We start from the raw sequence: 115343 nt of genomic DNA, 5'->3' as shown, positions 1-115343 counted from the left end.
AACACTGGGCCCGCTTGAGTTGCGACGTGGCGCTGCGATAGACGTGGCCACCGACCCGGGCCGAGCCCACGAAACTGACTGCCTTGACATCGGGATGGGCCAGCAGCGCATCCACCTGCTCGGCGCCGCCGTGCACCACCGACAGAATGCCCCTGGGGGCCCCCGCCTCGGTAAACAGCTCGGCCAGGCGCATGGGGGTGAGAGGATCCTGCTCGGAGGGCTTGAGCACAAAGCCGTTGCCGCAGGCCACCGCCAGCGGGAACATCCAGAGCGGGATCATGGCCGGAAAGTTGAACGGCGTGATGCCGACGCAGACCCCGAGGGGCTGCACCCAGGAGTGGCCGTCGACCCTGCGCGCCACGTTACCCATGGTCTCCCCCAGGGTCTGGCTGGCAATACCGCAGGCCTGCTCCACCACCTCGATGCCGCGCCACACATCCCCCTTGGCATCTGCCAGGTTCTTGCCGGTTTCCTGGGCCAGCAGGGTCGCCAGCTCGTCGTGATGCACTTTCAACAGATGCTGGTAGTTGAACATCACCCGAGCCCGCTCGGAGGGAGGCACCTCCCGCCACTGCAGGTAGGCGTCGTGGGCGGTGCGCACCGCCAGCTCAATTTCCGCAGAGGTAGCTTTCGGCACCCGCGCCAGCAGATGCTGGTCCGCCGGGTCGGTCACCTCTATCCACTCGTCGCTTGCGGACGGACACGCCTCGCCACCGATGTAGAGCGGCAGATCCCCGTACTGGGTGTGATGCTGGCTCATGCCCCCCTCCTAGCCCGTTGGCAGGCGATGGCAGGCCACTGCAGGCCGGCCACATCCATGTTGCTGTTGCACATCCTGTTCACTCCTTGCGCTCCTCTGCCCGGGTAGCCCCTTGCGGCGGGCTGCCATCGAATTTACCTTAGACTAACAACTCATTTACGTTTACGCTAACGTAAACTTGAATCACGAATGGACTGACCAGTCATCACCCTGATGGCAGGGGAAATCGGCAGTCCACTGCACCAAGGAGAGCACGGATGCATGCCCTGATGGATGAAACCCTCCAGGCCCTGACCGAACAGGTCGAGGCTTTCTGCCAGAAAGTGATCGCACCGCGCGCCAGCGAGATCGATCAGAGCAACGCTTTCCCCCGGGATCTCTGGCCCCGCATGGGGGAGCTGGGGCTGCACGGCATCACGGTGGCGGAGGAATATGACGGGGTGAACCTCGGCTATCTGGCCCATGTGCTGGTGATGGAGCAGGTGAGCCGCGCCAGCGCCTCGGTCGGCCTCTCCTACGGCGCCCACTCCAATCTCTGCATCAACCAGATCCACCGCCACGGCACCCCTGATCAGAAGGCGAGATACCTGCCTGATCTGGTCAGCGGCAAACACGTGGGGGCGCTGGCCATGAGCGAGCCGGGTGCTGGCTCCGACGTGGTGAGCATGCGCCTCACCGCGGTGCGCGAGGGGGATCACTTCGTGCTGAACGGCAACAAGATGTGGATCACAAACGGGCCCGATGCCGACACCTTCGTCATCTATGCCAAGACCGATGCCGCTGCAGGGCCCAAAGGTATTTCCGCCTTTATCGTCGAGGCGGGAACTCCCGGTTTTTCCACCGCCCAGAAGCTCGACAAGCTCGGCATGCGCGGCTCCAGTACCTGCGAGCTGGTGTTCGACAACTGCCGGGTGCCGCAGGAGAACCTGCTGGGCCCCCTGCACGGCGGGGTCAAGGTGTTGATGAGCGGTCTGGACTACGAGCGGGTGGTGCTGGCGGCCGGGCCCCTTGGCATCATGCAGGCCTGCATGGACGTGGTGCTCCCCTATGTGCGTGAGCGCAAGCAGTTCGGTCAGGCCATCGGCGAGTTCCAGCTGGTGCAGGGCAAGCTCGCCGACATGTATACCCGCCTCGCCAGCAGCCGGGCGCTGGTCTACTCGGTGGCGAGCGCCTGCGATCAGGGCCGCACCAGCCGCAAGGATTGCGCCGCCGCCATCCTGTTTGCCGCCGAGAACGCCACCCAGATGGCACTCGATGCCATCCAGCTGCTCGGCGGCAACGGCTACATCAACGAATACCCCACCGGCCGCCTGCTGCGGGACGCCAAACTCTACGAGATAGGCGCCGGCACCTCGGAGATCCGCCGCTGGCTCATCGGCCGCGAGCTGATGGGGGATAACGCATGAGCAGGATCCATTCCCGTCTCGACACCGCGAGCCCCGACTATGAGGCCAATCGGGCCGCCATGCAGGCACTGGTCGACGATCTGAATACCCGCCTGGAGGAGATAGCCCAGGGCGGGGGCGCGGCCAACAACGCCCGCCATCAGGCCCGCGGCAAACTGCTGCCCCGGGAGCGCATCGACCAGCTGCTGGACCCGGGCTCCCCCTTTCTCGAGCTCTCGGCGCTGGCGGGCTGGCAGGTCTATGACGAACCGGTGCCCGCCGCCGGCCTCATCACCGGCATCGGCCGGGTCTCGGGACGCCTGTGCATGCTGGTGGTGAATGACGCCACCGTGAAGGGCGGCACCTACTACCCCCTCACGGTGAAAAAGCACCTGCGCGCCCAGGCCATTGCCGAGCGACTGCGCCTCCCATGCCTCTATCTGGTGGATTCCGGCGGTGCCTTCCTGCCCATGCAGGACGAGGTGTTCCCCGACCGGGAGCATTTTGGCCGCATCTTCTACAACCAGGCTCGCATGTCGGCCCAGAGCATCCCCCAGCTGGCGGTGGTGATGGGGCTCTGTACCGCCGGGGGTGCCTACGTGCCCGCCATGGCGGACGAGTCCATCATGGTCAGGGAGCAGGCCACCCTCTTTCTGGCGGGCCCGCCCCTGGTCAAGGCCGCCACCGGCGAGGAGATCAGCGCAGAAGCCTTGGGCGGCGCCGAGGTGCACTGCGTCCACTCCGGGGTGGCGGATCACATGGCCCGGGACGATGCCCATGCCCTGGCCATCGCCCGCACCCTGGTAAGCAACCTGGGGGACAACCAGACGGCGGCGTCACCCGCCCCATCCGCTCCCTCCTATGATGAGCCGCACTACCCCATCGAGGAGCTCTACGGCCTGGTGGGCACCAGTCTCAAGCGCCCCTATGACGCACGAGAATTGATCGCCCGACTGGTGGATGGCTCTGTGTTTGACGAATTCAAGGCGTTGTTCGGCACTACCCTGGTGACGGGTTTTTCCCGCATTGAGGGCATGCAGGTGGGGATCCTCGCCAACAACGGCGTGCTGCACAGCGACAGCGCCCAGAAGGGAGCCCACTTCATCCAGCTCTGCAACCAGCGGGGGATCCCGCTGCTGTTTCTGCAAAACATCACCGGCTTTATGGTGGGGAGTACGGCGGAGAAAGAGGGGATCGCCAAGCACGGCGCCAAGCTGGTGACCGCCGTGGCCTGCAGCCGGGTGCCCAAGATCACCCTGATCGTCGGCGGCAGCTTCGGTGCCGGCAACTACGGCATGTGCGGGCGCGCCTATGAACCGGATTTTCTCTTCAGCTGGCCCAACAGCCGCATCTCCGTCATGGGGGGCGAGCAGGCGGCCGGGGTGCTGGTACAGGTGCGCCGGGACAAGCTGGCCGCCGAGGGCAAGACTCTGGGCGAGCCGGAGGCGGCCGCCATTCGCGCCCCGGTGATCGCGCAGTACGAGCGCCAGGGTCACCCCTATTACGCCAGTGCTCGCCTGTGGGATGACGGCGTCATCGACCCGGCCCAGAGCCGCACCGTGCTGGCCCTGGCGCTGGCGGCCTGCCAGGGGGCCGAGCCGGGCCCCGGGCAGTACGGCATCTTCCGGATGTAAGGAGTTCATATGTCAGACCCGCTCTTCAACGATCCCCTTGCCCATTTTCGCCTGGAGCGCCACGGCCCGGTGATCGAGCTGGTGCTCGCCCGCCCGGCCCGCCACAACGCCCTTGATGCCGACCTGATGCAGGGGCTGCTCGACTGTCTCGACGAGCTGGCCCACGGCCAGCCGCTGGCCGACCGCCCCCACGTGCTGCTGCTGCGCGCCGAGGGGCCGCATTTTTGCGCGGGCGCCGATCTCGAGTGGATGCGCAAGATGGCAGGGGAGGCGTTCGACCCCCGCGCCTTTGACAAGAATCGCGAGGACGCCCGGGTGCTGGCCCACCTGATGCAGGCACTGGACGAGCTGCCCTTCCCCACGGTAGCCCTGGTGCAGGGGGCCGCCTACGGCGGAGCCTTAGGTCTTGTCTGCGCCTGCGACATCGTGCTGGCCAGCGAAAATGCCCGCTTCTGCCTCTCCGAGGTGACCCTGGGACTGGTGCCTGCGGTGATCAGCCCCTACGTGGTGCGCGCCATGGGGATGCGCCAGGCCCGCCGCTACATGCTGAGCGCAGAGCCTTTCGATGCCATCACCGCCTGCCGACTCAACGTGGTGCACAGGCTCAGCCAGCCTGATCAGTTGCTGGCGGAGGGACGCGCCATGGCCCTGCGGTTGTGTCGCAACGGCCCCCAGGCGATGAAGGAGACCAAGCGGCTGCTGGCCGCCCTCGAAGGGCGCCCAGGCCACCAGCACGAAGAGCAGACCGTCGAGACCATCGCCCGGGTACGGGTCGGTCTCGAGGCCCAGGAGGGGATCCAGGCCTTCTTCGACAAACGCCCCCCCACCTGGCGCCCCCGTTTCAAGGACGAAGCATGACCCATCACACTCCCATCAAGCGCCTGCTGATCGCCAATCGCGGTGAAATCGCCGTGCGCATCATCAAGACAGCACGACGCCTCGGCATTCACACCATCGCCCTCTACTCCGACGCCGACGCCCGCGCCATGCACGTGCGCGAAGCCGACGAGGCCTGGCATCTGGGGCCGGCCCCCGCCCGGGAGAGCTACCTCGACACCGGCAAGGTGCTCAAGATTGCCAAAGAGGCGAATGCCGACGCCATCCACCCGGGCTACGGTTTCCTCTCCGAGAACAGCGACTTTGCCACCGCCTGCGAGCAGCGGGGCGTGCGCTTTGTCGGCCCAAGCGGCGCCGCCATCCTCGCCATGGGGGACAAGTCGGGGGCCAAAGGGCTGATGCAGGCAGCCGGCGTCCCCGTGCTGCCCGGTTATCACGGCGCGGATCAGCACCCCGGCTTTTTGCGCGATCAGGCGAGCCAGGTGGGCTTCCCGCTCCTTATCAAGGCGGCCAGTGGCGGCGGTGGCAAGGGGATGCGCCGGGTCGATCAGCTGGCCGACTTTGACGCGGCCCTCGCGGCAGTCAAGCGGGAGGCGAGTGCCGCCTTTGGCGACGACCATGTGCTGCTGGAGCGCTATCTCCCCCGCGCCCGTCACGTGGAGGTGCAGGTCTTTGCCGATGCCCTCGGCAACGCCATCTATCTGGGGGACAGGGACTGCTCGTTGCAGCGCCGCCACCAGAAGATGATCGAAGAGGCCCCCGCCCCCGACATCTCCCCTGCCCTGCGCAGCGCCATGGGCGAGGCGGCCGTGGCGGCGGCCAAGGCCATCGCCTATCGGGGGGCCGGCACCATCGAGTTTCTGCTCTGCAAGGAGGAGTTCTTCTTCATGGAGATGAACACTCGGTTGCAGGTGGAGCACCCGGTTACCGAAGCCATCACCGGCCAGGATCTGGTGGCCTGGCAGTTGGCGGTGGCCGAGGGCAAACCGCTGCCCCTCACCCAGGAGCAGGTGGTGCTGCGTGGCCACGCGGTGGAGGCGCGCCTCTACGCCGAGGACGTGGCCACCGGTTTTCTGCCCGCGAGCGGCCCCATCCACTGGCTCACCTGGCCCAAGGGGGTGCGCATCGACACCGGCGTCACCGCCGGCGATGAGGTGAGCCCCTATTACGACCCCATGATCGCCAAGCTCGTCGCCCACGCACCGAGCCGCAGCGAGGCCTTTGCCACCCTGGCCGATGCCCTGGCGACACTGGAACTCGGCCCCTTGGTGCACAACGGCCCGCTCCTGCAACGCCTGTGCGAAGCGCCAGAGGTGCTGGCGATGCGCCACCACACCCAGTGGCCCATTCCCACCGACACCTTGCCCGTCCCGGCGCTCGCCTGGCCCCTCGCCACCCTCTGGCTCGCCACTTGCGAGCGCGATGCCTCCCCCTGGCAGCAGGCCGCAGGCTTTCGGCTGGGCCCCACCCGCCGCTTTTGCGCCACGGTGCGCATCGGCGAGGAGACCCGCACTCTCACCCTCGCCGAGCGAGGAGGCGCCCTGCTCTGGCAGAGCGAGCAGATCCCGTTCGAACTCGGGTCAGATCAGATCCGCCTGTGCCAGGGTGGACATTGGCAGCGCTATCCGGTGCAGCCCCTCGGCGAGGGTGCCTATTTGCTGCACCTGGCGGGCAGACGCATCCGCTTCTCGCTCGATGATCAGCATCATCAGCTCCACCATGATCACGACACGAGCCATGTCCCGGGCATCCTGGCCCCCATGCACGGCATCGTGGTGGCGTTGCAGGTCGAGGCCGGCCAGCCGGTCAGCAAGGGGCAACCCCTTCTGGTGCTGGAGGCGATGAAGATGGAGCACGTCCTCAAGGCCGACCGGGACGGGGTGATTGAGGCCCTGCAGTGCCGCCAGGGGGAACAGGTGAGCCAGGGCGCCGTGCTGGTGCGCTTTGCCGAGGACCATACCGCGCAGGAGGAGCGCTCATGAGCCACACGCACGAGAGCCGGGACGACAAGGTCAGCCTGGTGGAGATGGGGCCGCGGGACGGCCTGCAAAATGAGACCGCCACCCTCTCCCTGGCGCAGCGGCTGGCGCTCATCGCCCGCCTGGCCGAGAGCGGGTTGCAGCGCATCGAGGTGGGGGCCTTCGTGTCGCCCAAAAAGGTGCCGCAGATGGCGGATTCCGCCGCACTCTTCAACGCCCTGCCGCGCAGGGGGCCGACCCGCTATGGCGCCCTGGTGCCCAATCTGCAGGGTCTGCAGGCCGCCATCGCCGCACGCGCCGACGAGATAGGCCTCTTCACCGCCTGCTCGGACGGCTTCACCCGGGCCAACATCGGCATCAGCGTGGAGGAGTCCCTGGTGCGCTTTGCCCCCCTGGTGCAGGAGGCGCGCAGCCTCGGCATCAAGGTGCGCGGCTACCTCTCCACCGTCATCGCCTGCCCGTTCGATGGCCCGACCCGCCCCAAGCGGGTCGCCGTCATGGCCGAGCGACTGCTGGATCTGGGCTGCCATGAGATATCCCTCGGCGACACCATCGGCGTCGGCACCCCGGGCACCGTGGCTCCCATGCTGGATGCGGTACTGCACGAGATCCCGGCGGGCCGGCTTGCTGTTCATTTTCACGACACCTACGGCCAGGGGCTGGCCAACCTGCTGCCGGCGCTGGAGCGCGGCATTCGCACAATCGACTGCTCGGTGGCCGGGCTCGGCGGCTGCCCCTATGCCCCCGGCGCCTCCGGCAATGTGGCGTCGGAAGAGGTGGTCTATCTGCTGCACGGCCTTGGCATGAGCACAGGGGTCGATCTCGACCAGCTGGCCGCCACCGGCCAGTGGGTGAGCGAGCTGCTGGGGCGCCCCAACGGCTCCCGGGTCGGCCAGGCCCTGCACGGGAGGGGACGGCGCCTCGCACAAGAGCGCGAGCAGCGCACCCCGGGAGGCCATCATGCATCATGAACCCAGCCCTTGCTGCTGTGCCAGGACCCCGCCAGCTCATCAGGAGGGCGCACCATGAGAGCCAGACACGCCAGTGGCAAGGAGAGGACCTACAGCATCTCGGAGCTGGCCCAGGAGTTCGACATCACCCCCCGCACCATCCGCTATTACGAGGACGAGGGGCTCATCACCCCGACCCGGGAGGGGCAGACCCGCATCTACAGCCACAAGGACAGGATCCGCCTGAAATTGACCCTGCGCGGCAAGCGCCTCGGGTTCAGCCTGGCGGAGATCCGCGAGCTGTTCGACATGTACGACACCGACCGCTCCAGCCGGATGCAGCTTCACTCCATGATCCAGCTCATCGAGGCCAGACGCCACTCCCTGCGCCAGCAGCTGGAGGATATCCAGATGGTGATGGCCGAGCTCGATGCCGCCGAGCAGCGCTGCATCCACTCCCTCGGCGGCTTGAAAACCGACGGAGATTGACAGACTCTGGGGGTATCTCGCCCCCGGTATCCCGGTTTTCCAGTGGATATCCGCAGTGGCAGGCCCTGACCCGGCAACCCCCTTGTTCCCCCCATCGCCCGTCATGGCATGCCGGACAGAGTGGGCGGTTTGGGCAAGTGGCGAGGTGGAGCAAACGGGGAAAATCCGGCCTTGGTCGCACAATAATTCCCCAGCCCGGTCAGAGTGCGGCGCACCTCATGAGTCCTTCCCATGAACCGGGCACGATTAATTGCTACCATATGCGCATCAAATGGAGACCATCATGCTCAAGCCTCTGCCCGCTCGTCTGCTGCGCTATGCCCTCTATCTTCTCGCGCTCCTGCTCATCGGCATCACCATCCTGCTCTGGCAGGCGCCGACCCTCATCCAGCGCCATCTCCCCGGCTGGCTTGCCACCCATTACGGTCTGCACCTCTCCCTTGGCAAGATAGAGGTGGGGATCCGCTCCCCCTCCCTCGTGCTGGGGCCCAGCGCCCTGCTCGATGACCAGCAGCAAGCACTGGTGTCATTTGAAGAGCTGAAGCTCATTCCCGCCTTGAAAGCGAGCTGGCAGCAGCGCGCCCTGGTACTGGAAGAGGCCACCCTGACCGCCCCCAGGGCAGATCTGGTGCGCCTCGAGGATCTCAAGGGGGAGGCACGCTTCAACTTGACCGATGCACTGGCCTCCCTGCTCGCCCCTGCGCCGGAGCAAACACCGCCAGCTAGCGCCGAGCCCGTGCTGGTGACCATCGGCAAGCTGTCCGTCGAGCAGGGCCGGCTCAGCTACCGGGACAGCCGCAAGCAGAGCAGCCCGGGGTGGGTGCCGCCCCTCACCCTGGACAAGCTCGCCCTGCACCTGCCCGGCTTTTCCAGCGCAGAGGGGGTGCTCAACCCCTATCGCCTGAGCGCTACCGTCAACGAGAAGAGCCCCCTCAAGGCCGAAGGGGAATTCGACATGATGAGCGGTGCCGGCAAGGGCCACCTCAGCCTTGGCAAGGTGGCCATCGCCCCCTTCGCCCCCCTCTGGGCCCCCTATCTCAAGGCGACCCTCGCCAAAGGGGAGGCCAGCGCCGAGCTCGCCTATCGCCTCACCCAGGGCAAGCAGGGACTGGACTGGCAGTTGTCAAAGGGCAAGCTGACCCTGGCCAACTGGCAGCTCACACGCAACAAGGGGGAGGAATTTGCCCGCTTCAAGCAGTTGGCGCTGACCGGGATCCGCATCGATGGCAACAAGCAGCGCCTTGAGCTCGATGCCGCCATCCTCAAGAGCCCGGCCATCACCGCCGCCCTCGACCACCAGCAACAACTGGATCTCGCGGACCTGCTGATCCCCCAGAAGACCCCCAAGGGGGGCAAACAACCGGCCACCCCCGCCAAGCCCTGGCAATGGGCCCTCAAGCAGACCCGCATCGACCAGGGCAGCCTCACCCTGACCGAAGCCACCAGCGGCAAGCCCCTGAAACGGGCCATCTCCCCCCTCGCCCTCACCCTGGGGCCCCTTGGCAGCCAGACCGCCCAACCCAGCCCCCTCACCCTCAACGCAGCCCTCGACACCAGGACGACGGTGGCGTTTGACGGCACCCTGGGGCTGACCCCCTTCACCCTGAACGGCGCCATCCGCCAACAGGGGCTGCCGCTGGCCCTGGCCCAACCCTACCTGCAGGATCTGCTGCGCATCAGCGTGCGGGACGGCGAGCTTGCCAGCCGCACCAGGCTGGACCTGGCCACCGACCGCCAGGGGGCCATCAGCAAGCTGGAGATAAGCGGTGGACTCGAGGTCGCCGGGCTCAACGTGCTGGATCGGGCCGACAACCAGCGCTTGCTCCAGATAGAGAATCTGCAACTGAGCGGCCTGCACTATGATGGCCTGAGCCAGCAACTGCGCATCGCCGACATCCTGCTCAGCAAACCCTATGCCCGTATCGAGATCAACGAAGAGGGGATCACCAACGTGCAGCAACTGCTGCTGCCGCAACCCGCCGCGAACGACAAGGAGAGCGCCCCCGCTCCGCACATCGTCATCGATCAGATCCGTACCGCCCAGGGCAACCTGCGCTTCGCCGATCGCAGCCTGAGCCCGGAGTTCGTGGTGGACATCGCCTCCCTCGACGGCCAGAGCCGCCACATCAGCAACACCCCGGGGCAACGCTCCGAACTCGCCTTCAACGGCAAGGTGGACCGCTATGCCCCCGTCACCATCCGGGGGGGCGCCAACCTGCTCATCGAGGATCCCGTGCTGGATGTGGCCGTGGCCTTCAACAATCGGCTATTTGCATTCTAGGGTTGGAATACATCCATTCTAACCCTAGATTCTTAGTCGGACAAAAAGGTGCTTCTGGTTGGATTTTTCTGTTTTTCACCACTCTGCGAAAATCTAACATTGGTTGGATTCTCAGACGCGCCCTCTCTCGCGTTAATCCAACTCCCCACCTTCTGCCTGCTTCAACAATGTCGGAATGTGCGGCCCATACTCGACCTTGCCTCGTCCTGCTCGAATACCACTGCCGACCTTGCGGGCTTCTTTGGAGTACAACGTCTTTGCACGGATGATGTCATAGCTGTAACCCCGACCTAACCGGTTGGACATCTTGATCAAGCCGTTGAGCCCTTCGGTATACCCATTGGTGATTGAGAACGGCGCATCCCAGTAGGCAAAGATGTCGTCGTAATGGTTGTGTACCGTTTTCACCAGTTTTTTGAAAGGCTCCATGCCATAAGGCGGCAGGCTATTCTCCCAAGCCTCAAAGGCGTTCTGAGCGCTCTGCTTGTCGGGTTCGTCGTAGATGCAGAAGAATGCTTCCTTGAAGTCATAGGCCACGGCAAGTTCTGGGATCGCCTGCTTTACAACCTCCAGCGCCTTTTGCTCCGCGGGCGTCAGGTTGCCGGGCCGCTTCAGGGTTAGCCAGCGAATGGACTTTTTGACATAAATCCGATCTTCTTTGCTTAACTGTGCCTGATAGTTCTTGCGCTCCGCTTCCAGGGCTTCAGAGGCCATCTTGACGACATGGAACTTGTCGATCACGAGTTTGGCGTTGGGCAGATACTGAGCAAAGGAACGCTTGAAGGGGCGCCACATATCCGTACAGACCCATTCCACCTTGTCAGCATCCGGCAAATCCTTGAAGAAGGGCTTCAGGTGCTCTTGAGTACGATGCTCCAACATATCAAAGACGTTGTTGGTTGCCAGGTTGGTGATTACACAGCGATACCCGCCGGCCAGATTCACTTCGTCGATTCCCATGATGACAGGGGTTTCGTAACGAACGGTTTGGGAGAGTTCCTCAATGAGATCGTGAGCGATGTTCTTGACGGTGTTCACCGCCACACCGGTTTGCTCGGCTAAAGCATGGAAGGTGGTTCCCAGGCACTGTTGCCGAATAACATCGACCAGCCGTTTGGTGGCTCGGCGTTTGTCATCCAGAAAACTCAACTCCGGCATGGACATTTTTCCGCACGACTCACAGCGAAAGCGCGGGCGCTGAACTTCAAGGCGGACGGGCTCCATGTACAACGGCGTGTCCATGAACTTGTTTTTGCGCGTACCGTGTCTGTGCATAGGGGTGTTGCAGTCCCCACATAATGGCACCTCGACCGTTACCGGCTCAGCAACTATCACAAGGCACTTGCCTTCGTGGCGCATATCGACAGGCTTGATGCCTGGCAGATTCAGCAGGTCAAGCATCGGCTTAATCCATATCCAGGTCGATGTCTTTGCCTTCGCGCAGCAGGTCATACACCATATCAACCAATGCGGTCATGCCCTGACGGTCAGACTTGAGCACCTGGGTTGCCAGCTTCTGATGACTGGACAAAGCACGAACCACCGCTTGCTGAACCGCACCGGGGAGGTTGCCTTTCATAGCCTGCTCACGGGTGTTGCTTTCCACCTGAGCCATGACGACATCGCTTTCACCGGTAATCGCTGAAATCTGATTAACGAAAGCCACCTGATCCTGGATCGGCGTCGCCTCACCAAACAGGCTGTTGAGCCTCTCGATAATCTCTTTGACGAATTTCGGCTTGTCGCCTGCCGCGCCACCACCGCCTGCACCTATCGGTTGCAGTACCGGGGTTTCGCCTTCGTCTTCCGCGTTATCTGAACGAGCATTGATGTCAAAGCCGGTGAGCACCAGGCCGGTCAAGTCCACCGTTTCCGGAGCTTCGTGTAATAGACGCTTTTGCAGCAGCTTGGCGAACGCGGCGAAGTTCTCCAACTCCGGGTCGCCAAAATCAATCAGTTGGGCGATATAAGAGTAGGTACGACAAAAACGCCCCAAATCCGACTTGAAGCCAATCAGCGCCTTGATTTGCTCGGCATACTCATCCTGATGGTGATCGGCAGACTTCATACCTGCCTCATCACCCTTGGCACGGGCCTTCTCAAAAGCCGCTTCCCAGGTCGCCATGCCATCACGCAGCATTTTCATCTTGTCGTTATACAAGGCCGTCGCTCCAGCAGTAGCGGCATACAGCGCCTTGTGCTGCGGCGATTTGGTATGGGTGATGTCCCGAATGGTCTTGAAGCGAGCTTCCTTGAACGCGGCCAAGTCCTTATCGTCGTACAGGCCGTGCTCGTCCAAGCGCTCCTTGATCTCGTAGACCACATTAAGGTCTTGCACTTCGTCGATGTGAGCACCCTTGTCATAGGTGGTAAAGGCCTGACGCACGTTCTCTGGGTCGTTCACAAAGTCGATGATAAAGACCTCATCCTTACCGGGGGCCGTCCGGTTGAGGCGGGCGAAGGTCTGCACAATCTCCACATGGTTGGCGATTTTCTTGTCTACATACATGGCTACCAGTTTGGGCTGGTCAAAGCCAGTCTGGAACTTGTCAGCCACCAACATCACCCGGTATTCAGGGCGGTCAAAGGCAAAACGCAAATCCTGCCCGTGGATATCCGGGTTCATGCTCTGCTCGGTGAACTCCTCGTTCTCATCGACGATAAATACATCGTCCTTAAACTCACCGTCATCCTGGTGCATCACCTGCTTGCCAGTCATCTTGCCGGAGAAGGCTACCAGTGAGTGAATAAAGCCGTACTCGCTGTGCTGCTCAATATAGCGGTCAAACGCCTTCTTGTAGCGAATGGCAGCGGCACGGGAGCTGGTCACCACCATCGCCTTGGCCTTGCCATCGAGCCGGTGCGCGACGTTCTTGGTGAAGTGCTCAACGATAAACTGCACCTTCTGGGTCACATTGGTGGGGTGCAATGACATCCACTGTGCCAGGGCGCGTTTGGCGGCCTTGCCGCTTACCCGCTTGCTGTCTTCAAGCTGCTTGGAAAGGTTGAAGGCCGTTTTGTAGGGCACATAGCCTTTCAGCACATCGAGAATGAATTTCTCCTCAATGGCCTGGCGCATGGTGTACAGGTGGAAGGCTTGTGGAGGGTTATCGTTCGAGGCTGGCCGGCTCGGGTCTGTTGGGCGACCGAACAGCATCAAAGTGGAGTGCTTCGGCGTACCGGTAAAGGCGAAATAGCTGATATTGTCCGGGCGGGCCCGAGACTTTTGCAGTTGTTCCAGCAATTCATCCACCGTCATGGTGGACATCTTGCCTTGCCCACTCATCCCCAGCGCGGCTTGCAGCTTAGCGGCGGTAGAGCCTGTCTGCGAGTTATGCGCCTCATCAATGATCACAGCAAAGTTTTTCCCTTTCAGGGCCTTGTCAGTGATGATGGCTTCCATCGCGTAGGGGAAGGTCTGGATCGTGACCACCACAATCGGCGTGCCAGACAACAAGGCCTCCGAGAGTTGCTTGCTCTTGGACTTGGATGACTTCTGCCGGTCAATAGCGGCGATCACCCCAAACTGATGGTCAATCTGTTTCACCGCGTCCTGAAGCTGGCCGTCTAGCACATTACGGTCGGTGACAATGATCACGCTGTTAAATACCGAGTCGCCGTTATCTTCGCGCAGTTTCACCAAGTCATGGGCCGTCCAGGAAATGGTGCTGGTCTTGCCGGAACCGGCGCTGTGGTCACACAGGTAGGTCATGCCAGCGCCGTTTTCGCGGGCATCGGCCAGCATCTGGTTCACTGCCGTCCATTGGTGGAAGCGCGGGAAAATCAGGGTTTCTTTCTTCGACCAGTTGCCCTGAATATCTACAACGTCCTTTTTCTCGACGTAGACAAAGCTATGGAAAATCCGCAGCCAGGCATCCGGCTGGCAGACCGCCTCCCAGAAGTAGGCTACCGGGTATTCCTGAGTACCATCGGCCTTAATCTCACCTGGCGGGTTACCCGCATGTACCGTGCCGTTTTCGTCCTTGCGCCCCTTATTGAACGGCAGGAAAAAGGTGTTTTCTCCATCCAGCTTGGTCGCCATCATGATTTCAGAGTCGGACATGGCGAAATGCACCACCGCCCCGCGCTTGAAGGTCAGCAATGGCTCCCGGCGTTTGGTCTTGGCGTCATACGGCAGACGATCATTGCGGTACTGATCCATTGCCGCTTCGCAGGACTGGGTGAAGTCGGTCTTCAGTTCGACGGTTGCCACGGGAAGGCCGTTGATAAACAGCACCAGATCAATGGCAAATTCACGAGCGGGGTGATACTTCAGCTCCGGCACCACGCGCAGGATGTTCGCCTGATAGCGCTTGATCACCGCTTCATTACGCCTGTCTTCCGGCGCGGCCTCGGTCATCTCGATCAGGCCGCAACCGGCAATGGAAAAACCCTGGCGCAACACCTGCATGGTGCCTTGTTTCTCCAGTGCTTTATCCAAGCGATCCATCAGCACTTCAAGGGTTTTGGCCCCGTTGAGCCGTTCCAGCTTGTCCCATTTTTCCTGCTGGCCGCTGGTTTTGATCCAGCTTTCCAGGTCTTCGGGGTACACCGCCCGCTCGGTGTCGTAGAACTTGGAATCACCCAGCTTCCAGCCCTGCTCTACCAACCGGTCGATGATGTATTGCTGGAAGTGTTTTTCCTGATGTGCTGCTGATTGCATTTATTGTTTTCCTCGCAAATCAATCTGGCCGGTGACAGCGGCGGTGATAAAGGCGGCGCGGCGTTCTTTGAGCAGAGTGATGCTTTGTTCTGTTTTCTCGACTAGGGCATCAATACGAGCAGTTCCAGCATTGATTGTATTGGTAATTGCGCTCTGCTCATCGACCGGAGGGATAAGTACTGGAAGCCTTCTGACATCTTCAAATTTCAATGACTGCCTTAATCCTCCACCCATTGCATAAAAGACTTTACAAAGGTCATACGAACGCATCAACCATGCAAAATATGTAGAATCAATACTGTGCGGTTTTACGGCCATATACGCAGAGGTAATGATTCCTCTTTGCGTAACCAGGGCTGAGCGCAAGCTATGTTTGTCGTTTTGCAGATCGGTGAATCTAAATACAGTTTCGCCAGACTCTACGATTTGATAGGTTTCATAAGACTCTGGCGTTAACCCCATATTTCTAGTTTCAGGCTTCTGGATGATGTTTCCGTAGCTGAGGGACAGAATATTGGTTTCAACTAGGCCAACATTCTTTCGGTTCAGTTCTGTAACCAAAGCGAAGAAGGGTTTAACCTCCCAATGCTCCGGCACCTCCCCAATCCACTCAATGCCGGAATCCTTCATCTTCGCGTTGGGGTCTAGGCCCTTGGTGACAGCATGGGTAATCAGCGCCTGGCGCTTTTCCTTCAGTAGCTCGATAAAGCGGGTTTTCTTCTCGACAAGCGCATCAATACGGGCGGTTTCGCGGTCAAGGGTGGCGGCGATGGAAAAACTTTCTTCATAAGATGGGATTGCAATGGGGATGGCTGATTGCTCACCTTCAGACAAACTTGGAACTGCTCCCGGCCTAGCAAAGAACGAAAAATCGATGGCATTCATCAAATAAAAAGCGTACTGAATAGGTACCTTTTTAGAGTCAACAACAAATCCTGTCATGTTGTTGTCTAAACAACATGCTGTTTTTGAGATCCTTCTTCTATTAAGGAATAAAGCAGCCCCAATTTTTGCCCATGAGATTGTGTTTTCTGGAAATACAGTCGCACCCAACTCCTTAGCGTCTTTTCTTGATATTGTATTAGAAGACCCATTCAGCGAGATGTTATCTCGTGATTTTGATAAATCGCCTACCTTATAGAATGGTAATTCATTATCAGGTTGCCCCTGCATATCAGTTGGAAATCCAGAACCTCCTTTCAATGTTCCTAGATGCTTTAATTTTCCTGTTTTCCATTCCTCCGGCACCTGCCCAATCCACTCAATACCGGAATCCTTATATGCGAGATATGCTCTGTACTGGCTCATTCGCTGGCCACCTCCGCCAGTAGCGCGGCAATCTCGGCTTCTACTTGCTTCAGGTCTTCATCAATATCATGCAGCTTGCGCGGCGGCTGGTACTGGTAGAAGAAGCGGTTGAAGTTGATCTCGTAGCCAACGCGGCCCAATTGACCATCCCTGGCATCGGTAAAGCTCTCATCCAGCCAGGCATCCGGCACATGAGGAAGCACTTCGCGGGCAAAGTAGTCGTCGATGTCCTCCAGATAGGGGACGTTCTCGTAATCAGTTAAATCTGTGTCTGGCACCAGCTCGCCGTTTGAATCCGTGACTGGCTCGGCTTTCGGGTCTTTGTGACCAAAGGCGTTGATTAGCGCGGTGATCAATGTCTTGTTGGATTTGACCTTGAGCTGCTTGGCTTCATCGGACTTGATCGAGTTGCTAACAAAGGTTTCTGCCCAGCTATAGGGCTGCGTTTGCCCGATCAGCGGCTTGAGGGCTTCGCGCCAGAATGTCTGATGCGCGTCAGAGAGCTTTTCCCAGGCAGCTTCGGCTTCCAACCGCTCCATACCCACCTTATCCAGCTCTAGGGTCATGCGCAGCGGGCGCAGGACCCTGATACGGCGGTAGCCAAAGGTACGGTAGTCCAGCATCCGGGAAAGCGCACCGGTTTCGCCTGCTGCGTAGATGTCCAGAATCTGGCGGCGCTGCTCATCGCTGACAATACGGCGCTTGTTGCCCTCGTTGCGGATTGAAGTCCACAGGTCGGTGGCGTTGATCAACTGCACCTTGCCTTTGCGCTCCTGAGGCTTCTTGTTGGACAGAATCCACAGGTAGGTGGCGATATTGGTGCGGAAGAACAGATCCGTTGGCAGAGCCACAATGGCTTCAATCAGGTCGTCTTCCAGCAACCAACGGCGGATTTCCGATTCGCCAGACGCGGCACCGCCGTTAAACAGTGGCGAACCCGACAGCACGATAGCGGCGCGGCCACCGCCGTTGATCGGCAGTTCTAGCTTGCTCGCCAGGTGCATCAAAAACAGCATGGAGCCATCGCTGATTTTTGGCAGGCCCGGCCCAAAGCGGCCCAATTCGCCTTTTTTGTGTTCCGCTTCGACGGCGTTTTTGTCCTTCTCCCATTTCTTGCCAAAAGGCGGATTGGACAGGCAGTAGTGGAAACGCTCACCGGCAAACTGGTCGTTGGACAGCGTGCTGCCCTGACGAATGTTCTTCGACAGATCTCGGCCAGGGTCGGACTCCAAACGGCGGATCAGCATACCGGCCACACAAACCGCATGGGTTTCCGGCTCCAACTCCTGCCCGTGCGGCACCAGCACTGGCGGGATCTTGTCGCGGTTACCGTAGTCCCCCACATGGTTCATAGCATCGGTGAGGAAGCCACCCGTGCCGCAGGTCGGGTCATACAGGGTACGAATCAAACCTGGGCTGGCCTCAAACAGGGCATCATCCGGGTCAAGCAGCAATGCGGTCGCCAGGTGAACGATGTCACGCGGCGTCATGAAGTCCTCGGCTCCTTCATTGACCTCAGCACCAAAGCGGCGGATCAGGTGTTCGTAGATGTTACTCATCACCCGATCCGGCACCACGTCCGGGTGCAGGTCGATCTTGGCGAAGTTCTGGCAAATCTTATACAGCAAGCCCGCTTTCTCCAGTCGGATCACCGTATTGCCAAACTCAAACTCCTCGAAAATAGCGCGGGCGTTATCCGAAAACAGGGCGATGTAGTCTTCCAGATTGCGGCGCGTCTTGGTGCTACCAAGCGTAGCCAGCGAGTATTCAGAGATGTTGTAGAAAGGGTAGTTAGCAGTAGAACGCAGAATGGTATCCAGCTCAATATCGGCATCCTTGAAGGCGGTATGCGCTTCTCTCACCGCCTCGCGGGTCGACTCCAGCGCACACTCCAGACGGCGTAGCAGGGTAAACGGCAAGATGATCTTGCCAAAGTCCGTATGCTTGAAGTCCCCCCACAGATCTTCCGCGTTCTTCCAAATAAAATCAGCCTGTGAAGCTGCCGATCCCGTAAAGTCGTTCATTCTGGTCTCCAACCACTTTTTGCACGAAACGGTACTATAACCTAAACATGATCGTCAACCATGTTTTGCACAAAAGAGGCTGAATTCCATTTTCAGGTTAAATCTGCGATCCTACCTCAGAATGCAAATAGCCCAACAATCTGGAGCTCACCACCTTCACCCCCTACTCCAGCACCTATGCAGGCTATGCCATCGACAAGGGGCAGCTCTCCATGAAGCTCAACTACAAGCTGCAGGGCAACCGGCTGGAAGGGGACAACGACATCACCATCAAGAAGCTGCAACTCGGGGAGAAGGTCAAGAGCGAGCAGGCCAAGGATCTGCCCCTCGGCCTCGCCATCGCCCTGCTCAGCGATTCGAACGGCGTCATCAAGATGAACCTCAAGGTGAAGGGCAATCTGGATCAGCCTGATTTCAGCCTGGGCAACATCTTCTGGGACGTGCTCGGCAATACCCTCGGCAAGGCCATCACCTCCCCCTTCTCCCTGCTTGCGTCCCTGACGGGGGGCACCAAGGATCTCGACGAGCTCCCCTTCCTGCCTGGCGATCCCGACCTGACCCCGACCCAGCAGACCAAGCTGACCACCCTCGCCCAGGCCCTCAAGGAGAGGCCCAAGCTCAGCATGAACATCCGCGGCAAGGTCAACTTCAACGAAGAGCGCCCCATCCTCCAGCGCCAGAAGCTTGAGCGGCTGCTGGCCAAGATCACCGGCAGCCCGGTGGATTTGACGCTGCTGGAGCAGGATCCCGCCATGCAGTCCGCACTGGCAGAGGCTTATGAAGCCAAGTTCAATGAAGATCTCGGGGATCTGGCCGACCGGTTGCGACTCGATGAAGGGAGCGAGGCCCTGCGCGCCCAGGCGGTGCTCCTGCTGCGGGATCAGCAGCTCATCACCGCCAAGTCCCTGCGAAACCTCGCCATGCGCCGCGCCCAGAACACCAAGGAGTATCTGGTGGATACCCAGGGCATCGCGCCGGAGCGCCTCTTCGTGCTCGACAGCCAGGTGAAGGAGACGGACAAGGAAGCCAAGGTGGTGCTGACCCTGGACAACTGATCCGGCGCCCGCCCGATATCCCTCTTGTTTGCCCCGACGGCATATGGTCCGAGGGGCTCCCACCCCCGACCGGATAACGCCTTCCTGGCCATTTAAGGTGCCCACCGCCCAGGTACCGGGCGGCGCCAGTTGCTCGACCCTTTCGTCCCTTTCTTTCCCGCCGGGGCGAGCGGGCGGTTGCTGGCCCCGCGCTTTGCCTCTGTTGTTCCCTTTGTGCCTAGCGGCGGCGACATCATGGTGGAGCAGCCTTATCCCTCCTTGCTTGCCTGCCTGCCTGCTTGCCTGCTTCTTGCAGCGGGATGATAAGGATGGTGGCTCTCTACTTCTGGTAGCGTCTCTCCACGAGGGAATAAAGGAAGCGGATCCCTGTCCCTTGCTGAGTCTTTCACCGTGGCGGGCACGAGGTGGGCTCTCCTTATCCCTGGTTGCCGGTCTGGCCGAGCAGAAGCAGGAGGCGACCTTGGCTGCTTGCCTCCCCTTCTCTAACCTCCCCCTGACCCCTGCCATCAGGATTTGTCTCTCGCTAGCCGTCCCGAACAATCCAGTCATCCGGCATGTCGACATGTCAAAATAGATGGCCCGATTAGATATACAGTGTCTAATCGGGCCAATCCTGAACACTCTCTCGCGCACGCCACAGGGCCAACCCCGCGCCCCCTTCCATTTCGAAGTGTCTTTACTGGGCCCATCCCGCCTCTGGCTTTCTGACAAGGGCAGCCTCTGAGCCCACCCGTTGATCTTGCGCCCCTTTCGCCCGTGGCAGTCAACACAGCGCGCTTGCGGGTTTCTCTGGCGCCCCGCCCTTGTGTAGGGAACACGGTGGCGAGCGCGGGGTTGACGAGAAAATGGGGAGCGCAACGGACACTGCGATGGCAAGCGATACGGGGGGCCCATGGGTCACAAACAGGAGGGAAACACTCTTGTCTGATGGCATATGAACTCATTTTTCAATCAAGCCGCCATGACGCGACCATCCGGGGCGCGTTTCCCTCACCAGTCCCAGTCACCATCGTCGTTGCCGACTTTCATGCCAAGTTGCCTTTTATACAAAATCGCAACGTTGAAAACGTTTTTCATTCACTACTCGTCTACCTGAATGGCACGAATGGTTGGCCACTTAAACTTTCGTGTTCTTTTTTTACCATTTCTGTGTGTCCCCCCCTTGCCCGGGACCCTGAGCCTGCCTAAAATCGCGCGTCTTTTATCAACCCCACCTCTATTGTTGGAGAACACCACGTGAGCGAAAAATTGGCCAACCCTGCCCCTCTGGGTCTGATGGGTTTCGGTATGACCACCATTCTGCTGAACATCCATAACGCAGGTTTCTTCCCCATCAGCGCCATGATCCTGGCCATGGGTCTGTGCTATGGCGGTCTGGCCCAGATCATCGCCGGCATCATGGAGTACAAGCGTGGCAACACCTTCGGTGTCACCGCCTTCATCTCCTACGGTACCTTCTGGTGGAGCCTGGTGTTCCTGCTGGTGATGCCGACCATGGGTCTGGCCGAGGCCACCCCCCACGCCTACATGGGCTGGTACCTGCTGATGTGGGGCATGTTCACCCTGTTCATGCTGATCGGGACCGTCAACTTCCCCCGCGTGAAGCAGTTCGTGTTCGCCTCCCTGACCGTGCTGTTCTTCCTGCTGGCCGCCCGTGACTTCACCGGCAGCACCCTGATCGGCACCATCGCCGGTTTCGAAGGCATCATCTGCGGCGCCAGCGCCATCTACCTGGCCATGGCCACCGTGATCAACGAGCAGTTCGGTCGCACCGTGCTGCCCATCGGCGAGCAGAAGAAAGCCGCTCCCGTCGAGCTCAAAGCCGCTGCCTAAGCACCCGGCGACATCGCTGTCACGAAAAAGGCACCCTCGGGTGCCTTTTGTGTTTCTGCCGCCCGGACACAGTGCCGGTCAGACCTGCGCTCCGGGATCTCCCGCCAGCAACCGGGTGGCCGGGTAGCGGGCGGCGGGATCCTGGCCGTAGAAGCGGGCGAACTGGTCATAGACCGCAGGGTAGACGGCGCGCAGACGCAACGGATCGGTGAAGAAGCTCTCGCTGCACACCGCGAAGAATTCGGCGGGGTGCGAGGCGGCGTAGGGGTCTATCTCGGTCACCTCCTCTCTGGTCAACTGATCGTTCATCTCGTCAAACGCACCTTGCAGCGCCCGGGTCCATTGCTGGGGATCCATGCCCCGCGGCAGGGGCGGTGCACCGTCCGCATCCCCTCCCAGCATGTCGAGCTTGTGGGCAAGCTCATGGATCACCAAGTTGAATCCGTCCCAGTCCCCGTCCTGCTGCAATTCGCTCCAGGCCAGCACCAGCGGCCCCTGGGGCCAGGATTCACCGGCGTTCTCCTCTTCAAATTCGCTCACCAGCCCGAACTCGTCCTGCACCTCCTGACGACGGGTCACGGGCTCGGGGATGATGATCACCTCGTGGAAACCTCGATACCAATCGAACCCCAGGTGCAGGATGGGCAGCACTGCCTGCAGGGCCAGCACCCCCTGCTGGCGGGGCGTCAGTTCCACCCCGATCTGGGTGAGGGTCTTGCGCGAGAGAAAATGGCGCGCCAGCTCCATCAACTTCTGCGCCTCTTCTTCTTCAAGCCCCTGCAAGATGGGCACCGCCGCCAGCGCCTCGCGCCACTCCTGCTCTTCTGGGAGACGGGGCTCCCGGGGAGATGCACCACCCAATACCTCTTTCAACCTGGACCAGAACACACGGACTCCTCTTGCCAATCAGACAGCTTTCACAAAACGTTTCGGACGCTCGCAATACCCTTGCGCCAGATAAAATCGGTGCGCCCCTTCGCGCTTGAGGCTGCTGGAGAGCTCCAGCTGGCCGCACCCCAGGGCTGCCGCCCGCTGCTCTGCCGCCGCCAGCAGCAGGGCCCCGATGCCCCCGCCCCTTGCACCCTCATCGACAACCAGCGCCGAGATCAGGCCCCAGGCTGGTGCAAGGTGCATGGGCTGCAGGCGATGCCACACCAGCACCCCCACCGGGATCCCCTCGCACAGGGCCAGCAGTACCTCCCGCGCCGGATCGGGCTGGGCCAGCCTGGCGCTGACCGCCCCGTCAGGGTTGGGGTAGCCCAGCTGGGCAAACAACCCCGTCAATCCGGTCCCATCTTCCTCCCCGGCGAGGCGAATGATGTATCTGTTTTCCCTTGTTGCCACTCCTGGCCTCCTAATTGCATTACCTCAATCAGCCCTCTGGGCATGGCAAAGCGGCAGATGATGGGTATGTACCGAATCTTGTCCAGTTCCATTCACCATTTGTTAATGTCAATTCACAAATTAACAAAGTCACAACACTTTTCACTAGGAAGGCCCTGAACAAACCGATATGTTAAATCCCGCGGACTAACCAGTCGAAAGTCCCGCACAATCCTGAGTGACCCCCTTGGTCACCGCATATTTCAATGTTAAGGGAGCGAGGCATATAGACCTCGCCAAGACAGCGCAACAAAGGAGTTGTTGTACATGAATGAGATCGTCAATGCCATCAATGGCGTGATTTGGAGCCCAGCGCTCATCTATCTGTGTCTGGGGGTAGGCCTCTACTTCTCCCTGCGCAGCCGTTTCCTGCAACTGCGTCATATCAAGGAAATGGTGCGCCTGATGTTCGATGGCAAGAGTACGGATGCGGGCGTCTCCTCCTTCCAGGCCCTTGCCATGACCCTGGCCGGTCGCGTCGGTACCGGCAACATCGCCGGTGTGGCCACCGCCATCACCTTCGGCGGCCCGGGCGCCCTGTTCTGGATGTGGATGGTTGCCTTCCTCGGCGCCAGCTCCGCCTTCGTGGAGTCCACCCTGGGCCAGGTCTACAAGGAGAAGATCAACGGTGAATACCGCGGCGGCCCGGCCTTCTACATCGAGAAGGGGCTCGGCATGAAGTTGTACGCCTGGACCTTCGCCATCGCCACCATCTTCGCCTGCGGCGTGCTGCTGCCGGGCGTACAGGCGAACTCCATCGGCTCCAGCCTGCAGACCGCCTTTGCCATCGACCCCAACGTGACCGCCGCCGGTCTGGCGCTGCTGCTCGGTTTCATCATCTTCGGCGGCGTCAAGCGCATCGCCAACTTCGCCAGTACCGTGGTGCCCTTCATGGCGCTGGGTTACATCATCGTCGCCTGCGTCATCATCGCCCTCAACATCGGCCAGCTGCCGGGCGTGATCCTGCTCATCTGGAAGAGCGCCTTCGGGATGGACGCCGGCTTCGGCGCCATTCTGGGTCTGGCCATCATGTGGGGGGTAAAACGCGGGGTCTACTCCAACGAAGCCGCCCAGGGCACGGGTCCGCACGCCTCCTCCGCCGCGGCGGTGAGCCACCCGGCCAAGCAGGGCCTGGTGCAGGCGTTCTCCGTCTACATCGACACCCTGTTCGTCTGCTCCGCCACCGGCTTCATGCTGCTCATCACCGGCCTGTACAACGTGCAGGGTCCGGACGGTGCCGCCCTCTACACCGGCATCGCCGGCGTGGCCGCCGGCCCAGGCTATGTGCAGACCGCCATGGAAAGCATGATGCCAGGCTTTGGCAACTACTTCGTCGCCATCGCCCTGTTCTTCTTCGCCTTCACCACCATCGTGGCCTACTACTACATCGCCGAAACCAACATCGCTTTTGTCAATCGCAAGATTAACCGCCCCTGGCTCACCTTCCTGCTCAAGCTGGCACTGATGGCATCCACCGTCTACGGCACCGTCAAGACCGCTGATCTGGCCTGGGGTCTGGGTGACATCGGCGTCGGCCTGATGGCCTGGCTCAACATCGGCGCCATTTTGATGCTGCAAAAGCCCGCCTTCGCCTGTCTGAAAGACTATGAGGCCCAGAAGGCAATGGGACTGGATCCCGTGTTCCACCCGGAAAAACTCGGTATCAAGAACGCCGACTACTGGACCGGCCGCCGTTCCGAGCAAAACCTGGAGCAGGAGCAATCCGGTCACCCCTTCGAACCGGACCGTCAGTCCACCTGAACCGTTGACCCCTAAACAGATAACAAAATGGCAGCCTAGGCTGCCATTTTTATTTGTGCTCTCTTGAGAGTGAGCGCCGGTTCAAAGCGCGTTGCGGCGCGGTCCGAATGGCAGGCGCCAGCGAAACAGGCTGTTGAGGGTCGCCCGCCACTGGTTGGGGCGCCCCAGGATCTGCCTCTGCAACCGGGTCTCTTCCTTGAGCATGGTCTCGTCACTGCAAGCCCAGGCCTGGGTGTAGAGCTGCTTGATCCCCGCCAGCGCATCCGGCGACTTGGTGATCAGGGTCCGGGCAAAGGCCCGCGCCTCTTCCAGGGGATCCGCGCACACCCGGCTCACCAGGCCGAGGGACTTGGCTTCGCTGGCTTCCAGCTCGCGCCCGCTCATGGCAAGCTCCATGGCGGTATCCATCCCCATCAGGTTGCGCAGGGTGACGCTGCCGCTCATGTCGGGGATGATGCCCCACTTGATCTCCATCACCGAGAAGCGGCAATCCGGGGTGCTGAAGCGAAAATCGGCGCCGAGCGCTATCTGCAGGCCGCCGCCAAAACAGACCCCCTGGGTCACCGCAATCACGGGCACCGGCAGTTGATGCCAGCCATAGGCCACCCGCTGGGCCAGGTTGGTCGCCTCGTCCGCCTCGCGCTTGAGGATCTCCAGCGCCGCCACCGGCTGCCTCAGCATGGATTTCACATCCAGCCCGGCGCAGAACGCCCGCCCCTCCCCGTGCAGGATCACGGCCCGCAACCCTTTTTGCCGGGATACCGCGTTCAGCGTCTCGTCGATGGCGTCGAACATGGCCCGATCCAGCGCGTTGAGCTTGTCCCCCCGGCAGAGCATCACCTCGGCAATCCCCTCCTGAAACACCCATTTGACCCTTGGCTTTTCCATCTCCGTCTTCGTCCTTTGATTCAACTGGTCATACCACAACGTTACCAGAGTGTTATGGGCAGGTACAGGGAGGCCGCCCCGGGCCTGCGACTAAAGTCGGCTGGCCCGGTGGTGGAGCCTTTGTCAGACTGGCCCCATGGTCACGGTGGAGCCTCTCATGTCACTTCTGTTCAATTTTGCCCGTCCACCGTTCGACGGCCTGGACGAGGAGGCACGCCAGCGGCTCGGTCAGCACCTCAGCATCTGCTACTTTCGCGCGGGCCAGACGGTGCAGCACGCCGGGGAGGAGCCCGCCGGGCTCTACCTCATCATCAAGGGGGCCGTGGAAGAGTCAGCCCCCCATCAATCCTTTGGGGACTATGGCGAGGGGGACATGTTTGACGTCCGTGCCCAGTTTGACGGGCACTGCCGCCACCGTTTCGCCGCCCTGGAAGATACTCTCTGCCAGCTCATTCCCCGCCCCGTCTTTCTGGCCCTGTGCGACGCGCACCCCCATATCGCCCGCTACTTCACCGCCACCCTGGCGGAACGCCAGCGGGAGCAGGAGCGGCGCAGTCAGCTCGGACAGCAGAACCTGGCGGAGTTCATCCTGACCCGTATCGCTCCCGACCATCTGCAGGCGCCGCTCATCGTGGAAAGCAGCCTCTCGCTCCTGGCCGCCACCGAGGCCATGGTGGCCAGGTGCACCGACTGTCTGCTCTATCCCGGAGCAGACGGCAGCCTGAGCCTGGCAACCCGCAAGACCCTGCTCCACGCCCTCACCCTCAAGGGATTGCCGCTCAGTGCGCCGCTGGCGGTGCTGACCCCCACCCCGCTGACGGGTCTCCCACTGGGGAGCTATCTGTTCGATGCCCTGCTGCTGATGACCCGCCACCGCATCAAGCGCCTGGTCATCTGGCAGGGGCAGGAGGTGGCAGGCATCCTGCATTTGACCCAGGTGCTCGGGCTCTTCTCCACCCACTCCCATGTGCTGACCCTGCGCATCGCCCGCGCCGACTCCCCGACCACCCTCGAGGCGGTCGCCCGGGAGCAGCAGCAGCTCATTCGCTCCCTGTTTGCCCAGGGGATCCACACCTTGTTCCTGATGAAGCTCATCGCCACCATCAACGAGCAGTTGATCGCCAAGGCCTTTTCCCTGGTGATCCCCGCGGCGCAGCAAGAGCAGGTGTGCCTGCTGATGCTGGGGTCGGAGGGGCGTGGCGAGCAGATCCAGAAAACCGATCAGGACAATGCCCTGATCCTGCGAGATGGCCTGCATTGGCCGACCCAGCAGGCCGACTTGGCCGCCTTCAGCGCCCTGCTGGCGCGCCTGGGTTATCCCCCTTGCCCGGGCAGGGTGATGGTCAACAACCCGGCCTGGGTGAAGCCGCTTGACGGCTGGCTGCAAGGGATAGAGCAGGCCTGTGTGCGCGCCAGCGAAGCGGATCTGCTCTGGCTCGCCACCCTGGCCGATGCCCAGGCCATCACGGGAGATCGCGCCCGGCTCGCCCCCGTCGCCCGCCACCTGCGGGCCTGCCTCGCCGACCGGCCGGATCTGCTGGCGGAGATGGCAAGGGCAGCCGTCGCCTTTCACGCCCCCCTCACCCTCTTTGGCAGGCTGGAGCAAGCCCCGGAGGGGCTGGATCTCAAGCGTGGCGGACTCTTCCCCCTTGTCCACGGCGTCCGGGTGCTCTCCCTGGAGGCGGGGATCCTGGAGACCTCGACCACAGGACGCATCGAGGCCCTGGTGGGCCAGGGACGCCTCAGCCGGGACTATGGCACCAATCTGGCGGAGGCCTTCCGGCTGTTCATGCGGCTTCGGCTGCGCAGCCAGTTGCAGGAGGGAGACGGACGGGTGCGGGTGGCCGACCTCGGCCCCGCAGAGCGGGATCTGCTGCGCCATGCCCTGCACCAGGTGAAGAAGTTCCAGCAATGGCTCACCTTGCACTTTCGTCTTAGGCAATAGCGATGTGGATGCACTGGCGCCGCCGCTGGCTTGGCAGGACGTTTCGGGAGGGGGAGTTTGCCCCGCTCTTTGCCCGCCCTGCTGGCGACGAGTGGGTGGCGCTGGACTTCGAGACCACCAGCCTGGATCCGGCGCTGGCGGAGATCGTCTCCATCGGGGCGGTGCGTATCCGGGGCAACCGGATAGAGACGGGCGATGCCCTTGCCATCCGGGTCCAGGCTCCCGCCAGCCTGAGCGCCGGGTCCGTGGTGATCCACGGCCTGCGCCATCAGGATCTGCAACAGGGCATGGCACTGGAGCCCGCGCTGCGCGCGCTGCTGGAGTTCATCGGCCCCCGTGAGCTGGTGGGGTATCACATCGCCTATGACCTGCGCATTCTCAACCTCGCCTGCCAACGGCTGTGGGGGCTCACCCTCCCCCAGCGCGGCATCGAGGTGAGCCGCCTCTATCACGATCACCTCTATCGCCGCTATCCCGACGCCGCCATCGATCTGCACCTGGCCGCGATCTGTCGCCATCTGGCGCTACCAGCCCTGCCCCCCCACGACGCCCTGAGCGATGCCGTCACCGCCGCCCTTGTCTTTGTACGCCTGCATCAGGGCGGCCCCCTGGCTTATCCCAAAGTCTAATTGTCCACAAATAACATTTAATTCACATTTTGCTTACATGGACAGCCGTGCTGTCCGGTAGGGAACCCCTCATCCACCGCTGACATTCACTGTCATGGAGAACTGCAATGGAACAGCAACCGTATCTTCGGATCCAGCAAGATCCCAACTTCCAGGCACTGGTCGCCAAACGCCAGCGCTTCGCCTGGGCCCTCTCCATCCTGATGCTGGGGCTCTACCTGGCGTTCATCCTGCTCATCGCCTTTGCACCTGGCTGGCTTGGCACCCCCTTGAGCGAAGGCTCCAGCATCACCCGTGGCATCCCGGTCGGGATTGGCCTCATCGTATCGGCCTTCGTGCTGACCGGTATCTACGTATTTCGTGCCAACGGCGAGTTCGACGAGCTGAACCAGAAGATCCTCAAGGGAGCGCAATCATGAAAGGCAAGTTTCTGCTGCCGCTGGCAGGTCTGATCTCCACCCCCTTGCTGGCGGCCGACGCCATCAGCGGCGAGGTGCAACGCCAACCCCTCAATATCTCGGCCATCGTGATGTTCGTGGTCTTCGTGGCCGCCACCCTGTTCATCACCTACTGGGCCTCCAAGCGCAACCGCTCGGCTTCCGACTACTACGCCGCCGGCGGGCGCATCACCGGCTTCCAGAACGGTCTGGCCATCGCCGGTGACTACATGTCCGCCGCCTCCTTCCTCGGCATCTCCGCCCTGGTCTATACCTCGGGCTACGACGGTCTCATCTACTCCATCGGCTTCCTGGTGGGCTGGCCCATCATCCTGTTCCTGATCGCGGAGCGGCTGCGCAACCTCGGCAAGTACACCTTTGCCGACGTGGCCTCCTACCGCCTCAAGCAGACCTCGGTGCGCAGCCTCTCCGCCAGCGGCTCCCTGGTGGTGGTCGCCCTCTACCTCATCGCCCAGATGGTCGGTGCCGGCAAGCTCATCGAGCTGCTGTTCGGCCTCCAATACCACGTGGCCGTGGTGCTGGTCGGCATCCTGATGGTGCTCTACGTGCTGTTCGGCGGCATGCTAGCCACCACCTGGGTACAGATCATCAAGGCGGTGATGCTGCTCTCCGGTGCCTCCTTCATGGCCATCATGGTGATGAAGTCCGTCAACTTCGACGTCGGGACCCTGTTCAGCGAAGCGGTCAAGGTGCATGCCAATGGTGCGGCCATCATGAGCCCGGGCGGCCTGGTCGCCGACCCCATCTCCGCCATCTCCCTTGGGCTGGCCCTGATGTTCGGTACCGCTGGTCTGCCCCACATCCTGATGCGCTTCTTCACCGTGAGCGATGCCAAGGAAGCCCGTAAATCGGTGTTCTACGCCACCGGCTTCATCGGCTACTTCTACATCCTCACCTTCATCATCGGCTTTGGCGCCATCCTGCTGGTCAGCACCAACCCGGACTTCAAGGACGCCACCGGCGCCCTGCTGGGGGGCACCAACATGGCGGCGGTCCATCTGGCCGATGCGGTGGGCGGCAGCCTGTTCCTGGGCTTCATCTCCGCCGTGGCGTTTGCCACCATACTGGCGGTCGTGGCCGGGCTGACCCTGGCGGGGGCCTCCGCGGTCTCTCACGACCTCTATGCCTGCGTCATCAAGGAAGGCAAGGCCAACGAGGCCGACGAGCTGCGCGTCTCCAAGATGACCACCCTGGTGCTGGGCGTGGTCGCCATCGGCCTTGGCATCCTGTTCGAGAAGCAGAACATCGCCTTCATGGTGGGCCTGGCCTTCTCCATCGCGGCGAGCTGCAACTTCCCGGTGCTCTTCCTCTCCATGTTCTGGTCCCGCCTGACCACCCGTGGCGCCGTCTATGGCGGCTGGCTCGGTCTCATCAGCGCCGTGACCCTGATGATCCTGGGCCCCACCGTCTGGGTGAAAGTACTGGGTCATGCCCAGGCCATCTTCCCCTACGAATACCCGGCGCTCTTCTCCATGGGGCTGGCCTTCATCGGGATCTGGTTCTTCTCGGTCACCGACAAGTCCCAGGCAGCCTCCGACGAGCATGCCAAGTTCTTCCCGCAGTTCGTCCGCTCCCAGACCGGGCTCGGTGCCTCCGGCGCCTCCGCCCACTAAGTGGCATCCCACGCATCCAAGCCGGCCCAGTGCCGGCTTTTTTCATGACCGCCCCTTCGCCTCCTCTCTGCAAGAGAGGCCGGAGCCCGTTGCCGGCCTGGTCGTGAAATCTTCCCCCCTGCAATGGGGCCAGATCACAGTTCCTGCTAAAACTTTCAGGGGATCTGTGCCATAATGCGCGCCATTTGACAGACCAACCGGGACATTCCAGTGCTTTCAAGCAACAACATCACCATGCAGTTCGGCGCCAAGCCGCTGTTTGAGAACATCAGCGTCAAGTTTGGCGGCGGCAACCGCTACGGCCTCATCGGTGCCAACGGCTGTGGCAAGTCCACCTTCATGAAGATCCTCGGCGGCGATCTCGAACCCACCGGCGGCAATGTGAGCCTGGATGTCAACGAGCGCATCGGTAAGCTGCGCCAGGATCAGTTCGCCTACGAAGAGATGCGCGTACTGGACGTGGTCATGATGGGCCACACCGAGCTGTGGGCCGCCATCGCCGAACGCGATGCCATCTACGCCAACCTGGAAGCCACCGACGACGACTACATGAAGGCCGCCGAGCTGGAAGGCCTGGTCGCCGAATATGATGGCTACACCGCCGAATCCCGCGCAGGCGAACTGCTGCTGGGTGCCGGTATTCCCATCGAGCAGCACAACGGCCCGATGAGCGAAGTGGCCCCGGGCTGGAAACTGCGGGTACTGCTGGCGCAGGCGCTCTTCTCCAACCCCGACATCCTGTTGCTGGACGAACCGACCAACAACCTGGACATCAACACCATTCGCTGGCTGGAGCAGGTGCTCAACGATCGTGAAAGCACCATGATCATCATCTCTCACGACCGTCACTTCCTGAACTCCGTCTGCACCCACATGGCGGATCTGGACTACGGCGAGCTGCGGGTCTACCCGGGCAACTACGACGAGTACATGCTGGCTGCCACCCAGGCCCGCGAGCGCCTGCTGGCCGACAACGCCAAGAAGAAGGCCCAGATCGCCGATCTGCAATCCTTCGTCTCCCGCTTCAGCGCCAACGCCTCAAAATCCAGCCAGGCTACCTCCCGCCTCAAGCAGATCGACAAGATCAAGATTGAGGAAGTGAAGGTCTCCAGCCGTCAGAACCCCTTCATCCGCTTCGAGCAGGAGAAGAAGCTCTACCGCAACATCCTGGAAATCGAAGGCGTCTCCAAGGGTTATGGCGATGGTCCCCTGTTCAAGGGGCTCAACATGATGCTGGAAGTGGGCGAGAAGGTCGCCATCCTGGGTACCAACGGGATCGGTAAGTCCACCCTGATCAAGACGCTGGTCGGTGCCCTGGCACCGGATACCGGCACCATCAAGTGGTCCGAGAACGCCCAAATCGGCTACTACGCCCAGGATCACGCCGAAGATTTCGACACCGATCTCAATGTGTTCGACTGGATGGCCCAATGGAAGCAGGAGAACGAAGACGAGCAGGCGGTGCGCTCCGTGCTGGGCCGTCTGCTCTTCTCCCAGGACGACATCAAGAAGCCGGTCAAGGTGCTTTCCGGTGGTGAACAGGGCCGGATGCTGTTCGGCAAGCTGATGATGCAGCGCCCCAACATCCTGATCATGGATGAACCGACCAACCACCTGGACATGGAATCCATCGAATCCTTGAACCTGGCGCTGGAGATGTACAAGGGCACCCTGATCTTCGTCTCCCACGACCGCGAGTTCGTCTCCTCCCTGGCGACCCGCATCCTGGAGCTGACCGAAGACGGCATCCGCGACTTCGGCGGCACCTACGAGGATTACCTGCGCACCCAGGGTGTGGTGTAATCCCCCGCCTTCAAGCAAAGCGATCAGAACCGGCGCCTCGTGCGCCGGTTTTTTTATGCCTCCTTTATCACGCCCCACAGCAAGAGAAGGATTGGGGATAAGGAGAGCAAGAGTACAGCGCGCTGTCATACACCTGTCCCGTTCATCCCCAGCCAGGATAGGTAGCACAAGCCCGTGCCTGGCCCCTTCCCTCCTGCGCCCGCCCGCTCTGCCGGGCTGTTGATGGCACAAAAAAACGGCTCCATCATGGAGCCGTTTTCACACTTGGGGCCGTGAGGCTGACTTACTCGACAGTGGCTTCCACGTCGGTGAAGTATTCGATCTTGGCCGCCTTGCGCAGCTCGTCGATCAGCGACTTGTAGTCGGCCTGTGCCTTGCCCTGACCCAGCTGACCTTGCAGCAGGCTCACCATCTGGGACGGCTCCTTGATGACGTTGACCTTGTCCAGCGCCACCACCACACGATCACCGTTGGCTTCGGTCACCAGCTCGACGCTCGGCTTGCCATCGGTCGGATGGGGCATGCGGAACGCCTGGGTCACCAGGTTCTGATCCATCTCCTGGGCGAAACGGGATACGCCGGTATGGGTATCCACTTTCAGACCCAGCGCGGTCAGGTCGGCCTGAACGTTCTCACCGGCCTTGAGCTTGTCCAGCAGACCCTGGGCCTTGCCACGGGCCACTTCACTGGCCTTGTCGTGCTTGATGGCGGTGATCACCTGCTCTTTCACCTCGGCAAGCGGCTTGGCCGCCTTCGGCTGGTGACCCATGATGTGCAGCACCAGCGCCTTGCCGTCGGCCAGCTCGATCACGTCGGAGTTGGTATTGTCATCGCGCAGCTGTTCGGAGAACGCCACGGAGAGCACCTTGGGATCATTGAGCGGTGCCGGCGCATCGGCCTGGCTGAAATAGCCGGTGGACTGCACCTGGAGGCCCATGGCTTCGGCGGTCAAGTCCAGGGAGTCCGGGTTCTCGAAGCTGCTGTCGGCCATCTTCTGCTGTTCGGCGAAGAACTGCTCCTTGGCCTTCTCAGATTGCAGACGGGCGATGGTATCGCTCATCACGTCCACGAAGGGCTTGGTCTTGGCAGGCTCGACTCCCAGCAGCTTGATGATGTGGAAGCCGAACGGGCTCTTCACCACGGCGGAGAGATCGCCGGCCTTGGCCAGCGCGAACGCGGCTTTCTCGAAGGCAGGATCCATCACCCCTTTCTCGAACCAGTCGAGCTCCCCGCCCTTCTTCGCAGAGAAGGTATCGGAGGAGTCGGCCTTGGCCAGCGCGGCGAAATCGTCACCCGCCTTGGCCTTGGCCAGCACGGCCTCGGCTTTCTGCTCGGCGGCCTTTTCATCCTTGCCAAACGGGATCAGGATGTGCGCCACCTGACGGCGCTCGGGACGCTGGAACAGATCCTGATGCTGGTCGTAGTAATCCTGGGCATCTTGCTCGGTGACCTTGATGTTCTTGCCAAGGTTCGCGGCATCGAGCAGTAGATAGTCGACCTTGACCGTCTCGTCGTTCATGAAGCGAGCGCTGTTGGCCTTGTAGAACTGCTCCACCTCGGCATCGCTCACCTCGATCCCGTCCACATAGGCGGAAGCGGCCAGACGGATCAGGCGCAGGTCACGGGTCTGGTTGTAGAGACGATCCAGTTGCTCGGCCTCACCCTTGAGGGCGAACTCCGATCCCAGCACGGCGCCCATCAATTGCTGGCGCACCATGTCCTGGCGCAGGGAGTCGCGGAACATCTCGGGGGTCATGCCGGCACGGCGAATGAGCTGTAGGTAGCGGTCATTGCTGAACTTGCCGTTCTCGGCAAACTCGGGCATGGCGACGATGGCCTGCTTGATCTGCTCATCGCTGACGCGCAGACCCAGGGAGCGGGCCTTGTCATCGATCAGCGCCTGATCGATCAGACGGTCCAGCACGCCACGGCGGAACTGTTTCATGTAATCGGGATTGGCGGCCAGCTGGTTGAAGGCCTCACCCATTTGGGATTCCATGCGGGCCCGCTCATTGCGGTAGGCATTCTCCAGTGCGGGGGCACTGATGTCATTGCCGTTGACGGTGGCGGGGGCGGTACGTGCCGGGCCATTGAGGTAGCTGCCTACGCCGGCCAAGGCAAAGGAGAGGATGATCAGGCCCAAGATAACCTTGGCTACCTTGCCCTGCGCCCCTTCGCGTAGTTTATCCAACATCATGTTTGTACTTATGCTCCCGAACTCGATGGGCGTAAATAATGAAAAGGCGCACCGATTGCGATGCGCCTTGGTCAAGCAGTATGAGGGAGAGCCCTCTCACTTGTCTGGTCAGAGACCAAGGACGGTGCCGATAGATATCAGCGACCGGCTTAGTTGACCGCGTCTTTCAGGGCCTTGCCGGCTTTGAAGGCAGGAACTTTACCGGCAGCGATTTCGATAGTCGCACCAGTTTGCGGGTTGCGGCCGGAACGGGCTGCACGCTCGCGAACGGCGAAAGTACCGAAACCAACCAGAGCAACCTGGTCACCCTCTTTCAGGGCTTCGCCCACGGCATCGATGAAGGCATCCAGCGCACGACCAGCGGCAGCTTTGGAGATATCAGCACCGTCTGCAATCTTGTCAATCAGTTGAGATTTATTCACTCTTATATTCCCCTTTTATCGAACATCGCTGCGGCGCTGATTTCCCTGGCCACAACAAGTGGAGGTTTTATAACAAGCCTCCTGATCAGTTGCAAGTGACAATCTGGCGCAAACCCGCGCCACATCACGCATTGCGACTCATCATGAGTACCCGATCGGTGGTCAAGGCTACTTCCGTTGTCCGGTGCATGCAAGCCTTAACCACCCCCCGAATGCGCCAAATTTGCGGCGCATCAACATTTACACGACAGAAACGCGTTCGAAACCTTGCGGATTGTCCTGCAACGCCAGTGCAAGCACCTCATCAATCCAGCGAACCGGATAGATTTCAAGATCTTGTTTGACGTTGGCCGGGATCTCCTCGAGGTCACGTTCGTTCTCTTTCGGGATCAGCACACGCTTGATGCCACCACGGTGGGCCGCCAGCAGTTTCTCCTTGAGACCACCGATGGGCAACACCTCGCCACGCAGGGTGATTTCACCCGTCATGGCCACGTCGGCGCGCACCGGGTTGCCGGTGAGGCTGGAGACCAGGGCGGTACACATGGCGATACCGGCGCTCGGGCCGTCTTTCGGGGTCGCCCCTTCCGGCACGTGCACGTGGATGTCGCGCTTCTCGTAGAAGTCGCCGTTGATACGTAGCTTCTCGGCGCGGGCACGCACCACCGTCATGGCCGCCTGGATGGACTCCTGCATCACGTCACCGAGGGAACCGGTGTAAGTGAGCTTGCCCTTGCCTGGCATGTTGGTGGTCTCGATGGTGAGCAGATCGCCCCCCACTTCGGTCCACGCCAGCCCGCACACCTGACCAATCTGGTTCTGGTCGGTGGCCTTGCCATAGTCAAAGCGCTGTACCCCCAGGAACTCCTTGAGGTTCTCCTGGTTGACCTGAACATGCTTGATGCTCTTGTCCAGCAGGATGCGTTTGACTGCCTTGCGACAGATTTTGGAGATTTCACGCTCCAGGCTGCGCACACCCGCCTCGCGGGTGTAGTAGCGGATCACCCCGATCAGCGCCGAATCCTCGATGGTGATCTCGGAAGGCTTCAGGCCGTTGCGCTGGATCTGCTTGGCCACCAGGTGCTGCTTGGCAATGTTGAGCTTCTCGTCCTCGGTGTAACCGGACAGACGGATCACTTCCATCCGGTCCAGCAGCGGACCCGGGATATTCATGGAGTTGGAGGTGGCCACGAACATCACGTCCGACAGGTCATAATCCACTTCCAGATAGTGATCGTTGAAGCTGCTGTTCTGCTCGGGATCCAGCACCTCCAGCAGGGCGGAAGCGGGATCGCCACGCATGTCCGAGCTCATCTTGTCGATTTCGTCGAGCAGGAACAGCGGGTTCTTCACGCCGACTTTCGCCATCTTCTGAATGAGCTTGCCGGGCATGGAGCCGATGTAGGTACGGCGGTGACCGCGGATCTCCGCCTCGTCACGCACCCCACCCAGGGCCATGCGCACATACTTGCGGCCGGTGGCCTTGGCGATGGACTGGCCCAGGGAGGTCTTGCCCACCCCAGGAGGCCCGACCAGGCAGAGGATGGGGCCCTTGAGCTTGTTCACACGCGCCTGCACTGCCAGGTATTCGAGGATGCGATCCTTGACCTTGTCCAGGCCATAGTGATCCGCATCCAGCACCTCCTGGGCCTTGCCCAGGTCTTTCTTGACCTTGGAGCGGGTCTTCCAGGGCACCTGCACCATCCAGTCCACATAGCTGCGCACCACGGTGGCTTCCGCCGACATGGGGGACATCATCTTGAGCTTGGCGAGCTCGGCCTGGGCCTTCTCGCGGGCATCCTCCGGCATCCCGGCCTCTTCAATCTTGCGATTGAGGGCTTCGAATTCATCCGGGCTGTCTTCCAGCTCACCCAGCTCTTTCTGGATGGCCTTCATCTGCTCGTTGAGGTAATACTCCCGCTGGCTCTTCTCCATCTGCTTCTTGACCCGGGAGCGGATGCGCTTCTCGACCTGCAACAGGTCGATCTCCGACTCCATCATGGCCATCAGAAACTCGATGCGCTCGGACACGGAGGCGATTTCCAGCACCTTCTGCTTGTCTTCGAGCTTGAGCGGCATGTGGGCAGCCATGGTATCGGCCAGGCGCGCCGCATCGTCAATCGCCGAAATCGAGGTGAGTACCTCGGGCGGGATCTTCTTGTTGAGCTTGATGTAACCTTCGAACTGGCCGATGGCAGAGCGCACCAGCACGTCCTGATCCTTCTCCTCGATGGGGGCGGACGCGATGTACTGTGCCTCCCCGACAAAGAAGTCGCGATCGTCGATCATCCGCTCAAGGCGGGCACGCTGGCCCCCCTCCACCAGCACCTTGACGGTGCCGTCCGGCAGCTTGAGCATCTGCAGAATATTGGCCACTGTCCCGACGGAGAAAATTTCCTCCACCGTCGGTTCGTCAGTCGACGCATCCTTCTGGGCCACCAGCAGGACTTTCTTGTCCTGCTCCATGGCCGCTTCCAGACAGCGAATGGATTTTTCCCGCCCCACAAAGAGTGGAATGACCATGTGGGGATAGACCACCACGTCACGAAGAGGCAGGACGGGAATCTCGATGCGTTCTGAACGCTCTAGGTTCATATATGTCCTCTCGGCTTGTTATACCGTTGGCAAAGGCTTGGCTGAGTATATGGGGGCGCAAAGATGAGATTCAATCGCCTTGGCCGTAAAAAGCATGAAAGGGGCAAAAAGCCCCTTTATGTGATTAAAAATCAGACAGTTACTCTGAGGCTGCGGCCTGAGTCTCGGGATTGTCGTAGATCATCAGGGGCGCGGAGTCTCCCTTGATCACCGTCTCGTCGATCACCACCTTGCTGACCCCTTTCAGGGAGGGCAGGTCATACATGGTGTCGAGCAGCACGGCCTCGACAATGGAACGCAGACCCCGGGCACCGGTTTTGCGCTCCATGGCCTTGCGGGCAATGGCATTGAGCGCGTCATCACGAAACTCCAGCTCCACCTCTTCCAGGGCGAACAGCGCGGCATACTGCTTGGTCAGCGCGTTTTTCGGCTCTTTCAGGATCTGGATGAGGGCAGCCTCGTCAAGCTCGGTCAGGGTCGCGACCACCGGCAGACGACCGATGAACTCGGGGATGAGACCGTACTTGATGAGATCTTCCGGCTCCACCTTGGCAAAATTCTCGCTCAGGGTTGCCTTGGCATTCTTGGATTTCACCTCGGCGCCAAAACCGATGCCGGTGCCCTTGACGGAGCGCTGCTCGATCACCTTGTCCAGCCCCGCGAAGGCACCACCACAGATGAAGAGGATCTTGGAGGTGTCGACCTGCAAAAACTCCTGCTGCGGGTGCTTGCGACCGCCCTGGGGCGGCACGGAGGCGATGGTGCCTTCGATCAGTTTCAGCAGTGCCTGCTGCACCCCTTCCCCGGAGACGTCGCGGGTGATGGAGGGGTTGTCCGACTTGCGGGAGATCTTGTCGATCTCGTCGATGTAGACGATACCGCGCTGGGCCTTCTCCACGTCGTAGTCGCACTTTTGCAGCAACTTCTGGATGATGTTCTCCACGTCCTCGCCCACGTAACCGGCTTCGGTCAGGGTGGTGGCATCGGCCATGGTGAAGGGCACATCCAGCAGACGAGCCAGGGTCTCGGCCAGCAGAGTCTTGCCGCTGCCGGTGGGGCCAATCAGCAGGATGTTGGATTTGCCCAGCTCCACGCCACCGGACTCGCTGCCGCTGCGAAGACGCTTGTAGTGGTTGTAGACAGCCACTGCCAGCACCTTCTTGGCGTACTCCTGACCGATCACGTAGTCGTCCAGATGGGCGCGGATTTCATGAGGGGTCGGCAGCTCGCTACCATCGCGCTTGGGAGAGATCTCGCGGATCTCCTCGCGGATGATGTCGTTGCACAGCTCGACACACTCATCACATACGTAGACGGAAGGGCCAGCGATCAGCTTGCGCACTTCATGCTGGCTTTTGCCGCAGAAAGAGCAATACAGCAGCTTGTCGCCCTCACCCTTGCGTTTCTCTGTCATTCAGCGACCTCGTTTTATCAATAGAGGATGGATCGTCCTGCTGAGTTTACAACAGGACGGGGTACCCTGCTCAGCCGCGCTGGCTCAGGATGCCGTCAACCAGACCATAGGCAACGGCCTGCTCGGCGGACATGAAGTTGTCACGGTCGGTGTCGCGCTCGATGGTGGCCATGTCCTGACCGGTATGGAACGCCAGACGATCGTTCAGGGTATTCTTGATTTTCAGGATCTCCTGGGCATGGATCTGGATGTCAGAAGCCTGTCCCTGGAAGCCGCCCAGCGGCTGGTGGATCATCACTCGGGCATTGGGCAGGCAGAAACGCTTGCCCTTGGCGCCACCGGCCAGCAGGAAGGCCCCCATGGAGCAGGCCTGCCCCATGCAGACGGTGCTCACGTCCGGCTTGATGAACTGCATGGTGTCATAGATGGACATACCCGCAGTGACGGCGCCACCCGGCGAGTTGATGTAGATGCTGATGTCCTGATCCGGATTCTCGGACTCCAGGAACAGCAGTTGGGCCACCACCAGGTTCGCCATGTGATCCTCAACCTGACCGGTCAGGAAGATCACCCGCTCTTTCAGCAGACGGGAATAGATGTCGTAGGAACGCTCCCCTTTCGCGGTTTGCTCTACCACCATCGGGATGAGCGCATTGCGTGGGGATTCAGTCACATCGTTATAGTTCTTGTACATAAGGCATTGTCCCTAAAATAAAATGGCCCGAGTGGAGATCACACGAGCCATTATACTTAACAGTTTTGACCTTAAGTCAAATGTTCTTAGGCAGCGGCACCAGACTTGTTGATCACTTCGTCGAAGGCAACTTCTTTCTCGGTGACTTGCGCCTTGGACAGGATCAGATCGATAGCTTGATCTTCAATGGCCAGGTTGCGCACGCCGTTCAGCATCTGCTCGTTCTGCTGATAGTACTCGATCACTTCTTTCGGATCTTCGTAGGCAGTGGCCATGGACTCGATGATGCTGGTCACACGGGCGTCGTCAGCCTTGATCTCGTTGGTGCGGATGACGTCACCCAGCAGCAGACCAACGCGGACACGGCGCTCGGCCTGGGCCTGGAACAGCTCGGCCGGCAGCTCGGGGGCGTTGCCGCCCTGGAAGCCACCGAAGCGCTGCAGAGCCTGCTGACGCAGGGTGTCGATTTCCTGGGCAACGGCAGCCTTCGGCAGATCGATCTGGTTGGCTTCAACCAGGCCGTTCAGTACCTGCTCTTTCACGCTGTTTTTCAGGGCCTGGGCCAGTTCGCGCTCCATGTTCTTGCGCACTTCTGCCTTCAGCTCTTCAACGCTGCCGCTCTCGATGCCGAAACGCTTGACGAACTCTTCGGTCAGCTCGGGCAGCACCTGCTCTTCAACCTTGTGCAGCTTGGAGGCAAACTTGGCAGCCTTGCCCTTCAGGGCTTCGGCGTGGTAGTCAGCCGGGAAAGTCACCTCGATGGTGAACTCGTCGCCCGCTTTCTTGCCCAGGATGGCGTCTTCGAAGCCCGGGATCATGCGGCCAGCGCCCAGTTCCAGAGTGAAGCCTTCAGCCTTGCCACCGTCGAACTCTTCACCGTCGATGGAACCGACGAAGTCCATGGTCACACGCATGCCATTGGCGGCAGCCACAGCGGCTTCAGTCCAGGTGGCGTGCTGCTTGCGCAGGGTGTCGATCATGTTTTCCAGGTCGCTGTCCTTCACGGTGGCAACCGGCTTCTCGACCTTGATGCTCTCCAGACCGGCAACTTCGAACTCCGGATACACTTCGAAAGTGGCGGTGAATTCGAAATCCTGACCTTCTTTGATCTCTTTCGGATCCATGGTCGGGGCGCCAGCCGGGCTCAGTTTGTTCTCGATGATGGCCTTGATGAAGTTGTTCTGCATCATTTCATCGGCAACGCGGGCGTGAGCCATGGCACCGAACATCTTCTTGATGATGGCAACCGGAGCCTTGCCAGGACGGAAACCGTCGATGCGACGGGTTTTGGCCAGGCCATTCAATTCTTTGCGCACGGCGGCGTCAACGGTAGCGGCCGGTACAGTGATGGTAAGACGGCGTTCCAGACCCTGGGTTGTCTCTACAGAAACTTGCATTCTTTTACCTCGTTCAACTCAGCACTGCGTGCTGACCCTTTATTGCCCCCGGGCAAGCCCGGAGTCTTCCTGTTTATAAAGACAACGACTGTCTTTGTGATGAGAAAATATGACGCGACATTATAGCGGCGTGCAGTGGTCGCGTCGAGCCGCACATCCCCCCTCCGGGGCACAGACAGCACAATTTGCGCAAGACTTTCTCCTATATGGGGAAGCCTTGCACCGAGTTCAAGCATTCCATCCGCAATAATTTGCACTGGCTCACTCTTTTTCACGGTAAACGGGCCATTTTGATCGCCATCCGCCGCCAATCGGGCACAAAAATGGCGTGCTGCGACCCAAATTGTCCACCTTCTCGCCTGTGCCATTGCGTCCCCCGGCCGGGCTCGCTATGGTGACAGCCAATTCACGTGCTGCTGGAGTCACCCACATGTCCTTTTTCCGCTTCTTGTTCAATCTGCTCTGGTTCGTGCTGGGAGGCGTCTTCATGGGGCTGGCCTGGTGGCTGGCGGGGCTGCTCTGCTTCGTCTCCCTCATCGGGATCCCCTGGGGACGCGCCTGCTTCGTCATCGGCACCTTCACCTTCTTCCCGTTTGGCAAGCAGGCGGTGAGCCGCAAGAGCATGACGGGCCAGAGCGACATCGGCACCGGCGCCCTGGGGCTGATTGGCAACATTCTCTGGTTTGTGCTCATCGGGGTCTGGCTGGCCATCGGCCACATTGCCTCGGCGCTGGCCTGTTTCGTCACCATCGTCGGCATCCCGTTCGGCATCCAGCACCTCAAGCTGGCCCTCATCAGCCTGGCCCCCATCGGCCAGATGATAGTGACCAACCACGAGGCCGAATCGGGCCGCTACATCCGCTGAGGGCCCATCTCAGGCTATCCTTGCGGGTGGAAAAAAGGGCAGACTAGGGTCTGCCCTTTTTCATTGCCCCATTCGAGGTCTTCCATGCTGCCCAGCCATTTTTTTGCCAACCTCGCCCGTATGCGCCTCATCTACCGCTGGCCCCTGATGCGCAACATCCAGCCCGAAAACATCGCCGAGCACAGCTTGCAGGTCGCCATGGTGGCCCACGCCCTCGGCCTTATCAGCAATCGCCTGTTCGGCGCCCAGGTGGATGCCGACCGGGCCGCCGTCATGGCCCTCTACCACGACAGCAGCGAGGTGCTGACCGGGGATCTGCCCACCCCGGTCAAGTACTTCAATCCCGAAATCGCCCGCGAATACAAGAAGATTGAGCTTGCCGCCGAGCAGCGCCTGCTGGGCATGTTGCCGCCTGAGCTGGTAGAGGACTTTCGCCCCCTGCTCGACTCCGGCGCCCAGGACGAGGCCCTCACCAGCCTGGTGAAGGATGCAGACACCCTCTGCGCCTACACCAAGTGTCTGGAGGAGCTGAGCGTCGGCAACCGGGAGTTCGAGCCCGCGCGAAAGCGCCTCGAGCAGATGCTGGACGCCAGGATGAACCCCGCCATGCGCTACTTCATCGATGTCTTCGTGGGGAGTTTTTCACTGCCTCTCGATGAGTTGAATGCCCATTGATGCCATCAACACGGCACCGGGCATCATCTCCTCCTGCGTATTGCCCCGATAACCGCCACGTCGGGGGTTTCCCCACAAAAGAGTGACAATAAAAAGGGCCCCGCAGGGCCCTTTATCACATCCATGGGCATCAATGCCCCAGTTCCCGGGACGGCACCAGGCCGCTCGCCCGCCAGGCAGGATAGAGGGTCGCCACCAGGCTCATCAGGATGGCGGCGCCGGTCACGATGAGCAAGTCCTGCATGTGCAGCTCGGTCGGCAGGAAGTCGATGAAGTAGATGTCGGGATTCAGGAAACGGTGCCCGATCACCCCTTCGATGGCGCTCAGGATCTGGGTCAGCTTGCTGGAGAGCAGACCGCCAAGCAGGGCGCCGAGCAAGGCTCCCGCCACCCCGTTCACCATCCCCTGGATGACGAAGGTAAGCCGGATCTGGCCCGGGCTCGCCCCCATGGTCTTCAAGATGGCGATCTCGCTGCGCTTCTCGTTCACCGCCATCACCAGGGTGGAGACGATGTTGAAGCAGGCCACCGCCACCACCATCAGCATCACCACGTACATCACGGTGCGCACCATCTGGATGTCCTGATAGAGATAACCCTGACGGCTCATCCAGCTGCTGATATAGACGTAGTGCGGGAATTTCTGGGCCGCCGCCACCGTGATGGACTGGGCCTTGAGCACGTCGCTCACCTTGAGGCTGAACCCCTCCACTGCGCTGCCCATGCCGGTGATGGCCTGGGCGTCCGCCAGGTGCATGAAGCCGAGCAGGCCGTCGAGCTGGCCACCGATCTCGAGCAGCCCCACCACGGTGAGCGCCTCCCGTTTCGGGTTCTTGATGCCGGCGGCATCCCCCGCCTGGGGCAGCAGCAGGGTGACGGTGTCCCCTGTCTTGACCCCCAGCTTGTCGGCGATGATCTTGCCGAGGATGACCCCGTGTTCCCCCGCCTGCAGCTCGCGAAGGCCCCGACCCGTCATGAAGTTGCCCGCATCGGAGAGATTGGCTTCCAGCTCCGGCAGCACCGCACGCAGCTGGACCCCCTTGAGGGCGGAGCCGTGCTCCAGCAGGCCGTCCAGGCGAATGACGGGGGCAGCCGCCTCCACCCCGGGCTGGGCCAGCAGATAGTCCCTGAGCCTCGGCCAGTCAGGCAGCGGCGCTTCCATGCCGATGAGCTCGCCGTGGGGGACCACGGAGAGCACCCGGTTCTTGAGCTCCCGCTCGAACCCGTTCATGGCGGAGAGGCCAAGAATGAGGGCCATCACCCCGAGGGCGATGCCGATGAGGGAGGAGGCCGAGATAAAGGCGATGAAGCCGTTGCGACGGCGGGAGCGGCTGTAACGCAGGCCCAGGAACAGGGGCAGCGGCTTGAACATCAGGCGACCTCCGCCATGATGCCGCTCACCAGGGTGACCCGGCGGTGGAGCTTGGCGGCCAGGCTCAAGTCATGGGTCACCACCACGAACGCGGTGCCAAGCTCGCGGTTAAGCTCGCAGAGCAGCTCATAGACGGCGGTGGCGCTGGCGTGATCCAGGTTGCCGGTGGGCTCGTCCGCCAGCACCAGGCTGGGTTCGTTGACCAGGGCTCGGGCGATGGCCACCCGCTGGCGCTCGCCACCGGAGAGCTCGGACGGTCTGTGGTTGAGACGGTGGGAGAGCCCCACCCGCCCCAGCATCTTGCTCGCCTTCTCGGTGGCGCTGGCCACCGACTCACCGGCGATCAGCAGCGGCATGGCCGCATTTTCCAGCGCGCTGAATTCCGAGAGCAGGTGGTGGAACTGGTAAACGAAGCCCAGCTCCTGGTTGCGAAACCTCGCCTGGGTGCGACTGTCCCAGCCATGGATGTCCTGCCCCTTGAACAGCACGGCGCCGCTGGAAGGGTTGTCCAGCGCCCCCATCAGGTGCAGCAGGGTGGTCTTGCCGGAGCCCGAGCTCCCCACCACCGCCAGCATCTCCCCGGGGGCGACGTCCAGCTCGATCCCCTTGAGTACCTGGGTCTCCAGATTGCCCTCTTTGTAGACATGATTGAGGGCCTGGCAGCGCAGCAGCGGCTCGCAGGAGACGGATTGATTCATAACGGGGGCTCCACTTGCACCAGTAACAACAGAAGATGAATTATTCATAACGCAGCGCCTCCGCCGGTTTGACCCGGGCCGCGCGGGAGGCCGGGTAGAGGGTGGCACTGAAACTCAGCAGCACTGCACCCAGCAGGATGGTCATCACCTGGGCCGGCTCGACGATGACCGGCAGACCGCTGCCCCCCGCCGCCATATAGAGGTTGAGCCCAAGGGCATTGAGCAGAGGATTGAGGCCAAAGCAGAGCGCCAGCCCCGCCAGCCCCCCGAACAGGGCGCCGATGACGCCGCTCGACGCCCCCAGCACCATGAAGATCTTGACGATGCCGGATTCGCTCATGCCCATGGTACGCAGGATGGCCACCTCGCCTTCCTTGTCGGTGACCACCATCACCAGGGCGGAGAGGATGTTGAAGGTGGCGACCGCGATGATCAGCACCAGCATCAGCCCCATCATCCGTTTTTCCATGGCCACCGCCTGGAACAGCTCGCCGCGCTCGCGGCGCCAGTCCTGCCACTCCAGCCCGTCCGGCAACGCGGTCTTCACCACCTCGTCGGCGGCGAAAGGATCGTCCAGCCAGAGGCGAATGCCGCCCACCTTGTCTGCGGGCAGGCGCAGCATGCGCTGGGCATCCCCCAGGGCAATCAGGGCCACCTGGCTGTCCACGTCGGCGCCGACCCCGAAGATGCCGGAGACGGTGAAAAGACGCTGGGCCGGCACCCGGCCAAAGGGGGTAAAGCGGGTACCTTCGGTCAGGATGAGACGCACCTGGTCGCCGATGGAGACCTTGAGGCGGCTGGCCACCCCCTGCCCCAGCACGATGTGGTATTCACCGGCCTGCAGGCTGTCAAGGCGCCCTCCCAGCATCTGGGCGTGCAGGATGTCATCCTCGGGCCAGCGGGCGGGATCGATCCCCTGCACGCTCACGCCGGTGAGCTGACCCGGGCTTTGCAGCATGCCTTCGCTATCGAGCATGGGGGCCGTGGCCACCACGTGGGGCAAGCGGGCCAGCTCGGGCAGACCTTCGGGCTCGGCCTCGATGCGTCCGGCCTGATTGGTCACCACCACATGGGGGATCACCCCGAGGATGCGCCCCTTGAGCTGGCCTTCGAACCCGTTCATCACCGAGATCACCACCATCAGGGCGGCGACCCCGATGGCGATGCCAAAGGTGGAGAACAGGGAGATAAAGGAGACGAAGCGGTTACTGCGTCGCGAGCCTGCATAACGCAGGCCGATGGCCAGCGACAGTGGCTGAAAAAGTCCGGTCTTCAAGGATATCTACGTTGCCAACGAAATAAGATACCGGATAATAAAGGGAAACCGTCTATGACAACAAGGGATAGCCTCCATGCAGGAACAGTTCTTCAGCGTCACCCATGCCACGCCGGTCAATGTGATCCCCATGCCGGCCGACTTTCGTCTGCCGACGCTGGAGGCCCTGGAGGCCGAGTTGCCCGAGCCGTTTCGCATCGCCTCCGCCATTACCTCCATCGATCTGGTGAGCAGCCGGTTGCTGCGCAGCCAGAACGAGTCCATGCACGATCTGGTGGAGATCATCAATCAGCAGTCCCGCAAGATCGACATGATCATGGGTTATGTGCTGGCGGCCCAGGATCACCCCGAGCACCGCTTCCACACCCTGCGCTTTGGCGCCGGGCAGCTCACCTACCTGCACCCCCACCAGGGGCACGGGGAGGCCCCCGCCCTGCACCAGATCGTGCGGCTCAAGATCTTCCTGCGGGAAGAGGCCTCCGCCATCTACTGCTACGGCGAAGTCGTGCAGCGGGACGCCGGAGAGCACGGCACCCACGTGGTGCTCGACTACGTGCGCATCCGCGAGGATGACCGGGAGCTGCTGGTGCGCGCCAGCCTGCATGTGCAGTCGAAACAGCTCAAGCTGCGTGCCCAGGAACGTCAGCGCTAACCCAGGTCCATGTCAAAAGAACGCCAACAGTAAAAGACTCCGATGATGCCAATGACCCTCCCCGCCTTGCCCGCCAAAGCGGGCCAGAAGACAACGTTCGGCCAGCTGGTCGGCAGCAGCCTGGCGCTGGTTGCCGCCCGCCTCACCCGGGAAGCCCGAAGACCCGTCCTGCTGGTCACCGCCGATACCCCGAGCGCCCTGCGCCTTGAACAGGAACTGGGGTTCCTGCTGGCGGATCAGGATTGCCCGGTGCTGCTGTTCCCGGACTGGGAGACCCTGCCCTACGACAGCTTCTCTCCCCACCAGGACATCATCTCCCAGCGCCTCGAGACCCTCTACCAGTTGCCGCAGATGCGCCACGGCGTGCTCATCGTGCCCATCTCCACCCTGATGCTGCGCACGGCGCCCCAGGCTTATCTCGACAAATACAGCCTGATGGTCACAAGCGGCCAGCGCCTCAACCTGCAGCAGCTGCGCGGGCGTCTGGCGCAGGCGGGCTACGTGGCGGTGGAACAGGTGCTGGAGCACGGCGAATTCGCCGCCCGCGGCTCCCTGCTGGATCTCTTCCCCATGGGGAGCAGCCGCCCCTACCGCATTGATTTTTTTGACGACGAGGTGGACTCCATCCGCCCGTTCGACCCCGAGACCCAGCGCTCCAGCGAGCCGGTGAAGTCGGTGAGCCTCCTGCCCGCCCGGGAATTTCCCACCGACGAGGGGGCCATCGAGCTGTTTCGTGGCCAGTATCGCGAACAGTTCGAGATCTCCCGGGCCGAGGGCTCCGTCTATCAGGAGGTGAGCAAGGGGCGCTGGCCCGCCGGCATCGAGTACTACCTGCCGCTCTTCTTCAACCAGACCGCCAGCCTGTTTGACTACCTGCCAGGCAACACCCTGCTGCTCACCGTGGGGGAGATCTACCCCGCGGCCCAGCGCTTCTGGAACGACATCGGCCAGCGCTATGAAGACAGGCGCTGGGACAACACCCGTCCCCTGCTGCCGCCCCAGCAGATCTATCTGCCGGTGGAGCAGCTCTTCGCCGCCCTCGGGGACTATGGCGCCGTGCGGCTGCAGGAAGCGACCGTTGACGGCGGAGCGGGTCAGCAGGATCTGCCCCTCGCCCCCCTGCCGGATCTGCAGCTCGACCACAGCAAGGAACAGCCCCTGCTGGCCCTTGACGGCTTCCTGCAAGGCTTTGCCGGGCGCACCCTGTTTGCGGTGGAGTCCGAGGGGCGGCGCGAGGGGCTCGGGGATCTGCTCGCACGGATCAACCTGCAGCCCCGGGAGTTTGCCTCCCTCGACGCCTTCCTCTCGAGCGATGCGCGCCACGGGCTGCTGGTCTGTCCCCTGGAGCGGGGCTTCCTGCTGCAAGAGCCCGGCCAGACGCCCCTTGCCCTCATCACCGAAGCCGAGCTGCTCGGCGGCAAGATCCGCAGCAAGCGCCAGCGGGACAAGAGCAAGAACTTAAGCTCGGATGCGGTGATCCGAAACCTGGGCGAGCTGACCCAGGGCCAGCCGGTGGTGCACCTGGATCACGGGGTCGGTCGCTATCTGGGGCTCGAGACCATAGACGCCGGCGGCCTGCCCACCGAGTTTCTGACCCTGGAATACGCCGGCGGCGACAAGCTGTTCGTGCCGGTCACCAGTTTGCACCTGATCAGCCGCTACACCGGCTCGGACAACCCGCCCAGCCACAAGCTCGGCGGCGAGGCCTGGGTCAAGGCGCGGCGCAAGGCGGCGGAGAAGGTGCGGGACGTGGCGGCCGAGCTGCTGGATGTCTATGCCATGCGGGCAGCCCGTCACGGCTTTGCCTTCAAACACGACCGCGAAGCCTACCGCCAGTTTGCCGCGAGCTTCCCGTTCGAGGAGACCGAGGATCAGCTCAATGCCATCAACGCCGTGCTCGGCGACATGTGCCAGGCCAAGAGCATGGACCGCCTGGTGTGCGGCGACGTGGGCTTTGGCAAGACCGAAGTGGCGATGCGGGCGGCCTTTGTGGCCGTGCACGGCGGCAAGCAGGTGGCCGTGCTGGTGCCCACCACCCTCCTGGCCCAGCAGCACTACGACAACTTCCGCGACCGATTCGCCAACTGGCCGGTGCGGGTGGAGGTGCTGAGCCGCTTCCGCTCCGCCAAGGAGCAGAGCGCCGTGATGAAGGAGATGGCCGAGGGCAAGGTGGACATCATCATCGGCACCCACAAGCTGCTCGGCGCCGAGCTCACCTTCAAGGATCTGGGCCTGCTCATCGTCGACGAGGAGCACCGCTTCGGGGTGCGCCAGAAGGAGAAGATCAAGGCGCTGCGCGCCGACGTGGATATCCTCACCCTCACCGCGACCCCCATTCCCCGCACCCTCAACATGGCCATGTCCGGCATGCGGGATCTCTCCATCATCGCCACCCCGCCCGCCAAGCGGCTCGCCATCAAGACCTTCGTGCGCCAGCACGAACCTGCGGTGGTGCGCGAGGCGGTACTGCGGGAATTGAAGCGCGGCGGCCAGGTCTACTACCTGCACAACGACGTGGAGAGCATCGAGAAGTGCGCCGCCGATCTTGCCGAGCTGGTACCGGAGGCGCGCATCGGCATCGCCCACGGCCAGATGCGCGAGCGGGAGCTCGAGCGGGTGATGTCGGACTTCTACCACCAGCGCTTCAACCTGCTGGTGTGCACCACCATCATCGAGACCGGCATCGACGTGCCGAGCGCCAACACCATCATCATGGACCGGGCGGATCACCTTGGTCTGGCCCAGCTGCACCAGCTGCGGGGCCGGGTGGGGCGCTCCCACCACCAGGCCTATGCCTACCTGCTCACCCCCCATCCCAAGCTGATGACCAAGGATGCGGCCAAGCGGCTGGAGGCCATCGCGTCCCTCGAAGATCTCGGCGCCGGCTTTGCGCTCGCCACCCACGATCTGGAGATCCGGGGCGCGGGCGAGCTGCTGGGCGACGATCAGAGCGGCCAAATTGAATCGGTGGGCTTCACCCTCTACATGGAGATGCTGGAGCAGGCGGTGGAGGCGCTCAAACATGGCAAGGAGCCGTCGCTGGAGCAGCTGATGAGCCAGCACACCGAGGTGGAGCTGCGCCTGCCCGCCTTGCTCCCGGACGACTACATCCCGGACGTCAACATGCGGCTCTCCATGTACAAGCGCATCGCCAGTGCCGCCGATGAGCAGGAGCTGCGGGAGCTCAAAGTGGAGCTCATCGATCGCTTCGGTCTCTTGCCGGAGCCGACCAAGACGCTGATGGAGCTGGCCGCCTTCCGCCAGCGCGCCACGGCGCTGGGCATTCGACGGGTGGAGATGAGCGAGCGCGGCGGCTATCTGGACTTTACCCAGGAAACCCGCGTCAACCCGGCCTATCTGGTCAAGCTGCTCTCCGAGCAGCCGCGCATCTACAAGATGGACGGACCGACCCGGCTGCGCTTCCAGGTGCCGACCCAGGACAGGGCCATGCGCCTCAAACTGGTGGACGGCCTGCTGGCGGATCTCGCCCGCCATGCCACCCCCTGAGGGGAAGCATGACGTCAGCAGGGCGCGACCTGCCGCCTATAACAACGGGAGCCCCAGGGCTCCCGTTTCGTTGCTGGCAAGGGGCGGCATCTCGCCCCCGGCCCGCCTTCTTGCCTCCCGATGCCTCGGTTCGCCCTCCTGGCAGCACCATTTTGCCGCCGAATCCATCTGTTGATACGATGCATTGAGTCATCACCCATCTGAAAAACAGATGGATGTGGGGATGATCGTGGGCAAAAAACGGGTTCAACGCGCCTCGATAGCCCCGCAGATGGCTCGTGCCGTATTTATCCCGCCCACGTATCCAAACCAGGTATCCCGGCCAAGGGGCCACCAGCCATTGCACCGCGACAACCGAGGCGCCGCGTCAGCCCGTCAGCCCGTCAGTCCGTCAGTCCGTCAGTCCGTCAGTCCGTCAGTCCGTCAGTCCGTCAGTCCGTCAGTCCGTCAGCATATCAACCTGATTCAACTCGCCTGCACGCCAATAAAAACGGGAGCCTTGACGGCTCCCGTGACGAAGGGACGCTGGCCCGGGCTCAGCCCTGGTTGGCCGGATCCTCGTGGGCGGAGAACTCCCGCATGAAGGCCTCGGCCCGCTCCACCATCCTGGTGGACCCGACGAAGTAGGGGGTGCGCTGGTGCAGAGCGGTAGGCTGGATGTCCATGATGCGGCCAAAGCCGTCGGACGCCTTGCCACCGGCCTGCTCCACCAGGAAGGCCATGGGGTTGCACTCATAGAGCAGGCGCAGCTTGCCGTTCGGGGAGTTGGTGCCGGACGGGTAGATGTAGATGCCCCCCTTGAGCAGGTTGCGGTGGAAATCCGACACCAGGGAGCCGATGTAGCGGGAGGTGTAGGGCCTGTGAGTCGCCTCGTCACGCTCCTGGCAGTATTTCAGGTACTTCTTCACTCCGTCCGGGAACTTGATGTAGTTGCCCTCGTTGATGGAGTAGATCTTGCCCTCCTCCGGAATGCGGATGTTCTCGTGGGAGAGGCAGAAGCAGCCGATGGAGGGGTCATAGGTGAAGCCGTTGACTCCAAAGCCGGTGGTGTAGACCAGCATGGTGGAGGAGCCGTAGACCACGTAGCCCGCCGCGACCTGACGGTGACCCGGCTGCAGGAAGTCCTCCAGAGTGACCCCGGCGCCCGGTTTGCTGACCCGGCGATAGATGGAGAAGATGGTCCCGACCGAGACGTTGACGTCGATGTTGGAGGAGCCGTCGAGGGGGTCTATCAGCACCACGTACTTGGAGTGACGGGAGAGCTCGGAATCGAAGGAGACGAAGTCCTCCTCCTCCTCAGAGGCCATGCCGCACACCTCGCCACGGGCCTCCAGCGCCGCCTTGAAGCGCTCGTTGGCATAGACGTCCAGCTTCTGCTGCACCTCGCCCTGCACGTTTTCGGCGCCGATGGAACCGATGATGTCCGCCAGACCCGCCTTGTTGATCTCCCGGTTCACCACCTTGGCGGCCAGGCGGATGGAGCTGAGCAAGGAGGTCAGCTCGCCGGTCGCGGTCGGGTAGTCCGCCTGCTTTTTGACGATGAACTCGCCCATGGTGATCATGTTTCGCATTCTTGTTCCTTTAAGATCGTTTCCGTTGGCCGTTGAAAACGTTTGCAAGTGTCGGCAAAAAAAGTGCCGATCCCCGGCAGCGTTGTTTTGTAACCCAATGTAACGCCTGTTTTTTGTTTTTGCAGCGAATTAAGCCGTTCTTTAAATCGCCAGAAAGCCGCGCCACCACGGGCTTTCGCCGTGAAACAAGGGTGCCATCCGGCATCTTTTGGGGGGTTAATTCGTGACAAGAATGCATCCGGGCCGACGCGGCTGCCCGCCCTGCTCCCCCTGGCGCCCGGCAATGTTGCGCCAGAGGCGCCCCTCTTGAGATCTCCCCCCCAATCCCGCACACTGGCTGCGCTTTGGAAGCAAAAAAACATAAGGATATTCAATGAAAAAGTCGCTTATCGCCGGGGCGGTTGCCGCTCTGCTCACCCTCCCCGCCCTCGCCGCCCAGGTGCCTGAAGGCACCCAGCTTCTGCCAGCCGCCCAGCAAGTGTTCGTGCGCAACATCGGCACCGAGCCTGCCTCCATCGATCCCCAGATGGTGGAAGAGAGCGCGGGCAGCGACGTCGTCAACGATCTGTTCGAGGGGCTCTATACCCTGGATGGCAACGGCAAGCTGCAGGCGGCGGGCGCCCTGGGCTACGAGCTCGATGCCACGGGCACCGTCTACACCTTCAAGCTCAGACCCGATGCCAAATGGTCCAATGGCGAGCCGGTGACGGCGGCGGACTACGTCTATGGCTGGCAGCGGGCGGCGGACCCCAAGAACGCCTCCAACTACGCCTGGTTCATCGAGCTGACCGGCGTCGCCAATGCCAGCGACGTGGTGCAGGGCAAGCAGAGCCCGGATGCCCTGGGGATCAAGGCGCTCGATGACTACACCCTGCAGATCACCCTGAAAAACCCGGTCCCCTTCTTCCTCAAGACCCTCTCCCACTACACCACCTTCCCGGCGCCCAAGGCCACCATCGAGAAGTTCGGTCATGAGTGGGTCAAACCGGCCAACATCGTCTCTAACGGCGCCTTCGCCCTCAAGGAGTGGACCCCGAACGAGCGCCTCATCGCCGAGCGCAATCCCCACTACTGGGACAACGAGCACACCGTGCTCAACAAGGTGATCTATCTGGAGATCGTCTCCGATACCGCGGCCTACAACCGCTATCGTGCGAGCGAGCTGCACTACACTACCTATCCCCTGGAGCAGTATCAGCAGATCAAGCGCCAGAGCCCGGAGGAGCTGGTGAGCGCCCCCATGCTCGCCACCTACTACTACGTGTTCAACACCCAGCGCAAACCCTTTGACGACGTCAGGGTGCGCAAGGCACTCTCCCTTGCCATCGACCGGGACACCATCACGGAGAAGATCCTGGGACAGGGGCAGCTCTCCGCCTTCAGCCTGACCCCGCCGAGCGTGGACGGCTTCGAGCTCAAACGCCCCGCCAGCGAGCTGATGAGCAAGGAAGAGCGCATCAAGCAGGCCAAGGCGCTGCTCGGCGAGGCGGGTTACGGCCCGGACAAGCCGCTGACGGTGGACATCCTCTACAACACCAACGAGGGGCACAAGAAGATAGCGCTCGCCATCTCCTCCATGTGGAAGCACAACCTGGGGGTCAAGGCGGAGCTCAACAACATGGAGTGGAAGACCATGGTGTCGGCCCTGAACGAGGGTGACTTCGGGGTGAGCCGCTACTCCTGGAACGGAGACTACAACGATGCCTCCACCTTCCTCGACATCATGACCTCCAGCAGCAGCGCCAACAGCGGCAAGTGGTTCAACAAGGAGTACGACGCCCTCCTGGCCAAGGCCCATGACGCCAAGGATCCGGCCGAGCGCAACCGCCTCTATCAGCAGGCCGAGGTGCTGATCGACGAGGAGGCCCCCATCGCCCCTGTCTACTTCTACGTGAAATCACGGCTGCTCAAACCCAACGTCAAGGGCTACCCCTACCAGAACCCGCAAGACCTGGTCTATGCCAAGGATCTCTATCTGACGGCGCAGTGACGCTGGGCACCTAACCAAAAAGACCGCCTCGTGGGCGGTCTTTTTTTATCCTACTTCTCCTGACAGCCCGCCACCGCGAGCCGGGCGCGTCTTCGCACCGTCACGGGCCTCACCAGCAACTGCGCCAGCAGCACCCCCATCAGGGTCATGCCGCCACCGATGAGGTGATAGCTGGTGAGCCGCTCCCCGAGCCAGCTGATGGCAAGAGCGGCCGTCATGACCGGCAACAGGTTCATGAAGATGGCGGTGCGGCTCGCTCCGAGCAGGGCAATGCCCTGCATCCAGAGCCAGGGCGAGAGGGCCGAGGTCGGGATCCCCGCATAGAGGATGAGCCAGAGGGCGCTGCCATCGGGCCAGTGCCCGTCCACCAGCAGATAGAAGGGGGTGAGGAACAGGAGGCTGCACAGCACCTGACCGTAGAGCATGGACCAGTTGTCCAGCCCCAGATCCCAGCGCTTGAGCAGCACGCTGTAGAGCGCATAGGTGGCCGCCGAGAGCAGCATGTAGACGGAACCGATATGGATGCCCTGGGTCAGCAGCCGGGCCGGATCCCCCTGCCCCAACAAAATCGCCAACCCCAGAATGGAGATGGCGCCTCCCAGCAGCGCCCCCCAGGTGGGCCGCTCGCGCAGCAACCAGATGCTGAGCAGCACTGTCATCAAGGGGGTCAGCCCCATCATCAGGCCAATCTCGGTGGCCCCCAGGGTCTGGGCCGCGTAATAGCCAAAGGTCTGGTTCAAGACCATGCCGAGCAGGGCCAGCACCGCCAGCTTCGAGAAACCGGCCCGCAGCTTGCGGCGCTCGCGCCAGGCCCGGTGAGCCAGAAACGGGGTCAGCACCAGGGCCGCCACCATCCAGCGCGACCAGGCGAGCGCTGCAGGAGACAACACCCCGACCGCCAGCTTGCTGACGATGCCATTGCCGGCCCAGATGGCCATGCAGGAGAAGGGAAACAGGAAGGCAAGGGGCATTGCGATATCCAGAATAAAAAGGCGGGCATTGCGCGCGAGTATAGAGAGGCAATCAGGATAAGCAAGCCTGCCAACGCAGGAAGAAGCGCCATGACGCGAACGGTTGGCGCCGCGCCCAGGCGCCATCAACAATCATGCCCGCACAGGGGCGGGCATGAGGGGGACCAGGGTCAGCCTGAGGCGCCTCAGGCGGCATCCATGTGGAGCCTTGAAATCAGTTCATTGACCTCGAGCACCGTCTGGCGATGGGGAATATCGGCTTGCAATGGCATCATCAGCAAGCCCGACTGGAAATCGAAGCGCCCCCTGCCGTGGATGTAAATCCGCCCCTTGAAGAAGGTTTTGACATGTTTTGCCACCATCAGTGGCAGGTACTTCTTGAACACTCTCATCGTTTGCAACCTCTTGAAGTTGTATCCGTATGACAGCAGCTTATGCGAAATAATTCCGTTAAATTTATATAAAAAACCGGAAAATTCGACTCTCTCTTCCCCAAAAAACCAAACTGTAACTTATTATTAACTTTTACCGTATTGTATGCGGTCCTTCCAGCCAGAGCAAGACTCCTTTGCCATCTTGCCATTCGATGCAGGCCAGCCCGGACGTCGCGAACATGGGGGCCCCTGCCGCCGGGCAGAGACTCTGGACCAGATACCCCACCAGCGGCAGGTGACTGACCATCAGGATGTTGTCATGCTCCGCCGCCAGCTCCGTGAGGTAGCTTGCCACGAAAGCCGGGTCCCCATAGGGGGTGATGTCGCCGCTCTCCTCGACCTTGAGGGCCTTGGGCAACTCGGGGGCGATGGCCTGCCAGGTCTGTCTGGCACGCAGGTAGTTGCTGTGGATCACCAGGTTCAGGGAGCCTGCCAGTTGGGGAGCCAGCCAGCTCGCCATGTGGATGGACTCTTCGATGCCTTGCTCGGTCAGTGGACGCTGTTCATCAGTCTTTGCGTTCATGCCAGCCTGGCCATGACGCATGATGTAGATTTTCATTACAACCTCGCCCAGGGGGCCTGTTTAAATAGCGGGGGGATCTTACCCCGCCATGCCGGGGGAAACAATTGCGCCACCTCTCAGAAAAGGGTTTGCCTCGCAAGATAGCGGGGTCGATAATCATGTTTAAATTCAAATAAATTCACCGCGAGCCCCTCCCCAATGAGCCCATATGCCAGTCCCAATGACCATCGGCGGTATCACTATCTGGAGCTGGCAAACCGGCTCAGGGTCTTGCTGATCTGTGATCCCGAGACCGACAAATCCGCCGCCTCCCTGGCGGTGAATACCGGCCACTTCGACGATCCTGCGGATCGCCAGGGCATGGCCCATTTCCTCGAGCATATGCTGTTTCTCGGTACCCGCACCTACCCCAAACCCGGTGAATACCAGCAATTCATGAGCCGTCACGGGGGCAGCAACAACGCCTGGACTGGCACCGAGTTCACCAACTTCTTCTTCGACATCGACAACGGCTTCTTCGAGGCGGGGCTCGACCGGTTCTCCCAGTTCTTCATCTGCCCCACCTTTGCACCGGAGTGGGTCGACAAGGAGCGCAACGCGGTGGACTCCGAGTACCGCCTCAAGCTGCAGGACGACGTGCGCCGCAGCTACCAGGTGCACAAGGAGACGGTCAATCCGGACCACCCCTTCTCCAAATTCTCGGTGGGCAACCTCGATACCCTGGCGGATCTCCCCGGCCGGGATCTGCGCTCGGACCTCATTGCGTTCTACGAAACCCACTACAGTGCGGATCGCATGGCGCTGGTCATGCTTTCACCGGCACCCATCGAGACCCAGCTGGCCTGGTGTGATCGCTTCTTTGGTGCCATTCCGGATCGCCGCCTCGGCCCTCCGGTACTGAGCCATCCTCTCTACCGACTCGATGATCTCGGCATTCGCATCCAGCTGACCCCGGTCAAGGAGACCCGCAAGCTGGCGCTGACCTTCCCGCTGCCGTGCGTGGATGAGTATTACGACAAAAAACCCCTCACCTTCCTGAGCCACCTCATCGGCTATGAGGGGGAAGGCAGCCTGCTCTCTCTGCTCAAGGGACGAGGCTGGGTCAATCAGCTCGCCGCCGGCGGCGGCATCAGCGGCGCCAACTTCAAGGACTTTGGCGTGAGCTTTGGCCTCACCCCCCTTGGGCTTGAGCATGTGGACGAGATCATCGCCGCCCTGTTTGGCTATCTGAAGCTCATCGAGCGGGGCGGGGTGCAGGCCTGGCGCTATGAGGAGAAGCGCAGCGTGCTGGAATCCGCCTTCCGCTTCCAGGAGCGGGGCCGGGCCCTCGACACCGTCTCCGGCCTCGTGCTCAACCTGTTCAGCTACGGGCCGGACGATCTGCTCTATGGCGACTACATGATGCGCGAGTTCGATGAGCCGCTGATCCGGCGCTTCCTCGCCAAGCTGACGCCCCACAACCTGCGGGTGACCATCCAGGCCCCGGAAGCGAGCACGGATCGCCTCGCCCGCTGGTACCAGACACCCTACAGCGTCCAGATCATCAGCGAAGCCGAGAAGATCCGCTGGCAGCAGAGTGAACCGGATCCCGCCCTGCACCTGCCGGCGCCCAACCCCTTCATCAGCACCCGCCTCGACGCCCGTCTGCCGGCGCTGCCCGCCGACATGCCGTCCTGCCTCATCGACAGGCCCGGTTTCCGGCTCTGGCACCTGCACGAGCATCAGTTCAGCGTGCCCAAGGGCAGCCTTTACATCTCCGTCGACAGCGAACATGCGGTCAAGAGCCCGCGTCACATCGCCATGGCGCGTCTGGCCGTGGAACTGCTCACGGATCACCTCAACGCCCTCACCTACCCGGCGGAGCTCGCGGGCCTTGGCTACCAGATTTATGCCCATCAGGGGGGCTTTACCATCAACCTCAGCGGCTTTGCCGACAAGCAACCGCTGCTGCTCGACATGATCCTCGGCAACCGCACCCTGGGGTATCCGGATCCGGCCCGCTTTAGCGAGATCAAGGAGCAGCTTATCCGCAACTGGGAGAACCAGTCCAAGACCCGCCCCATCTCCCAGTTGTTCAACCAGCTCACCAGTTTGCTGCAACCCAATAACCCGCCCTTCGAGCAGCTGTTGCGCCACCTGCGCACCGTCGAACTCGGCGAGATGCCCGGCTTCGTCTCCGAGCTCTTTGCCAGGGTGCATCTGGAGGCCCTGGTACACGGAGACTGGACGGCCGCCGAGGCCCTCGAACTCGCGGCCCTGCTGGAGCGCCACCTCGGTGCCAACAGCCAGCCCAGCGCCGAGACCCGCCGCCCCCTCATCTCCATCCAGGACAGAGGCACCCTCATTCGCGAGCAGGGGTGCGATCACGAGGACTCGGCGCTGCTGGTCTACTACCAGTCGCGCACCACCCGGGCGCGGGATCTCGCCTGCTTCACCCTGGCCAACCACATCATGTCATCCACCTTCTTCCACGAGCTGCGCACCCGCCAGCAGCTCGGTTACGTGGTGGGAGCCGGCAACCTGCCCCTCAACCGCCATCCCGGTCTCATCTTCTATATCCAGTCGCCGGTAGCGGGGCCGCAGATCCTGCTGGATGCGGTGGAGGAGTTCATCGATCTCTTCCCGCTGGCCATGTTGGAGTTCACCGAGCAGCAGTGGCAGGAGAGCAAGGCGGGGTTGCAGGCCCAGCTCAGCGAGCGAGATGCCAACCTGCGCAGCCGCGGCCAGCGGCTCTGGGTCAGCATCGGCAACAAAGATCTGGGTTTTGATCAGCGCGAACGGGTACGCGAGGAGGTGGGCAGGCTTAGCCGTGCCGATCTGGTGCGCTTCATCACCCAGCTGAGATCCCGTACCTCGGATCGCCTCATCCTCTGCAGCTATGGCCTGGGCCACGAGCACGACGAGCGGATCACCGGCCAGTTTGTCGACGATCCCAGGGCGTTTCGGCTCAACGCCGCCACCTTCGAAGGCTGACCTCCCCTGTTGGCAACGCGCAGGCAATAAAAAGCCGACCCCGTGGGGTCGGCTGGAAAAACCATAATCAATTGCGACCAGAGCCGCCAAAAGTGAACATGAGCGTGAAAATCAGACACTGGGTTGATGTTCGACCGGCGTTCAAACCAGAGCTCATCGGTCGGCACCAGCAGTGATTGAGAAACAGCCTCATCTTAGGCATTTCCCTGATTTGCCACGTTGATCTATGTCAAAGGAGGTAAAACAAGCGCCACTTCCATCCTTGGCAGCGGCCTCGCGCCCTCTCAGCCCCGGCGGATCAGCCGGTAAGCCACCTCGTCGAAATAGGAGAGCTGCCCCGAGAGCACCCTGGGGTGATCCAGCTCAGCCCCCCGGCCCAGCACCTCGACACCAAAGTCGCGCTCAAACAGGGTGCGCACCTCCATCTCCCCCACCGAGAACGGCGGCTGCTGCTGCTGCTCGGGCTGATACTCGAGGGTCACCAGCAACACCTGCCCCCCCGCCTCCACCAGGCGGCTCATCAGGGCGGCATACTGGCGGCGCATGGCGCCCGGCAAGGCGATGAGGGCCGCCCTGTCATAGACCAGGCGATAACGCTGACCAAGCTCCGGAGCGGCGAAGAAGTCCCCCTGATAGATGCGCAGATCCTCGTGCCGGTGGCACTGATAGGGACCCACCTCGCTTCTCTCTGCACTCAGGTTGTTCTCGTCAAAAAACTGGGTAATGGCGAGCTCGGAGAGCTCGAAGCCATCCACCGGATGCCCCTGCTCACGCAGCCAGAGCATGTCCCGGGACTTGCCGCAAAGGGGCACCAGCACGGGGTCGCTCCCTTGCTGGGCCGACCACCAGGATTGCAGCCAGCGGTTGAAATCTGCCTGATGAAAGCCAATCCGGTTCTCTTTCCACTTCTGGTGCCAAAATGCCGCTTCCATCATCTTCCTCTCGTCATCTGCAATGGTGCATCACTATCACAACTTCACCGAAGTGGCGCAAGCCCCATGATCCCGCCCCAGTGCACGAGAAAGCCCACGATGGGCAGGCCTCAGGCCACGACCCCAGGCAGGCTTGTCGCCATCGCTGCCAGCCGGGTCAGGATCTGCGCGAAGGTGGGTCGCCGGGAAGGCACCTCAAAGCCGCACTCCCCAGCCAGTCGATGAAGGGGGTCAAGGTCGGCGTCCCCCCCATCACAGCGCGCCAGCAGCTCGGCCAGCAGGCAGCCAAAGGCCCGCACTTCCAGGCGCTCCAGCCGCCCGGCCAGCACCTCATCGGCGCGGTCGTAACAGGAGGCGGCACCAAAGTCACCGAGCAGCACCCGGCCCGGTGCCTCCTGCGACGAGTGAGGCATCGCGGGCTGCAAGGAGTACAGCAGGTTGTGTGCGTAGAGATCGCCGTGGAGGATGCCCCGCTCGTGCAGGTGCCGGGCGGCCGCAGCCACCCCCTGCACCATGGCCATCACCTGGGCCGGGGTGAAGTTCAGATCCACCCCATAGACATCCCGGGTGCAGGAGTCCAGGCTCGGGGGGCCCGCCAGGGTGGCGAAGGCGGGGTCTATCAGGGGCATCACCAGTGCCGAGATGCCGGAGGGATGATCGCTCACTCTCCCCATCACACCGACCAGGTTTGGATGACGACCGGCGGCCAGGGATGCAGTCATCTCGCTCAGGGGCAAGCCATCGCTGGTGACGGCCCCCTTGAAGAGCTTGACCGCCACCGCCCCGGGCCCTTCAGCCCTCGCCCACTCGGCGCGATAGATGACGCCGGATGTCCCCTCCCCGAGCACATCCCCCAGTGAGATCGCCTGCCAGGGGATCTCGGTAGTGAACTCCGATGTGCCGTTCAGACACGCCTGTTCATCACAGAAAGGGTTGCCCGCAAAGGCCAGCCAGGACAGACGCGGCATCGAGGGCAGCCAACTCGGCAACGCAGGCAGGCGGTTGGCGGCGATGCGCAAAAGCTCCAAACGGTGGCAACCGGCAAGCGTCTCGGGAAGCTCATGTAGCCGGTTGCCAGAGAGCATCAGCTTTTGCAGATCAATGCAGCGCCCCAATTCTCCAGGCAGTGTCTCTATCTCGTTGTCGGTCAGGATCAGCCAGCGCAATCTGGCGGGCAGGGAGGCGGCCGGAACGGTCGCGATGCGGTTGGCCTTGAAGCCCACCATGGTGAGCGCAGGGCAGCGCCCCAGCACCTCGGGCAGTTCGGTGAAGTTGTTCTCGGAGCAGAAGAGGATGCGCAGCTTCTTGCATTCGGCCAGCGCGTCAGGCAACTCGCTCAGCTGGTTGCCGGTGAGATCCAGCACCTCCAGGGTCTCCTTGAGGCTCAGGATCTCGGGAGGGAACACCGCGAGGTTTTCAGCAAGTTTGAGGTGGCGGGCGCCGCAGAGCTCGCCTGCGCGAAGCTGTTCCAGGGTATGCATGGGATCGTCTCTATCAACATTCGGGCTTGCGGTGGCTCACTGCGGGACACTCCCCCCAGACCACAAAGGAGGGGCATTATAGGGAATGACGGCCAAAGATGGCCGATTTTCTTGCAACGCCTTCTCTTGCAAAGGCCCCCCATCGCCACACTCCCGCTCCCCGTTGCCATGAACCATTCCGGTCGCGCGCTTGGGAGGTTGATCATTTGGTTGGCGCCATATAGTATGGCGCCATACAAAGTCATTCGAGACTCACCATCATGATCACGCTGGAACAGAAACACCTCGCCCTGCTCGAGGATGCAGAGCGCCGCGGACACGCGGACACCCAAAACATGCGCGTCTGCTTTGAGGTGTTGACCCTCGCCGCTGCCATCGATCAGGCGTGCGCGGCGCGCCTGGCCCCTCACCGCCTCTCCGAAGGCAAGTTCGTGCTGCTGTTTTTGCTGCGCGACCTGCCAGAAGGGTTGGCCCCCCACGAGCTTGCCGACAAGGCGGGGGTCACACGGGCCACCATCACCGGCCTGCTCGACGGGCTGCAACGGGACGGCCTGTTGGCTCGCCACAGCGACAGCCAGGACAGGCGAAAGATCTCGGTGCGCCTGACAGAGCAGGGCCAGGCCCTGGCGCAGCACCTGCTCGATGAGCACAGCCAGTGGATAGGCTCCCTGTTTGCCGGGTTCGATCAGGCAGAGCGAGAAACCCTGAGCGCCCTGCTCAAGCGGGCCTGGCTCAACGTCATCTCATCCCGGGCAGGCTGTACTAAGGCCGCCACAGAGGAGCACCCATGACACGCAGCCGCATCACGGATATCGCCCCCTCACGCCTCGCCCAGCTCAATCGGGGAGAGGCTGAGGCAAGCAACCTGACCGAATGTCTGGCGGTGGATTTTGCCGCCCTGATGCAGTGTACCCTGCCTTCGCTCGGGCCCCAGGCGCTGGCGTCGATGCACGCCGCATCCGGGGAGGGCATTACCCGGCGCATGGCGCTGGCCGCCAGGCTGCTCCTGGCCGAGAACGGCACGAGGGATCTTGCGGCGCTCAGCCGTCATCCCTCCGATACCGTGCGGGGCTGGGCCTGTTTCATGGTGGGCGCGAGCGAGGGGCTGTCGCTCAGCGACCGCCTGGCCCTCATTCGCCCCCTCGCCGATGACTCTCACTTTGGGGTGCGCGAGTGGGCCTGGCTCGCAATGCGCTCGACCATTGCTGCGCAGCTCGAGGTGGCCATTGCCGCCCTGGTGCCCTGGACGGCGGAGCCGTCCGAGCGGCTGCGACGCTTTGCCAGCGAAGCGACCCGGCCCCGCGGCGTCTGGTGTACCCATCTTGCGTCCCTGCGACAAGCGCCGGAGCAGGCCCTGATGCTGCTCGAGCCCCTCAAGGCCGATCCCGCCCCCTATGTGCAGGACTCCGTTGCCAACTGGCTGAACGATGCGAGCAAAGACAGGCCACAGTGGGTCACTGACCTCTGCGCGCGCTGGTCTCGCGAAAGCCCCAGTCCCGCGACAACCCGGATTTGTCAACGCGCCTTGCGCACCTTGCGCAAGGGCAAACTCCCGAAGGAACCCCTATGACCCACTATCTGGCAGAGCTCTACACCCCCACTCCCGCCTGGCTGGCACTGAGCCAGACGGCCCGTCAGCAGTTCTTCGAGGCCATTGGCACAGGCATGGCCAACCTCGCCGCCCTCGGGGTGGAGCCCATCGCCCTGGGCGAGATCGATGCTGCCACCCTCCATGGTGCGCCCCACCCCTTCTTCGCCATCTGGCGCGGGCCGGATGCCGCAGCCATCGATGCCCTCGTCCAGGGAATAGCCGCATCGGGCTGGCACGACTACTTCGAGACGGTCAACGCTACCGGCGCCGGTGTCTCCCTGGGCCAGCACCTTGCACAGTTGGCCGCCCTGCCCTGCGCCGCCACAACCAGCCCCGCCCTGGCCTGATAACCCCTAAAAGAGGGTTATCCCACCAGGCTTTGCGTCAGTGCCGCCGACACCGGTGGCACTGTTTTCCATGCCCTGCCCTTGCAGACCCAGGTCACCACCACCTGGGAAAGCGGCGCCACAGCCCCGCTCCCTTCTCACTTCCTTCCCACTCCCTTCATAAAACGCTGATATCTCCTGATGCCGTGATGGCCCATCGCCGATGGCACAAGTGAGCAAGATCCGGGTCGTCGTGACAAAGGTTCGCCGCCATAGTGCTTTCAAACCAACAGTGCTTTCGACCCCCCCCAAAGCTTTGAACCAAAGGAGGTTTGAACCAGGAGGGGGGTTGAACCCATCCACTTGTCTGCCAACCCTGCATGAGCGTCGCCACCTGGCGCCATGCACATCTCGCGAGGGAACTGCCATGTCATTACTGCCCAACAAGGTCGCCATCATCACCGGCGCCAGCTCCGGTATCGGCCGCGCCAGCGCCATCCTGTTTGCAAGGGAGGGGGCCAGCGTCGTCGTCGGCGCCCGCCGCCAGACCGAGCTGGATCTGCTGGTGGAGGAGATCCGCCATGAGGGGGGGCAGGCGGTGAGCCTGGCGGGAGATGTGAAAAGCGAAACCTATGCCCGCGCCCTGGTGGATCTCGCACTGACCCGTTTCGGCGGACTCGATATCGCCTTCAACAACGCCGGCACCACGGGGACACCGGGCAGCGTGCCGGGGCTTGAACTGGCGCAGTGGCAAGAGACCCTGGATACCAACCTCACCAGCGCCTTTGTGGGGGCCAAGTACCAGATCCCCGCCATGCAGGCACGCGGGGGCGGCTCCCTTATCTTTACCTCCACCTTCGTCGGCCATACCCTGGGGCTGCCCGGCATGGCGGCCTATGCCGCGAGCAAGGCGGGCCTCATCGGCCTGACCCAGGTGCTGGCCGCCGAATATGGGGCACAAGGGGTGCGGGTCAACGCCCTGCTGCCGGGGGGCACCGACACCCCCATGGGGCGGGCCTTTACAGATACACCGGAGAGTCTCGCCTTTGTGCAGCATATGCATGCCCTCAAACGGCTGGCCCAACCGGAGGAGATCGCCCGCTCGGCCCTTTATCTCGCCTCCGATGCATCCAGCTTTACCACCGGCATTGCCCTGCTGGCCGATGGTGGGGTATCTATTTGTCGCACATGACCTTGTCGCACCCAAGATACTGCGGCTGCCAACTTATCGTGAGAGCGCCTTATGTCTGATTACGCCCGCATCGCCGATGCCATCCGTTTTATCGCAAGCCAGGTGGCGCGCCAGCCCACCCTGGACGAGATAGCGGCGCACGTTCACTTAAGCCCCTTTCACTTCCAGCGGCTGTTCAGCCGCTGGGCCGGGGTGACGCCCAAACGCTATCTACAAGTGCTGACTCTGGAGCGGGCGAAGGCGCTGTTGCAGGAGTCGCGCCCGCTGCTGGAGGTGGCCGATACCCTGGGCCTGAGCAGCGGCTCGCGGCTCTACGATCACTTCGTGCAGCTCGAGGCGGTGACGCCGGGCGAATACAAACAGCGCGGTGCCGGGCTGGTGATCGATCACGGGGTGCACGACACCCCCTTCGGCCAGGCGTTCGTCGCCCTGACCCCGCGGGGGGTGTGCAACTTCTCGTTTCTCGATGACCAGACCCCAGAGGCGCCCCTGGCCGCCCTCGCCCAGCACTGGCCTGCGGCAGAACTGCGAGAAGCGCCCTCACGCACCCAAAGCGTCATCCACACCATGTTCGATGGCAGCAAGACGCCGGATCGCCCCCTCTCCTTGCACGTGAGCGGCACCAACTTTCAGATCAGCGTCTGGCGGGCGCTGCTCGCGATCCCGCCCGCCAAGGTGGTGAGCTACGCCCAGGTGGCGAGCGCCGTCGGCAATCCCAAGGCCGCCCGCACCGTGGGGCTGGCGGTGGGCGCCAACCCCATCGCCTTGATGATCCCCTGCCACCGGGTCATCCAGCAAAACGGCAAACTTGGCGGCTATCACTGGGGCGAGACCCGCAAACAGGCGATACACGCCTGGGAAGCGGCGAGGTATGAGTGAACGCCTTGCACTTCATGTTCTGCTTGTTATGGGAAAAATCGAGCCTGCCTGGCCGCGAAGCGACATACCATCAAATATCCCCGGACAGTCGCCCGGCAATATCTGCGGGAATAATAGGGAAATGGAGGAGGAGAACTCCCCCTTCTGTTGTTTTGTCATGGGACATGGTTGCGTTCAGCCTGTTCCGGGAACACAAGGATATTGAAAGCAAAGAAAAGAAAAGAAAAGAAAAGAAAAGAAAAGAAAAGAAAAATTCAGTATGGCTAGCCCCAGATCATGAATACCTTGAATACTCATAATTCTTGTCTATCTAGCCTAACTACAAGCCTAGGCGGCGCACGCTTCTGGTTCGTTTGCTGGGAGCGATTGTTAGCTGTTTACCGTTCTTTGCGCAAAGAACACTGGTACGGCGAAAGAAATCTTGGATTGTTCAGCGTTATCACTAGCAATGTTCCCTCGCAGTTTTCCGTTCACAATAGCGCTTAGTACGCTGATTGACGCTTCACTGCCTGTTTTTTCCTCAACACTTACAGCAATTTCAAAATTAACGTTCTGAAAGCAAGAAATATGCTCAGGGACTTCCATGTTTTCATATTCAGGAATATGAGGCGCAACCGTACCCACGTGAGTTCCTGCCACCTTTTGTTGGGCTTCGTTTACTCCCTGAAGGATTTCCTCAAGTGCCTTTGAGACAAATTGCTTAAGTTCCATATTTATTTCCACCGGTAACTTTAACGTCTTGCGCACCGAAAAAGTTACCGGAGTATCGAGTGACTTTTCCGAGTGTAGCAATTCGTTATGCCCTTGACCTTATAAGCTCAGCGATTTCAGCCGCAATTTCATTGATAGTGTGAGTTGCAGTGCTCCTCGCAACTTTATCAGCCAGAGAAGGACTATAATCAACAACTTGCTGTTTTGTAATGTTATGCCAGATTGGCAATAGGACCTGCTCTCCGGAGACTGTCCGCGTAACGATGCCGTCTAATTCGTAATTGGTCCAGCCCTTTGAAATAAATGAAGGGGAAAGAACTACCAACCCAACACGACTATTAGCTAAGCCTTTGTCTATTTTTTGCCTTAGGCTATCCCCAATCCTAAGCGTCATTTCGTCGTACCAAACATTCAGTCCTTCATTTATCAGTGCAGTGGCAAGAGGTCTCACAAAATCATCTTTATCTTCTGACGCATGAGAGATGAATACATCATGGGTCTCTCCACCAGTTTCCGCAGGTGTTAGAAGATTGTCACGCACCAAACTAGGCACTTCAGAAAGTGGACGCTCTTGGATTTCTGGCAAAGCTCCCGGAACGACACGAACAGCGCGAATTCAACTTCGAAGTGCGACACTCGCCTATGCCGCCTGACGGTACTCTTCGAATACCTTGACAGGCTGCCTGAATCCGAGACATTTCCGAGGTCGTAGGTTGAGCCACTGCTCCGCTCTCCTGACATCCTCGTCCGTGACCTCTCTCAGGTCTGTTCCCTTTGGGATAAACTGCCTCAACAGCCCATTGCTGTTCTCGTTCAGACCGCGCTCCCACGAAGAGTAAGGGTGCGCAAAGTAAGTCTCGGCACCCAGCGCTTCCTCTATCGCCTTGTGTTCGGCAAACTCGCCGCCGTTGTCAAAGGTGATGGTATGCACCTGCTCGATGTAGGGCGTTAACATCTCGATTATCGCATCCCGCACCACCCCAGCCTGTTTGCTCGCGACCCGCTTGACCAGATAGAGCCGGCTCTTGCGCTCCACCAGGGTGACCAGTGCACCTGTGCCTTGCTTGCCCAGCACCGTGTCCGCCTCCCAATCACCGAGCCGCTCCCGGCTATCGACGATAGCCGGCCGTTCATCAATAGAGCGGGCTTCCTTGATGGGAGAACGCAGGCTGCTCGCCCCCTTGCGGTAGCGCTTGTGGCCCTGGCGCAGATGGCGGTACAACTGGCCACCCCGGGCTTTGTCGGCGGCCACATGGCGGTATATCCACTCGTGACTCACCATGAGGCCTATCTGCTTGCCCACCGCGCTTATCTGCTCCGGGCTCCACCACCAGGCGAGTGTCAGCTCGACAAACTGGATGACATCGGCAGATAGCCGAGATTTGGCCGCACTGGCCCGTCGGTGGGTGGCGTGCTGATGCGCATTGTCTGGCTGGTAGCCCTGCGGCCCGGCGTTACGACGCAGCTCCCGGTAGAGGGTGGAGCGATGAACGCCAATGGCGCGTGCGGTGGCAAGGATGGACATCCCCTGTGCGCGAAGCACCGATAACTGGTATCGTTGCCCCTCGGTCAACTGCTGATAGCTCATGGTGATACTGCTTTTACTTTGGCGAGCAGAAGGGTACCACCAATCAGCAGTTGGCCACCTCTCGCCATTCATCCATGAGTGTCGCACTTATTATCTGAATTCCCGATCCAGCTCGGCCCCCAGGGTCACCTTGGCGGTGACGCTCCAGTTGCCGTTGCTCTCCACCAAATCCAGCTCGGCCCGCAGCACCTCGCGGCCGTCCGCGCTGGTCCCCACCAGCTCGCCGTTGGCGTCCAGGGTGAAGGTAACCGGGCTGCCGTGGCTGCTGTACTTGCCATCCAGGCTCTGCTGAATGGCGGCGATATCGAATTTGAGGCTGCTCGTGTCGAGCGCATCAGCCCCGTGGCTCACGGTGAAGCTCATGTGGCTCACCACATCCTTCGCCCCCTGGTTCGCCTCCGTCATCTCGGTGCCGGTCACGGCGCTGATGACCGGATTGGCCCCGTCGCCGATGGCCACGGTCAGGGTGGAGGAGACGGTGTCTCCGTCACTGTCGGTCAGGGTGAAGCCCGCCTTGAGCAGACTGTCTGCACTCCCCTGATCCAGCGGCTGGTTCAGGGTGAAGACGTAGTGACCGTTCTGATCCAGCGTCAACGTGAAGACGTTCTGGCCGTTGACAGCGCCGCTGATGCTGTTGCCGCTGACACTGATGACCACGGGCTGGCCACCGCTGGTGAGCCCCTGCAGGCCGGGCTGGCTGGCATTGAATGCGATGTTGACCAGAGGGTCGGCCCCGGCGGTGATGGCCAGATCCCCGGTGAGGGTCTGGGCCGCGCTCCAGTCGCTGTCCTCCACCAGGGTGAGGGAGACGGGGTCGACCTGGGGCAGCACGCCGTCGGTGATATGAATATTGAGGGTGCCAAGGTTGCTCTTGTCCCCGTCAAAGTCGGTGCCTTGCACCTGCAGCCCCAGGTTGACGCTGTTGGTGCTGACCGGTTGATCCAGCACGCCGTCGAGCACCACCTGGTACTTGCCATCCAGCCCCAGGGTCACGGTCAGAATGGTCTTGCCGCCCGCATCCAGCAGGGTGATGACGTTGCCGTTGACCTGATAGTGGGTCGGCTGGCCGCCGCTGGTGAGGCCATTCAGGCCAGGCTGGTTCGCCTCGAAATTGAGCGACACCAGGCGATCGCTCCCCACGCTCACCGGCAACTGGCCATCCAGGGTCTGGCCCGAGGCCCCTTCCTGCAAGGTGACCCCGCTGTCGATGCCAAGGTGAGGATCGGCGGCATCGGTCACATGGATGACGGTATCGCCCTTGCTGACGGTGCCATCGCTGTCCGTCACCTGCATGCCGACACGAATATCGAGCCTGTCGTTCGCGCCGTGATCCAGGTTGGTGTGAGTCACAACCTGATAATCGAAATCCACCTTGGTGTGTGCCGCGACGCTATCGGGCACATTGGGCAGGGTCACTCTCAGCACCAGGGTGCCGCTCGCAGTCACTGCCTGGAAGCTGTGGCCGTTGCTGCCCGGTACGACCTGCCAGGTGAGGGTCTCGCCATTGTGAGTGACGGGATTGCCGTTGATGTCCATGACCTGACCGCTCAGGACCAGGCGCACATCGACGATGGGATCGGAGTAGGCCTGTACCGTCACCTTGCCCGTGATGAACTGATCGTCGGCGGTCGCACCATTGGCGGCGCCATCGAAGCGCCCCTCGCTCAGGGTCACGCTGTCGATGGTCACCCCGTTGACGATCGGCCTGACGCCTTCGCTGATGGTGATGTCCAGAGTGCCCGTGGTGCTGTCGTTGTTGCCGCCCCCCTTGTCACTGTCAATGATGTCAAGCTTGAGGGGCAGACTCGTCTTACCGTCACCGCCGCTCTGGTGCACCCCCTGATAAAGGGTCACCTTGTAGTCGAATGTGTTGCTGGCGGCATTGTCCAGCTTGCCCACCAGTTCGACCTGAAGCACCTCGACGCGCACGCCGTTCACGTCCACATAACCCTTGAGGATCTGGTTGCCCGAAATGGCGGGATCCCCGTCCACCAGTTCGTATTTCACCTGCTGACCCAGTGCCATCAGGGGGGGCTGGGAAGCCGGATCGGCGAACGAGACCTGACTCACCCGATCCGACCCCGCCTCCAGGGTAAAGTGTCCCGTTTCCGTCAGGGTGTTGCTGCCATCGAGGCTGCTCTCGTTCAGATCTACCCCGCTGCCCGCCACGAAGTGCGGTGCATGACCATCCTTGATGGTGAGCGGCAAGTCGGTGGAGACCCTGTCTCCGTCCTTGTCGGTCAGGGTGACGGTGAGCGGCAGGTCGAGGGATTCGCTGCCCTGGTGATCCAGCTCGGCCCCCAGGGTCACCTTGGAGGTGACGCTCCAGTTGCCGTTGTTCTCAACGAGGCTCAGCTCGGCCCGCAGCACTTCGCGGCCGTCCGCGCTGGTCCCCACCAGCTCGCCGCTGGCATCCAGGGTGAAGGTCACCGGGCTGCCGTGGCTGCTGTACTTGCCATCCAGGCTGCCTTGTATGGCCGCGATGTCGAACTTGAGGCTGCTCGTGTCGAGCGCATCAGCCCCGTGGCTCACGGTGAAGCTCATGGCGCTCACCACCGCGCAGTCCCCCTGGTTCGCCTCCGTCATCTCTGTGCCGGTCACGGCGCTGATGACCGGATTGGCACCGTCTCCGATGGCCACGGTCAGGGTGGAGGAAACTTTATCTCCGTCACTGTCGGTGAGGGTAAAGCCCGCCTTGAGCAGGCTGTCTGCGCTTCCCTGATCCAGCGGCTGGTTCAGGGTGAAGACGTAGTGGCCGTTCTGATCCAACGTCAACGTGAAGACGTTCTGGCCGTTGAGGGCGCCGCTGATGCTGTTGCCGCTGATGGTGATGATCACAGGCTGGCCGCCGCTGGTGAGCCCCTGCAGGCCAGGCTGGCTGGCATCGAATGCGATGTTGACCAGGGGGTCGGCCCCCGCAGTGATGGCCAGATCCCCGGTGAGGGTCTGGGCTGCGCTCCAGTCGCTGTCTTCCACCAGGGTGAGGGAGACGGGGTCGACCTGGGGCAGCACGCCGTCGGTGATATGGATATTGAGGGTGCCAAGGTTGCTCTTGTCCCCGTCAAAGTCGGTGCCTTGCACCTGCAGCCCCAGGTTGACGCTGTTGGTGCTGACCGGTTGATCCAGCACGCCATCGAGCGCCACCTGGTACTTGCCATCCAGCCCCAGGGTCACGGTCAGAATGGTCTTGCCGCCCGCATCCAGCAGGGTGATGACGTTGCCGTTGACCTGATAGTGGGTCGGCTGACCGCCGCTGGTGAGGCCATTCAGGCCAGGCTGGTTCGCCTCGAAATTGAGCGACACCAGGCGATCGCTGCCCACGCTCACCGGCAACTGGCCATCCAGGGTCTGGCCCGAGGCCCCTTCCTGCAAGGTGACCCCGCTATCGATGCCAAGGCGGGGATCCACACCGTCGCTGATGGAGACAACCAGGTCGGCGCGGGTCTCGTCGCCGTCTATCTCCTTGGCGGAGACGGTGAGCCCGAGGGAGAGCTGGTCGCTGCCCTGGTGATCCAGAGGCCCATTGAGGGAGACGGTGACATTGCCGTCGATATCACTGCCATGTTGGCTGGCGGTCAGCTCGGCCTTCAGCACCTCGACCCGCTTGCCATTCCCATCCAGGTAATAACCCGTCAGCAGGCGATCACCGGTGAATTCGAAGGTCAAGGCGTGGCCGTCGCTGCTGATGCCGCTGCCGTTGAGACGGGCCAGGGTTGCACTCTGATCCGCGAAGACGGCACTTGTTGCCACCAAGGGATCGGACTGATGGCCCACCACGAACTGGCTCTGTCCCACCACCGCCGCCGGATTGGTGAAATCATCCTCCGTGAGGCTGATGGGGGCGATGGTGAAGTCCGGTGGTGTGCTGTCCACCAGGTTGACGGTGAGATTGGCGCTCACCAGATCCCCGTCGCTGTCGCGGTACTCCAGGGCAAAGGGCAGGCTCAGGCTATCCTGGCCGTGATCCAGGCTCTGGTTCCAGACGATGCGATAGCTGCCGTCGTTGGCCAGGGTCAGGGTGAAGACGGTCACGCCCCCCGCGCTGGCGGTGAGGGTCTGGCCGCTGACCTGGTAGGCGAGTGCCGTCCCGTGGCTGGTCAAGCCAAGCTGATTGAGGGCACCTTGATCGGCGGCAAAACTCACCTGCAGGTTGCCATCAAGCCCGGCTCCGGTGTGCAGGGATCCGGCGGCACTCACCGGCCCCTTGGCGAGATCCGCCTCGGAGAGGGTCAGGGTATCGCTCTGACCGATGAGAGGAGCCCCGTCGATCACCCGGTTGCCCGCCAGATCCGTCACCTCGGCGCGTACCTCGTAGGGGCCCTGGATGCTGGAGAGATCCAGGCCTCCCAGTTGCCAGCGGCCGTCACTGCCCACCAGGGCACTGCCGCTGAAGAGGGTCTGGCCATTCTGGCCAATCAGGGTGATGGTCACCCGCTGCCCCGCCTCCACGTCCGTGGTACTGCCGCTCAGGGTGACCTTGTCATGGCCGAGGATGCTGTCGGTATCGAGATCGTCGATGTCGATGGCGGCACGGGTATCCACCGTCACCGTCAGGGTGTCGCTGGCCCGGTTGCCCGCGATGTCCACCGCATCGACGCGAAAATCATGGGCGCCATCGGCCAGAGTATCGGGGATCTGATATTGCCAGTTGCCGTTGCCATCCACGGTGAGCACGGCCATCACCTTGCCTTCCAGGGTCAGGGTAACGGTAGCGCCAGGCTCCCCCTTCCCTTGCAGAAGTGGTGTGGTGTCGCGGGTCAGATCATCGGTCTGGCTGGTGCCGGTGTCGCTCTCGTCCGCCAAATCCAGGGTAATGGTGGTGATGGTGTCGAGCAGGGTCTGGCCGGTGTCGCTGGCCCGGTTGCCGGCTGCATCTTGGGTATCGGCCTGGATGGTCAGGGGGCCGTCCACCAGCTTGCCGGTGACGTCGCCGAAGTTTGCCTCCCAGACGAAGCCGGGCAGCACCACTGTGGTGGTGGTCAGGCGATTGCCATCTTGGTCTATCAGGGTGACGGTGACGGTCTGGCCGACTTCCACGTCCTCGACAAAGCCGCGAATGATGACGCCGGTCGCCTCGTCGGCATTGATGATGTTGTCGTCGGTCTGGGGTTCTGTGATGGTGATGGCTGCCAGCAGATCCTGATCTTCGGCATAGAGCAACTCGTCGCCCGGCTGGCGCGCCTCATGGCCGGTGTCAAACCCCGCCTCGGCCAGGGTGTACTCACTGTTGAGATCCACCACCACGAAACCGCCGGCGCTGGAGCCGACCACGCCACCAGTGGTACCGGCCCCGGCGTTGCCCGCCGCCGTCTCTTCAAACAATTTGGTCGGGTCTGCCCCCTGGCGGATCGCCTCCTGGAGGCTCGCCAGCTCGGCATCGGCACCGGCGGGCAGTGCCGCCTCGGGCTGGGCGGGCTCGGGGCGTTCGCTGCCCGCCTCCGCCAGCTCCACCTGTCCGTCGGATTCGGTGAGCAGGCGCATCCCGGGCTCCAGTTGCATGCCAGGGGTCGCACGGCGCAAAGAGCCGTCCGCATCCATCACAAACACAGCGCCCTCCACCTTGGCAATAAGAGTCGGTTTATCGATTCGCAGCTCGGCCATATATCCTCCAACGGGTAAACACAGACTTCCCAGCACATGAAGCGTAAAGGGAAAGTCTCCGTGACAGGCGGCTATTTTACCGTCAATCACCCCCTATAACCCTTCGTCATTTTCGAAAATATCGAAAGTAAATGCCGCCAACCGCCCTATTAAATTCAATAAGACGCTACCAGGACGCGAATATGCTGGAATAAAGCCCTTAATTTCTCTTTTATAAAAATAGATGGCTCTCTTGGCACCCATTTCTACGACAGCTTCTGTCACAGAGCCCCTTGACAGGGGCCATGGGGATGGAAAACCGAAGCCTCCCCCTCACCCCTTCGCAAGCTTAATATTGAATTTAAATTCAACATCAGCAGTTCATTCTCTCTCTTCAGGCGGTGTATCTCTCCGCCGCCTCTCGCCCTTCCCCCCTAGCCAGCATGATGAACATCGTTTTTACCTATTTTCATCAAAAGAGAACGGGTGGAAATAACCCTCGGATGAGGTTCAATAATTCCACCTGGATCGCACTTTTGGCATCCCTCCATCCCCTCAATTGATCTAGCGCAACTCCCACGGGGATAAATGATTATCCATTTTACCCATTTGGTATTATTCCCCCGAGCAATTGCATAAACACCGATTTATATGCAGCCATCATGTACAGAACCTTAAGCGGCAAGCGAATTAATAATACCGTCTAACGTGTTGTTTTGCTTGGATTTTCTCTGCCTACTCTTTTTGCCGTTTTTGGATAAATACACCATTGCCCACTCCAACTTCTCTGTTATTTCCTGCCACGCACCATGGATGATGCTCGCCAATATCGGCATTAACCAAAGCGCGCTGTTTTTGGCAATCTTCAGCATCGATAACTCCGCGCTGCCAATCAGCGTCAGCGCCAGCCGACGTTTGACCAGCAAGGCCAGCAAACTAGCCCAGATCAAGCCTTCCGCTATCGCTTTTTGTCGTGTCGCGAACGCCTTCAACCGGTTATGTGATTTCAGCTCTTTGAACAACAGTTCGATCTGCCAACGGCAACGATACAATGCCATCACCTTCTCGGCTGGCCATCGCTCACGCGGAAGATTGGTCATCCATATACAGAACCGTTTTTCCTCTGCAAACCAACGTCTTATGAGTCGATATTTATACTTTCCCGAACTCACATCCAGATCCAGAACCTCGGCTCTGCAGCTTCTCCGATCGATATCCTTGAGCTTTTTTCCGAGTAACTTGGGCATTTCCCTGCCGTCCTGTCGGTAAGCTGCCTGTACTTTGGGATTGAGATTTTGACTCCCTCTGACCAGATAGCTTCCTTTGGCTTTGGTCACATCAGCAAAGTACTCGCGGCTGATGTAACCGGCATCCGCCAATAACAGTTTGTTATTTAACGAATTTGCGGCCGGAAGATGCTTGCGCTCCGATTCGGTATCCGCCGTGATACTCATCGATATCGGCGACTGGTCCAGCAAGGACATGGTCATATGACACTCTACCGCAGCGGGGCTGTGCTTATTGAATCGGCCCGGGAAATGTTCTGCCAATTGCGGATGTAACGCGAATGACGACCCGTCCTGCAGCAGTACCTGCTCAAAGCCTGCCAGTCCGTGGGCGTCCGGTAGACACTCCTTGAGGCGTAAGGCGATGGCTCGTTCAACCAGTGCGCGCATGAACAAGGGAAAACCCTGCTTGCGTAACTGGTTGTGAAAGGGTTTATACGCTATTTGGTCAGTATCATGGAGCTGCAACGCATTGAAATGGCGATGCAAACCAGCAATACCATCCACCTTGTCGCAACCAAGCCCTGAGAGCAGAGCCGGGAGTAGTCTCGCAGGCTGGATATCCCGGAGTCGCTGACAAAAACCGGTAAATTTACCGATCCGGTTGAGTTCAGAAGAGCTAAGAAGTTGCTTGAGGTACTGGGTTGCATTGATAATAGTCATGGCTTCGGGCGTGTCGGTTTTTTTTTGCGATTAAATCAGATCACAAACGAAGCCTTTTTTCTATCTATTTCAATTGGTTGTAGCTAAAGATCCTGTACATGATGCAGCCATAACAATGGATCGGCCTGCCATGCCCGTCGATGATGAGCACAGATGTCCACACCAAGATGGAACGGTCAGGCCCGACATGGACTTTTTATCTGGGAGTGATGACCGTGGGTTCATATGACAAGCTATTTCGACCAGGGCTGGCGGCCCTGCTGCTGACCGTCCTGCTGGGTGCAGGCAGTCTGGCACAGGCAGACGACAGTGCCCCCAAAGGGAAGATTGAGGCGCGCAGCGAGCTGTTCGCCAAGGATCACGCCGATCAGTTCACCAGCTGGAAAGGCACCAGCGAGAGCCGCGAGCGCACCGACGCCCTGGCGGAAGATCCGCAGATGGTGGTGCTCTGGGCCGGCTACCCCTTCTCCAAGGATTACAACAAGCCGCGCGGCCACTTCTATGCGCTGACCGACGTGCGGGAAACCCTGCGTACCGGCGCCCCCAAGACCGCCGAAGACGGTCCGCTGCCCATGGCCTGCTGGAGCTGCAAAGGCCCGGACGTGGCCCGCGTCATCGACGAGAAGGGTGAGGATGGCTACTTCAAGGGGATGTGGGCAAAAGGCGGACCGGAAATCGTCAACACCATCGGCTGCGCCGACTGCCACGACACCGCCTCGAAAGAGTTCAAGGAGGGCAAGCCCGCCCTGCACCTCTCCCGTCCCTATGCCGACCGGGCCATGACCGCCATCGGCAAGCCGTTCAAGGAGCAGGGACGCTTCGATCAGCAGTCTCAGGTGTGCGGCCAGTGCCACGTGGAGTACTACTTCAGCGGCCCCACCAAGGCGGTGAAATTCCCCTGGGACAAGGGCACCACAGTGGAGCAGATGGAGCAGTATTACGATGAAATAGGCTTTGCCGACTGGACCCATGCCCTCTCCAAGACCCCCATGCTCAAAGCCCAGCACCCCGAGTACGAGACCTGGCGCGCCGGCATTCACGGCCAGAACAACGTCGCCTGCGTCGACTGCCACATGCCCAAGGTGCAGAACGAGCAAGGCAAGGTCTACACCGACCACAAGGTAGGCAACCCCTTCGATCGCTTCGACCAGACCTGCCGCAACTGCCACACCCAGAGCAAGGAGATGCTGCAAGGGGTGGTCAAGCAGCGCAAGGACGCCGTCACCGAGATCAAGCTCAAAGTCGAGAAGCAGCTGGTGCACGCCCACTTTGAAGCCAAGGCCGCCTGGGATGCCGGCGCCACCGAGGCCGAGATGAAGGACATTCTGCAGGACATCCGTCACGCCCAATGGCGCTGGGACTTCTCCATCGCCTCCCACGGGGTGCAGATGCACGCCCCGGAAGTGGCGCTACGCATGCTGGGAACCGCCCTGGACAAAGCCGCCGATGCTCGCACCAAGCTGGCACGCCTGCTGGCCGCCAAGGGGATCAGCCACCAGATCGCCATTCCTGACATCTCCAGCAAGGAGAAGGCCCAGGCCGCTCTTGGCATGGACATGCAGCAGATGAACAGCTACAAGGCCCAGTTCCTCAAGACCACTGTCCCCGCCTGGGATGCCGAGGCCAAAGCGGCCGGACGGCTCGCACAATGACGAGGCATGCGGGCCTGCAGTGTCGGGCCCGCAGCCGGATGGAGGCTTCCTATGGGTGATTTAACAATGGATTTCTTACGACTGATGCTGATGGCAGCCATGCTGCTGACCAGCCTGCAGGGCCAGGCGGCCGATGCGGCAACCGCCCCGGCACCGACTACACATGAAGTGGAATTTCTGCGCAGTGCCGACAAGGCCTGCACCGACTGCCACAAGGAGCAGGTCGAAGGCATGCACGGCAAGCATGGCCAGGCAACCAACCCCAACAACCTGGCGCCGGTCACCTGCACCAACTGCCACGGTCAACCCTCCCCCCAGCACCGGGAAGGGGTCAAGGATGTGATGCGCTTTAGCGACAGCTTCAATGACAAGCAAAGCGGCTTGGCAGAGAAGCAGAGTACCGAGAGCTACCCCATCGCCGAGCAGAACGGGGTCTGCATGAGCTGTCACGAGCCCAAAGTGCTGCGCGAGGCGCTCTGGGCCCACGACGTGCACGCCACCAAGCTCACCTGCACCAGCTGCCACCAGCTGCACCCGGCCAAGGAGCCCATGGTGGCGATTCCGGAGAAGTCCCGCATCAAGCTCTGCGTCGACTGCCACAGCAAGCAGCATGAGGTCGTCAAGGCGGCCAAGGCGAACACCACCTCGGGCAAGGAGGCACCATGAGCTGCTCTCGCCGTCACTTCATGGCGGGGATGAGTGCGGGGGCCCTCATCATGATGACAGGGCCGACTCGCTCCCTTGCCACCCCCCTCGCCCACAGCCAGACCATCGACGGAGTACGCTTTGGCATGCTCCACGACGAGACGGCCTGTATCGGCTGTAGCGCCTGCATGGATGCCTGCCGGGAGGTGAATCAGGTGCCAGAGGGGGTCTCGCGCCTCGAGATCATCCGCTCCGGCCCCATCGGCACCTTCCCCGATGCCGAGTACCACTTCTTTCGCAAATCCTGCCAGCACTGCGACAACGCTCCCTGCGTACACGTCTGCCCGACCGGTGCCTCCCATATCCGCAAGGAGGATGGCATCGTCGACGTCAACCCGGATCTTTGCGTCGGCTGCATGTACTGTCTGGCCGCCTGCCCCTATCAGGTGCGCTTTATCAACCCTGTGACCAAGGTTGCCGACAAGTGCGACTTTTGCCGCAAGACCAACCTGGCGGCGGGCAAGGAGCCGGCCTGCGTGGAATCCTGCCCCACCAAGGCGCTGGTGTTCGGCAATCTGGATGATCCGGACAGCCCCATCGCCAAACGGCTGGTGAAGGAGACCACCTATCGCTACAAGCAGGCTCTCGGCACCTCGCCCAAGATGTACCGCGTGCCCAAAGGGGAGATAAAGTCATGACGATGCAAGAGGCGTTTCACTTCTCCTCGCTGGTGTGGGACTGGCCCATCGCCATCTATCTCTTTCTGCTCGGCATCTCCGCCGGGGCCACCACCCTCTCGGTGCTGCTGCGCCGCAAGGGGGCTGGCAGCGAGAGCGGCATCATCAAGGCGACCGCCATTCTGGCGCCGGTGAGCGTGGTGCTGGGGTTACTGATCCTCATCTTCCACCTGGCCCGCCCCTGGACCTTCTGGAAGCTGATGTTCCACTACCAGTTCGACTCCGTGATGTCGATGGGGGTCATGCTGTTCCAGGTCTACATGGCGGTGCTGTTCGCCTGGCTGGCGGTGGTGTTTCGGACCGAGATCGAGACCTTGCGCCGTCACCTGCTGCAAGAGAAGTTCGCCTTTGTGGATGGTCTGATTGGCTGGCTTGCCCGCATCGAGCGGCTGCTGGCGCCGCTCTTGCTGATGCTCGCCGTGCTCTTGGGGGCCTACACCGGCTTTCTGCTGTCGGCGCTCAAGACCTATCCGCTCTTGAACAACCCGGTGCTACCGGTGCTGTTCCTTATCTCCGGCGTCAGCTCCGGCATCGCTTCCACCATCTTGCTGGCGGTCACCCTGTTCAAGGAGAACCATCACAGCCAGGGGGTGAGCTTTGTCCACCGCTTCGAGCGGCCGGTGCTGGCGGTGGAGGTGTTGCTGCTGGTCTGCTTCTTTACCGGCCTCTACTTCGGCGGCGGCCAGAAGGAGGCAGCCATGTGGGCCGCCATCGGCAGCGGCTTCTGGGCTCAGGTATTCTGGCTCGGGGTGGTGGGCATCGGTATGCTGCTGCCCCAGTTGCTGGCCCTACTGGCCCCGGCGCCACTGCGGGCCAAAAACGGCTATCTGGTACTGGTCTGCAGCCTGACCCTGGTGGGGATCCTGCTGCTGCGCTACTTCGTGCTCTACGCCGGCCAGATGACGGTAGTTTAAAGGTATGATCACCAGCGCCAGCCACCCTCGGGTGACTGGCGCTGGTTTGTTGCTGGCCCAATGAATTTCTGGTGATGCCACACCCGTTGCTTGGCAATGTGTTCCCCCAAAGGGAGACGACGCGGCGTGTGTGGCATGACATGAATGACATCAAAAATTGATCCTGGAGGTTGTGTGCTGGCAGAGCTCGGCTATCTCTCACTGTTGCTGGCGACCGGGCTCGCCCTGCTGCAAGGGCTGCTGCCCTGGCTGGGATTGCGGCTCGCCTCACGGCCGCTGCTGGGCTGCGCAACACCGCTGGCCCTCCTGGTCGCGCTCCTGCTCGGGGCAGCCCTGCTGCTGCTCGCCAGCTGTTTTGGCCAAGATGACTTCACCCTGGTCTATGTGGCCCAGCACGCCAACAGCGCCCTGCCCCTTGGCTTCAAGCTGGCGGCCGTGTGGGGCGGCCACGAGGGCTCCATGCTCTTCTTCGTCTTTGCGCTGGGGCTGTGGGGCGCTCTGGTAGCTCTTTGCTCCAGGCGGGTCGATCCGCTGATCCGCACCCGGGTATTGGCCATCATGGGGCTGATCGTCGGGCTGTTCGGCCTCTATACCCTGATCTTCTCCAGCCCGTTTGACCGCCAGTTCCCGGGACCGCTGGAGGGGCGCGATCTCAACCCCATGCTGCAGGATATCGGCCTCATCATCCACCCGCCCCTGCTCTATCTCGGTTACGTCGGCTTTGCGGTCAACTTCGCCTTCGCCATGGCGGCGCTGCACTCGGGTCGGCTCGATGGCGCCGTGGCCCACTGGAGCCGCCCCTGGGCGCTCGGCTCCTGGGTCTTTCTCACCGCCGGCATCGTGCTGGGTTCCTGGTGGGCCTATTACGAGCTCGGCTGGGGCGGCTGGTGGTTCTGGGATCCGGTAGAAAACGCCTCCCTCTTGCCCTGGCTGCTCGGCACCGCCCTGCTGCACGCCCTGGTGGTGTGCGAGAAGCGCGGGGCTTACGGCCACGCCGTGCTGCTGCTCTCCATCTTTACCTTTTCGCTCAGCCTGCTCGGCACCTTCGTGGTGCGCTCCGGGGTGCTCACCTCGGTACACGCCTTTGCGGTGGACCCCAGCCGCGGCCTCACCCTCTTGTTGCTGCTCGGTTTGCTATTGACCTGCGCCCTCACCCTGTTTGCTCTGCGGGCGGACATTCGCGCTCCCTATGCCCGCTTTGGCTTGCTGTCAAAAGAGGGGCTGCTCGGCGCCGCCATCCTGCTGCTTTGCGTGGCCTGCGCCAGCGTGCTGCTCGGCACCTTCTACCCCATGGTGTTCCAGTCGCTTCATCTGGGTTCGCTCTCGGTGGGCGCCCCCTATTTCAATACCATCTTCGTGCCGCTAGCCCTCTGCCTGATGACGCTGATGACCCAGCTGCCGCGCCTGCGCTGGCAGCATCTGGCAGCCCAGCGCCGCATCAAGGTGCTGCACCCATGCCTGTTCGGCCTGCTGGGAGGAGCCTTGCTGAGCCTCGCCTATCCCGAGCCGCTGCGGGCAAGCTGGCTGGGGCTTGCGGCCAACGTGCTGAGCCTCTGGCTGATGGCCAGCCTGCTGCTCCCGCTCTTGCAACCGACGTCGCGGCGCGAGCTCACCCTCAATCGGTTCGGTAGCCTGCTGGCCCATCTCGGGGTAGCGGTGTGTGCCCTAGGCATCGCGCAGGTGAGTCACCACAGTCAGGAGGGGGGCGCCGTACTCGCCGCAGGCCAGCCCTATCGGCTCGGCGCCTTCGAGTTTCGCTATGAGGGGAGCGAGCCGATCATCGGCCCCAACTACACCGCCGAGCGCATCACTCTCAGCGTGCATAAGAGCGGTAAAGAGGTGGCACGGCTGACGCCGGAGCGGCGCCACTACAGCGTGCGCACCATGAACATGAACGAACCGGGCATCGCGTGGGGAATGCTCGGCGATCTCTACGTGGTGCTTGGCGAGAAGATGGGACCCGGCGCCTATGCCATGCGGCTGCACTACAAGCCGCTGGTGCGCTGGATCTGGCTCGGTGGCCTGTTGATGATGACGGGCGGCGCCCTGCGTCTGCTCGCCCGCCGGCCGCTGCTGGCCCCTCGCCACAGCTCGGCAAGCTCGCCCCGCCCCCTGCTCAATCAGGAGCCATCATGAACGCCCGTCTGCGCCTGTTCGTGCCGCTCGTGCTCACCCTGGGGCTCGGTGCCCTGCTCTGGCTCGGCCTTGGCAACAACCCCTACAGCCAGGATGAGGCCGTCGCAGGGCGCACTCTGCCAGCCTGGCAGAGTGACGATCTGCTTGGCGGTGCCCCCATCCACACCGCGGCGCTCAAGGGGGAGCCCTTCGTGCTCAACGTCTGGGCCAGCTGGTGCCCCAACTGCCGCGCCGAGCATCCGCTGCTGGGTGAGCTGGCCAGCGCCGTGCCCCTCTATGGCCTCAACTACCGGGACAAGGTAGATGCCGCCCGCGCCTGGCTCACCGAGGCGGGCAACCCCTATCGCGCCGTGCTGGCCGACCCTGACGGCAAACTTGCCCTTGAGCTCGGCGTATACGGCACGCCGGAGACCTATCTCTTTGCCGGCGACGGCACCCTGCTGACCCGCCACACGGGTGAGCTCACACGGGAAGTCTGGCAACGCCAGTTTGCCCCCCTGCTTGCAAAGGCCCGCAGCAACACCGCTCGCCAGCCCGACGTGGAGAAAGAAGTGCGGGAGAGCAAGCCATGAGCCGTCTCTGCTACGCCCTGATCGCGCCACTCTTGCTGGCCTTGAGCCTCGGGGCCCTTGCCAGCGGGGTCGACACCTATGAGTTTCGCCATCCCGAGCGGCAGACCCGCGCTCAGGAGCTGGCCCGCGCCCTGCGCTGCCCCCAGTGTCAGAACCAGAACCTGGTGGAGTCCAACTCCCCCATCGCCCGGGATCTGCGGCTCGAGGTCTACCGCTGGGTGGACGAGGGGCAGTCTGATGAGCAGGTGATCGCCCGCATGACGGAACGCTTCGGCGATTTCGTGCGCTACGATCCCCCCTTCAAGCGCAGCACGGCGCTGCTGTGGGGCGGCCCCGCCCTCTTGCTGTTGCTGGCCCTCAATCGCCTGCGCAGGAGCCTGCATCGCCGGCAACCGGCGCGGGTGCCGCTTGTCGGCGACAGAGCCGAGGGGGTGCTCGCCCACGACCCCAGGGCCGAACTGAACCGGCTGATCATGGCCGAGCAGCAGGCGGGGCTTGCCCCCCACAGCCGCCTCTACCGGGAGCTGGAGCTGGCCCGCCTCGCCAACGCCACCCCACTTGCCGAACAGGCCCTGCGCGAGCGGCTGGCCAAGGACCGCACCGCCCGTCCGCTGCCCTGGCTGCGCTCCTGGATGCTGCTTGGGGGCCTGCTGCTGGCGCTGATGGCCGGTATTTATGCCGGCACCGGCCGCTATCAGGCATGGCAGGCTTATCAGTCGCGCCCCGATCCGCTGGCGGGATTGAGCCCGCGGGATCTGCAGGACAAGGAGCTGGGCGCCCTGCACCAGCGCCTGCAAGCCAACCCCACCGATCTCGACGACTGGGCGGCGCTCGGTCAGCTCTATCTCTATCGGGACGAGTACGACAATGCCCTGCTCGCCTACCAGCGCCTCGCTCTGCAAGAAGGGGGCGCCAGCGCGGCGACCCAGGCCGCCCAGGCCACCGTGATCTACTATCAGGCGGGCCAGCAGCTGACCCCGGAGGCAACCCGCCTGCTTGATAGCGCGCTCAAGCAGGACAAAGGCGAGGTGAGCGCCCTGATGCTGCTTGCCTCTGATCACTTCCTGCACGGCCGCTACAGCCAGGCCATCGCCCTCTGGCAGCAGTTGCTGGACGAGGAGCGCCCTCGCATCAACCGGACCGCGCTGATCGAGGCCATTCAGACCGCGCGGATGATGGGAGGATGACGCGGGGCAAAACGGCGATAATGCAGCGGACCATCTTCCCTGCCGGGCGCCGTTTTTATCGCCATGGTCGCCATTAACGACCCCTTCATCATCCCAAGGCGCCGAAAGGTGCAAAAAGAGTCGTCATCTAGCCCCTCGCCAGCATATAGTGCGCCCCCGTAGTGGCGTGTCTGCCATGGCTTGACAGGCCTCTATGACTCCCTTTATCGGGCCCAATAGCCCCGATGTGGGGGATTTCAAGGTGCGCTGGCCCATAAAATGGAAATATCCGGCCACCAGACGTTGTGAAGCGTCAATTACCGTCATATAACTTAGCCAAATGTCCCTGTGAGTCGTAGTAGAGTCAAATCATGAACCTTCGTCCTTTTCTTCCCTTGCTGCTCGGCGCCTTCCTCCTTCCCGCCAGCATGGAAAGCGCCCATGCCAACCCGTTTTCTGCGACCTCTTCTTCCACCAACAGCCTGCTCGAACCCCGCAGCAACCTGCCGCTGAGATCCGATGCCTACGTGGTCGTCAACCCGAAAACCGGCGAGACACTGGCAGAGCGCAACGCCAACCGGGTGATGTCCATCGCCTCCATCACCAAGCTGATGACAGCGCTGGTGGTACTGGATGGCAATCAGCGCCTCAACGAGACCCTCACCGTCACCATGGATGACGTGGACAGACTCAAGGGCACGGGGTCGCGCCTCGCGGTGGGCTCGCGCCTGAGCCGCGCCGACATGCTGCACATCGCACTGATGTCCTCTGAAAACCGCGCCGCCTCCGCCTTGGGACGGCACTACCCGGGTGGCCGCAAAGCCTTTATCGAGGCAATGAATGCCAAGGCCCGCATGCTCGGCATGTGGAGCACCCATTTCGCCGACAGCACCGGGCTCAACCCCCGCAACGTCTCCACCGCACACGATCTCGCCAAACTGGCTGCCGCCGCATCCACCTACCCGCTGATCCGCCAGTACACCGCCTCCGAGCAGCGTCTGGTACGCAACGGCAAGCGCCAGTTGCACTACCTCAACTCCAACCGCCTGGTACGGGAAGGAAGCTGGCCCATTCTGGTCTCCAAGACCGGTTATATCCGCGAGGCGGGGCGCTGCCTGGTCATGGGAACCCGGGTCAACAACGAGCCCGTGGTCATGGTGCTGCTTCACGCCAACACCACGGATGAACGGGTCGCCGATGCCAGAAAGATCAAGAGCTGGCTGGAAACCTCGGGCCGCATGACCCTGACGGCGCAGTCCACTCCCCAGCCCAGGCTCTTCAGCAGCCAGTAACGGCTACGAGAACAAGGGCCCCCGAACCGGCAGGTGCGGGGGCCTTTTTCATGAGTGGCAATCCCCCCTATTGCCTCTTTCTGCTCTCCCAGTGATCCCGACCGTATGGTGCTTCGTTAAGGAGGCAGAGAGAAACCAAGGGCATCAACAGGGCCGCCACATGCACCTCAAACCCCATCTTCCCGAGAAGATCTGTCCCGCCTGCCAACGTCCTTTTGCCTGGCGGCGCAAGTGGGCCCGCTGCTGGCAGGAAGTGCGTTATTGCAGCGAACGCTGCCGTCGTCGGAAGGAGCACCCCTGATGGAGCTGCGCCTCATTCTCGGGGATCAACTGAACGCAGGTCACAGCTGGTTTCGCACGCCGGATGCCGCTGTTTGCTACCTGATGGCGGAGCTGCGCCAGGAGACGGACTACTGCCGCCACCATCGCCAGAAGGTGCTCGCCTTCTTTGCCGCCATGCGCGCCTTCGCCGCCGCCCTCACCAAGGCGGGCCACCGGGTCTGCTACCTGACTCTCGATGAGAGCGCCACCTGGCCCGATTTGCCGAGCTTGCTGGCGGCCCAGCTCGAAGCGCATCAGGCCCAGAGCTTTGCCTGGCAGAGCCCGGACGAGTGGCGCCTTGCAAGCCAGCTGACCCAGTGGGCCTCAGGCCTTGCCATCCCGACCGCTGAGGTGGACAGCGAACATTTTCTCACCCCCCGCGATGGCTGGCGACGCTACCCCCACAGCCGGATGGAGTTCTTCTACCGCGCCCTGCGAAAGCAGTACCGGGTGTTGCTCGATGAGCGCGGCCAACCCCTTGGGGGGCGCTGGAACTTCGATACCGAGAATCGCGCCAAATTGCCGGCGAGCCAACCCATCCCGGCGCCCCTCACCTTTGCCAACGAGGTGAGCGACATCGATGCCATGCTGACCCGCCACGGCGTCGCCACCATTGGCAGTGCCGATGCCGACGCCCTGCCCTGGCCCGTCACCCGGCGCCAGAGCCGCGCACTGCTTGAACACTTCCTTGCACACTGCCTGCCCCACTTCGGCCGCTATCAGGACGCCCTGAGCGAGCGGGGCTGGAGCCTGTTCCACAGCCGCCTGTCGTTTTCCATGAACAGCAAGATGCTCCATCCCCTAGAGGTGATCCGCGCTGCGCAAGCTCACTGGCAGGCCAATCAGGCCACCATTTCCCTGGCGCAGGTGGAGGGGTTCATCCGCCAGATCCTCGGCTGGCGCGAGTTTGTCCGCGCCCTCTACTGGGAAAAGATGCCCGAGTATCGGCGCACCAACTTTCTCGGGGCCGAGCGACCCCTGCCCGGTTTTTTCTGGAATGGAGAAACCAGCATGGCCTGCGTGCGTCACGCCATTCGACAGTCTCTGGAGCACGCCTATGCCCACCATATCCAGCGGCTGATGGTGACCGGCAACTTCGCCCTGCTGGCGGGGATCCACCCTGACGAGGTGGATACCTGGTATCTGGGCATCTATGTGGACGCCATCGAGTGGGTGGAGCTGCCCAACACCCGCGGCATGAGCCAGTTTGCCGATGGCGGCCTGATGGGCAGCAAGCCCTACGCCAGCAGCGGCGCCTATCTCGAGCGGATGGGCCACTACTGCAAGGGGTGTCACTATCAGGTGAAGGCCCGCAGCGGGCCGGACAGCTGCCCCTTCAACAGCCTCTATTGGCACTTTCTTTGGCGCAACCGGGACAAACTTGGCAACAACCCTCGCCTCGCCCTGCCCTATGCCAACTGGAATGGCCAAACCACAGAACAGCAGCAAGCCATCCTGACGACGGCAGAGCATCATCTGCTCCACCTGGAACGGCTCTGAATCGACCGGATTTCATGCCAGAAAGTGAGCAAATGACAACATTGAGAGCCAGTTAACAAAATGTGAATAGCGATAACCACCAATGACATCGACACCAGTTGAATATCCTGTGGCGGCTGATTAAGGTGGAGGCCCCAGTCAAGGAGAGACAAGATGGACATAGTGGTACTCGGTGGTGGCGTGGTCGGTGTGACCAGCGCCTGGTATCTGGCCAAGGCCGGTCACAAAGTGACCCTGCTGGAGCGGCGTGACGGGGTGGCCCTTGAAACCAGCCATGCCAACGCGGGTCAGATCTCCCCGGGTTATGCTTCCCCCTGGGCTGCCCCCGGCATTCCCCTCAAGGCCGCCAAATGGCTGCTGCAAAAGCACGCCCCCTTCACGGTGCGACCCACCTCGGACCCCTTCCAGCTGCGCTGGATGCTGAAGATGTTCGCCAACTGCACGCCGGCAGCCTATGCAGTCAACAAGGGGCGCATGGTGCGGCTGGCCGAGTACAGCCGCGACTGCATGAAGCAGTTGCGGGGCGAGCTGGCGCTCGACTACGAAGGGCGCCAGCTCGGCACCCTGCAACTGTTTCGCAGTCAGGCGCAGCTCGATGCCAGCCAGCGCGACATCTCCGTGCTCGAGGAGTACGGCGTCCCCTATCAGTCTCTGAATGCCGACGGCTGCGAGGAGGTCGAGCCCGCCCTGGCAAGGGTGCGTGGCAAGGTGGTGGGGGGCCTGCGCCTGCCGGGGGACGAGACGGGGGATTGCTTCCGCTTCACCCAAGCCCTGGCTGACGAGGCCCGCAAGCTCGGGGTGAGCTTCGTCTTCAACTGCGCCATCGACGAGGTCGAGATCGCGAAGGGACGCGCCGTAGCGGTCCGTGCCGGCGAGCAGCGCTTCCAGGCCGACGCCATCGTCTGTGCCCTCGGCAGTTATGGCACCGGCTTCCTGCGCCCCCTCGGAATTGAGCTCCCCGTCTACCCGGTCAAGGGGTACTCCCTCACCCTGCCGATGACGGATGCCGAGGGCGCCCCGCGCAGCACAGTGCTGGACGAGACCTACAAGGTCGCCATCACCCGCTTCGACGAACGGATCCGGGTGGGCGGCATGGCCGAACTCTCGGGCTTCAACCTGGCGCTCAACCCCAGACGCCACGATACCCTGGCCATGGTGGTGAGGGATCTCTTCCCCCAGGGGGGAAATCTGGAGCAGGCCACCTTCTGGACCGGGCTGCGCCCCATGACGCCGGACGGCACGCCCCTGGTGGGCCCAAGCCCCATCCCCGGGCTCTGGCTCAATACCGGCCACGGTACCCTGGGCTGGACCATGGCGGCAGGATCGGGCCAGTTGCTCAGCGATCTCATCTCGGGCAATACCCCGGATATCAGCGACGAGGGGCTCACCCTGGCCCGCTACGGCTAAGCATTGGCCACCGTCTGTGCAAGTCTGCGAAAAAAGAGGGCGTGCCTGGCACGCCCTCTTTTTTCTTGCCCCCCTGGCTATGACGACACCGGGGTCGCCTCCTCGCTCGTCAGTCCGGGTTTCAGGGCCAACGTGAAGAGCGCCGCCACCATGTCGGACTGAGTGATGATGCCCACCAGCTGCTCCCCCTCCACCACCGGCATGTGGTGCAGCCCCCCGTCGGAGAAGGCCTCCACCAGATCATAGAGAGGCTGGTAGCGCCGCGCCGTCTGCACCTCCCGGGTCATCAGATCCGCGACCTGCTGCTGTTCAAGGGCCTCCTTCGCCCTCGGCTGGTGACCCGTCCGGTCGATCATCAGGTCGTGCAGGGTGATGATGCCGACCAGCCTCTCCCCCTCATCCACCACCGGCAGCGCCTTGATCTGGTGGTGGGAGAGCAGATGCCACGCTTCCATGGCGAGCGCCTGTGGCGTCGTCACGACGAGATCCCGCGACATCACATCCTGGCAACGCACCGTCCCCACTCGCCCCCGCAGGGCATGAAGCTGGGCCTCCTGCAGCAGCTCCTGCAAATCCTGGCGGCTGATGTCCAGCAGCTCCCCGTGTTTTTGCAGGGCAAAGTCGATGTCCTGGGTGGCGAGTCGGGCACTCGGCTGGGGATCCGCCGTCTGGTGGCGATTGGGCGCCGCCTTGCCGCCATGGGGATAACGACGCCCCAGGGCGCGGTTGTAGAGCAAGCCCAGACTCAGCAGCAACAGGGAGTTGAGCAGCACCGGCAGCAGCACGTAGCCGACCCCGAGCGCCCGGATCCCCTCGCCGCCGATGACGGCGGTCAGGGCCACGGCGCCGCCGGGCGGGTGCAGGCTGCGGGTGAGGAACATGGCGGCGATGGCCAGCATCACCGCCAGGGCCGAAGCGATAGCCATGTCCGGCACCAGGCTCGCACTCAATACCCCCATCAGGGCCGACACCCCGTTGCCCACAAGGATGGACCAGGGCTGGGCCAGGGGGCTGGCCGGGGCGGCAAACAGCAGCACGGCGGAGGCCCCCATGGGGGCGATGAGCCAGTGCACCTCGAGCCCCAGCCCCCAGCGGCACAGCAAGGCGGTGCCGAGCAAGCCGATGAGGGCGCCAAGGGCGCCGTAACAACTCTCTTTGACGCTGGTATTGGTCGATACCGGCAAAAAATCCCTGAACTGCATGGTGCTCCCGCGGACGATAACATTTATTTCAAATGCGCAATTCTAGCCACTTTCCCCCGTCCCGCACCAGCACCCCGCTCCGCCATGGCCATCATCCGCACGCGTTTTCCCTTCTTAACATTGTCTTAAGAGTCCGCTGGCACCCTCTACGCCATCCCAACACTGGAGCCCAACGGTATGACTCACCTCAACGATGCCCTGCGCCGCTTCGACGGCCAACGCCGGGTCTGGACGGCGGGACTGGAGCGAACCCTGCTCGGCTGGCTTGCCAGTCGCAGCGCATTGCCGCCCTCTTCGCAGGCACCCCGCCGGATCCTGGTCATTCGCAGCACCAGCCGCATCGGCAACAACCTCTTCCTGCTGCCCTTCCTGCACCAGCTTCATCGCGCCCATCCCCACGCCGAGCTGGAGCTGGTGTGCAGCCCCGCCACCCTGCTCCCCTTCCTGGCCGATCTGCCCCTGCGGCACATTCATCAGATCCGGTTGCAGGGCAGACACCTGCCGGGCGCCCTCTCGGCACTCTCGCGTCTGCGCCGCCAGCACTACGACAGGGTCTACGTCCCCTTCGCCTCCAGTACGGATCACTTCATCGCCGCCTGGGTACAGGCCCGTGAGAAATGCGGCTTCGACGATGGCCACGGGGATCTCATCTTCCCGCGTCCGCAGGCTCCGGACAGTGAGTGCCACTACGCCCACCAGCCCCTGCAACTGCTCGGCATACCGGGCAATCCGGCCGAACCCATTCCCCTTGGCAGCCTGTTGCAGGGGCCAAGCCCGGCCTTGAGTGCGCTGCGACGAGCCCATCCTGGCCGTCCTCTGATCGGCTTTTTCACCGGCGCCCGCAAGGGCAAGGGGCTCTCCCTGCCCCAGTGGCAACGGTTGCTTGGGGATCTGCGCCGTCACAGCCCGGATGCCCTGCTGGTCCAGCTCGCGGATCCCGCCGCCCCCGAGCACCTGCTCGGGGACGTGCACGTTTCCCTTGGCAACATGGGGGAGCTGGCCCGCTTCACGGGCGGCCTCTCCCTCTTCGTCAGCGCCGACACCGGTCCCCTGCACCTGGCTGCCGCCAGCGGTGTGCCCTGTCTTGGCCTCTTTACCCAGACCGACCCCGCCCGCTACGGGTGCCTGGGCGCCCAGCACCTCAATCTGGTGATCGAGGATCGCAATGCCATCCCCCTCGACCAACAGTGGCTAACCGAGGCGCTCGCAAGCGCCCCTCACCCGGTGACGATGTCGGTTTCCCCCACCCGCTACCTACCCGCCCCCCGGCCCGCCCTGATCCCCCTCTAGGGAGCGGCCATGCAAAAAAAGAGGGAAGGCTGTCGCCTTCCCTCTCTCGTCTTGGTGACACTCACCGGGCACTCGTCCGGGTGAATGGAAGCCCTCAGGCCAGCTCGGCGCGCAGCACCCGGGTCGCATCGACCATCACCTTCAGGGCTGCGGTGGTCTCTTCCCAGCCGCGGGTCTTGAGGCCGCAGTCCGGGTTCACCCAGAGCCGGTCTGCCGGGATTTGTTGCGCGGCCTTGCGGATGAGGTCTTCAATCCAGCCCTGGCTCGGTACGTTCGGCGAGTGGATGTCGTAGACGCCCGGGCCGATCTCGTTGGGGTAGTTGAAGCGCTCGAACGCTTCGAGCAACTGCATCTGGCTGCGGCTCGTCTCGATGGTGATCACATCCGCGTCCAGCGCCGCCACCGCCTCGATGATGAGGTTGAAGTCGCTGTAACACATGTGGGTGTGGATCTGGGTGCTGTCCACCACCGGGCTTGCGCTCAGGCGGAAGGCGCGCACCGCCCAGTCGAGATAGGCCTGGTGATCCTGCTTGCGCAGGGGCAGCCCTTCGCGGATCGCCGGCTCGTCGATCTGGATGATCTTGATGCCAGCGGCTTCCAAGTCAGCCACCTCGTCGCGAATGGCCAGGCCAATCTGCAGGGCGGACTGCTCGCGGCTCACGTCTTCCCGCGGGAAGGACCAGCAGAGAATGGTCACGGGGCCGGTCAGCATGCCCTTCACCGGCTTGTCGGTCAGGCTCTGGGCAAACTTCGTCCACTCAAGGGTCATGGGGGTGGGGCGGTCGATGTCACGGGTGATCACCGGCGGCTTCACGCAGCGGGAGCCATAGCTCTGTACCCAGCCAAAGCGGGTGATGGCAAAGCCGTCCAGCAGCTCCCCGAAATACTCCACCATGTCGTTGCGCTCCGCTTCACCGTGCACCAGCACGTCGAGCCCGATGGCCTCCTGGCGCTCGATGGCGTCCTTGATCTGGGCCTGGATGCCCGCCTCGTAGGCCTGGTCATCGATGCGCCCGGCACGCCAATCCTGACGCAGCACCCGGATTTCAGAGGTCTGCGGGAAGGAGCCGATGGTGGTGGTGGGCAGGAGCGGCAGCTTCAGATCCGAGCGCTGCGCGTCGGCACGCACCGGGTAGGCGCTCTGGCGATCGAAGTCACTGTTGGTCAGGCTGGCGAGTCGTGACTGCACCGCTTTCTTGTGAACCCGGCTGTCGGACTCCCGATCCACGATGGGCTGGCTGTAAGCCTCGATTTTGTCCAAGGCGCCACCGTCCAGGTAGTCGGACAGCAGCCCCAGCTCATAGCACTTTTGCAGGGCGAAGGCGAACCAGCTGCGGGTCTGGGGATCCAGCTCGTGCTCCAGGGTCAAATCTACCGGGCTGTGCAGCAAGGAACAGGAGGAGGCCACCCAGAGGCGCTCGCCAAGCTTTTCTTTCAAGGCCTTGAGGGTCGGCGCCAGCTTGGCCAGGTTGGCACGCCAGACGTTGCGGCCGTTGATGACACCCGCCGAGAGTACCCACTGGGCCGGCAGGTGCGGGACCAGGGTCTCCAGCTGCTCGGGGGCAGCCACCAGATCCAGGTGCAGGCCGTCCACCTTCAGACTGGTGATGATGTCCCGCTGATGGGCCACGGACCCGAAGTAGGTGGTGAGCAGCAGCTTGCAGGGGCCGCTCAGGCGCTCATATGCCTTGAGGTAGGCCAGGCGCCACTCGTCCGGCAGGTCCAGCGCCAGGGCCGGCTCGTCGATTTGCACCCACTCCACCCCCTGGGCCGCCAGTTTGGCCAGGATCTCCTGGTAGACGATCAGCAGGCGATCCAGCAATTCGAGACGGGAGAAGCCGCTCTCTTTCTCCTTGCCAAGCCACAGGTAGGAGACGGGGCCCAGCAACACCGCCTTGACCGGCAGCCCAAGGGCCTTCGCCTCTTCCACCTCGTCAAAGAGCTGGCTCCAGCCCAGCTTGAAGCGCTGGTCACGGTAAAATTCCGGCACCAGGTAGTGGTAGTTGGTGTTGAACCACTTGGTCATCTCGGCAGCGGCCGCCGCCGGGCCGGTCGGCGCACGGCCACGGGCCACCCGGAACAGGGTGTCGAGGTCGGTGTCGCCGTGGCGGTGACGGGCAGGCACGGCGTCCACCAGCAGGCTGGTACCCAGCACCTGATCGTACCAGGCAAAATCCCCCACCGGCAGCAGGTTGACCCCGGCGGTACGCTGGGCCTGCCAGTGGCGCTCACGCAGGCTCTTGCCCACGGCGACCAGCTCGGCCTGGGTGGTTTCGCCACGCCAGTAGGATTCGAGGGCAAATTTTAGTTCGCGCTTGGCGCCGATACGGGGAAAGCCCAGGGTGTGTGCGCAGGTCATAGGTTCCATTCCTTATGCTCGTTTATCTGATGAGGATCTGGATTGTTTGGCCATCCAGATGTTTACACATCCAAAATGACAAGATAAGGTGACCTTGGCTATTGAATCCTCTTCAACTGGCTCTCAAGAATTTCTCAACTGACGCACAAAGGAGCAGTGCCATGGTCGCGCCCACCCCATCCAGCCCCCCTCAGAGCAGCAATCTGGGCATCGATCTCAAACACCTGAAGACCATCAGCGCCCTGGCCGAGCAAGGGTCCCTGGCCGGGGCCGCACTCACCCTCAACCTCACCCAGTCCGCCCTCTCCCACCAGCTCAAGGAGCTGGAGACCCGCCTCAATCTGGAGCTGTTTCTTCGAAAAAGCCGCCCTCTGGTGCTGACGGCGGCAGGCCAGCATCTGCTGGCCCTGGCCCGTCAGGTGCTGCCCGCCCTGGCCCAGACCGAGCGCCAGCTGTTCGCCCTGCACAGCGGCGAGGCGGGCAGGCTGCATCTGGCCCTCGATTGCCACAGCTGCATCCAGTGGCTGCTGCCGCTGTTGCCGGACTTTCGCCGCCAGTGGCCCGGCGTGGATCTGGAGGTGGAGTCGGTGCCGGGTTTCGATGCCATCAGTGCCCTGCTTGGCGGCCAGCTCGATCTGCTGCTCACCTCGGATGTGCAGGCCCGCGGGGATCTTCACTTCGAGCCGCTGTTCGCCTTCGATCTCACCCTGGTGATGGCGCCGGATCACCCCCTCTGCCAGCAGCGGCGCATCGCACCGGACGATCTGCGGCCGGAGGTGCTGCTGGTCTATCCGGTGGAGCGGGCGCGCATGGACGTGTTCAGCCGTTTCCTGCAACCGGCCGGGGTGGAGCCCGCCCGCTGCAAACCGGTGGACAACACCTCTGTCATGCTGCAGATGGCCGCCGCCGGGCTCGGGCTCGCCGCCCTGCCCCGCTGGGCCAGCGAGGAGTTCGTGCGCCAGGGCCTGCTTGAGGCGCGCCCTCTCGGGGAGGGCATTCGCCGCCACATGTATGGCGCCGTGCGCGCCGCCGACAAAGATCAGGCCTGCCTGCAGAGCCTGTTCGAGCGCATCCGCACCCGGATGGCGGCCCAGTAAGCCGGACACAAAAAAGCCGCCAGGATCAGGCGGCTTTCATCACGGGTTGCCCGCGCAGACGAAGAGTCGGGTATCAGCACTCGTCACCCCTCGCCTCACCCAGCCTTCGCGGGCAGTTGCCACACAGTTCCCCATCCCGGCGCTTGTAGTGCAGGCAGCAGCGCTGACGCACATAGCCCGGGAAGGCCTCGTCCCGGGGCAGCCCCGCCTCGCGCCAGCCCGTCAGATGTGCCGACGGCAGGCCACAGGATTCAAGCCAGAGGGGGGCATGGGCCCTCACCTCCTCCCGACTCACTTCCCCGAAGAAATCGGGTACCCGCACCAAGGCCGCCAGCAGATCGTCCGCCAGGAGCGGGCGCACGAAACCGGGGCGCAGCCGCTGCGCCGTCCCAAGGAGGGTGAACAGCCCCTGCCAGTGCGCCTGGAGTCGCTCCCCGGCCGTCTTGATCAACACGCCGGCCTCCCCTCTGATCATGGGCTCGGCCGGCAGGGTAAAGCCCGACACCACGCCGGCCTCATGCCCCTGTCCCAGCCTGTCGAGGGCAGGCACGGCCTGATGGCGATAGACGGCCACCATGGCGAGATAGATGGATTGCCAGCAGAGCATGCCCCAGCTGCGGGTGAGCCAGTAGGCGGGCCCCGCCTCCGAGTGTGCCTGCTGCCAGTGCGCATGGAGGGCTGCGGCCACCTCGGCCGACGTCGCTCCGGCGGCATCCGTCAGTGGCGGGCGCACGTCACCGACCGCCACCAGGTTCCCCTTGAGGGACGGGATCAGGCTGGCCGCCGCCGCGAACAGGGCCTGGTGATCCGAGACGAGGGCGCGTTCCGCGTCCGCTTTCTCCCGGCCAAGGCCGCGCGGCACACCGCGCGCCCTCTCCTCGCCCATTCGTTGAAAGGGCCCCGGGCGCGTGCCGGGGCGCAAGGTCAGAATGCGTATTTGAGTCGCGCCTCCACGCTTCGTTCGGCCCCGAACCAGCAGTTGTTCTGGTCGTAGCAGGAGTAGTAGGTCTTGTTGAACAGGTTGCTGGCGCCAAGCGATACCCCCACCCCCTTCAGGCTTGCGCTGAGGGCGGCGAGATCGTAGGAGGCGGACATGTCCATCAGGAGGTAGTCCGGTACCTTGTCGGTATTGGCGGCATCCATCTCGGCCTCCCCCACGTAGCGCAGGCCGGCGCCCACTCGCATCCCCTCGAGGTTGCCGCCGGGGTAGTAGTTGCTCCACAGCGACGCCATCTGTCTGGGGACCCAGACCGGCGTCTTGCCCTGCAACGTGGTGGTATCGCGCGTGATCTCCATGTCCATCAGGGTGTAGTTGAGGGCCAGATCCAGCTGGCTGGTGAGATCGGCTCTCCCCTCAAGCTCGATGCCCCTGGAGACCGTCTCCCCGGTCTGCAGCTTGGGCCCGTAGACATTGTCCGGGTCCGTCACCAGGGCATTCTTCTTGGTGATGTGGAACGCCGACAGGGTCGCCGTCTTGCTCATGTCGTCGGAGAGGAACTTGACGCCCCCTTCCCACTGATGACCGGTCGCCGGTTTGAACGCCTGACCCTGCTTGTCCGCCCCCGGCACCGGCTCGAAACTCTCGGCATAGCTCGCATAGGGGGAGAAGCCGCCATCCAGCTCATAAAGGGCGCCGACACGGAAGGAGAGGTTGTCCTGATCGATGTGGGCCAGGGACTGGCTGTCCGCCCCCTGATAGAGGGTCCGGCTGTCGGTGTCCATCCGGTAGCGGTCGTAGCGGGCGCCGCCGATGGCCACCAGCCGATCGAGGCGCACCTGATCCTGCAGATAGACGCCGGTCTGGGACTGACGGATCACCTTTTTATCCTGGTAGTTGAAAGTGAGTGCCTCTGGGACTATCTGGCTATGGTTCGGGTTGAAAATGTCGATGCTGGGCGCCGAGTAGTCGAGGGTATCCCGGTAGAGGATATGGGCATCCAGGTACTGGTAATCGACCCCGAGCAGCAGGTTGTGCTGGGCAGAGCCCGTCTGCACCTTGCCCGCCAGCTGGTTGTCGATGACAACGCCCCGGGACTCTTCATCGGTGAGATAGGCGTTGCGGGCCAGGGTGCGGTTGTCCGCCGCCAGGGCCGCGTTGTAGGTGTTGCGCTGATAGGCGGACGCATCCATGTAGCGGGCATTTTGCAGCACCTGCCAGCGCTCGTTGAAGTCGTGGCTCAGCTTGTAGCCCAGCAGGGTCACATCCCGGTTGTACTCGTTCCAGTTCTCGTCACCAAGGAAGGTGTCGCTGCCAAGCTGCCCCAGGGGGTTGGACTTGGCCGAGCCGCTGGCGGGCACAGTGGTGTAGATGCCGGCCTCGGGATCCTTCTGGTAGTAAAGGTTGAGGTTCAGCAGGGTGCGCTCGCCGAGCTGCCAGTCCAGGGACGGCGCAAAGACGTAGCGCTCCTCCTTCGAGGTCACCGCCTGGCCATCCTTCTCCCGGGCCAGTCCCACCAGCCGATAGGCAAGCTGCTCGTTGATGGCACCGGTGCTGTCGAGGGTCATCTCCTTGAGGGTGCCCGTGCCGGTCGCCACGCTCACGTTGTGCTTGCTCTCCCGCTGGGGGCGCTTGGCGATGAGGTTGACCATGCCGCCAGGGGGCATGCTGCCATAGAGCACCGATGTCGGCCCCTTGAACACCTCCAGCTGCTCGATGGCCACCGGATCTATCTGGGGTTGCAGGTTCCAGTCGTTGTACTGGAGCAGCAGGCCGTCATAGAAGTTCTGGTAGTTGTCAAAGCCACGGATGTTGAACAGATCCAGCCGGTTGACCGCCCCGCCCCGCAGCTCGGTGTTGACGCCGGGCACGTAGCGCAGCGCCTCGCTCACCGAGCTGACACCGCGCAGCGACAGGGTCTCCCCATCCACCACCGAGATGGCCTGGGGCGTCTCGATGGGGTCGAGCCGGGTCTTGGTCGCGGTGTTGCGATAGGTCTGGCCGAGCACGGTCAGGGTCTCGTCGGCGGTGGCCGTATCCTGGCTGTCGGACACGGCGGCCTGTACAGAGCCTGCAAGCAGGGTGGAGATGGTCACGGCGACCAGGGTCAAAGGGGGGTGAACAAGCTGCATCTGATCCTCGATTACTTACTGCATGTGAATAGTAACAAATATCATTTGCATTTTATTGTTCTATTTTGCCCCGATATTAACAATTTGGGGCATGTTGGCGGGGAAGCGGGAAAAGCGAGGGTGGCAGGCACGCCATCTCCTATCGGAGGCAACATGGCAACGCCGTCGAAGCTCTCAGGGAGGGCTCATCATGGCCGCCTGATGAAGGTCACCGCCTTCACTTGCATCGTCAACCGGCGAGTAACCATCACATATTCAGAACATGGCGGCATTTTAACCCCCATATTCACACTCATCAGACAAGTATGGTCGCGTTCTCCCTCCCCTTGTTGATCCTGGTCAATCGCTATTGATAAAGGAGGCGATAGCATGCCCACCCTTTTATCAGCCCTGATTGAGACAATACCAAGCCATCAGCACACGCCTATGAATGAGACCGCCCACCAAAATCTGCACTGCGATACCCAGCTCAACGTCACCTTCGGAGTCATCATCCTGACCCTGCTTATCGCCCTGATGGCCGTCAGTGTCAGCATCCGGACCTCTGCCGAGCGCAAGTACCACAAGGTGGCGGCCATGTTCGTGCACAACATGGCGACCCAGTCCATCGAGCCACAGTTCAAGTCACTGGAGCATGTCCTCAACGAAACGGGCAGTGTCATCGATGAATCAGGCCTGGATGCCTTCCTCAATGAGGATCACACGCCCCTTGGCCTCTCCCTGATGCAAACGTTGGCGCTCACCCCCTATGTGAAGAACATCCTGCTCGCCGATCCGCAGGGGCGGTTCAACGCCATCCCCCATCTGCCGGTCGGGGAGCACTTTGATGCCAGGGAGCGCCCCTGGTTTCTCGCGGCCGCCGTGCGAACCCTCTTCGTGCACTACACCGACCACTACACCAGCAAGTTCGATGACAAGAGCCGCAGCGTCTCCGTCTCCCGCCCCCTGCTCGACAAGGAGGGGTTCTTCCTCGGCACCCTGGCCATGAACGTGGATCTCGAGCAGATGAGCTATCCCCTGCGTCAGCTCATGAGCCCTCTCAAGGGGGAGTTCTACCTGGTCGATCGGGCGGGCGACATCCTGCTGCATTCGGATGTGGGCAACCTGTTTCGCCATCGCGTGGACCGCCGGCTCATCGAGCAGATGACCAACGGCGCCGACCACCTCTTCGATGCAAAGCGCCAGACCCACCTCTACTACTACTCCTTCTCCAACCCGGATTGGTTCGTCATCTATGCCGTCAGCGATGCCAGGTTCAAGGAGGTAAGCAGCAGCGAGTCCCACCAGCTCCAGATCACCCTGGTGGGCTGCATGCTGATCTGCCTGCTCTGCTGGTGGTCCTTGCGTCATGTGCTCAGTAAGATGATTTTCGAGATCATCGCCCTGATGCGCGCCGGACGCATCCACCAGGGCAAACCGGGGGATCAGTTGCGCCAGGAGATCCAGAGCGGCCATCGCCAGATGCAGGAAGCCGTGGAGGCATCCAACACCGATGCCCTCACGGGTCTGTTCAATCGCCGCTGCTTTGACAAGGCACTCGACGACCAGCTGATTGCCGGCCGCCCTTTCTGCCTGGGGTTGATCGATCTGGACAACTTCAAATCCATCAATGACACCCACGGCCACCCGGTCGGTGACGACGTCCTGCGGGCGGTTGCCCGGGAAGGGCGGCAGATTGCAGGCCAGGAGGCCACCCTCTACCGCTACGGCGGCGAGGAGCTGGCCATCATCATTCCCGGGGATGACAGCACCAGAGCACGGACGATGCTCGAGCAGTGGCGCACCCAGGTGGCACAGCGACCATGGCGCGAACCGGACCTGGTGGTGACCTTCTCTGCCGGGCTGGGACTGTGGCGACAGGAGTCCGCCGAGCAACTGCTGGCGCGGGTCGATCAGGCGCTCTATCAGGCCAAGGATGCCGGCAAGAATCGGGTGCACCATGCCGACTGATCCCCTGGCACAGCGTCTGCGTCTGGCCATCGTGCTCGGGCTCCTCTTGCTGGTCGGCCTCACCGCCCTCAACCTCCTGCAGGCGGCCAGCGGCCTTCGCAAGGACAACGCGCGCAGCCTGAACCATGCCCGGGCCATGATAGAGAGTGCCATCAACGACAGTCAGTCCCTGGTCGAGGCCGCCCGCCCCCTCGCCATGGGCCGCTGCCAGGATGAGCAACTGGCCCTGCGCGACCTCATCACCGCCTCCCCCTATGCGCGGGCACTCTATGTGCTGGAGGGGCAGCAACTGCGCTGTACCACCCTGCACAGACCCATCCTCACCCGGGATATTCCCCGTGGCCCGGCGGGCAACCAGACGCTGATCCTCGCCAGACACAGCCCCATCACCGGGCAGACCGCCATCCTCTACCGTCAGCCATCCGGCGATCGCACCCTGCTGGTGGAGCTGGACGGCTTCCACATCTTCGGCGCCTTGCAGGCCGTGATGGGAGAGGACAACCTCTTCTTCCTCCTCGGGGACCAGGCCCTCGATGGCCACGGCAGGACCCTGCCCGCAGCCCGCCTGCTGGAAGGGGGACAACGTCTGCAACAAAGCGAGCCCACCGCTCATCCCTATCGCCTGGTGGCGCTCAACGGTTACAAGGAAGTGCTGGCGTTTGCCTGGGCGTACAACCAGGAGAACCTGCTTGCCGCCCCTGTGCTGGCGCTGTTGCTGGGGCTGCTCACCTTCTATCTGAGGGGGCGCAGCGGCTCCCCCCGCAGCGAGCTCGCCAGAGCCATGGCGGCCCGGGAGTTCATCCCTTATCTGCAACCCGTGATGGACAGGCAGGGGCGCCTGCGCGGTTGTGAAGTGCTGATGCGCTGGCGTCATCCCACACAAGGGATGATTGCCCCCAACCACTTCATTCCCCTCGCGGAGGAGTGCGGCTACATAGTACCCATGACCCGCCAGTTGATGGCCCAGACCCGGGATTATCTGGTCGAGATAGCCGACAGGCTGCCCCCCGGCTTTCACGTCGCCGTCAATGTCTGCGCCCAGCACTTCAAAAACCAGGACATCGTCGCCGAGTGCCGCGACTTTCTTCACGCCTTCCCGGGCCAGGATCTGCGCCTGGTGATCGAGGTGACGGAGCGAGAGATGGTGGATGCGGACGAGCAGACCCGCGCCATCTTCGATGCCCTGGACGAGCTGGGCGTGCTCATCGCCATCGATGACTTTGGCACCGGCCACTCCAGCCTCTGCTATCTGCAGATGTTCCATGTGGACATCATCAAAATCGATCGCAGCTTTATCAAGGGAATGAAAGAGGAAGGCCCCTCCCGCCATATCGTCGAAAACATCCTGGATCTCGCCCATCGCATGGGGCTGGCTCTGGTCGCCGAGGGGGTGGAGACCCAGGAGCAGGTCGAGATGGCACGCCACTATGGCATCGACTACCTGCAGGGCTTCTACTTCGCCAAGCCGCTGCCACCGGCCAAGTTCACTGATCTCCTGGCCAGCGCCACACGCCCGGAGCCATCCCGGCGCCATGCCGGGGTGAGCCTCCTTCCCTAACGGGGGGCGACGGGCAGCCAGTACTCCATGGTGGCGTCGGGCTGCTGGCCGTCAAAGCCGGGGGCATAGCGCTCCAGTTCGAAACCGTCCAGCCCCCGGTATGCCGACTCCGGCAGCCAGTGCAGGATGAACCAGTGCAGGCTCTCCCCCAGCTGGGCAATGGGTCCTTTGTGGATGAGCACGGCATACTCCTGAGCCGGCACGTTGAGACTCGACAGGCCGGGGGGCGTAGGCGCCGTCGTGGCCACTCCGGCCCAGTAAGGCAGCCGCTCCCCTGCCCCCGACACATCCACCACCCCCAGCCACTCCCTCGACAGGTCCAGCGCCCCCGTCGCGCGCAGCGCTCGCCAGATGGCGGGCACCGTCTGCTGAAAATCCGGTGAGGCATCGAACAACCCCCGGATCGTGCCCCTGACCCCCAACAAGGTGAACGCCGGCAGGCTCTCTATGCGCACCTGCACCAGGTTGGGAGAGGCAGAGCGGGGGACCGCCGCCCGCACCAGGGGCGTGCGCAGCCCCAGCCGCAGGCCCCGCTTGCGATACGCCAGCGGCGAGCAGCCAAATTGCTGCTTGAAGGCGCGGCTGAAACTCACTTCGGAGCCAAACCCGTGATCCAGCGCCACATCCAGCACCCGCAGCCGGGTGGAGAGCAGCGCCTCCGCCGCCATGCTCAGCTTCAGCTCGCGCACATAGTGAGCCACCGTCTGGCCCGTCTCATGCAGGAATACCCGTTGCAACTGCCAGCGGGACCAGCAGCTCTGCCGGGCCAGCGCCTCCAGGGAGAGCGGCTGATCCAGATTGGCATGGATGTAGTCGAGCACTCGCTCGATGCGGGTGAGGTGGGCGCGCGCCTCGGGTGCCGGCTCACGGAGTGGGTGGGGAGAAGTCGGTGTCATGATGCGCTTGAGACCACGCCAGCAGAGGGCGCTCTGGCCCGGGAGGGCCACATTAAACAGGGGTGTCGCGCCGACCGCAAGGCCGGCGCACCGCCTGGCTATTCATCCCGCCTCGCTCAAGGTAGACGGCTCTGGCCATGCTCGGCAAAGTGGCTGCGAAGGGCGCTGATCACCCGCCGCACCTTCTCCGGGATCTCCCGCTGGGGGGTGATGGCATGGATCTCCATGGGAGGGGCCAAAAAGCCCGGCAGCAGCGCGAGCAATCGACCGGTGGCGAGATCTTCTTCTATTTCACCTTCCGGTTGCAGCGAAATCCCCTGCCCTGCCAGGGTAAACTGGCGCAGGGGCAAGACGTTGTTGCACAGCACCCTGGGCTTGGGCTTGATCTTGTGGGCCTCCCCCTTCTCGTCCAGCAGCAGTATCCCGCCCCCCAGCATGTCCGAGGCCAGCCAGTCGTGGGCCAGCAGATCCGCCGGGCTGCGCGGCGTGCCCTTGCGTGCCAGATAGGCGGGCGAGGCACACAGCAGCATCCGGGTCTGACCCAGCCTGCGTGCCACCAGGGTGGAATCTTCAAGCGTGCCGACCCGCAGCGCCACGTCGATGCGATCCTTGATGAGATCCCGCTTCTCGTCGTCGGCAATGATCTGGATGCACAGGCCGGGGTGAGCCTGCAGCAGCGGCGAGAGCGCCCGCGCCAGGGGCTGGCCGGCCATTCCCACCGGCGCGGTGATCCGCACTTCTCCGAGCAGGCTGTCGCGCACCTCCGAGAGGCGCAGCTCGGTGTCGTTCAGGGTCTGCTGCAACGACTGGCAGCCCTGCCACACCACCTCCCCCGCTTCGGTCAGGCTGAGGCGGCGGGTGGAGCGGTGCAGCAGGGGCAGACCGAGCTGGCTCTCCAGTTGACTGATATGCTGGCTGACGGCGGACGGGGTCATGCCGAGGGCCTTGGCGGCGCCGGTCATGCTGCCCGCCTCCACCACGGCGGCGAAGATGGTGTAGCGTCTGAGCTGATCCATTATGAAGCCCTGCTTACAAGTGAATGCAATTTTAAGTGGATTATTAAATCATACTCGGGGGCGTAGGATAGCCCCATTCCCACAGTGAAGGAGAATTCCCATGAAGATTGCCCTCATCGGTGCCAGCGGTTTTGTCGGTTCAGCCATCCTCCAGGAGGCCGTCAGCCGCGGTCATCAGGTCACCGCCATCGTGCGTGACGTGAGCAAGGTCGCCGCTCACCCGCAAGTCACCGCCGTGGCGGTGGACGCCCAGGACAGCCAGGCACTGGCCAGGGTGCTCAAGGGGCACGATCGGGTGATCAGTGCCTACAACCCGGGCTGGAGTGCCCCGGACATCTACGATCAGTACCTCAAGGGGGCCAGCGCCATCGTGGCCGCCGCCAACGACGCCGGGAGCTGGCTGCTGGTAGTCGGCGGTGCCGGCAGTCTGGAAATCGCCCCGGGCGTGCAGCTGGTGGACACCCCAGAGTTCCCGGCAGAGTGGAAGCAAGGGGCCCTCGCGGCCCGGGATGGTCTCACCGCCCTTCGCCGGGAAACCACCCTCGACTGGCGTTTCGTCTCCCCACCCGTGTTCCTCGAACCCGGCGAGAAGCGCGGCGGTTACCGCCTTGGCACGGATCAGGTGTTGTTCAGCGGCGAGCAGCCCGCCGGGATCACGGTCGGCGATCTGGCGGACGGGGTGCTGAACGAGGCGCAAGCACCGGCTCACCTGCGCCAGCGTTTCACCCTGGGTTATTGAGGAAAGGCGCGCCAGCAACCCTTCCCATGACAGTCACACGGAGGGAGGCGGATGCCTCCCTCCGTCTATCCCGTCACGCCAATGTCGCTCTCACCCGGTACGGCAGATCGCCGCCTGAGCCGCCCGTTGCTCGTTCCATTCGCTCAAGTCCGAATTCCATTTCGAATTTTGTATATAACTAAGAATATTTTGTTGCTTCCACCTTATAACCTCGAACAGTAGCATCACCCTCAACCCAAACGGCGCCACTCAAGAAGAGTGCGCCCCGGTTTCGCAACACCCCGCACGCCGGGGCACGCAGACCCCGTTCACGGAAAGTGAGGAGATGCCCATGACCACCCCATCATTGCCGATCATCGATCTCGCCGCCCTCAAAGGCACCCCGGCTGCACGCAGCCAGATGCTGGCGCAGCTCGGCCAGGCCGCCCGCGAAGTGGGCTTTTTCTATCTGGTGGGCCATGATCTGAGCGAATCGGCGCGCCAGGAGACCCTGGCGCTCGCCGCCCGCTTCTTCGCCCTGCCACTTGAAGAAAAACTGGCGGTGCAGATGGTTCACTCCCCGCACTTTCGCGGCTACAACCAGGTGGGGGCAGAGCTCACCCGGGCACGGCCGGATCTGCGGGAGCAGTTCGATATCATGAACGAGGCCCAGGCCCTGCCTGTGGCGCACATTCGTGAACCCTGGCAGCGCCTCATCGGCCCAAATCAGTGGCCCGCCGCCCTGCCCGAGATGAAGACACGTCTGCTGGCATGGCAGGATCGACTGAGCGACATCACCCTCACCCTGCTGGACGCCTTCGCAGAGGTGCTGGGGCAGCCCGCCGGCGTATTTGACGAGAGCATTCGCGGTGCCCCCTACCAGCACATGAAGCTCATTCACTACCCCGGACAACCGGAAGGCAGCAGTGGTCAGGGGGTAGGTGCCCACAAGGATCCCGGCTACCTGACCCTGGTGATGCAGGACGATCACTCCGGGCTCGAGGTGGAGACGGCGGATGGCTGGATCCCCGCGCCCCCCTTGCCGGGCGCCCTGGTGGTCAACATCGGCGAGCTGCTGGAGCTCGCGTCCGACGGCTACCTCAAGGCCACCCTGCACCGGGTGGTGAGCCCCCCTCCCGGGGTATCGCGCCTCTCCTGCGCCTTCTTCATGGCGGCAAGGCTGGATGCGACGGTGCCACTGCTTAGCCTCTCCCCCGAGCTGGCGGCGCTGGCCGAAGGGCCCCAGAGCGATCCCGCCAACCCGCTCTTTTATCAGGTGGGGGAGAACGTGCTCAAGGGGAGGCTGCGCTCCCACCCGGATGTGGCGGCCCGCCACTATGCAGGCGAGCCGCAGCGCGAGCCAGCGCTAGTCTGACAACCCGCCACTCGACATTAAAAAAGGGGCGCGACGGCGCCCCGGATAACACAAGCAGTCGGGCAACGACCTGACAATGACGGAGTAAAAAAATGAAATTCAAGACCATGAGCGTGCACAGCGGCCAGCGGATCGATCCCCAGACCGGCGCCCTCACCACCCCGCTCTACCAGAGCAGCACCTTCAGCTACTTCAACGCCCAGGCGGGCAAGGAGCGCTTCGCAGGTCAAGCCCCCGGCTTCATCTACAGCCGCTTTGGCAACCCCACCACCGCCGAACTGGAGCAGAAGCTGGCAGCCCTCGAAGGTGCAGATGAGTCACTGGTGGTGGCCAGCGGCATGGCGGCGGTGAGTGCCATCATGTATGCCCTGGCCGACAGCGGTGATGAAGTGGCCTATATCGGCCCCCTCTACGGCGGCACCGATGCCTTCCTCAAGCAGACCTTCAGCCGCGCCGGCATCAAGATCACCGCCTATGAGAGCGATCAGGCGCTGCTGGCCAACATCCGCCCCGCCACCAAGGTGGTACTCTTTGAAACCCTGACCAATCCCACCCTCAAGGTGGTGGATCCGCGGGTGGTGGTGGAGGCGGCCCGCAAGGTGGGTGCCATCACTGTGTGTGACAACACCTTCCTTACCCCCTATCTGCTGAGCCCGCTGGAGCTTGGCATCGACATCGTCATGCACAGCGGCACCAAGTACCTGGGCGGTCACGGCGACATCATCGCCGGGGTGGTGGCGGGCTCTCACGCGCTGATGAAGTCGATTCGCACCGTGGCCCTCAAGCACATCGGCTCTCCCATCGGCCCCCAGGAGGCCTACCTGCTGCAACGGGGGGTCAAGACCCTACCCCTGCGCATGGATGCCCACCTGCACAACGCCCAGAAGGTGGCCGAGTTCCTGGATGCCCACCCGGCGGTGAAGAAGGTGATCTACCCGGGCCTTGCCAGCCATCCGGGCCACGATGCCCTCGGCGCCTTCGCCAGCGGCTTTGGCGGCATGGTGAGCATCGAGCTGGAGGGCGGGTTTGAGCGCTGCGCTACCCTGCTCGACAACCTGCAACTCTTCGTGCAGGCGGTGAGCCTCGGCGATCTCGAGAGCCTCGCCTGCCATCCGGCCAGCACCACCCACGCCGCCATGGACGAGGCAAGCCGCCTCGCCGCCGGGGTCAATGACGATCTCATTCGATTCAGCATCGGGGTGGAAGACACCGACGATCTGATTGCCGATCTGGCCGCCGCCCTGGCCCTCCTCTGATACCCAGTGGCGATCCGGGGGAGTGACGCAATAAAAAAAGGGAAGGCAATGCCTTCCCTTTCTCTTTTCTGCCCGTCGCCCTCATCAGGCGTCGTGGTAATCCTGGCAGGCGCTCAGGGTGTTCTCCATCAGGCTGGCGACCGTCATGGGGCCCACGCCCCCCGGTACCGGCGTGATGAAGGCGGCGTGATTGCGCGCGGTCTCATACTCCACATCTCCCACCAGGGAGCCGTCCGCAAGGCGGTTGATGCCCACGTCGATCACCAGGGCACCGGGTTTGACCCACTCCCCCGGAATGAAGTTGGGCTTGCCCACCGCCACCACCAGCAAGTCGGCCCGGCGCACCTGGGTCTCCAGATCCTGGGTGAAGCGGTGACAGGTGGTGGTGGTGCAACCGGCCAGCAGCAGCTCCAGCGTCATGGGGCGCCCCACGATGTTGGAAGCCCCGACCACCACCGCATGCAGACCATGGGTCTTGACGCCGGTGGTCTCGATCAGGGTCATGATCCCCTTGGGGGTGCAGGGTCGCAGCGCCGGGATGCGCTGGGCCAGACGACCCACGTTGTAGGGATGGAAGCCATCAACGTCCTTGTCGGGACGAATGCGCTCCAGCACCTGGGTGGTATCGCAGTGGGCCGGCAAGGGCAACTGCACCAGGATGCCGTCCACTTCCGGATCCTCGTTGAGCTGGTCGATCAGGGACAGCAGCTCCGCTTGTGTCGCCGTGGCGCTGAGGTCATAGGAGCGGGAGACAAATCCCACCTCTTCACAAGCGCGACGTTTGCTGCCCACATAGACTTGGGAGGCCGGATCCAGCCCCACCAGGATCACCGCCAGACCCGGTGCCCGTTTCCCCTGCGCCAACCGCTGTTGGACTTGCGCGGCGACCTGATTGCGAATCGTTTGCGCAACCTGTTTTCCATCAATGATTTTGGCAGACATCGTTCTTCACTCACCATGTGTTCAACTGCGGCGCATTGTCGCATTTTTTTGGCGCGGGTGTTAGCGGCTCTCGCAGGGAGGGCAATAAGTAGGCACTTGAATTTACTGGTGGAAAAAGTCGTTGACGCTGACTTTGGCGCTTGGGTATGATGCCCGCCCGTTGCCCAGTGGTGCCGCCGAAGGTATGCTGGATGGCGAATTTTCGGTGATTAGCGCAGCCCGGTAGCGCATCTGGTTTGGGACCAGAGGGTCAAAGGTTCGAATCCTTTATCACCGACCAGGTTCATCGGGAAATCCCCGGATTTCTTGATACAACGCGCCCTTAGCTCAGTCGGATAGAGCAACGGCCTTCTAAGCCGTGGGTCGCAGGTTCGAATCCTGCAGGGCGCGCCATTTAAAATGTGTTTTAAATCATTGAGTTATTGATGAAGAGTGTGACTTATCGTCCATTCGGCAGATTATCTCAGGATGACCTTGGCCAGGCCTTGGCAGACACAAAATGGCGATGATTTCAGTGGTGGTTGTAGCTCAGTTGGTAGAGTCCCGGATTGTGATTCCGGTTGTTGTGGGTTCGAGCCCCATCAGCCACCCCATTATTTCTCTGTTGTTGCTATCTGTTGCGTAAGAAAGGCTTTAATATGGCCAGCAACTCATCTGCAAGGCAGACTTCGCGCTATTTATGCGCGGCGATAAACCGGCCCCGCGCCAGTTTTTTTGTTTTAGCGAACAAAATAACGCCTATGGAGGCGGCCTATGTCTCTTCGTAATCCAGCTCGCAAGCAGCCCGCTCGCCAGCCCTCCCCCACGACGGGTAACCCCGCCCTCGATCTCTTCCACCGCAACTGGCAAGCGCTCGAAAAGCTACAGGCAAAAATCGACAAGCAAACCCTCAACGGCCGCGATATCTATCAGCGCTTCACCAGCGACATCGAACCCCTTGAGCGTCAACAATGCGAGCTCATCTTTGCCCTCACCAAGCGACTGACCGACTTTACGGCTCGCAAGAGCTTTACCCAGTGGCAACGGGAGACCTTGCACCACTGGATCCACGATCTCATCAACTATCTCGAGTCCAATCCGTTTCGTGGCGAGATGGATTTGGCCCCCCTCTATCACCAAATCCAAACCAATACCGCCCTGCACATGGATGACGAACAGCTCGACTATCAGTGTGATGAACTTACCCATATGCTGATGGAAACTTGTGGTCACTGCCCCGAAGACATCGACACCTTGCGCGATATGGTCAAAAACCCCGCTCTGTTGCACGAGTACCTGATAAACGCGGCGAAGCAGAAAATGGCCAACGGGAGTGACACCGCTGGTGAGGAAGAGGATGCCCTCTTCGACGATGATGAGTTGTTTGCCGATGAGTCCCCCTTCGGCGCTGAGCAGCAAGATGCTTTTGCCCACACGCGCACCCGTCGTGAGCAAGAGGAAGAGATGCGCATCGAACAGCTGTTCAGCAAATCCAGCCTCAAGCAGCTCTATCGCAAGCTCGCCCTGGCGCTGCACCCGGATCGGGAACCCGACCCCGCCATGCAGGCGGAAAAGACCCGCATCATGGGCCAACTCAGTCAGGCTTGGGAAAACAAAGAGATGTTCACCCTGTTACAGCTGGCCCACGCTCACCTACCCGAGTTCGATAACCTGCTCAGTGACGAGAACCTCGCTTACCTCAACCCGATGCTGAAACGCCAGCTACGCGAGCTCGAAGTCAGCTACTACGGCGGGCAAGACGGGCTAATGGGCGCGGTGCTGCACAAATTCAAGCAATCATCCAAGAAAAAGACCGAGCAGGCCTTTGCCGAACATCGGGACTATTTGCTGCGTGATATCGATCACCTGACTGCCCAGCTGGCCGAGATCACCACCCTGCAGACCCTCAAACCCTATCTGGCGGCCCGCTGGGATCAGCAGCAAATAAGGTGGCGTGAGGAAGAGGACGATATGGAATGGCTGTTTCGGTAACGGCCAGCGCTGACCGACCATCTCCCCAAACAATCAAGGCGCCACTGGCGCCTTGATTGCTTTCACGCTGCTGGTTTTTACACTGCTTGTTTTTACACTGATCGTGCTATCGGATAGCCAGCCTTAAATCAGGGTCACCTGACGCGCTTTGGCATCAGGCGCCAGCGCCTGTTCCTCATCGTGGATAGTTGTGAAGGGCTCAGGGGAAATGGCGGCTTCCGATGCGATTTTGCGCTGCTGATATTGGGCCAGACGCAAGTCCAGCAGCTCTTGCACCATGCGATGCAGAGGATCGATATCCTCCTCACTCACCGCGAAGCGTGGGCAGAAGCGATCCTCCCTTACCTCGAACCAGTACTCCCCCTTGGCGCCTGGATTGCCGCCACTGCTGAACTTGATCGGATTGCTCTTCCAGTAACTGAGCCAAGCCGGGCTGTCGGCGCTCAGGGCTTGCTGCTTGACCGGTAGATCGAGGCGGGCCAGCTCGGGATGCCGCTCAAACAGGTAACGGGAGTGGCTGGCCAGCGCCGCCAAGGTGGGTGGCTCACGCAGGCCGTCGAGTTCGAGCAGCGCCAATAGCAGGATCAACTTGAAACTCTTGGTGAGCGCGGTGTGCTCCACCCCCGAACGCAGAAAGTCGCCGTGCCGGTTCAGCACGCGCAGCTCCTCCTCCCCCAGATCGCCCGCTTGGGCGAGCAGCTCAAACCAGCCCCCCTGTTTTTGGGTATCGAAACGCAGTTGCTCACCCAGCCGGACTGCCCAGGTTTGCCGCGCGGTGGGGCGATAGCCGAGGTGCTCTTTGAGGGTCTGATAGGTCTCAATCAGAGTCGGTTTCTGCTGCTTTTTTAACAGCGCCAGCAGCGGAAGCAGCTTGGGATCCAGATTGATAAAACAACCTGCCGCCAGCGGCATCGCCCTATTTGCGTGCGTTGGTGGGCGGGTCAATTGCGTTTGCAGCAGCTGGGGCTTGTAGAGACACGCCTTGTGATTGCCCACCAGATCGATCACCACCAGGCGTTCTTTGCCTTGATAGAGGCGCAAGCCCCGCCCCAACTGTTGCAGGAACACGATGCGCGACTCGGTGGGGCGCAGCATCAGCACGGTATCGATGGCGGGCAAGTCGGTGCCTTCGTTGAACAAATCTACCGAGAAGATGATATCAAGCTCGGCGGCGGCCAGTTGCTCCAGGGCGGCTTGTCGCCCCTGGCGGGAGCCCGCATAGACGGCTATCGCCCGCACACCGGCTTGCTGGAAGACGCTGGCCATAAAATCGGCATGACGGGTCGAGATGCAGAAGGCCAGCGTGCGCTGCTGGCGTAAACGTCGCCACTGGCTAAGGGCGTGCTGAGCCCGCTTCTGACTGGCGAAGGCACTCTCCAGCGCATGGGGGTCAAACTGACCGTTGCGCCAAGGCAGCGCGGCATAGTCGACGGTGTCATCCAAAATGCCGTGATAGGTGAGCGGCACCAGCATCTTCTGCTCGATGGCGAGGGCCAGCCCCCGTTCAAAGACGAGATTGTTGTCGCACAGCGCCAGAATATCGGCCTGATCGGTGCGGTCAGGGGTCGCGGTCAGCCCGAGCAGGAAGCGGGGCTTGAAGTGGTTTAGCAAGCGCCGGTAGGAGGGTGAGGCGGCATGATGAAACTCATCGACCACCACGTAATCGAAGTGATCCGGTGCAAAGCGCAGCAGATGCTGACTCTTGCCCAGGGTCTGGATGGAGGCAAACAGCCAGTCGGCCTCATCCTGCTGCTGACCATGATAGAGGCCCGAATTTGCCCGCGGCACCATGTGCAAGAAGGTCTGGCGCGCTTGGGTCAGGATCTCCTCCCGATGGGCAACAAACAGCAGGCGGGCCGCCTGCATCTGGCGCACATCAAAAGCCGCGAGCCAAGTCTTACCAAGGCCGGTCGCCATGACCACCACGCCCCGTTTATGCCCCTGTGCCCGCGCGGCTTGCAGCGCCATCAGCGCCTCTTGCTGCACGCTGTTGGGGATGGGGGCTTCACGCAGCTGCTCGGCGCTGCTGCGATGATCCCCGGTGAGCACCCGCAACTCCCGCAGCGCGCTCTGCCGATAGCGAGCGAGGTAGCCATCGATCCAGTCGTGGGTAAGGAGCACGACCCGCGCGTCTTGCGCCAGCCGCTCGATTTGAGCCGCGAGCTGACGCAGGCTGTGATGCGGCTCGCTGGGTCCGCTCGGCTCAGCCCTGAGCGACCAGTTCCACTCCAGCGACTCGGTAAGGGCGGCGGCAGAGATATTGCTGGAGCCGAGAAACGCCTGACCACCGAGCACCGCTGGCGACCCTTCCTGGCCAACTTGCTGGCCTAGGTACTGGGCTGCGTGCTGGACAAACAGATAGGACTTGAGGTGAAAACCGCGATTGCCCTGACTCTGGTAGATCAGCGCGCAAGAGCGAGCGGGATCAAATTTGAGCAACTCGCGCAGCGCCACCGGCTGGGTCACCTCCAGATAGTCCGAGGTGATCACCCGAAGCCGTGCTCCTCGCGCCAGCGCCTCGTGCAGGGCACCGCGCAACAACACCAGCCCGCTTTGGCGAATAAAGGAGACACACAACTCAATGCGGCTACCCTCGCCACAACGGGCGATGGCGTCCAGCAGATGTGGCAACAGGGGATCGTTGAACTCCGGATCCCCCGCCTCTCCCCCGCTGATGAGCACGGGTGCACTCATGACCCGACCTTGCGCACGATGGCGTTAAGCCAACACTCCTGCTCGCGGCCGGGGCGTCGATCCGCAGTCTGCCAGATCTCGACCTCGCTCAGCGGCAACGGCGTTATCAGGGCTTGCAGCCCCGCCTCATCCAACTGGGTGAAGGCTCGGCCATCGCGCTCGGTCTCGTCTACCCCATATTTGAACGAGCAATAGAGCAGACCACCGTCGGCGAGTTGCTGGCACAGATGGACCATTACGGCATCCAATTCGGCACGGGGAACATGCAGCAGACTGGCACAGGCCCAGATGGCATCGACCGGCGCGGGAGCCACGAACTGATCGAAACGGCACAGTTGCACCGGCTGACCAAGCAGGCGCTCGGCGCGCAGGGCCAGCTCCGCGCTGGCATCGAACGCAGTGACCTGAAAGCCCTGCTCTCGGAAGTAGAGACTGTCCCGACCAGAGCCGCAGCCCGCATCGACGATATGAGCGCCGGGAGCGAGCAGAGGCAGGAAGCGCTGGTAAAGCGGCTGCATATCGACCGACAGCGTGCCTTCGACGAAGCTATCGGCGTGTTGGTTGTAGTAATCGATAGACATAGTAAGCAGGCACCTAGCAGAAAACGCTCAGATTAACAGAGAGTTAGGGGTAAAAAAATCGAGTCAGTGCCATTTCAGACAATCCGCAGTACGGGAAGGCCAACTGGCACCTTCTTCGCTATTCATAAATGCTCTATTGACCCTAACGGCGCTCAGTTCATGCTATCAAAAAGAGTGTTATTCTAAGCCTGAGAGCACGGTAGCTCTATGAAGCCAGATCACCAAATCGATCATTTCTACTATTTGGCCAAGATGTACGCTGCGTCAGCGATTCATCATGGCGGTCTAATAGATCAGAACCACAGTCTGGGTTCACTTTGCGCCCAACACTGCTGGCGGTGTGCTCTGCCCATCACATCTAACTTGCCCCAAGGAGTTGGTGCGACAAGTTGTGCCATTGGAGGACCGCAGGTTGCCGAGGCTATCTTTACGCCAGGTGACGGTCTCGCCGGTGCTGGGATTGCTGACCCGTACATTGCCTAGACTATCTTTGCGGTAAGTGGTGCCTTCGCTGCTGCGCACATTGCCGAGAGAGTCTTTGCGCCAGGTGGTGCCGCTTTGCGAATCCCTGACGTTGCCGAGACTGTCCTTGCGCAGGGTGCCGCTATTGCCATCATCACACTGGTAGCGGGTATTACCGAGGCTGTCTTTGCGATAGGTACAGTCGGCGGCCCCGGCACTCTGGACCACCAGCAGTAACAGGGCACCAGCTAATACGCCGAGCGGGGGTAACGAAGGTGACATAAACATGCTCCTTGGTTGGGGCTGACTGGGACTCTCTTCAAGCGGGTCCAGTATATGCCGCCTCAATACCCATGCCGATACTGGTTACATACACATGTCGCATTTTGGAGCAGATGCGGGGTGTCTGATCACCGAGCCGGCGTTTATCGGCGGGGTCTGCTGGACGACGATGGCAATGGGTTGCAACCCAGACAATCAAGGCGCCTGTGTAGCGCCTTGATTGTTTTACGCGATCTGCATCGTTAAACGACTATGCCGTCGGCGCCGTTTCCTCTATGGCAATCGTGCCGGGCTCTTCCAGAGCCTCGACGATCAATGACAACCGATCCTGTTCGAAGTCCATATGCATGGCGTCCAGTTGCGGCAGTGTCTTGCTGGCCTTCGCCGAGAGTTTGTTGAATCTCTCCACTTTGCCATACAGCCCTTGCTTGCCCACCAGCGCCTTGACCGTGTTGTTGTAGTGATTGCTGGCGGTGTTGAGCGTGCCGCCCAAGCTGCTCAGACGTTCGGCAACAAGGCAGACCTGGTTGTAGATGTCGCCGGCTTTTTCACTGATCTCGCGGGCCTCCGTATTGCTGCGTTCGATCATCCACAGATTTGATACCGTGCGCAGGATGGGGATCAGGGTCGTATGTGAGACCAGTACGATGCCCTTGTTGTATCCATACTCGAACAAATCCTTGTTGTGCTTCAACGCTTCGATATAGGCGGGTTCAATCGGCATGAACATCAGCACAAAGCTGGGGCTGTGCATGCCAATCAAGTTGATGTAATCCTTCGATGCCAGATCGTCGATATGCTTGCGCACCGCTTTGAGATGCTCTGCCATCGCCAGCTGATACGCCTCTGGGCTCTCGGCCGCTACCGCCCGATCATAAGCCACCAAAGAAACCTTGCTGTCGATGATGATGTGTTTGCCATCCGGCAGTTTGATCAGATAGTCGGTCTGCTTGTGCTTGCCTTCCGCATCCTTGAAGCTGCTCTGCACTTCGTAGTGGGCCGCTTCAATCAGGCCACTCATCTCCAGTGTGCGGCGCAGTTGCGCTTCCCCCCAGGCTCCGCGCTGCTGGGAATCGCCCTTGAGGGCCGACGTGAGGTTGTTGGCCTCCTTGCTCATATTCAGACCAATTTCCAGCACCTTCCGGATCTCGGCATTGAGCTGAGCGCTGCCTTGCACCGAGACATCGTGCACCTCGTTGATCCGTTTCTGGAATCCTTCGATCTGCTCGCGAAATGGCTTGAGCAGGCTATCGATCCCGATCTGGCTGCTCTGAGTGAACGCCTTGCCCTTCTCGTCGAAAATCTTGTTGGCGAGGTTTTCAAACTCCTGTGCCAGTGTCTTCTTGGCATCGGCAAGTTGACCCAGCTGCTCCTGGAAGTGCTCTTCCCGCTTTTGCAGCGTGGTCTTGAGCTCGGTGTGTTCGTTATCAACCTGATGCAACCGCTCCTGCAGGCCGAGAATGGCGTTCTCACGCTCTTTCAGGGTCTGTTTGACATCCACCAGTTGTTCACGGACTTCGCGCTCCGCGCTCTGCAGGGATTGCGCATGTTTGCCTTCATTGGCCAACTTATCCTTGAGCTGGCTGATCTCATCATGGGCTGCTCGGTTTTGCCCATCAGCCAGATTCAAGCGTTCACGCAAGTCAGCGATCTGCTCTTTCTGACCACGGTTTTCGGCCTGTGCCGTCTCCAGACGCTTCTCCGCGTCATGTTGCTGCTCCTTGGCCGCGCTCAACTGCTGCTGCAAGGCCTCGCTGGCAGCCTTACGTTCGCTCAATTGCGTCGCCAACTCTTGCAGCTGCTCTTTGGCACCCTCTAGCTGGGTCTGCACCTTGCCGGCCTCCACCTGCTGCCCATGACATTGTTGTTCCGCCGCCTTGAGCTGCTCCTGAGCCTGTGCCAATTGCTGTGTCAGCAAGCCCTGTGCCTGCTGTGCCTGCCCCAGTTGGCTAGTGAGCTGACCGAGCCGGTTGCCGTGGCGCAGCGCCGCCACAAAGTAGCCAATCACGCAGCAAGCGACTGCAATGATGACGCTGATGACAATGATCTCCGTAGTCCACTGGCTGATTTGCATGAATACTCCTTAAGCGTGCTTGAAAGGCAGATGTAAGTGGTGCGAATAGTGCTTTTGCCCGGCGATAACCACGATAATCGCGTCAATGCCTATGCTGGCCACTACTGTGCAACAGGCTAACACGCCCGATTTCATGCAAACCGATGGTGACTCACACTCCCGCCTGCTGATGCTCAACTGAGCAGAATGTTTATTAAAAATCCCGTTGGATGGCGACGTTCACAGGCTTGTCGGCCGCACCTTTGAGCATGGCGTCGAGCTTGTCGACGGGCTGGGATGGTATGCGGTCCCCGGGGTTGGCTCATCTTCCTATTCGACGTCTTCTTCGTCCGCTCGCGCGTGGCTCATGGCGCGGCCTTGGGCCGCAAACTCATTGCGACGCGCCCAGCTGAAATCCGCCAACACCAGATCCGGGTAATAGGCGCTGTTAGTGCCCATCATGACGCTGACCACAAAGTCCTGTATCACCTTCAAATACTGAATGAGGCCGTCCAGCGTGGGAGATGGCGCATGGATAAAGGCCAGGATCACCTCGGATACCTGAATGCCGACGGCAGCCAGCCCCTCACTGAGCGTGAAGGCGAGATCTTCCCCTGCGTGCCACCCCTCATCCAACTCGAAGTAATGGATGAGGGCCTTGCCAAGTTGCTCCGCCGTGCGCCACGCCTCCAGGCCGTGCACCTCCCCGGTCTGCCTGCTGATCGCACGCGTTACCCGTTTATTTTCCTCCACAACATCGGCAACGCTTCGCGCTGGGATGCCCTCGATATGCGGCGCCACCCCCTTGCAGAGCAGACAATGGAAGAAGGGAAACAGCAATTCATGCACGACGCTGGGCGAGCCGAAATAACCCGCTTGGGACGCCGTTTGCAGCATCTGCGCAAAGCCATCGGCGGGGACTTGCCCGGCGGCATAAAAGGCAATTTCGCTTTCGATGATCGATTTGGCCTCCTCCAAAGACCAGCCGAAATGATCAGGATCCAGCGACAACCGCATTCTCGATGCCAGCCACCAACCTTCACTGTCACGAACAAAGAGCACTTCCGCCGCCTTGCTCCCCGTCCAGCTCCGGTATAGGTGGAGAGTTTCTCCTTCGAAATAGCAGAACCATTTGTACTCCATCGCCGGAGGGATAAATCCCTGTCGGATGTTGGCCATCTGCTCATCGCGAAAGCGCAGGCTCAGCGGAAGGGTGAGCGCATCTCGATGCAATGGTTGTAACCCTTGCCAATCATGCCGTGTCGCCGCCTTCATCCTTTATCTCCCAAGTCATCAGTTAAAACCCAGATGACTATATCGTTCGAGCAAAGCCGCTTCGATACTGCAATGCTGTTCAGATAAGCACATTTTTGACTAATTATTCATAAATGCGACTTGAGTTGGGGGAGCAAGGCTGTTTCCAGTCGATGTTCCTTCAGCCTTTATCCAGCGTGGCTTGCAATAGAAAGAGGGAGGCATCATGCCTCCCTCATTTTTTAGCCCTGATACTACGTGGACTGGAACTCAAATTCTCTTAAGTGAACAGCATTGGCTTCGATACTGGGGTTTTGCACATGTCGTATTTTCAAGCAGATATTTTCAAACTAATAGACAGATAAGAGGCAGGCGAGACGGACGGGGCAGTTCCTCACAACCACACGGCTTCCTGCTCCAGCGCCATCCCGCTGGCTTGCATTGACCGGATCAATTGCTTCACTTCCACGTCGAAATCGGCTGTCGCAGGGTGTGCCAGCATGGCGTTGAATTCGCGCTGGGTATCCTGCCAAAGCGTGGTACAACCGAAACGCTCGAGACGAGATGGCCACTCGGGCATCAACCACAGGGCCACGCTGTGGCCAAGACGGCTGCGAAGCCGGGCAAAGTTGAGCAGACCCACTCCGTCGTAGTCGGGAAAGAAGTGGATCGCAGGCGCCCGCTGGCGCAAGGCGAGCCAATCCAACAATGTGTTGGGCAATTGGCCACTGTAATAAGCAACACTGGCGGGCTGGGCGCAGGGTAGCCAGTCCAGCTGGTCAAACAGCGCCTGATTTTCCACAAGCCATAGCGGATGTTCGGTATACCAGGTGCTGTCGGCGT

The 115343-nt window shown here is 61.9% G+C and carries 88 protein-coding genes, 3 tRNA genes and 2 pseudogenes (2 of these 93 cut by a window edge); 50 read left to right on the top strand and 43 right to left on the bottom strand.

Annotated elements, in window-relative coordinates:
• Positions 1–760, bottom strand: the 5' portion of a protein-coding gene (locus tag H7R73_RS11120; RefSeq protein WP_182951713.1) for a CoA-acylating methylmalonate-semialdehyde dehydrogenase. It extends 752 nt beyond the left edge of the window; only the first 760 of its 1512 coding nucleotides appear in the window; it begins with the start codon at positions 758–760; the stop codon falls past the left edge of the window.
• A 257-nt stretch (positions 761–1017) separates the two neighbouring features.
• On the opposite strand from H7R73_RS11120, the gene H7R73_RS11115 reads away from it, so the two are divergent.
• From H7R73_RS11115 to H7R73_RS11085, 7 genes and pseudogenes are all read left to right on the top strand, one after another.
• Positions 1018–2166, top strand: a complete 1149-nt coding sequence (locus tag H7R73_RS11115) for an isovaleryl-CoA dehydrogenase (protein WP_103260041.1) — start codon at positions 1018–1020, stop codon at positions 2164–2166.
• Positions 2163–3779: a carboxyl transferase domain-containing protein gene (locus H7R73_RS11110; protein ID WP_182951712.1), complete on the top strand. Its 1617-nt coding sequence runs from the start codon at positions 2163–2165 to the stop codon at positions 3777–3779. The genes H7R73_RS11115 and H7R73_RS11110 overlap by 4 nt, the downstream gene beginning before the upstream one ends.
• 9 nt (positions 3780–3788) lie before the next feature.
• Positions 3789–4637, top strand: a complete 849-nt coding sequence (locus H7R73_RS11105; protein WP_042878770.1) for an enoyl-CoA hydratase-related protein — start codon at positions 3789–3791, stop codon at positions 4635–4637.
• Positions 4634–6598: an acetyl/propionyl/methylcrotonyl-CoA carboxylase subunit alpha gene (locus H7R73_RS11100; protein ID WP_103260039.1), complete on the top strand. Its 1965-nt coding sequence runs from the start codon at positions 4634–4636 to the stop codon at positions 6596–6598. The genes H7R73_RS11105 and H7R73_RS11100 overlap by 4 nt, the downstream gene beginning before the upstream one ends.
• Positions 6595–7566: a hydroxymethylglutaryl-CoA lyase gene (locus tag H7R73_RS11095; protein WP_182951711.1), complete on the top strand. Its 972-nt coding sequence runs from the start codon at positions 6595–6597 to the stop codon at positions 7564–7566. The genes H7R73_RS11100 and H7R73_RS11095 overlap by 4 nt, the downstream gene beginning before the upstream one ends.
• 54 nt (positions 7567–7620) lie before the next feature.
• Positions 7621–8034, top strand: a complete 414-nt coding sequence (locus tag H7R73_RS11090; RefSeq protein ID WP_010674587.1) for a MerR family transcriptional regulator — start codon at positions 7621–7623, stop codon at positions 8032–8034.
• Positions 8035–8305: 271 nt separating this feature from the next.
• Positions 8306–10297, top strand: a pseudogene (locus H7R73_RS11085) (DUF748 domain-containing protein); the annotation flags it as partial.
• Positions 10298–10447: 150 nt separating this feature from the next.
• Here H7R73_RS11085 and H7R73_RS11080 read toward each other — a convergent pair.
• Genes H7R73_RS11080 through H7R73_RS11065 form a run of 4 tightly spaced genes read right to left on the bottom strand, consistent with a single transcriptional unit; the run spans position 10448 to position 18310 of the window.
• On the bottom strand, positions 10448–11716 hold the full coding sequence (locus H7R73_RS11080) for an ISL3-like element ISKpn25 family transposase (RefSeq protein ID WP_182951576.1): 1269 nt from the start codon (positions 11714–11716) through the stop codon (positions 10448–10450).
• A 4-nt stretch (positions 11717–11720) separates the two neighbouring features.
• On the bottom strand, positions 11721–14978 hold the full coding sequence (locus tag H7R73_RS11075; RefSeq protein ID WP_182951575.1) for a type I restriction endonuclease subunit R: 3258 nt from the start codon (positions 14976–14978) through the stop codon (positions 11721–11723).
• On the bottom strand, positions 14979–16286 hold the full coding sequence (locus tag H7R73_RS11070; RefSeq protein ID WP_182951574.1) for a restriction endonuclease subunit S: 1308 nt from the start codon (positions 16284–16286) through the stop codon (positions 14979–14981).
• Positions 16283–18310: a type I restriction-modification system subunit M gene (locus tag H7R73_RS11065; protein ID WP_182951573.1), complete on the bottom strand. Its 2028-nt coding sequence runs from the start codon at positions 18308–18310 to the stop codon at positions 16283–16285. Before H7R73_RS11065 ends, H7R73_RS11070 begins: the two co-directional genes overlap by 4 nt.
• Before the next feature lie 134 nt (positions 18311–18444).
• On the opposite strand from H7R73_RS11065, the pseudogene H7R73_RS11060 reads away from it, so the two are divergent.
• Positions 18445–19365 (top strand): annotated as a pseudogene (locus H7R73_RS11060) (DUF748 domain-containing protein); the annotation flags it as partial.
• A 1236-nt stretch (positions 19366–20601) separates the two neighbouring features.
• The gene (locus tag H7R73_RS11055) at positions 20602–21198 is read left to right on the top strand and encodes an acetate uptake transporter (protein WP_039039055.1); all 597 of its coding nucleotides are present in this window, start codon (positions 20602–20604) and stop codon (positions 21196–21198) included.
• Between the two features lie 78 nt (positions 21199–21276).
• On the opposite strand, the gene H7R73_RS11050 is transcribed toward H7R73_RS11055, so the two are convergent.
• Positions 21277–22086, bottom strand: a complete 810-nt coding sequence (locus tag H7R73_RS11050) for a zinc-dependent peptidase (protein ID WP_103260036.1) — start codon at positions 22084–22086, stop codon at positions 21277–21279.
• A gap of 18 nt (positions 22087–22104) precedes the next feature.
• The gene (locus H7R73_RS11045; protein WP_103261123.1) at positions 22105–22518 is read right to left on the bottom strand and encodes a GNAT family N-acetyltransferase; all 414 of its coding nucleotides are present in this window, start codon (positions 22516–22518) and stop codon (positions 22105–22107) included.
• A 330-nt stretch (positions 22519–22848) separates the two neighbouring features.
• Between H7R73_RS11045 and H7R73_RS11040 the strand changes: the two genes are divergently transcribed.
• Complete coding sequence (locus H7R73_RS11040; protein WP_103260035.1) at positions 22849–24342, top strand: alanine/glycine:cation symporter family protein; 1494 nt, start codon at positions 22849–22851, stop codon at positions 24340–24342.
• An 81-nt stretch (positions 24343–24423) separates the two neighbouring features.
• Here H7R73_RS11040 and H7R73_RS11035 read toward each other — a convergent pair whose 3' ends face one another.
• Positions 24424–25230, bottom strand: a complete 807-nt coding sequence (locus H7R73_RS11035; RefSeq protein WP_042016074.1) for a crotonase/enoyl-CoA hydratase family protein — start codon at positions 25228–25230, stop codon at positions 24424–24426.
• A 157-nt stretch (positions 25231–25387) separates the two neighbouring features.
• On the opposite strand from H7R73_RS11035, the gene H7R73_RS11030 reads away from it, so the two are divergent.
• The 5 genes from H7R73_RS11030 to H7R73_RS11010 all read left to right on the top strand — a co-directional run bounded on the left by H7R73_RS11030 (position 25388) and on the right by H7R73_RS11010 (position 31678).
• Positions 25388–27175 (top strand): putative nucleotidyltransferase substrate binding domain-containing protein, encoded by a 1788-nt coding sequence (locus H7R73_RS11030; RefSeq protein ID WP_042016076.1) that lies wholly within the window; start codon positions 25388–25390, stop codon positions 27173–27175.
• 2 nt (positions 27176–27177) lie between these two features.
• Positions 27178–27804 carry a 3'-5' exonuclease gene (locus tag H7R73_RS11025; protein WP_029314461.1) on the top strand — a complete coding sequence of 209 codons (627 nt, stop codon included), beginning with the start codon at positions 27178–27180 and terminating at the stop codon, positions 27802–27804.
• A 107-nt stretch (positions 27805–27911) separates the two neighbouring features.
• Positions 27912–28223 (top strand): DUF485 domain-containing protein, encoded by a 312-nt coding sequence (locus H7R73_RS11020; RefSeq protein WP_042016077.1) that lies wholly within the window; start codon positions 27912–27914, stop codon positions 28221–28223.
• A complete protein-coding gene (locus tag H7R73_RS11015) occupies positions 28220–29875 on the top strand; it encodes a cation acetate symporter (protein ID WP_039039048.1) in 1656 nt (551 codons plus the stop codon). The genes H7R73_RS11020 and H7R73_RS11015 overlap by 4 nt, the downstream gene beginning before the upstream one ends.
• A gap of 210 nt (positions 29876–30085) precedes the next feature.
• Positions 30086–31678, top strand: coding sequence for an ABC-F family ATPase (locus H7R73_RS11010; RefSeq protein ID WP_041215256.1), 1593 nt, complete (start codon positions 30086–30088; stop codon positions 31676–31678).
• A gap of 283 nt (positions 31679–31961) precedes the next feature.
• On the opposite strand, the gene ppiD is transcribed toward H7R73_RS11010, so the two are convergent.
• The 6 genes from ppiD to tig all read right to left on the bottom strand — a co-directional run bounded on the left by ppiD (position 31962) and on the right by tig (position 40397).
• Positions 31962–33875, bottom strand: a complete 1914-nt coding sequence (ppiD, locus tag H7R73_RS11005; RefSeq protein ID WP_042016078.1) for a peptidylprolyl isomerase — start codon at positions 33873–33875, stop codon at positions 31962–31964.
• A 149-nt stretch (positions 33876–34024) separates the two neighbouring features.
• Positions 34025–34297: a nucleoid-associated protein HU-beta gene (gene hupB, locus H7R73_RS11000; protein WP_005315375.1), complete on the bottom strand. Its 273-nt coding sequence runs from the start codon at positions 34295–34297 to the stop codon at positions 34025–34027.
• Between the two features lie 240 nt (positions 34298–34537).
• Positions 34538–36892, bottom strand: coding sequence for an endopeptidase La (lon, locus tag H7R73_RS10995; RefSeq protein WP_041215258.1), 2355 nt, complete (start codon positions 36890–36892; stop codon positions 34538–34540).
• A gap of 139 nt (positions 36893–37031) precedes the next feature.
• On the bottom strand, positions 37032–38306 hold the full coding sequence (clpX, locus tag H7R73_RS10990; protein WP_010674573.1) for an ATP-dependent protease ATP-binding subunit ClpX: 1275 nt from the start codon (positions 38304–38306) through the stop codon (positions 37032–37034).
• Between the two features lie 70 nt (positions 38307–38376).
• The gene (clpP, locus tag H7R73_RS10985) at positions 38377–39000 is read right to left on the bottom strand and encodes an ATP-dependent Clp endopeptidase proteolytic subunit ClpP (protein WP_005324106.1); all 624 of its coding nucleotides are present in this window, start codon (positions 38998–39000) and stop codon (positions 38377–38379) included.
• Positions 39001–39086: 86 nt separating this feature from the next.
• Positions 39087–40397, bottom strand: coding sequence for a trigger factor (tig, locus tag H7R73_RS10980; protein ID WP_010674572.1), 1311 nt, complete (start codon positions 40395–40397; stop codon positions 39087–39089).
• A 430-nt stretch (positions 40398–40827) separates the two neighbouring features.
• On the opposite strand from tig, the gene H7R73_RS10975 reads away from it, so the two are divergent.
• Positions 40828–41262, top strand: a complete 435-nt coding sequence (locus H7R73_RS10975; protein WP_039039046.1) for a YccF domain-containing protein — start codon at positions 40828–40830, stop codon at positions 41260–41262.
• Positions 41263–41346: 84 nt separating this feature from the next.
• Positions 41347–41937, top strand: a complete 591-nt coding sequence (yfbR, locus tag H7R73_RS10970; protein ID WP_010674569.1) for a 5'-deoxynucleotidase — start codon at positions 41347–41349, stop codon at positions 41935–41937.
• 130 nt (positions 41938–42067) lie between these two features.
• Here yfbR and lolE read toward each other — a convergent pair whose 3' ends face one another.
• The 3 genes from lolE to H7R73_RS10955 are packed head-to-tail and all read right to left on the bottom strand — an operon-like array spanning position 42068 to position 45283.
• The gene (gene lolE / locus H7R73_RS10965) at positions 42068–43309 is read right to left on the bottom strand and encodes a lipoprotein-releasing ABC transporter permease subunit LolE (RefSeq protein WP_039039045.1); all 1242 of its coding nucleotides are present in this window, start codon (positions 43307–43309) and stop codon (positions 42068–42070) included.
• Complete coding sequence (gene lolD, locus H7R73_RS10960; protein ID WP_010674567.1) at positions 43309–44007, bottom strand: lipoprotein-releasing ABC transporter ATP-binding protein LolD; 699 nt, start codon at positions 44005–44007, stop codon at positions 43309–43311. Before lolD ends, lolE begins: the two co-directional genes overlap by 1 nt.
• Positions 44008–44047: 40 nt before the next feature.
• Positions 44048–45283: a lipoprotein-releasing ABC transporter permease subunit gene (locus H7R73_RS10955; RefSeq protein ID WP_103260034.1), complete on the bottom strand. Its 1236-nt coding sequence runs from the start codon at positions 45281–45283 to the stop codon at positions 44048–44050.
• A gap of 76 nt (positions 45284–45359) precedes the next feature.
• Here H7R73_RS10955 and H7R73_RS10950 point away from each other — a divergent pair, with 76 nt between their 5' ends.
• The gene (locus tag H7R73_RS10950; RefSeq protein ID WP_103260033.1) at positions 45360–45935 is read left to right on the top strand and encodes a PilZ domain-containing protein; all 576 of its coding nucleotides are present in this window, start codon (positions 45360–45362) and stop codon (positions 45933–45935) included.
• A 42-nt stretch (positions 45936–45977) separates the two neighbouring features.
• The gene (mfd, locus tag H7R73_RS10945; RefSeq protein WP_103260032.1) at positions 45978–49442 is read left to right on the top strand and encodes a transcription-repair coupling factor; all 3465 of its coding nucleotides are present in this window, start codon (positions 45978–45980) and stop codon (positions 49440–49442) included.
• 536 nt (positions 49443–49978) lie between these two features.
• Here the strand turns inward: mfd and fbp are convergent.
• On the bottom strand, positions 49979–51013 hold the full coding sequence (fbp, locus tag H7R73_RS10940; RefSeq protein ID WP_029314452.1) for a class 1 fructose-bisphosphatase: 1035 nt from the start codon (positions 51011–51013) through the stop codon (positions 49979–49981).
• Positions 51001–51243, bottom strand: a complete 243-nt coding sequence (locus tag H7R73_RS10935; protein WP_139739434.1) for a hypothetical protein — start codon at positions 51241–51243, stop codon at positions 51001–51003. The genes fbp and H7R73_RS10935 overlap by 13 nt, the downstream gene beginning before the upstream one ends.
• Before the next feature lie 143 nt (positions 51244–51386).
• Here H7R73_RS10935 and H7R73_RS10930 point away from each other — a divergent pair, with 143 nt between their 5' ends.
• On the top strand, positions 51387–53003 hold the full coding sequence (locus tag H7R73_RS10930) for a peptide ABC transporter substrate-binding protein (RefSeq protein WP_103260031.1): 1617 nt from the start codon (positions 51387–51389) through the stop codon (positions 53001–53003).
• A 50-nt stretch (positions 53004–53053) separates the two neighbouring features.
• Here the strand turns inward: H7R73_RS10930 and H7R73_RS10925 are convergent, their stop codons facing one another.
• From H7R73_RS10925 to sixA, 3 genes are all read right to left on the bottom strand, one after another.
• Positions 53054–53974: a DMT family transporter gene (locus H7R73_RS10925; protein WP_039039040.1), complete on the bottom strand. Its 921-nt coding sequence runs from the start codon at positions 53972–53974 to the stop codon at positions 53054–53056.
• Between the two features lie 185 nt (positions 53975–54159).
• Positions 54160–54366 (bottom strand): DUF1107 domain-containing protein, encoded by a 207-nt coding sequence (locus tag H7R73_RS10920; RefSeq protein WP_005324080.1) that lies wholly within the window; start codon positions 54364–54366, stop codon positions 54160–54162.
• Positions 54367–54499: 133 nt separating this feature from the next.
• A complete protein-coding gene (sixA, locus tag H7R73_RS10915; RefSeq protein WP_042863795.1) occupies positions 54500–54967 on the bottom strand; it encodes a phosphohistidine phosphatase SixA in 468 nt (155 codons plus the stop codon).
• A 162-nt stretch (positions 54968–55129) separates the two neighbouring features.
• Here sixA and H7R73_RS10910 point away from each other — a divergent pair, with 162 nt between their 5' ends.
• Positions 55130–57904 carry an insulinase family protein gene (locus H7R73_RS10910; protein WP_039039038.1) on the top strand — a complete coding sequence of 925 codons (2775 nt, stop codon included), beginning with the start codon at positions 55130–55132 and terminating at the stop codon, positions 57902–57904.
• Between the two features lie 284 nt (positions 57905–58188).
• On the opposite strand, the gene H7R73_RS10905 is transcribed toward H7R73_RS10910, so the two are convergent.
• Positions 58189–58836 carry a thiopurine S-methyltransferase gene (locus tag H7R73_RS10905; RefSeq protein WP_039039037.1) on the bottom strand — a complete coding sequence of 216 codons (648 nt, stop codon included), beginning with the start codon at positions 58834–58836 and terminating at the stop codon, positions 58189–58191.
• Between the two features lie 110 nt (positions 58837–58946).
• Positions 58947–60317, bottom strand: a complete 1371-nt coding sequence (locus H7R73_RS10900; RefSeq protein ID WP_103260030.1) for a leucine-rich repeat-containing protein kinase family protein — start codon at positions 60315–60317, stop codon at positions 58947–58949.
• 260 nt (positions 60318–60577) lie between these two features.
• Here H7R73_RS10900 and H7R73_RS10895 point away from each other — a divergent pair, with 260 nt between their 5' ends.
• From H7R73_RS10895 to H7R73_RS10870, 6 genes are all read left to right on the top strand, one after another.
• Positions 60578–61108: a MarR family winged helix-turn-helix transcriptional regulator gene (locus H7R73_RS10895; protein ID WP_103260029.1), complete on the top strand. Its 531-nt coding sequence runs from the start codon at positions 60578–60580 to the stop codon at positions 61106–61108.
• On the top strand, positions 61105–61887 hold the full coding sequence (locus tag H7R73_RS10890; protein ID WP_103260028.1) for a HEAT repeat domain-containing protein: 783 nt from the start codon (positions 61105–61107) through the stop codon (positions 61885–61887). The genes H7R73_RS10895 and H7R73_RS10890 overlap by 4 nt, the downstream gene beginning before the upstream one ends.
• Positions 61884–62255: a DUF6616 family protein gene (locus H7R73_RS10885; protein WP_103260027.1), complete on the top strand. Its 372-nt coding sequence runs from the start codon at positions 61884–61886 to the stop codon at positions 62253–62255. The genes H7R73_RS10890 and H7R73_RS10885 overlap by 4 nt, the downstream gene beginning before the upstream one ends.
• A gap of 406 nt (positions 62256–62661) precedes the next feature.
• Entirely contained in the window at positions 62662–63426 is a 765-nt protein-coding gene (locus H7R73_RS10880) for an SDR family oxidoreductase (RefSeq protein ID WP_103260026.1), read from the top strand.
• A gap of 51 nt (positions 63427–63477) precedes the next feature.
• Positions 63478–64305 carry a bifunctional transcriptional activator/DNA repair enzyme AdaA gene (locus H7R73_RS10875; RefSeq protein WP_103260025.1) on the top strand — a complete coding sequence of 276 codons (828 nt, stop codon included), beginning with the start codon at positions 63478–63480 and terminating at the stop codon, positions 64303–64305.
• Positions 64302–64604, top strand: a complete 303-nt coding sequence (locus H7R73_RS10870; protein WP_158657317.1) for a hypothetical protein — start codon at positions 64302–64304, stop codon at positions 64602–64604. The genes H7R73_RS10875 and H7R73_RS10870 overlap by 4 nt, the downstream gene beginning before the upstream one ends.
• Before the next feature lie 70 nt (positions 64605–64674).
• On the opposite strand, the gene H7R73_RS10865 is transcribed toward H7R73_RS10870, so the two are convergent.
• The 6 genes from H7R73_RS10865 to H7R73_RS10840 form a co-directional block, all read right to left on the bottom strand.
• Positions 64675–65016, bottom strand: coding sequence for a hypothetical protein (locus H7R73_RS10865; RefSeq protein ID WP_158657316.1), 342 nt, complete (start codon positions 65014–65016; stop codon positions 64675–64677).
• 85 nt (positions 65017–65101) lie between these two features.
• A complete protein-coding gene (locus tag H7R73_RS10860; RefSeq protein ID WP_232092770.1) occupies positions 65102–65602 on the bottom strand; it encodes a toll/interleukin-1 receptor domain-containing protein in 501 nt (166 codons plus the stop codon).
• Positions 65603–65656: 54 nt separating this feature from the next.
• The gene (locus H7R73_RS10855) at positions 65657–66604 is read right to left on the bottom strand and encodes an IS30-like element ISAs2 family transposase (protein WP_019706001.1); all 948 of its coding nucleotides are present in this window, start codon (positions 66602–66604) and stop codon (positions 65657–65659) included.
• Between the two features lie 90 nt (positions 66605–66694).
• Positions 66695–72205, bottom strand: coding sequence for a retention module-containing protein (locus H7R73_RS10850; protein WP_182951710.1), 5511 nt, complete (start codon positions 72203–72205; stop codon positions 66695–66697).
• A gap of 93 nt (positions 72206–72298) precedes the next feature.
• Positions 72299–72469, bottom strand: coding sequence for a hypothetical protein (locus H7R73_RS10845; RefSeq protein ID WP_158657325.1), 171 nt, complete (start codon positions 72467–72469; stop codon positions 72299–72301).
• Between the two features lie 389 nt (positions 72470–72858).
• Positions 72859–74133, bottom strand: a complete 1275-nt coding sequence (locus H7R73_RS10840) for an IS4-like element ISApu2 family transposase (RefSeq protein ID WP_011191341.1) — start codon at positions 74131–74133, stop codon at positions 72859–72861.
• Positions 74134–74342: 209 nt separating this feature from the next.
• On the opposite strand from H7R73_RS10840, the gene nrfA reads away from it, so the two are divergent.
• The 11 genes from nrfA to H7R73_RS10785 all read left to right on the top strand — a co-directional run bounded on the left by nrfA (position 74343) and on the right by H7R73_RS10785 (position 86475).
• Positions 74343–75785, top strand: coding sequence for an ammonia-forming nitrite reductase cytochrome c552 subunit (gene nrfA / locus H7R73_RS10835; protein ID WP_103261138.1), 1443 nt, complete (start codon positions 74343–74345; stop codon positions 75783–75785).
• Positions 75786–75836: 51 nt separating this feature from the next.
• Entirely contained in the window at positions 75837–76451 is a 615-nt protein-coding gene (nrfB, locus tag H7R73_RS10830) for a cytochrome c nitrite reductase pentaheme subunit (protein ID WP_103260244.1), read from the top strand.
• The gene (locus tag H7R73_RS10825) at positions 76448–77128 is read left to right on the top strand and encodes a 4Fe-4S dicluster domain-containing protein (RefSeq protein WP_103260245.1); all 681 of its coding nucleotides are present in this window, start codon (positions 76448–76450) and stop codon (positions 77126–77128) included. Before nrfB ends, H7R73_RS10825 begins: the two co-directional genes overlap by 4 nt.
• Complete coding sequence (gene nrfD / locus H7R73_RS10820; protein WP_103260246.1) at positions 77125–78081, top strand: cytochrome c nitrite reductase subunit NrfD; 957 nt, start codon at positions 77125–77127, stop codon at positions 78079–78081. The genes H7R73_RS10825 and nrfD overlap by 4 nt, the downstream gene beginning before the upstream one ends.
• Before the next feature lie 174 nt (positions 78082–78255).
• On the top strand, positions 78256–80217 hold the full coding sequence (gene nrfE / locus H7R73_RS10815) for a heme lyase NrfEFG subunit NrfE (protein ID WP_103260247.1): 1962 nt from the start codon (positions 78256–78258) through the stop codon (positions 80215–80217).
• Positions 80214–80789, top strand: coding sequence for a DsbE family thiol:disulfide interchange protein (locus H7R73_RS10810; protein ID WP_103260248.1), 576 nt, complete (start codon positions 80214–80216; stop codon positions 80787–80789). Before nrfE ends, H7R73_RS10810 begins: the two co-directional genes overlap by 4 nt.
• Positions 80786–81976 carry a heme lyase NrfEFG subunit NrfF gene (nrfF, locus tag H7R73_RS10805; protein WP_103260249.1) on the top strand — a complete coding sequence of 397 codons (1191 nt, stop codon included), beginning with the start codon at positions 80786–80788 and terminating at the stop codon, positions 81974–81976. The genes H7R73_RS10810 and nrfF overlap by 4 nt, the downstream gene beginning before the upstream one ends.
• A 350-nt stretch (positions 81977–82326) precedes the next feature.
• Positions 82327–83247 carry a serine hydrolase gene (locus tag H7R73_RS10800; RefSeq protein WP_029314613.1) on the top strand — a complete coding sequence of 307 codons (921 nt, stop codon included), beginning with the start codon at positions 82327–82329 and terminating at the stop codon, positions 83245–83247.
• 160 nt (positions 83248–83407) lie between these two features.
• The gene (locus tag H7R73_RS10795) at positions 83408–83548 is read left to right on the top strand and encodes a DUF2256 domain-containing protein (RefSeq protein ID WP_103260250.1); all 141 of its coding nucleotides are present in this window, start codon (positions 83408–83410) and stop codon (positions 83546–83548) included.
• On the top strand, positions 83548–85068 hold the full coding sequence (locus tag H7R73_RS10790; RefSeq protein ID WP_103260251.1) for a cryptochrome/photolyase family protein: 1521 nt from the start codon (positions 83548–83550) through the stop codon (positions 85066–85068). Before H7R73_RS10795 ends, H7R73_RS10790 begins: the two co-directional genes overlap by 1 nt.
• A gap of 153 nt (positions 85069–85221) precedes the next feature.
• Positions 85222–86475, top strand: coding sequence for a D-amino acid dehydrogenase (locus H7R73_RS10785; RefSeq protein WP_182951709.1), 1254 nt, complete (start codon positions 85222–85224; stop codon positions 86473–86475).
• A 77-nt stretch (positions 86476–86552) separates the two neighbouring features.
• On the opposite strand, the gene H7R73_RS10780 is transcribed toward H7R73_RS10785, so the two are convergent.
• Entirely contained in the window at positions 86553–87677 is a 1125-nt protein-coding gene (locus H7R73_RS10780) for an HPP family protein (protein WP_103260252.1), read from the bottom strand.
• A 177-nt stretch (positions 87678–87854) separates the two neighbouring features.
• On the opposite strand from H7R73_RS10780, the gene H7R73_RS10775 reads away from it, so the two are divergent.
• Positions 87855–88967 (top strand): glycosyltransferase family 9 protein, encoded by a 1113-nt coding sequence (locus H7R73_RS10775; RefSeq protein ID WP_103260253.1) that lies wholly within the window; start codon positions 87855–87857, stop codon positions 88965–88967.
• Between the two features lie 94 nt (positions 88968–89061).
• On the opposite strand, the gene metE is transcribed toward H7R73_RS10775, so the two are convergent.
• On the bottom strand, positions 89062–91326 hold the full coding sequence (gene metE, locus H7R73_RS10770) for a 5-methyltetrahydropteroyltriglutamate--homocysteine S-methyltransferase (protein ID WP_182951708.1): 2265 nt from the start codon (positions 91324–91326) through the stop codon (positions 89062–89064).
• Between the two features lie 161 nt (positions 91327–91487).
• Between metE and H7R73_RS10765 the strand changes: the two genes are divergently transcribed.
• Complete coding sequence (locus H7R73_RS10765) at positions 91488–92423, top strand: LysR substrate-binding domain-containing protein (RefSeq protein ID WP_103260255.1); 936 nt, start codon at positions 91488–91490, stop codon at positions 92421–92423.
• A gap of 73 nt (positions 92424–92496) precedes the next feature.
• Here the strand turns inward: H7R73_RS10765 and H7R73_RS10760 are convergent, their stop codons facing one another.
• The gene (locus H7R73_RS10760; protein WP_182951707.1) at positions 92497–93309 is read right to left on the bottom strand and encodes a siderophore ferric iron reductase; all 813 of its coding nucleotides are present in this window, start codon (positions 93307–93309) and stop codon (positions 92497–92499) included.
• A 38-nt stretch (positions 93310–93347) separates the two neighbouring features.
• Positions 93348–95492: a TonB-dependent siderophore receptor gene (locus tag H7R73_RS10755; protein WP_103260257.1), complete on the bottom strand. Its 2145-nt coding sequence runs from the start codon at positions 95490–95492 to the stop codon at positions 93348–93350.
• Here H7R73_RS10755 and H7R73_RS10750 point away from each other — a divergent pair.
• The 3 genes from H7R73_RS10750 (at position 95478) to H7R73_RS10740 (ending at position 99000) form a co-directional block, all read left to right on the top strand.
• The gene (locus H7R73_RS10750; RefSeq protein ID WP_158657326.1) at positions 95478–95825 is read left to right on the top strand and encodes a hypothetical protein; all 348 of its coding nucleotides are present in this window, start codon (positions 95478–95480) and stop codon (positions 95823–95825) included. The genes H7R73_RS10755 and H7R73_RS10750 overlap by 15 nt on opposite strands.
• A 93-nt stretch (positions 95826–95918) precedes the next feature.
• Positions 95919–97442, top strand: coding sequence for a sensor domain-containing diguanylate cyclase (locus tag H7R73_RS10745; RefSeq protein ID WP_158657327.1), 1524 nt, complete (start codon positions 95919–95921; stop codon positions 97440–97442).
• A complete protein-coding gene (locus H7R73_RS10740; protein ID WP_158657328.1) occupies positions 97432–99000 on the top strand; it encodes an EAL domain-containing protein in 1569 nt (522 codons plus the stop codon). Before H7R73_RS10745 ends, H7R73_RS10740 begins: the two co-directional genes overlap by 11 nt.
• On the opposite strand, the gene H7R73_RS10735 is transcribed toward H7R73_RS10740, so the two are convergent.
• Positions 98997–99896 (bottom strand): AraC family transcriptional regulator, encoded by a 900-nt coding sequence (locus tag H7R73_RS10735; RefSeq protein WP_103261139.1) that lies wholly within the window; start codon positions 99894–99896, stop codon positions 98997–98999. The two genes, H7R73_RS10740 and H7R73_RS10735, sit on opposite strands and share 4 nt — an antisense overlap.
• Before the next feature lie 116 nt (positions 99897–100012).
• Positions 100013–100912 carry a LysR family transcriptional regulator gene (locus H7R73_RS10730; protein WP_103260260.1) on the bottom strand — a complete coding sequence of 300 codons (900 nt, stop codon included), beginning with the start codon at positions 100910–100912 and terminating at the stop codon, positions 100013–100015.
• A 100-nt stretch (positions 100913–101012) separates the two neighbouring features.
• On the opposite strand from H7R73_RS10730, the gene H7R73_RS10725 reads away from it, so the two are divergent.
• The 3 genes from H7R73_RS10725 (at position 101013) to H7R73_RS10715 (ending at position 104261) form a co-directional block, all read left to right on the top strand.
• Positions 101013–101651, top strand: coding sequence for an NAD(P)-dependent oxidoreductase (locus H7R73_RS10725; protein ID WP_102948527.1), 639 nt, complete (start codon positions 101013–101015; stop codon positions 101649–101651).
• Positions 101652–101982: 331 nt separating this feature from the next.
• The gene (locus H7R73_RS10720) at positions 101983–103005 is read left to right on the top strand and encodes an isopenicillin N synthase family dioxygenase (protein WP_103260261.1); all 1023 of its coding nucleotides are present in this window, start codon (positions 101983–101985) and stop codon (positions 103003–103005) included.
• Between the two features lie 92 nt (positions 103006–103097).
• Entirely contained in the window at positions 103098–104261 is a 1164-nt protein-coding gene (locus tag H7R73_RS10715) for a trans-sulfuration enzyme family protein (protein WP_103260262.1), read from the top strand.
• An 84-nt stretch (positions 104262–104345) separates the two neighbouring features.
• Here H7R73_RS10715 and folD read toward each other — a convergent pair whose 3' ends face one another.
• The gene (folD, locus tag H7R73_RS10710; RefSeq protein ID WP_010674955.1) at positions 104346–105203 is read right to left on the bottom strand and encodes a bifunctional methylenetetrahydrofolate dehydrogenase/methenyltetrahydrofolate cyclohydrolase FolD; all 858 of its coding nucleotides are present in this window, start codon (positions 105201–105203) and stop codon (positions 104346–104348) included.
• A gap of 203 nt (positions 105204–105406) precedes the next feature.
• On the opposite strand from folD, the gene H7R73_RS10705 reads away from it, so the two are divergent.
• The 4 genes from H7R73_RS10705 (at position 105407) to H7R73_RS10690 (ending at position 107174) form a co-directional block, all read left to right on the top strand.
• Positions 105407–105483, top strand: a tRNA-Pro gene (locus H7R73_RS10705).
• A 36-nt stretch (positions 105484–105519) separates the two neighbouring features.
• A tRNA-Arg gene (locus H7R73_RS10700) sits at positions 105520–105596 on the top strand.
• 124 nt (positions 105597–105720) lie between these two features.
• Positions 105721–105796 (top strand) — tRNA-His (locus H7R73_RS10695).
• A 160-nt stretch (positions 105797–105956) separates the two neighbouring features.
• Positions 105957–107174 (top strand): J domain-containing protein, encoded by a 1218-nt coding sequence (locus H7R73_RS10690; RefSeq protein ID WP_041211539.1) that lies wholly within the window; start codon positions 105957–105959, stop codon positions 107172–107174.
• A gap of 123 nt (positions 107175–107297) precedes the next feature.
• Here the strand turns inward: H7R73_RS10690 and H7R73_RS10685 are convergent, their stop codons facing one another.
• From H7R73_RS10685 to H7R73_RS10660, 6 genes are all read right to left on the bottom strand, one after another.
• Positions 107298–109868 (bottom strand): DEAD/DEAH box helicase family protein, encoded by a 2571-nt coding sequence (locus H7R73_RS10685; protein WP_232092769.1) that lies wholly within the window; start codon positions 109866–109868, stop codon positions 107298–107300.
• The gene (locus H7R73_RS10680) at positions 109865–110449 is read right to left on the bottom strand and encodes a class I SAM-dependent methyltransferase (protein WP_005330546.1); all 585 of its coding nucleotides are present in this window, start codon (positions 110447–110449) and stop codon (positions 109865–109867) included. The genes H7R73_RS10685 and H7R73_RS10680 overlap by 4 nt, the downstream gene beginning before the upstream one ends.
• Before the next feature lie 312 nt (positions 110450–110761).
• Complete coding sequence (locus tag H7R73_RS10675) at positions 110762–111193, bottom strand: hypothetical protein (protein ID WP_021140579.1); 432 nt, start codon at positions 111191–111193, stop codon at positions 110762–110764.
• A gap of 250 nt (positions 111194–111443) precedes the next feature.
• Positions 111444–113267 carry a DNA recombination protein RmuC gene (gene rmuC / locus H7R73_RS10670; protein WP_005330548.1) on the bottom strand — a complete coding sequence of 608 codons (1824 nt, stop codon included), beginning with the start codon at positions 113265–113267 and terminating at the stop codon, positions 111444–111446.
• 309 nt (positions 113268–113576) lie between these two features.
• Positions 113577–114521, bottom strand: coding sequence for a hypothetical protein (locus H7R73_RS10665; RefSeq protein ID WP_021140991.1), 945 nt, complete (start codon positions 114519–114521; stop codon positions 113577–113579).
• Positions 114522–114894: 373 nt separating this feature from the next.
• On the bottom strand, positions 114895–115343 hold the 3' portion of the coding sequence (locus tag H7R73_RS10660; RefSeq protein WP_021140990.1) for a hypothetical protein. 424 nt of this gene lie beyond the right edge of the window; only the last 449 of its 873 coding nucleotides appear in the window; the start codon falls outside the window, past its right edge — the gene reads right to left on this strand; its stop codon occupies positions 114895–114897.

The organism is Aeromonas sp. WP2-W18-CRE-05 (assembly GCF_014168615.1).
Classification (GTDB): domain Bacteria; phylum Pseudomonadota; class Gammaproteobacteria; order Enterobacterales; family Aeromonadaceae; genus Aeromonas; species Aeromonas caviae.
This window is presented reverse-complemented; position numbering and strand designations above follow the sequence as displayed.

Coding starts and splice junctions, on each gene's coding strand:
- H7R73_RS11075 (WP_182951575.1), bottom strand. CDS start 14,978: ATGCAATCAGCAGCACATCAGGAAAAACACTTCCAGCAATACATCATC.
- H7R73_RS11025 (WP_029314461.1), top strand. CDS start 27,178: ATGTGGATGCACTGGCGCCGCCGCTGGCTTGGCAGGACGTTTCGGGAG.
- H7R73_RS10720 (WP_103260261.1), top strand. CDS start 101,983: ATGACCACCCCATCATTGCCGATCATCGATCTCGCCGCCCTCAAAGGC.
- H7R73_RS10900 (WP_103260030.1), bottom strand. CDS start 60,317: ATGCATACCCTGGAACAGCTTCGCGCAGGCGAGCTCTGCGGCGCCCGC.
- clpP (WP_005324106.1), bottom strand. CDS start 39,000: ATGTACAAGAACTATAACGATGTGACTGAATCCCCACGCAATGCGCTC.
- ppiD (WP_042016078.1), bottom strand. CDS start 33,875: ATGATGTTGGATAAACTACGCGAAGGGGCGCAGGGCAAGGTAGCCAAG.
- H7R73_RS10920 (WP_005324080.1), bottom strand. CDS start 54,366: ATGAGAGTGTTCAAGAAGTACCTGCCACTGATGGTGGCAAAACATGTC.
- H7R73_RS10745 (WP_158657327.1), top strand. CDS start 95,919: ATGAATGAGACCGCCCACCAAAATCTGCACTGCGATACCCAGCTCAAC.
- H7R73_RS10690 (WP_041211539.1), top strand. CDS start 105,957: ATGTCTCTTCGTAATCCAGCTCGCAAGCAGCCCGCTCGCCAGCCCTCC.
- H7R73_RS10850 (WP_182951710.1), bottom strand. CDS start 72,205: ATGGCCGAGCTGCGAATCGATAAACCGACTCTTATTGCCAAGGTGGAG.
- H7R73_RS10895 (WP_103260029.1), top strand. CDS start 60,578: ATGATCACGCTGGAACAGAAACACCTCGCCCTGCTCGAGGATGCAGAG.
- H7R73_RS10735 (WP_103261139.1), bottom strand. CDS start 99,896: ATGACACCGACTTCTCCCCACCCACTCCGTGAGCCGGCACCCGAGGCG.
- clpX (WP_010674573.1), bottom strand. CDS start 38,306: ATGACAGAGAAACGCAAGGGTGAGGGCGACAAGCTGCTGTATTGCTCT.
- H7R73_RS10925 (WP_039039040.1), bottom strand. CDS start 53,974: ATGCCCCTTGCCTTCCTGTTTCCCTTCTCCTGCATGGCCATCTGGGCC.
- H7R73_RS11100 (WP_103260039.1), top strand. CDS start 4,634: ATGACCCATCACACTCCCATCAAGCGCCTGCTGATCGCCAATCGCGGT.
- H7R73_RS11095 (WP_182951711.1), top strand. CDS start 6,595: ATGAGCCACACGCACGAGAGCCGGGACGACAAGGTCAGCCTGGTGGAG.
- metE (WP_182951708.1), bottom strand. CDS start 91,326: ATGACCTGCGCACACACCCTGGGCTTTCCCCGTATCGGCGCCAAGCGC.
- H7R73_RS11015 (WP_039039048.1), top strand. CDS start 28,220: ATGAAAGGCAAGTTTCTGCTGCCGCTGGCAGGTCTGATCTCCACCCCC.
- H7R73_RS11035 (WP_042016074.1), bottom strand. CDS start 25,230: ATGGAAAAGCCAAGGGTCAAATGGGTGTTTCAGGAGGGGATTGCCGAG.
- H7R73_RS10875 (WP_103260025.1), top strand. CDS start 63,478: ATGTCTGATTACGCCCGCATCGCCGATGCCATCCGTTTTATCGCAAGC.
- H7R73_RS10685 (WP_232092769.1), bottom strand. CDS start 109,868: ATGAGTGCACCCGTGCTCATCAGCGGGGGAGAGGCGGGGGATCCGGAG.
- H7R73_RS10765 (WP_103260255.1), top strand. CDS start 91,488: ATGGTCGCGCCCACCCCATCCAGCCCCCCTCAGAGCAGCAATCTGGGC.
- H7R73_RS10795 (WP_103260250.1), top strand. CDS start 83,408: ATGCACCTCAAACCCCATCTTCCCGAGAAGATCTGTCCCGCCTGCCAA.
- H7R73_RS11020 (WP_042016077.1), top strand. CDS start 27,912: ATGGAACAGCAACCGTATCTTCGGATCCAGCAAGATCCCAACTTCCAG.
- H7R73_RS11030 (WP_042016076.1), top strand. CDS start 25,388: ATGTCACTTCTGTTCAATTTTGCCCGTCCACCGTTCGACGGCCTGGAC.
- H7R73_RS11115 (WP_103260041.1), top strand. CDS start 1,018: ATGCATGCCCTGATGGATGAAACCCTCCAGGCCCTGACCGAACAGGTC.
- nrfF (WP_103260249.1), top strand. CDS start 80,786: ATGAGCCGTCTCTGCTACGCCCTGATCGCGCCACTCTTGCTGGCCTTG.
- H7R73_RS10905 (WP_039039037.1), bottom strand. CDS start 58,836: ATGGAAGCGGCATTTTGGCACCAGAAGTGGAAAGAGAACCGGATTGGC.
- H7R73_RS10885 (WP_103260027.1), top strand. CDS start 61,884: ATGACCCACTATCTGGCAGAGCTCTACACCCCCACTCCCGCCTGGCTG.
- H7R73_RS10930 (WP_103260031.1), top strand. CDS start 51,387: ATGAAAAAGTCGCTTATCGCCGGGGCGGTTGCCGCTCTGCTCACCCTC.
- H7R73_RS10790 (WP_103260251.1), top strand. CDS start 83,548: ATGGAGCTGCGCCTCATTCTCGGGGATCAACTGAACGCAGGTCACAGC.
- H7R73_RS10755 (WP_103260257.1), bottom strand. CDS start 95,492: ATGCAGCTTGTTCACCCCCCTTTGACCCTGGTCGCCGTGACCATCTCC.
- tig (WP_010674572.1), bottom strand. CDS start 40,397: ATGCAAGTTTCTGTAGAGACAACCCAGGGTCTGGAACGCCGTCTTACC.
- fbp (WP_029314452.1), bottom strand. CDS start 51,013: ATGCGAAACATGATCACCATGGGCGAGTTCATCGTCAAAAAGCAGGCG.
- H7R73_RS10665 (WP_021140991.1), bottom strand. CDS start 114,521: ATGAAGGCGGCGACACGGCATGATTGGCAAGGGTTACAACCATTGCAT.
- H7R73_RS10740 (WP_158657328.1), top strand. CDS start 97,432: ATGCCGACTGATCCCCTGGCACAGCGTCTGCGTCTGGCCATCGTGCTC.
- H7R73_RS11080 (WP_182951576.1), bottom strand. CDS start 11,716: ATGCTTGACCTGCTGAATCTGCCAGGCATCAAGCCTGTCGATATGCGC.
- nrfD (WP_103260246.1), top strand. CDS start 77,125: ATGACGATGCAAGAGGCGTTTCACTTCTCCTCGCTGGTGTGGGACTGG.
- H7R73_RS11090 (WP_010674587.1), top strand. CDS start 7,621: ATGAGAGCCAGACACGCCAGTGGCAAGGAGAGGACCTACAGCATCTCG.
- nrfA (WP_103261138.1), top strand. CDS start 74,343: ATGACCGTGGGTTCATATGACAAGCTATTTCGACCAGGGCTGGCGGCC.
- yfbR (WP_010674569.1), top strand. CDS start 41,347: ATGCTGCCCAGCCATTTTTTTGCCAACCTCGCCCGTATGCGCCTCATC.
- H7R73_RS10800 (WP_029314613.1), top strand. CDS start 82,327: ATGAACCTTCGTCCTTTTCTTCCCTTGCTGCTCGGCGCCTTCCTCCTT.
- H7R73_RS10865 (WP_158657316.1), bottom strand. CDS start 65,016: ATGGAACTTAAGCAATTTGTCTCAAAGGCACTTGAGGAAATCCTTCAG.
- H7R73_RS10780 (WP_103260252.1), bottom strand. CDS start 87,677: ATGCAGTTCAGGGATTTTTTGCCGGTATCGACCAATACCAGCGTCAAA.
- H7R73_RS10975 (WP_039039046.1), top strand. CDS start 40,828: ATGTCCTTTTTCCGCTTCTTGTTCAATCTGCTCTGGTTCGTGCTGGGA.
- H7R73_RS10890 (WP_103260028.1), top strand. CDS start 61,105: ATGACACGCAGCCGCATCACGGATATCGCCCCCTCACGCCTCGCCCAG.
- H7R73_RS11040 (WP_103260035.1), top strand. CDS start 22,849: ATGAATGAGATCGTCAATGCCATCAATGGCGTGATTTGGAGCCCAGCG.
- lon (WP_041215258.1), bottom strand. CDS start 36,892: ATGAACCTAGAGCGTTCAGAACGCATCGAGATTCCCGTCCTGCCTCTT.
- H7R73_RS10910 (WP_039039038.1), top strand. CDS start 55,130: ATGAGCCCATATGCCAGTCCCAATGACCATCGGCGGTATCACTATCTG.
- H7R73_RS10760 (WP_182951707.1), bottom strand. CDS start 93,309: ATGGGCGAGGAGAGGGCGCGCGGTGTGCCGCGCGGCCTTGGCCGGGAG.
- rmuC (WP_005330548.1), bottom strand. CDS start 113,267: ATGCAAATCAGCCAGTGGACTACGGAGATCATTGTCATCAGCGTCATC.
- H7R73_RS10855 (WP_019706001.1), bottom strand. CDS start 66,604: ATGAGCTATCAGCAGTTGACCGAGGGGCAACGATACCAGTTATCGGTG.
- H7R73_RS10840 (WP_011191341.1), bottom strand. CDS start 74,133: ATGACTATTATCAATGCAACCCAGTACCTCAAGCAACTTCTTAGCTCT.
- H7R73_RS10730 (WP_103260260.1), bottom strand. CDS start 100,912: ATGGATCAGCTCAGACGCTACACCATCTTCGCCGCCGTGGTGGAGGCG.
- H7R73_RS10775 (WP_103260253.1), top strand. CDS start 87,855: ATGACTCACCTCAACGATGCCCTGCGCCGCTTCGACGGCCAACGCCGG.
- sixA (WP_042863795.1), bottom strand. CDS start 54,967: ATGAAAATCTACATCATGCGTCATGGCCAGGCTGGCATGAACGCAAAG.
- mfd (WP_103260032.1), top strand. CDS start 45,978: ATGATGCCAATGACCCTCCCCGCCTTGCCCGCCAAAGCGGGCCAGAAG.
- H7R73_RS10680 (WP_005330546.1), bottom strand. CDS start 110,449: ATGTCTATCGATTACTACAACCAACACGCCGATAGCTTCGTCGAAGGC.
- nrfB (WP_103260244.1), top strand. CDS start 75,837: ATGGGTGATTTAACAATGGATTTCTTACGACTGATGCTGATGGCAGCC.
- lolD (WP_010674567.1), bottom strand. CDS start 44,007: ATGAATCAATCCGTCTCCTGCGAGCCGCTGCTGCGCTGCCAGGCCCTC.
- lolE (WP_039039045.1), bottom strand. CDS start 43,309: ATGTTCAAGCCGCTGCCCCTGTTCCTGGGCCTGCGTTACAGCCGCTCC.
- H7R73_RS10715 (WP_103260262.1), top strand. CDS start 103,098: ATGAAATTCAAGACCATGAGCGTGCACAGCGGCCAGCGGATCGATCCC.
- H7R73_RS11110 (WP_182951712.1), top strand. CDS start 2,163: ATGAGCAGGATCCATTCCCGTCTCGACACCGCGAGCCCCGACTATGAG.
- H7R73_RS10785 (WP_182951709.1), top strand. CDS start 85,222: ATGGACATAGTGGTACTCGGTGGTGGCGTGGTCGGTGTGACCAGCGCC.
- H7R73_RS10810 (WP_103260248.1), top strand. CDS start 80,214: ATGAACGCCCGTCTGCGCCTGTTCGTGCCGCTCGTGCTCACCCTGGGG.
- H7R73_RS11070 (WP_182951574.1), bottom strand. CDS start 16,286: ATGAGCCAGTACAGAGCATATCTCGCATATAAGGATTCCGGTATTGAG.
- H7R73_RS11105 (WP_042878770.1), top strand. CDS start 3,789: ATGTCAGACCCGCTCTTCAACGATCCCCTTGCCCATTTTCGCCTGGAG.
- H7R73_RS10675 (WP_021140579.1), bottom strand. CDS start 111,193: ATGTCACCTTCGTTACCCCCGCTCGGCGTATTAGCTGGTGCCCTGTTA.
- folD (WP_010674955.1), bottom strand. CDS start 105,203: ATGTCTGCCAAAATCATTGATGGAAAACAGGTTGCGCAAACGATTCGC.
- H7R73_RS11065 (WP_182951573.1), bottom strand. CDS start 18,310: ATGAACGACTTTACGGGATCGGCAGCTTCACAGGCTGATTTTATTTGG.
- H7R73_RS10950 (WP_103260033.1), top strand. CDS start 45,360: ATGCAGGAACAGTTCTTCAGCGTCACCCATGCCACGCCGGTCAATGTG.
- H7R73_RS10725 (WP_102948527.1), top strand. CDS start 101,013: ATGAAGATTGCCCTCATCGGTGCCAGCGGTTTTGTCGGTTCAGCCATC.
- H7R73_RS10825 (WP_103260245.1), top strand. CDS start 76,448: ATGAGCTGCTCTCGCCGTCACTTCATGGCGGGGATGAGTGCGGGGGCC.
- H7R73_RS10880 (WP_103260026.1), top strand. CDS start 62,662: ATGTCATTACTGCCCAACAAGGTCGCCATCATCACCGGCGCCAGCTCC.